The sequence below is a fragment of the Pseudomonas sp. ASL7 genome (genome assembly GCF_056680375.1).
Window position 1 is genome coordinate 3,959,191 of record NZ_CM155279.1, and the last position, 113,142, is coordinate 4,072,332.

A 113,142-nucleotide genomic window follows, 5' to 3' on the forward strand; every position below is an offset into this window, starting at 1 on the left:
CCCTGCGCTATTGTCGTGTGCTCTAGTGGTAACCATCTTCGTGGGTCACCTTGCCGCGGAACACGTAGTAGCTCCAGAAGGTGTAACCCAGGATGAACGGGATGATGAACAACGTGCCCACCAACATGAAGCCTTGGCTTTGCGGTGGTGCGGCGGCGTCCCAGATCGAGATCGATGGCGGCACGATGTTCGGCCACAGGCTGATGCCCAGACCGCTGTAGCCGAGGAAAATCAGCACCAGGGTCAACAGGAATGGCGTGTAGTGCGCATTGCGAGCCACGGCACGGATCAGTCCGTACATGGTCACCAACACCAGGATAGGTACCGGCAGGAACCAGAACAGGTTCGGCAGGGTGAACCAGCGCGCCGCAATCTCGGCATGGGCCAACGGGGTCCAGATGCTGACGATACCGATCACCGCCAACACCACGAACGCCAATGGCCGCGCCAGGTCGTGCATCTGCTCTTGCAACTTGCCTTCGGTTTTCATGATCAGCCAGGTACAACCGAGTAGCGCATAAGCCACCACCAGCGCCACGCCACAGAACAGGGTGAACGGCGTCAGCCAATCCAGCGAGCCACCGGCAAACTGACGATTGACCACCGGCAACCCATCGATAAATGCACCCAGTGCCACGCCCTGGAAAAACGTTGCGGCGACTGAACCACCAATGAATGCCTTGTCCCAGAGGTGACGCTTGTCGTCCCTGGCCTTGAAGCGGAATTCGAAAGCGACGCCGCGGAAAATCAGCCCGATCAGCATAAAAATCAGCGGCAGGTACAACGCCGAGAGCACCACCGAATAGGCCAGCGGGAAGGCGCCGAACAACGCCGCGCCGCCCAGTACCAGCCAGGTTTCGTTGCCGTCCCAGACCGGGGCAACCGTATTCATCATCACGTCGCGGTCGGTCTTGCCCTTGATGAACGGGAAAAGAATCCCGATCCCCAGGTCGAAACCGTCCATCACCACATACATCATGATGCCGAAAATGATGATCACGGCCCAGATCAGCGGAAGATCAATACCCATGATTCAAATCTCCTTGGTCAGGCTGGGGCTGTGATCGTGATCACCATCATCGTCAGCAGCAGACAGCGGACGCGCCGGCGTGCGTTTCTGGCCGGGACCACCCATGTTGGTTTCCTTGCCTTCGTCGATCTTCGGCCCTTTGCGCACCAGACGCATCATGTAGCCAAGACCTGCACCGAACAGCGTGAAATACACCACGACGAACATGATCAGGGTAATGCTCATCTGCATGAAGCTATGGTTGGAGGACGCATCCGCCGTGCGCATCAACCCGTAGACCACCCACGGCTGACGGCCGATCTCCGTGGTGAACCAACCCGCGAGAATCGCGATCAGACCGGACGGCCCCATCCACAACGCCAGGTACAGGAACGGCCGCGAGGTATACAGCTTGTCGCGTTTGCGCAGCCACAGGCTCCACAAACCGGTGAAAATCATCAGGAAGCCCAAGCCGACCATGACGCGGAATGACCAGAACACGATGGTCGAATTTGGCCGGTCTTGCGCTGGAAACTCCTTGAGCGCCGGTACCTGTTTATTCAGGGAGTGCGTCAGGATCAGGCTACCCAGGTACGGAATCTCGACCGCAAATTTGGTCTTCTCGGCTTTCATGTCCGGCCAGCCAAAGAGAATCAGCGGAGTCGGCTCGTCACCGACGTTTTCCCAGTGACCTTCGATCGCGGCTATTTTCACCGGCTGATGTTCAAGGGTATTGAGGCCGTGGGCGTCACCGATGTAGGCCTGAATTGGCGCCACGATCAGGGCCATCCACATGGCCATCGAGAGCATGGTGCGGATCGCCGGGTTGTCCTTGCCGCGCAGTAAATGCCAGGCTGCCGAGGAACCGACGAAGAACGCAGTGGCGAGGAACGCCGCTGTTGCCATGTGCATCAAGCGGTAGGGGAACGACGGATTGAAGATCACCGCCAGCCAATCCACCGGAATGACCTGGCCATTGACGATTTCATAGCCCTGCGGGGTCTGCATCCAGCTGTTGGAAGCGAGAATCCAGAACGTCGAAATCAGTGTGCCGATGGCGACCATCACCGTGGCGAAGAAGTGGAGCTTGCGTCCGACCTTGTTCCAGCCGAACAGCATGACACCGAGGAACCCGGCCTCAAGGAAGAAGGCCGTTAGGACTTCGTACGTCAGCAACGGCCCGGTCACGGAGCCGGCGAAGTCCGAAAAGCGGCTCCAGTTGGTGCCGAACTGATAGGCCATGACCAGCCCGGAGACCACGCCCATCCCGAAGTTCACGGCAAAGATCTTCGACCAGAAGTGGTACAGATCGCGGTACGTGTCGTTATGGGTTTTCAGCCACAGGCCTTCGAGCACCGCCAGGTAACTCGCCAGGCCAATGGTGATGGCAGGAAATAGAATGTGAAACGAAATGGTAAACGCGAACTGAATCCGGGCAAGCTCAAGTGCCTCCAAACCGAACATAAGTCTTCCTCTGTCAGGTAATACCGGCTGAAGGCTTGCGGCCTACACCCACTGCCCCCCCCCACGGATATGGAGTGTGGCGAATTTACATTCGTTCTCTTTTTACACACATCACAACGTAGGGAGCCTGGCCATCTGGCCGCCGGATCAATTCCACGAACGGTCTTGATCTGGGTCAAGCAACGTTAAAAGAGTAGTCCCATTTTTGACGATGGACGGTGTGGTCTTTTGCCGCGTGACAGGTTGCCTCACAGCCACGTGTAGCAGCTGGCGAAGCCTGCGTTCGGCTGCGCAGCAGTCGTAAATTCGACCTACTCGGTTGACCTGATACACCTCTTCGCCTGATTTCACGACTGCTTCGCAGCCGAACGCAGGCTTCGCCAGCTGCTACAGGGGGCACGAGCAGATAGGTGTCTTGCTAACTAAATTGCCGTGTCTTGCAACTTCTGGTTACAGCTTGGTGATAATCTCGACCCTCCCCTCGTTCAAGACCTGCCTTCAGATGCCCAGCCAAGCGCCCTTGCTGTTACGTCATCACCGCCCTTTTATTGCGTTCTGGCTGGCTCGGGTGTTTACCGCCAGCGGATTTCAGATGCTGACAGTGGCCATTGGCTGGAACCTCTACCAACTGACCGGCAACGTGCTCGATCTGGGTTTGGTGGGTCTAGTGGAATTCGTCCCGCGGGTACTGTTCATGCTGCACACCGGGCATGTCGCAGACCGCTATGACCGGCGCAAGGTCGCGGCGATCTGCCAATCCGTTCAAGCGTTGATCGCGCTGTCGCTGGCCATCGGTAGTGCGACCGACCACGTCACCCGCGAGATGATCTTCATCCTGGCGTTCCTGCTCGGTGCTGCGCGCTCCTTCGAGATGCCGACGACGCAAGCCTTGCTCCCGAGCATCGTGCCCAGCGCGTTGTTTCCCCGCGCCGTCGCTGCAGCGCAATCGGCGCAACAATCGGCAACGATCGTCGCCCCGGCCCTCGGCGGGTTGCTCTACGCCTTCGGCAGTGTCTGGGTCTATGGCCCAACTGTGATCCTCTACCTCATCGCTTGCTCACTGATGCTCAACCTACCGGCCCGGCAAACACCGTTGAACAAGGGCAAGGCCACTCTGGATTCCTTACTGGCGGGCATTCGTTTCATCCGCAGCCGCCCGGACATTCTCGGGGCGATCTCCCTGGACCTGTTTGCCGTATTGCTCGGCGGCGCAACTGCGTTGCTGCCGGTGTTCGCCAAAGACATTCTGCTGACCGGTCCGTGGGGCCTGGGCCTGCTGCGTTCGGCGCCGGCGGTGGGGGCGTTGCTGATGTCGCTGTTCCTGGCGCGATTTACCGTGGAACGCAACGTCGGACGGGTGATGTTCACGGCGGTAGGCATTTTCGGTGTCGCGACCATCGCCTTCGGCCTGTCGACCTCCTTCTGGTTTTCCCTCGCGGTGCTGGTGGTGTTGGGTGCGGCAGACATGATCAGCATGGTGATCCGGGCATCCTTCGTACAATTGGAAACCCCGGACGAAATGCGCGGCCGGGTCAGCGCCGTGAACGGCCTGTTCATTGGCGCTTCGAACCAGTTGGGCGAGTTCGAATCCGGCCTCACCGCCCATTGGTTCGGCACCGTACCGGCGGTGGTCATGGGCGGCATCGGCACATTGGTGGTCACGGGTACGTGGATCAAACTGTTCCCGACCCTGGCCAACCGCGACCGCATGCATGTGCCGGTGGAAGAGATAAAGGCCTAACCTCCTCTACACCAACAACTCCCCCGCCACCGCTGCCCGCACGGCTTTGCCGCAGAGTTGTTCCACCAACGCTAACGCAAATGGCAGTGCCGCGCCCGAGCCTTGGGCGGTGATGCAATTTCCATCGACCACCACCGGTTGATCGACGAAATTGCAACCTAACAGTTGGTGACTGGCCGATGGCAGGCAGGTCATGCGCCGCTGACGCAAAACGCCGAAGGCTTGTAGCGCAAATGCAGGGGCCTCGGCGATGCCGGCGAACAGACGCCCGGCCGCTGCTTGATCCTTGATCAATTGCTGCAAGGGTTGATGGGCGGCCAGGTGTTGCGACCCGACCACTCCGCCGGGCAGGACAATCAGGTCGAACGGCTGGGCCAGCAGATCCACCAGCATCGCATCGGCCGTCAATCGGGTGCCCCGGGCACAGGTGAGCATGCGCCGCCCCTCAATGCTGGCCACCACCACTTCCACCTTGGCGCGACGCAATACATCGATCAACGTCACTGTTTGCAGGTCATCGATGCCCTCGGCGAGGGTAATCAAAGCTCTAAAGGTCATGGGCACAGTCCACAGGATGATCTTTAAAGCGTAGACATCTTTCCTGTCCCTTGTTCGAGCCTGCCGTTACTTGATGTAAAGCTGTGTCGACAGTGTGTTGCCTGGCGCGTTGATGGACGTGTCGCTGAAGGTGAACGTGCCCCCCTGCTTGCCTGCCAGATCGAAGACATACACATAACCAACGGTGTTTCTCCCTGCGACGCAGGCGGTCAGGTTGCCGTTATCAAACGCACAGACCGGGGTGCGAGTGCCGTTCAGCTCATAACCGTCCAGCCCCACATGCGCCCCCTTACCGTAGCCGACTTCCAACACGTAAATCTTGATGTTCGGCCCAGTGTGATTGCAGCGGGTCTGCTCTTGCCCCGGTGCAATGTTTTCAATGCCACAGCCTGGCGACTCGACTTTGAGCACGTTCACATGGCTCAACGGTGGTGCTGATGCCGCCAATGCGGTCTGCGCCCCCAGAAACAGGGCAGTCAATACGCCGAATGCCGCAATCCCACGCTTTTTCATGCAATACATAAGTACCCCCAAAGCCAGCGCGCAGTATGGCTCACTTGGCTTAAGCGCAAAACATCGACGACGATCGCAGCCATAAGCAGCCACAGCCCCGCGCTGCTGGTATGATGCGCGGCTTTTTCCGACCCACAGAAAATTACCAGGCGCCTGGTACGGTCTGTGCTTTGCTGTTGAGGTCGATACATTCACGGCGCCGGGCGCGCCACGGGGAGCAGACATGCTGGAAAGGCTGTTTCAACTCAAGGCACACAACACCAACGTGCGGACCGAGATTCTAGCGGGCGTTACGACGTTTTTGGCCATGGCCTATATTCTGTTCGTCAACCCGAGCATCCTCGGCGAGACCGGTATGGACAAGGGCGCGGTGTTTGTCGCGACCTGTCTGGCGGCCGCAATCGGCTCCACAGTGATGGGCCTGATCGCCAACTACCCGATCGCCCTCGCGCCGGGCATGGGCTTGAATGCCTTCTTCACCTATACCGTGGTCCTGCACATGGGCCACACCTGGCAAGTGGCGCTCGGCGCGGTATTCATTTCGGCGGTGCTGTTCTTCCTGCTGTCGATCTTCCGTATCCGGGAATGGATCATCAACAGCATCCCGCTCCCGCTACGCTCTGCGATTGCGGCCGGTATCGGCCTGTTCCTGGCGCTGATTGCCCTGCATAACGCGGGCATCGTGGTCAGCAACCCGGCGACCATGGTCGGCCTCGGTGACCTGAAGCAACCAGCACCAATCCTCGCGACCCTCGGTTTTGCCCTGATCGTTGCCCTCGAAGCCCTGAAAGTGCGCGGCGCGGTACTGATCGGGATTCTGGCGGTGACCATTGTTTCCATCTTGATGGGCTTCACCCCGTTCGGCGGCGTGATGTCGATGCCGCCATCGCTGGCCCCGACGTTCCTGCAACTGGACATCAAGGGTGCACTGGACATCGGTCTGGTCAGCGTGATTTTCGCCTTCCTGTTCGTTGACCTGTTCGACAACTCGGGCACGTTGATCGGCGTCGCCAAGCGCGCCGGCCTGATGGGCAAGGACGGCCATATGCCGAAAATGGGCCGCGCCCTGATCGCCGACAGTACCGCGGCTATGGCCGGTTCACTGCTGGGCACCTCGACCACCACCAGTTACATCGAATCCGCAGCCGGCGTGAGTGCGGGTGGCCGCACTGGCCTGACCGCTGTGGTGGTCGCGATTCTGTTCCTGCTGGCGCTGTTCTTCTCGCCGCTGGCCGCCAGTATTCCGCCATTCGCCACGGCACCAGCACTGCTGTTCGTCGCGGTACTGATGACATCCGGCCTGGCCGAAATAGACTGGGACGACATCACCGTTGCCGCACCGGTCGTGGTCACCGCCCTGGCCATGCCGTTCACTTATTCCATTGCCAACGGCATCGCCTTCGGCTTTATCGCCTGGACAGGGATCAAATTGCTGTCCGGCCGGGCCCGTGAACTGAACCCGGCGCTGGTGATTCTGTCGATTCTGTTCGTGATCAAGTTGGGTTGGTTCAACGCATGACTTTTGATTCCCAGGCCTACGCTGTTCAGCTCGAAGAAAAGGTCACGCGCCTGCGTGACCTGTTGGCTCCGTTCGATGCGCCCGAGCCGGCGGTTTTCGATTCGCCGCTGCGAAACTTCCGCCTGCGTGCCGAATTCCGCCTGTGGCGCGAAGCCGGCGAGCGGCACTACGCGATGTTTTCCCAGGAAGACAAACGCACGCCGATCCTGATCGAAGCGTTTCCGATCGCCAGCCTGCGCATCAATGAATTGATGCCCCAACTCAAGGCGGCATGGAAAGCAAGCGCGGCGCTGAGCCACAAATTGTTTCAGGTGGAGTTCCTGACCACCCTGGCCGGCGATGCAATGATCACGCTGTGCTATCACCGCCCGCTGGACGAGCACTGGCACGCGGCGGCCTCGAAACTGGCGGCCGACCTGAACGTCAGCGTCATCGGCCGATCCAAAGGTAAACGCGAAGTCATCGGTCACGATTATGTGGTCGAAAAGCTGGAAGTCGGCGGTCGCACGTTCAGCTACCGTCAGCCCGAAGGCGCGTTCACCCAGCCCAACGGCACCGTCAACCAGAAGATGCTCAACTGGGCGTACGACGCGCTCGGTGATCGCTCCGACGATTTGCTGGAGCTGTATTGCGGAAACGGTAACTTCACCCTGCCGCTGGCCACCCGTGTGCGCAAAGTGCTGGCCACCGAAATCAGCAAGACCTCGGTCAACGCGGCGCTGAGCAACCTCAGCGAAAACGCTGTGGATAACGTCACCCTGGTGCGCTTGTCCGCCGAAGAACTGACCGAAGCGCTGAACGAAGTGCGGCCGTTCCGTCGCCTGCACGGCATCGACCTGAAGAGCTACGAATTCGGGAGCGTCTTTGTCGATCCGCCTCGCGCCGGCATGGACCCGGACACCTGCGAACTGACACGTCGCTTCGACAACATCCTGTACATTTCCTGCAACCCGGAAACCCTGGCTGCCAACATCGCCCAACTGCACGACACCCACCGCATTACCCAGTGCGCGATGTTCGACCAGTTCCCGTGGACCCATCACATGGAGTCCGGGGTGTTGCTGACCCGGCGGTGATTGCAGCCGACCGATACAAAACAGCCGTCATCACGACGGCTTTTTTGTGGGTGCTCAATCGGTGACATCCCCCTTGCGCGGACGCCCGCCCTTGCGTCCGTTCGCCCGTGCAGCCTCGGCTTTGGCGGCGCTGCTTTGGCGACCATTGCGCGAGGCAATGACCGAGGCGGCCATGTCCATCAGCGGCTTGCTAGCCGAAATCATCCCGGCGATGGAAACGTGCAGATCCTTGCCCTCATGGCAGAGGGCAGTCCCGGAAAAGCCAACTTTCAGTTCTGCGAAATCCTCGACCTCGAAATCATCGAATTCCGAATAGTGCTGCACGGGCAGCAGTACGCCACTGCCATCAATGAAACTGACCGCCAGACACGGTTCCACATAAGTCACCGAAGTCACCTGCAAACCGCTTTTCTGGCGCACTTGCCCGCGCTGGATAGCTTCATCCAACACCGTATCGGTCACGGGCCGATCGGCCAGCATTCCTGCCTGAATCGTTTTCATAGTTGGATCTCCACGCCCTCCGGAACGCCGATCAGCTCCAGCAGGGTCTTGTTCGTCTCGGGTTCATAGCAAGCCGAGCCAATCATCCAGGTCGTACTCGCAATCCTTTTTACCACCACGACTTCGCTGGTCTGCCAGTCCCATATCTGATGATCGAGGCAGACCGTGTTCAGCTTGTCCCACCAGATGACTCGGGCACGCCGCAAGTGGACGGGTTGTCTGAGTGCATGACGCAATCCTTCCAGCACAGCCACAGGTGGCCGGTTTGAATGAGGAACCACGTCCCAAAGCTCGACACTGTTGTGCCAAAAGCTGAATTTAAAGCGCGCACTCCAGTTTCCAGCATCCACATGTGCGTGTGGCGGGCAGTGCTCATCGCGCAACATGATCACCACCGAAAGCCCTTTGTAGCGGAACAATTTCATCCTAACCCATCCGTTAGGTTTGTGAGCCCTATGACTCGTCTTTCCCTGAAGAACCCGATGACTGGTCCTGACCTGCATTCAGTCATCCGAACTTGAGACTAGCGCTGCAAATCGTCCCAAGTGCGGCGATCAAGAGACAAAAATGGTAAGCAATCCTTTCGACAATTTGATAAACACTGCTTCAAGACCTTCATTTGATCCCCGGTGTAATCAATCATGCAGCGAGTATTCGACGATCTTCAGCTCGGCAGCATCGAACTGTTTTGCCTGGCCGCCGAGGCCGGCAGCTTTACCGCTGCCGCACTGGTTGCCGGTGTGACGCCGGCAGCTGTGAGCCGTTCGGTGTCGCGCATGGAAGAACGCCTGGCTGTACGGCTGTTCGCCCGCACCACCCGCAGCGTCAAACTGACCGACAGTGGACGGCGTTATTACGAGGAATGTCGTCAAGCGCTGGCGCAACTGGTCGAAGCCCAACGTGAGGTCATGGGCCAGCAGCAGCAACCGTCCGGCACGCTGCGCATCAGTATTCCCACCACCTATGCCCACCACCGCATTCTGCCGTTGTTGCCTGAATTTCGTGCACGGTTCCCGTCGGTGAAGGTTGAGTCGCACATCAGTAATCGCAACATCGATTTCGTGGGCGAAGGCTATGACATGGCCATCCGCGTGCGAGCCATCCCGGATTCAGGCCTGATCGCACGACCGCTTGAAGACGCAGCGCTGGTGATGATAGCCAGCCCCGATTACCTGAAGCGCGCGGGCACTCCCCAGACACTGGACGACCTCAAGCAGCACGAATGCATCCAGTACGAATTGCCCAGCAGCGGTCGGCGAATCGCCTGGCTGTTCAACGACAATGGCGAGCAGCGGGAAATTCTCGCCGACGGCAATCTGAGTTGTTCCGACGATGTGCTGGGCGGCGTGACCCTGGCGAAACACGGGGCGGGGCTGTTTCAAACCTATCGCTTCATTGTCGAAAACGAACTGGCCGATGGCTCGCTGGTGGAAGTGCTCAAGCCTTATGGCGGACGTTCACGGCCGTTCACCCTACTCTATCCGCAAAGTCGCCACGTGCCGTTGCGGTTAAGGGCATTTATTGATTTTCTGGTGGAGCACCTGCCCCGCTGAACACTGAAGCTGTCCGATCACCGCACACAAAAACCCGGCGAGACACCTCTTTAATTGACCAAATTAACCATCTAGTACAATTTATCTCCACAGGCTGAGACCCTCGGCCAATGCCAAAAATAACAAGTGGAGAGACCCCGATGAACCCTATCGTTCTGGTGCTCAACGGCCCGAACCTGAACCTGCTCGGCACCCGTGAACCGGCCACTTACGGCCATGAAACCCTGGCGGATATCTCAGCCTTGTGCGCACGTGCCGCCGAAGAGTTCGGCTTGGCGGTTGAGTTTCGCCAGACCAACCATGAAGGCGAATTGCTCGACTGGATTCACGCGGCCCGGGGCCGTTGCGCCGGGATTATCATCAACCCCGCCGCCTGGACCCACACCTCGGTCGCGATCCGCGATGCCCTCGTCGCCAGCGAGCTGCCGGTGATCGAAGTTCACCTGTCCAACGTCCACGCCCGTGAGCCCTTTCGCCATCACTCCTTCGTATCAGCCATCGCCACCGCGGTCATGGCCGGTTTCGGCAGCCATGGCTATCGCCTCGCGCTGGAGCACTTCAGCCAACGTCTGAAAGGGTGAGCGCTGTGACACAGAACAACGTGGTACTGGCCGGCCTGATCGGCGCCGGCATCCAGGCTTCCCGTACCCCGGCGCTGCACGAGCATGAAGGCGATGCCCAGGGGTTGCGTTACCTCTATCGCCTGATTGACCTCGATCAGTTGCAACTCGACAGCGACGCGTTGCCTGACCTGTTGATGGCGGCCGAACGCATGAACTTCACCGGACTGAACATCACCTTCCCGTGCAAGCAGACGATCATCCCGCTGCTCGACGAATTGTCGCCGCAAGCCCGAGGCATTGGCGCGGTGAACACTGTCGTGCTGAAGGATGGCAAACGCATCGGCCACAACACCGATTGCCTGGGGTTTGCCGAAGGCTTTCGGCGTGGCTTGCAGGGCGTTGCCGTTAAGCGTGTCGTCCAAATGGGCGCCGGTGGCGCAGGCGCGGCAGTGGCCCACGCGCTATTAAGCGAAGGCGTACAACAGCTGAGCATTTTCGACGTGGAAATCAGCCGCGCCCAACACCTGGCGGACAACCTCAATCAACATTTCGGCGCCGGTCGAGCGGTGGCCGGACATGATTTGCAGAGTGCGATGGCACAGGCCGATGGTCTGGTGAACACCACGCCCATGGGCATGAAAAAGCTGCCGGGCATGCCGGTGCCGATGGAGCTGCTTCGGGCTGAGTTATGGGTGGCGGAAATTGTTTATTTCCCGCTGGAAACCGAGCTGCTGCGCAACGCCCGGGCGTTGGGTTGCCGGACGCTGGATGGCGGCACTATGGCGGTGTTTCAGGCCGTGAAGGCGTTCGAATTGTTCAGCAGCGTGGTGCCCGATGCCCAGCGGATGCTGGCGCATTTTCAGAGCATGAATGTCTGAATGATGGGTGTGAGGGGGCAACCCCCTCCTCCCGCATCAGGCCTGCAAATACCGTAATACCGATTCGCAGACCATCTCTCGATGACGCTGCTTGACGCTTTCTTCCGACAAGTCGATCTGAAAAATCTCACCAAGGGTATGGCGGTTCGACACGCGATAGAAGCAAAACGAAGTGATCAGCAAGTGCACGTCCAGCGGGTTGAGGCCACTACGGAACAGTCCTTCTTCGGCACCACGCTGCAAAATCACGCCCAGTGAATCGAGCACCGTGGTGTTCATCGCCTTGATCGCTTCGGAGCGTTTCACATACTCGGCGTTGTGAATGTTCTCGATGCTGACGATGCGCACGAAATCCACATTGCGATCATGGTGATCAAAAGTGAATTCCACCAACCGTCGAATGGCTTCCAGCGGAGCCAATTCCGCCAGGTGCAGCCGGTTTTCCGTGCTGCGGATATCCCCGTAGAGTTTCTCCAGCACCTCGACGTAGAGCTGTTCCTTACTGCCGAAGTAGTAATAGATCATGCGCTTGGAGGTGTGGATGCGCTCGGCGATTGCATCGACGCGAGCGCCGGAAAGCCCCTGTTGAACGAATTCGACAATGGCTTCTTGAAGGATGTTCTCGCGGGTTTTTTCCGGGTTGTTCTTGCGACTCTTGCGCGGCTCGACGACAAGTTCGTCGGGGGCTACAGAGCGTTCTGAAGTGATTGTCATTGCGGGCTCACGGCCATTACTGCACAGGCTGGCGATTATGGGCCGCGCCGCACACTGAAGGAAGTCGTGCGGCAACGGTTTAACCCCGCGATTACGAATTTCCTACAACTTCGCCTGACGCGCGGCCCCACTACGGGATTTGGCCATGGCGGCGAGTCGCACCGCCACGTTGGCCGCTCCGTATCCGGCATAACCATTTTTGCGCTGGATAATTTCAAAGAAGAACCGCCCTTCAAACGGCTCGGTGTACACGTGGAACAGCTCGCCGCCCTGAGCATCGCGGTCATAAAGCACGTTGAAATAAGCCAGTTCGCTCAGGAACTCGTCGTCGAAGTCGAAGCGCGCCGCCAGGTCATCGTAGTAATTGAGCGGGATATCCAGCAGCGGCACACCCGCCTCCTTGGCCCGGCTGACTTCGGCAAAGATGTCGTCGCAATCGAAGGCAATGTGGTGCACGCCGGAACCGCGATAACTCGACAGCGCGTGAGAGATGGCGGTGTTGCGGTTCTCGGAAATGTTCAGTGGCAAGCGGATTGAACTGTCGCGACTGCGCAGCGCCCGACTTTTCACCAGGCCATAGGGATCGGGCAGTACCACTTCGTCGTCGGCCTCGAAATCCAGCAGGCTCTTATAAAACAGCACCCAACTGTCGAGGCTGTCGGCCGGCAACGCCATGGCCATGTGGTCAATACGTTTAAGCCCGCCACTGGCCGTTGCCGATAAATGCAAATTGAAATCGGTGCCGTAGACGTCGGCGTTCTGGTCCACCAGGTAAATCAGGCTGCCGTCGGGTGCGCGCACGGCCGCCAGCTCCAGTTCATTGGGGCCAACCAGTCCGCGATACGGCTGGCCTTTGTAGGCCACCGCCCGCGCCAGTGCACTGGTGCTGTCCTGGACCCGCACAGCGGTGGCGCACAGGGATGGGCCGTGAGCCTCGAAAAAACTGTGCGCGAAAGAATAAGGTTCAGCGTTGAGAATCAGGTTGATATCGCCCTGACGCATCAGGTTGACGCTCTTGGACCGGTGCTGGCCGGCCTTGACGAAACCCAGCCGTTCCAGCCAATGGGTGAGCTTGGCACCCAGGCTTTCGTCCACGGCGAACTCAAGAAACTCAATGCCGTTGTACTCGCTGGCCTTGGGCGTCTCGAACAAAATATCGGGATTGACCGTGGGTTTGGCTTCCTGCGCCAGACGCTCGCGGGTTTTCTCTTCCAGGTACAGCAACGAACGCAAACCGTCGGCGGCATTGGCTCGTGGCGGCGCGGCGCGAAAGCCGTCGTTAAAGATTTCCAGCGACAACGGCCCGGTGTAACCGCTCTTGATGATCGGTGCGAGGAACCCCGGCAGATCGAATTCTCCCTGGCCCGGGAAACAGCGGAAATGCCGACTCCACTCCAGCACATCCATGGCCAGGATCGGTGCGTCGGCCATTTGCACGAAGAAGATCTTGTCGCCGGGAATCTCGGCGATAGCGCTGGGGTCGCCCTTGAGCGACAGCGTGTGAAAACTGTCCAGCAATACGCCGAGGCTTGGATGGTCAGCCTGTCGAACGATGTTCCACACCTGCTGGTAAGTGTTCACATGCCGCCCCCAGGCCAGCGCTTCATAGCCGATTCGCAGGCCACGAGCCCCGGCCCGTTCGGCCAGCAGACGCAAATCATTGACGAGGATCTGTTCATCACCGACCGAATCGGCAGAGGCGTTACTGCACACCAGCACCAGGTCGGTGCCCAGTTCCTGCATCAGGTCGAACTTGCGCTCGGCCCGCTCCAGATTGCGCGGCAGACGATCACGGCGGCAACCTTCAAAGTCGCGGAACGGTTGAAACAGCGTGATGGCGATCCCTAGATCGGCACACATCTGTTTAATTTCCCGGGGGCTGCCGTCGTAGTAGAGAAGGTCGTTTTCGAAAATCTCCACGCCATCAAAACCGGCAGCGGCAATGGCTTCGAGTTTTTCCGGCAGGGTACCGCTCAAGGAAACGGTGGCAATGGAACGCTGCATATTTCGACTCCCGGTGGGGGGACAATCTTGTTTTCGACATCGCACGTTTATGTAACAGCTGGCGAAGCCTGCGTCCGTCCCTGTAGGAGCGAGCTTGCTCGCGATAAACCTGAAGGCGACGCATGTTTCCATACCGCACGCTTCATCGTTCACGTCCATCGCGAGCAAGCTCGCTCCTACAGGGTCCGGCGTTTGTATGGAGTGAATTATTGGCGTGACGAACTCACACAGCAATCCAAAGTGTACTATCCAGTTAGTTTTGCGTGCGATTATCGAACACAATGACCCTTGGCGAATTGACGATTTTTCGTCCACTGCGCAACATCAATCTCACATTGGTTCCGGCCATCAATCACCGGCATCAAGTCACCCAAGACCCAGAACACCACATAAAAATTTCAAAAAACGGGTACACACTCATGCACTCATTCAACGCCTTGCTCCCTCGCTACACGCCTCACATGCCCTGCCCCGCGCCCATCCAAACGTCTCGCGCCTCTGGCCGAACCGTGCCGCTCGCTGAATAAACACGTTGTCGTCTGCTGGCGAAAACACCTCAGCCGATCAATCCTTGCGTGCAGACCGCCGCCGATTGATCACGCGCCCTTGAAGTCCCGACGAGCTTCGCTTGTCAGTCATTGAACGGATGGCACACATGATTCCTTCTCAAAGCTCTCGCATGGCTCCGGCCATGGGCGTCGCCACAGGCGGCATCGGCGACAAGATCCGCGGCGCCATGGCCGTCGGCAAAACCCGTTGGGGCATGCTGGCGCTGGTGTTTTTCGCCACCACCCTGAACTACATCGACCGCGCCGCATTGGGCGTCATGCAGCCCATCCTCGCCAAAGAAATGAGCTGGACGGCGATGGACTACGCCAACATCAACTTCTGGTTTCAGGTCGGCTACGCCATCGGTTTCGTGCTGCAAGGCCGGCTGATTGACCGGGTCGGCGTGAAACGTGTGTTCTTCTGTGCAGTGCTACTCTGGAGCATCGCCACCGGCGCTCACGGCCTGGCCACTTCGGCGGTCGGCTTTATGGTCTGTCGGTTCATTCTCGGTTTGACCGAAGCCGCCAACTACCCGGCCTGCGTAAAAACCACCCGTGTGTGGTTTCCGGCCGGCGAACGCGCCGTAGCGACCGGCATCTTCAACGCCGGGACCAACGTCGGCGCGATGTTCACCCCGATGCTGCTGCCGCTGATCCTTCACGTCTGGGGCTGGCAGGGCGCGTTCCTGTGCATGTCGGCATTGGGCGGAATCTGGTTGCTGTTCTGGGGCTTGAAATACTTCAACCCGGAAGATCACCCAAGCGTTAAACAATCGGAACTGGACTACATCCAGAACGAAGTCGAACCGGAACAAAGCCGCGTACCGTTCTCGAAAATCCTGCGCATGCGTGGCACGTGGGCCTTCGCCCTCGCCTACTCGATGACGGCGCCGGTATTCTGGTTCTACCTGTATTGGCTGCCGCCGTTCCTCAATCAGCAATACAACCTGGGCATCAACGTGACCCAGATGGGTATCCCGCTGATCATCATCTACATGACGGCGGACTTCGGCAGCGTCGGTGGCGGCATCCTGTCCTCGTTCCTGATCGGCCGCGGGATCAATCCGATCAAGGCACGGCTGATGTCCATGTTCCTGTTTGCCTGCTGCATCGTCGGCGTGATCATGGCTGCCGGTTCGAGCAGTCTGTGGGTCGCGGTGTTTGCCATTTCCCTGGCCATCGGTGCGCACCAGGCCTGGACCGCCAACATCTGGAGCCTGGTGATGGACTACACGCCTAAACACATGATGAGCACGGTATTCGGCTTTGGCGGCATGTGCGCGGCCATTGGCGGCATGTTCATGACCCAGCTGGTCGGCCATATTCTGACCGTGACCAACAATAACTACACCGTGCTGTTCACCCTGATTCCGGCGATGTACTTCATCGCGCTGATCTGGTTGTACTTCATGGCACCGCGCAAGATTCCAACCGTCACCGAGTAAAGCCCCCCGACGCAATCCCCTGTGGGAGCGAGCCTGCTCGCGATAGCGGACTGACAGTCAACATAGTCGTTGACTGACACACCGCCATCGCGAGCAGGCTCGCTCCCACAGGTCTTTCACCGTTGACCCTTCATCGCCGACTCTGCTGCCACGCCGCCGCCAGGCCGCTGCAGCAAATCACCGCGATCCCGACCACCGTGGTCAGGGTCGGTGTGTGGGAAAACAGCAACCAGCCCAGCAACCCCGCAAACACAATCTGGCAATAACTGAAGGGGGCCAGCAAGGCTGGCGCCGCATGGCGGAAGGCTTGCGTCAGAAACAGGTGCGCAGTCATCCCGCATGCCCCCAGCGCCAGCATCATCAGGCCATGCCCCAGGCTCGGCAGCTGCCAGAAGAACGGCACCAGCGCACTCATGACCAAGGTGTTGCACAAGCCGGCGAAGAAGTTGCTGGTGGTTGGGCTATCGATTTCGCTGAGCTTGCGGGTGAGCAACTGATAGAAGCAGAAAAACAGGGCCGAGCCGAGCGGCAACAGCACCGCGAGCGTGAACAGATCGCCACCGGGATGGACGATAATCAACACCCCGATAAATCCACAGATCACCGCGATCCATTGGCCACGAGTGACGTGTTCACCGAGCAGCGGTACCGACAGCGCGGTGACCAGCACCGGTGCCAGGAAGTTGACCGACGTCGCCTCAGCCAGCGGAATGAACAACAGGCCCGTGGTGAAAAGCAGGCTGGTGCCGAGCAGGCACAACGCCCGCGCCAGCTGAAGCAACGGCCGCTTGGTCCGTAGGACACTCAACCCGGATTGAGGCAGAAAAATCCCGGCCATCAGTAAGGTGTGCACCACATACCGGGCCCAAACCACCATGACGATCGGGTAGATGCCTGAGAGATATTTCGACAAGGCGTCATGGCTGGAAAACAGGAAGGTCGCGACAACGATCAGCAAAATCCCTTTGAAGGGTTGGTTTACACCAGAGAGTGGGGTGCTGACGGTCATGAAAAACCTCTGGATGAAATCGGCATGTGGCAAGGGAGTTTGTTGCCACTGGACCGGTCCGCGTTCGGACGCAAAAGTCCCGACAGGTGAATTCAAACAATTTAGAACCAGGTTCCAGATTCTCACACGGATCAAGACCGAAACTGTTCGAACAGCGCACAGCTTTATGGGCAAACGAAAATCAAATGTGGGAGTGAGCCTGCTCGCGAAAGCGTCGTATCAGTCGACATCTCCTTTGACTGATACGACGCTTTCGCGAGCAGGCTCACTCCCACAATGAACGGTCAACACCGGGATTAACTGAACAATTCAGACGCCAGGCTTGCGGCTGACAATTCCTCGGTAAATTTCAACAGCAGCGGCGCCAACTCATGCAGGCGCGCGCCCGGCATCCGCGCACTGGGCCCGGCAATGCTGAGCACGCCAATCACCCGACCATCGCTGGGATGGCGCACCACCGCCGCAATCGCTGACGTCCCCACCACCGAACTCTCCTCGACCCAGGCATAGCCCTGCTCACGTGCCAGGCGCAGACGTTCGAGCAATTCAATGTTGGAACGCGGCGCGTTGGGGCCCAGCTCCGATGGCCGCTCCACGGCCTGCCGCGCTACCAGCGACAAGGCTTCGGCATCGCTCATGCACGCCAGCCATGCATGCCCGGAGGCGGTGTAAAACAGCGGTGCATCGCGGCCCATATCCGGGTCGTAACGCAGCCCGGAACGGGCGCCCTGGGACTTGGCGATCCAGGTCTGCCGCACGCCTTCGATTACCCCCAGACGCACCAGCTCACCGGTTTCCTGAGCCAACCGGTCAAGCACCGGTTGAACAATATCCGCGCCGCTGCTCGACAAGTAGCGGAAACCCATCGCGACTAATTTGGTCGACAAGTGATAGCGCAAGTTCTCCGGATTCTGCCGCACGTAGCCCAACCGAATCAGTTCGGCGAGCAGGCGATGGGTCGCGCTTTTGGGGATATCCAGTTGCTCCGCCAACGTCTGCATTGGCAGTCCGCGCGAGTCGCTGGTGAGGCTTTCCAACACGCTGAAAACACGTTCTATCTGACTGCCGGCCATGGAAAGTCCCATACGAATTTTTTTCGATTCTAGAAGACAACCGAGCGAATGCGAAACCTGGAACCCATCGTCCCATAACCGCCCACATTAGCGCTTGAATGCGCGGCAGGCGTCCGCCCGTTCGATAAAAATCCATCGTCTGACGGAATTCGATGGGGTATCCATGTTCCTACTGTCTGCGTTGTTCCTGGTGCCCACCCACAGTGGCCAGGTAAAAGCCGGACGACCGGACTGGCGCCGCTCCCACACACCAGCAACACTCATCCCCACGGACAAACAGAGGACTCCCCCATGCTATGGAGAAAAGGCCGACGCAGCGACAACGTGGTCGATGCACGTGGTGATGATGTCGGCGGCGGTGGTGGCGGGATGCGCTTGGGAGGTGGCAAGGGTTTGAGCCTGACGGCAATCCTCTTGATTGTCGGGATTGGCTGGATCACCGGCCAGGACCCGATGCAGATCCTCGGACAACTGACCGGGCAGATGACCGAACAATCGGCACCGGCCAGCAACCAGACCCGCAAGGCGCCCCCGGCCAATGATGAGGGCGCCGAGTTCGTGCGTTCAATCCTCGGCGATACCGAGGACACCTGGGGTCAGATTTTCCAACAGGCCGGTCGGCAGTATAAGAACCCGACCCTGGTGCTGTTCAGCAACCGCGTTAATTCGGCCTGCGGCCTGGCGACGTCGGCAACCGGTCCGTTTTATTGCCCGGCGGACCAGAAGGTCTACCTGGACATGGCGTTCTTCCAGGAAATGGCCCAACGCTTTTCCGCCGCGGGTGATTTCGCGCAGGCCTACGTGATCGCTCACGAAGTCGGACACCATGTTCAGACCTTACTCGGTGTTTCGGCGAAAATTCAGACGGCTCGCCAACAAGGTCGGCAAATGGAAGGCGACGGCGGTTTACTGGTGCGCCAGGAACTGCAGGCCGATTGTCTGGCCGGGGTCTGGGCCAACAATGCTCAGAAACGCCTGAACTGGCTGGAGCCGGGTGACATCGAAGAAGCGTTGAACGCCGCCAACGCCATCGGCGACGACCGTTTGCAGCAGCAAGCTCAAGGTCGGGTGGTGCCGGACTCGTTTACGCATGGTACGTCAGCGCAAAGGGTGCGCTGGTTCAAAACCGGATTTGCGCAAGGCCAGGTTGGCCAGTGCGATACCTTTGCCGCGAAAAACCTGTAAATGAATAAGTGGCTGCTGACCCTACTGATCGCCTGCGCGAGCACCCAGGCTGCCGAGCATGGGGTCAATGAGATCAGCCCCGGGCGACTGTTGCTCAAAGAAGGTGAGATGGCCGTGGGCATCGGCCCGGCGCCGGCGAAAATCGAACGCGTACTGATCATCATCCACGGTCGGCTGCGCAATGCTGAAACCTACCGCCAGAGCGCCGAACGCGCAGCCGAACAGGCCGGACAAAGCGCGACCACCTTGGTGATTGCGCCACAATTTCTTAACGAGACCGACATCGCACTCCATCCGGTGGCGGACACGGTGTTGCGTTGGCAGGGCAATGACTGGATGGCCGGCGGTTTATCCACAGGTCCGTTTCCTCTGAGCTCCTACGCGGCACTCGACGAAATCCTCGCCCGAATCGGCGATCGTCGCCAGTTTCCGGATGTGAAGGAAGTTGTCATCGCCGGTCACTCTGGCGGCGCTCAGGTGGTTCAACGCTATGCAGTATTGAGCCGGGATGTGCCGGAACTCCAGGAGGCTGGCGTGCAGGTGCGTTTTGTGGTCGCTAACCCGTCTTCCTATGCGTATTTCGATGAGCGGCGACCCGTGGCGTTCAAGCACGCGACGTGTCCCGATTTCAATCGCTGGAAGTACGGTCTGTCGAATTTGCCGGCCTATGCCGAAGGGCAAACGCCGGCGCAGCTGGAGGAAAAATACGTCAATCGTGACGTCGTTTATCTGCTGGGCCAGCAGGACACCAACCCCAATCATCCGGCGCTGGATAAAGGTTGCGAGGCAGAAGCTCAGGGTGCGTATCGATTGATTCGAGGGCGCAATTATTTTGATTATTTAAAGCGCAGCCATCCTCAAGGCTTGGGTCAGCAGCTGATCGAAGTGCCCGGGGTTGGGCATGATGGGGATGGGATGTTTACATCGCCTGAGGGGCAGAAGGTGTTGTTTGGTCAGTGAGCTTTGTGGTGTTTGATCTGGCGCCTTCGCGAGCAGGCTCGCTCCCACAGTGGATTTTCAGCGAACACAAAATTTATGTTCCATAGAGAACCAATGTGGGAGCGAGCCTGCTCGCGATGGGGCCCTCAAGCGGACAACATTTCCCGCAACGCCACACAATCCGCCGCATGCCAATCGGTCAATTCCGGCCAGGGATTATCTGGCAGATTGACCAGCACCGTCCGCGCCCCCGCCGCCCGCCCGCAATCCAGATCAAACCGGTAATCACCGACCATCACCAGCTCACTCGCAGGCACTTTCCAGGCTTCGGCCAACTTCAGCAAACCGCCCGGATGCGGTTTAGGCGGTGCTTCATCACGACCCAACACATCTTCCACCGCGAAGCAGTCGGCCAGGCCGATCGCCTCCAGCGTGACGTGCGCCAGTTCGCGCGCATTGCGCGTCAAAATGCCCAGGCGATAGCCGCGCCCGGCCAACTCCCGCACCAATTCCACCGCACCCGGCGCCGGTTTTGAACCCAGCGCCAAATCACGTTCGTGTTCCAGCAACCACGCATGTTTCGCGGCGGCTTCATCGGCCGGCAACGCGGCGAGGTGGGTCAGAATGTCGTCTTCGGCCGGGATCGCCAAGGCCACGCGAATCGCTGCGAAGTCATGCACAGCCACCGTCAGGGTGCCGTCCATGTCGAACACCCAGTGCCGCACCTCGGCCAGGCTCATGCCCAATCCTTGCGATGACGAATCAGGCCTTCCTGAGTGACCGACGCCACCAATTGCCCGGCGCGGTTGAACACGCTGCCCCGGGTGAATCCGCGAGAATTGCCGGCCCACGGGCTGTCCATCGCGTAGAGCAGCCAATCATCGGCGCGCAGGTCCGCATGGAACCACAGCGCGTGATCGAGGCTGGCGACCTGCATGTCTTTCTGCCAGACCGATTTGCCATGCGGCAGCATCGACGTGGTCAGCAAACCGAAGTCCGACGCGTAAGCCAGCAGGTATTTATGCAGCGCCGGGGAATCGGCCAGGGCACCGTCGGCGCGAAACCAGACGTACTTGATCGGATCGGACGGCTGCGGGTTGTAGGGATCTTTCTCGGTAATCGGCCGGAACTCGATGGGCTTGGGGCACAGCAGTTTTTCGCGCATGTGCTCCGGAATCAGGTGTGCACGCTGCTGGGTAATCTCCAGTTCCGACGGCAGGTTTTCCGGACCGACCACGATCGGCATCTCGCTCTGGTGCTGGAAGCCTGCTTCGTCATACTGGAACGACGCGCTGCAGGTGAAAATCGGGTTGCCCTTCTGGATCGCCGTCACCCGGCGCGTGCTGAAACTGCCGCCATCACGCACCCGATCAACCTGATAAACCACAGGCAACGCAGAATCGCCGGGGCGCAGGAAATAACCGTGCATCGAATGCACATGGCGCGTTTCTTCGACGGTCTGACTGGCTGCCGACAGGGACTGGCCGATCACCTGGCCGCCAAACAACTGACGAAAGCCCAAGTCTTGGCTACGGCCACGGAACAGGTTTTCTTCGATCGGTTCCAGGGTCAACAGCTCGACCAGATCATCCAATACTTGGCTCATTCAGACTCTCCTCACACAACGCAATGCCGCGCAGTCTTGGCTGCGGCGGTCAATTCAGTTTTCGGCCCGGGCGCCACTATGGGCGCCATTGTAAACGTCCGCGCCCGCTTATCCATGCAACGTTTGCAGCCATTGTTCACGGCTGATGCGATACAGCACATGGTGCCGCAGGGGATGATCGGCTGCGAGCCTCGGGTGCTCAAAGTCATCGGCTGAATCATGGTGCATGCCAATCGCCTGCATGACTTTTTCAGAGGGGGTATTGGTCTGGGTAGTGAAGGACACAATCTCATTCAGCGCCAAACGGTCAAACCCGCAGCGCAGAGCGGTCCAGGCTGCTTCACTGGCATAACCCAGCCCCCAATGCTCGCGGGCCAGGCGCCAGCCGATCTCGACGGCCGGGGTGAAGGGGGCGTCGAAACCGACCACAAGGAGCCCGGTAAAACCGATAAAGTCACCAGTGTCCTTGCGTTCCAGCGCCCAGAGGCCGAAACCGTGCTCGGCAAAATGGCCACGAATCCGCCCGATCAGCGAAGCGCTTTCCAGTCGACTCAAGGGCTCTGGAAAATATCGCATCACCTGTGGATCGGCGCACATCGCCGCAAACTCTGGCAAATCCTCATCGCGCCACTGCCGCAACAGCAGTCGCGCGCTTTCGAGTTGCAGTATCGGCTCCATCGTCTCCTCCCCTTTCCATGCCGCCAGTCTACAACGCTGGTAGGATCCGTCCTTCATTCCTACATTAAATCGTCATGCCACTGCCGCTGATATACCACGAAGATTACAGTCCCGAGTTCCCGGCGGATCACCGCTTCCCCATGGACAAGTTTCGCCTGCTGCGCGATCACCTGGTGGACAGCGGCCTGACCCGCGACGCCGACCTGCTGCGCCCGGAACTCTGTCCGCCGCAGATTCTCGCCCTCGCACATGACGCTGCCTATATCGAACGTTACATGAGTGGCGAATTGTCCCGCGAAGATCAACGGCGCCTCGGCTTGCCCTGGAGCGAGGCGTTGGCCCGTCGCACAGTGCGGGCGGTCGGCGGTTCGTTGCTGGCGGCCGAGCAAGCGCTGGAGCACGGGTTGGCCTGTCACCTGGCCGGCGGCACGCATCACGCGCACTACGACTATCCGGCGGGTTTTTGCATCTTTAACGACTTGGCGGTGATCAGCCATTTCCTGCTGGAAAGTGGCCGTGTGAATCGGGTGCTGATCTTCGATTGCGACGTGCACCAAGGCGACGGGACTGCGCGAATTCTGCGCAACACCCCGGACGCGGTGACCGTTTCCCTGCATTGCGAAAAGAACTTTCCTGCACGCAAGGCCGAAAGTGACTGGGACATTCCGTTGCCCAAGGGCATGGGCGATGCCGATTACCTCAAGGTCGTGGACGATGCGCTCAACTATTTGTTGCCGCTCTATCAACCGGATCTGGTGCTGTATGACGCTGGCGTCGATGTGCACAAGGATGACGCGCTCGGTTATTTGAAGCTCACAGACGAAGGCGTCGCCGCCCGGGATGAAAGCGTGATGCGCCATTGCCTGGGTCGAGATATTCCGGTGGTCGGGGTGATTGGTGGCGGGTACAGCAAGGACCGCAAGGCCTTGGCCCGCCGTCATGGGATTCTGCATCACAGCGCACAACGGGTCTGGCAGTCATCAGGGTGTCATTGAGCTGTGGATGCTTTACCCACAATGCCTGTGGAGCTGCCTGTGGATAACCTGAGCGAAAGGGCCTGCAGGCCATGCTGCCTATAGCCTGCAAAGGACTGGCTGTTTTTTGATCAGCTATTTTGAAGCGAGATAGATCCATTGTAGGAGCGAGCTTGCTCGCGATGATGTGTCAGCTACATGGGTGTCGACTGACACACCATCGCGAGCAAGCTCGCTCCTACAATGTTTCGGGCTGGTAGAATGCGCGGCTTATTCCGCCAAACCGCAGCGCACGCCATGACTCAGCCCTCCTCCCACTCCCCTCACGTCGCAATTATCGGTGGCGGCCCCGCCGGTTTGATGGCAGCGGAAGTGCTGAGCCAGGCCGGGATCAACGTCGACCTGTACGACGGCATGCCTTCGGTGGGGCGAAAATTCCTGCTGGCCGGTGTCGGCGGCATGAACATCACCCATTCCGAAGCCTACCCGGCATTTCTCTCACGCTACGCCGAGCAGGCACCGCAGATAGCGCCGCTGCTGCGGGGCTTTGGGGCCGAGGCGTTGTGCCAATGGATTCATGACCTGGGTATCGAAACCTTTGTCGGCAGCTCTGGTCGGGTATTTCCTACGGACATGAAGGCCGCCCCCTTACTGCGAGCCTGGCTCAAACGGCTGCGAGACCGAGGCGTAGTTATCCACACGCGCCACCGCTGGATCGGCTGGGATGACCAAGGCGATTTACGTATCCACAGCCCTGAAGGCGAAAAAACCGTCAAGCCTGACGCGACCTTGCTCGCCCTTGGCGGTGGCAGTTGGTCGCGGCTGGGTTCCGATGGCGCGTGGATGCTGCCACTGCAACAACGCGGTGTAGGACTGGCGCCGCTGCAGCCGAGCAATTGCGGCTTCGAGGTGCAGGCCTGGAGCGAGTTGATGGTCAGTAAATTCGCCGGCGCACCGCTGAAAAATATCGCCATTGGCCTCAACGACGACGTGCCGCGGCTGGGCGAGTGTGTAATCACGGCCACCGGGATTGAAGGGAGTTTGATCTACGCGCTGTCGGCTCCGATCCGCGAAGCGATCAATCAACAGGGCTCGGCGACCCTTCACCTCGACCTGTTGCCGGGCCGGCCTGTGGATAAAGTCCAGGCGGCACTGAGCAAACCGCGCGGCTCGCGCTCCATGTCCAAACACCTGCACAGCCAGCTCGGGCTCGACGGCGTGAAAGCGGCGCTGTTGCGAGAGCTGACACCGGTCGAGTGCTTTGCCGACGCGTCACTGCTGGCCAAGGCGATCAAGGCACTGCCCCTGACGCTGGTGAAAACCCGCCCACTGGACGAAGCCATCAGCAGCGCCGGTGGCGTGATGTTCGAGTCGATGGATGAGCGATTGATGCTCAAGCAATTGCCGGGCGTGTTCTGCGCGGGGGAAATGCTGGATTGGGAAGCGCCGACGGGGGGCTATTTGCTGACGGCGTGTTTTGCCAGTGGGCGTGCGGCGGGGTTGGGGATGGTGGAGTGGTTGAAGCGCACGGGCTGAAGACCGTGTAGCGTCCATCGCGAGCAAGCTCGCTCCCACAGGGGATTAGCAAACGACACAGATCCAGTGTGGGAGCGAGCTTGCTCGCGATAGCGGCTTAATTAACACAGCGGCTATTAAGGCTTACGCTTACGCGGCCCGGTATTAAACACCGGGACTTTTCGCACAGGCTTGATCGAAGGTTCCGGCGCCGATGCATCCCCGCTCTCAACCCACTTGCCCAGGTTGCGTTTGCCACCACTGGAGGTCTTTGGCTTCTTCGGTTTTTTCGGCTTCTTGACCACCTGACCGCTGGCATCGGTATCCGGCACGCGGTGCTCAGGTTCGAAATCATGTTCCATCTGGCGAGGCAACGTCTGACGGGTCAACGTCTCAATGGCCGACAGCAGGTTCACTTCATCGGCGCACACCAGCGAAATAGCCTGCCCGGTTGCACCTGCACGGCCGGTACGACCGATGCGGTGGATGTAGTCCTCAGCCACGATCGGCAGGTCAAAATTGACCACCAACGGCAAATCTTCGATATCCAGGCCACGGGCCGCGACGTCGGTGGCGACCAGAATCTGCACTTCGCTGGCTTTGAAACGGTCCAGTGCGCGTTGGCGAGTGGCTTGAGGTTTGTCGCCATGGATGCCGTCGGCGTTGATGCCCAGGCCCTGAAGCTTTTCCACCAGCGCATCCACGCCGTTGCGGGTCTTGGCGAACACCAGCACCTGTTTCCACTTGCCCTTGCGCAACAAATGGATGAACAGCTCCGGCTTGCGCTTTTTGTCGACCGTCACTACCCACTGTTTAACCGTGTTGGCCGCGACGTTGCGCGGGCTGACTTCAATACTCAGCGGATCGTTGAGCATTTGCCCGGCCAAGGTGCGGATCGCATCGGAGAAGGTCGCGGAGAACAGCAACGTCTGACGTTTCTTCGGCAGCGCCTTGTAAATGTTCCCCAGTTCCTCGGAAAAGCCCAGGTCGAGCATGCGATCGGCTTCATCCAGCACCAGGGTTTGCAACTGGTTGAACTTCAGCGCGTTCTGACGGAACAGGTCGAGCAAACGGCCTGGCGTCGCTACCAGCAGGTCGACACCCTTGCGCAGCTTCATCATTTGCGGGTTGATGCTGACGCCGCCGTACACCGCATACGTGCTCAACGGCAGGTTCTCGGCGTATTGACGCACGGCTTCGTGCACCTGTTCGGCCAGCTCGCGGGTCGGCACCAGGATCAATGCGCGCACCGAGTTGGCGGTGACTTTCGGCCCTTCCATGGCCAGCAATTGCAGCAGCGGCAGCGCGAAACCGGCGGTCTTGCCGGTGCCGGTCTGGGCGGCAGCCATCAGGTCGCGACCGGCCAGCACCGCCGGAATGGCTTGCGCCTGAACCGGCGTCGGGGTCTGGTAGCCGAGCGTCTCGAGAGAGCGCAGCAAGGGTTCGATCAGGCCAAGGGTGGCGAAAGTCATGGGATTACCGTAGGAAAATTCAGCGCGGTTGTGCAAAACGAGTGTGCAATGGCGCGCAGTTTACCCTAATTCACACGGGATTCAGTCGGCGCCGCTACGGCGGCCTGAACAGGAGCGCGACGCCACTGCGGCAATCCGATCAGCACCACGGCGCTGATGATCACCAACATCGCCAGTGCCTCTTCGATACCGATGGTTTCGCCGACAAACACAATTCCCAACAACACCGCCACCGCCGGGTTGACGTAGGCGTAACTGGTGGCCGCCGCCGGACGCACATTTTTCAACAGGTACATGTAGGCGTTGAACGCGATGATCGAACCGAAAAAGATCAGGTACGCCAGCGCGGCCCAGCCTTCGACGGGCGGCAGGCTTTCCAGATGTTCACCGCTGACCGCGCTGCCGATCAACAGCACCACGCCGCCCACCAGCATCTCCACGGCGCTGGCCATCGCGCCTTGCGGTAACGGCAAGTGCTTGCTCCATACCGACCCGAACGCCCAGGCCGCCGCCGCGAACACCAGCAACATAGCGCCCAGCGGGCTCGACTGCAGGTTTGATCCGAGATTCAACATGGCAATACCGATCAACCCGAGCACAATCCCGGCCCATTCGAGACGGGTATTACGCGCGCCCCAGAAATAGCCGCAGAGCAAGGTAAACAGCGGCACCGTCGCCACCGCCAATGCCGCCACGCCCGAGGCCACGCCGGTGTGTTCAGCCACGCTGACCGCGCCATTGCCGCAACTGAGCAGCAAAATCCCGATGATCCCTGCCGCTTTCCACTGCGCCCACGTCGGTGCCGGCGCCCCGCGCCAGCGCAGGAAGGCGTACATCAACGAACCGGCAATCACAAACCGGATACCCGCGAGCAGCAACGGCGGCCAGTACTCAATGCCGATGCGAATCACCAGGTAGGTCGAGCCCCAAATCACGTACAAGGCGAAAAAGGCAGCGATCAACGGCAAGGGAAAGCGACGTAGGCCAGGCATGGGGCAGCTCGTAGGCAAGGCAAGTGAACCGCTATTCTAGAAAGGCCAACGGCGAAAAATAAGTTACAAAACCTGTTTAAACCGCCAGTACACTTTTCAAAACACGGAGATCACCGCTTTAAACCGCGCTTTCGAAAGTTATGTCATTTGAGGGGAGCCACGATGGATAAATACGACCGAATGCTGCTCAGCGCCCTACTGGAAAATGGTCGTGCGTCCTACGCCGAACTGGCGCGCAAGGTGAACCTGTCCGCCCCGGCCGTCGCCGAGCGCGTGGCCAAACTTGAAGCCTGCGGCGTGATCACGGGTTACCAGGCGAAAGTCGACCTGTCCAAGGTCGGCCTGCCGATCCAGTGCGTCATTGAGCTACGCCTGAATCAGCATGGCAATCAGAAGGCCTACGACGACCTGATCAAAATCCCGCAACTGACCGAATGCCACCGGGTTACCGGAGATCCGTGCGTAATCATGCAAGCGGCGGTGGGCTCGATGCCGGAGCTGGAAGAGCTGATTAACCGGATTGCCAGTTTTGGCTTCAGCAAGACCTCGATTGTGTTATCGAGCGCCATCGAGAAGCGCGTGCCGTTGGGGCAGCTGGAAGGGAAATAGATCTGATGTTGTAGGAGCGAGCTTGCTCGCGATGGTGTGTCAGTCGACATACATGTAGCTGATACACCATCGCGAGCAAGCTCGCTCCTACAAGGGATTTGCGGTTTTTTTAGAACCCGCGATGCCGCTTGAGATGCTCATTGATCTTCGCCGCCGGCACTTTCTGCAAGCTGCACAACAACTCATGCGATAACTCCCGCAACCCATGCTTGTGCCGGAGTTCCTGCGCGAGATGCGCCGTCAGGTTGGCAGCCATCTCGGCATCGGCCATGGCCCGGTGAGCCTGGCCGGTATGAGGCAGTTTGGCGAATGTGGTGAGGGTACCGAGTTTGTGGTTCGGCGCGGCGGGCATCAGCCGACGGGCCAGTAGCAGCGAGCAGGCAAAGTTCTGCAAACGGGTGCGTTTGATCAGCCCGAGTTCAAAGTCCCAGAACTTCTGGTCGAACGCGGCGTTGTGCGCCAGCAGCGGCGTGATGCCGACGAATTCGTTGACTTCATTCATCACCTGCTCGGCCGATGGCGCGGTGCGCAACATGGCATTGCTGATGCCGGTAAGTTGTTCGATGAACGCCGGGACGCGTACGCCAGCATTCATCAGGCTTTGGTAGCGATCGACGATGCGCCCCTGTTCGAGGATCACCACGGCAATTTCCGTGGCTCGGCACCCGGTGCCCGGGGAGATCCCGGTGGTTTCAAAGTCGATGACTGCTATGCGTTCCAAACCTGTTTCAACTCCGTAAAAATCAATTCTTGAGCAGCAATGCGCCTTCGATCGGCACATAGCGGCTGGCGGCGCGGATCAGCGAATTAGCCGTCAGACCCGGCACACCGTAAGCCACCGCTTGAACGCCGTGCTTGCTGATGATTCGCTCCAGCAGCATGTCGAAATCACCGTCACCGGAGGCCAGCACCACTTCGTCGACATGGTCCGCGGCGTCCATGATGTCGAGGGTGATGCCCACGTCCCAGTCGCCCTTGGCCGAACCGTCGCTACGCTGGATGTAGGGTTTGAGCTTCACGGTAAAACCGAGATTGCGCAGGATCTGCTGGAACTGCTGCTGTTTGCTGTCGCCACGATCGATCGCATAGGCATAGGCCTCGACGATCTCACCCTGTTTGCTGATGTCAGCCCACAACGCGGCATAGTTGAAGTGGCAACCATAGGCCTGGCGCACGGTGTAATAGAGGTTTTGAACATCGGCGAACACTGCAATTTTTTTCACCGTACATCCTCATGAGCGCACAGACGCGCAGGCAGGATCAGGCACCAGGCCCGAAAAGTCGCCCAGTATGCCAGCCATAAGGATTGTTCCGCGAATAATCAGCCCGAAGCGCCGCAGCGCTCCGGACGAATGGCGTGTCAGACGAAGGAATCGTCGTCATCACCGCCGAAGAACGATGAACTGTCATCGTTGTAGTCGGTATCGGAGAAACCGCCCTGATCACTGGTGTTGTTGTCCGCCATGCGCTGATCAGCGCCCCAGCCTTTGTCGCTCTGATCGCTGACCTGAGCCGGCTCTTCCTTGATCACTTCAACCACCTGCGGCTGCTGATTGTGATGGAACAGGCTGCTGATGCCTTCCGCCAACATCACGCCACCCGCCACACCGGCGGCGGTTTTCAGTGCCCCACCAAGGAATCCGCTGCCGACCGGTTGTTGCGGTGCGTAGTTCTGCTGGGGCGGCGCGGCGCCATAGTTCTGCTGAGGCGGCGCTGCACCGAAGTTCTGCTGTGGCGGTTGCGAATTGAACGACGGCCGCGCCGGTTCGCGCCAGCCGCCAGAGGATGGCGGTGCGCTCTGCGTCGGTGCGGGCTGCGGATCGCGGGAACCGCCCCCAAAGATGCTCGATAGAAAGCCGCCGCTGGCAGGCGCAGCAGCGGGCGCCTGAGCCCTGGCCTGTTGCAGTTCGGCCTGCAACTGTTGGACTTGCTGGGTCAGTTGCTTGTTCTGTTCGTCGAGGCTCTTGATGGCCGCCTCTTGCACCAGAATCGCCTGGGTCATGAAATAGCCCGCCGCGGGTTGGCGAGTCAGGTGTTCCTTGATCCGCGCCTCGGCCAGGGCGTCGCGCGGGGCTGAATCCGTTTCGGCCTGTTGCAGCCGGGAAAACAGTCCATCGATCAGGGTTTGTTCTTCGCTGTTCATGGCGACCTCGTAGATTGCCGGGAATTTCGTCGTCCTTATCCACTGTGGATAAGGTGCAAACTTGTAATGGAGGCTAATACAGGATGTTTCAATGATCTTTACCTAACGTTTACGTTTGCTTGTGGCAGCACTTCATCGGTTAAAGTGTGTCACTGCTTATGACCAGCGATACCGACTGATGAATCCGTTCGACGTTCTGCGTGACTCTCTGTACTTCTTCAAGCGCAATCTGGGCCAGATCGTGCAGCTGTGCCTGCCGCTGGTGATTCTTGAGGCGCTATTGCAACAAATTGTCGACAACACGGCCGGCCCGGAAGGTTTTCCCGGTTACAGCGTGATTGTCGGCCTGTTGGTGTATCCGCTGTACACCGCCGCGCTGATTCTGTTTCTCGATGCCCGAAGCCGTGGTGAATCGCCGCGTACCCGCGACCTGCTGGCGATGTCCGCGACCCTGTGGCCGCGCTTTGCCCTGCTGACAGCGCTCAATACCGTGCTGATCCTGATCGGCCTGTCGCTGTATTTCCTGCCGGGCATCTGGCTGATGGTGACTCTGGCGTTTGCCGAGTACCTGCTGGTGCTGCGCGGCCTGCCCCCGCTGACGGCGATGAAGGAAAGCATGCGCCTGACTCGCGGCCATTTCCTGCGGATTCTGGTGTGCCTCCTTTGCGTGATGGGGCCGTTATGGTTGCTCAAGGGCGCGACCATGGCGGTGTACCCCGACCCGCAGAACCCGGTGCTTTCGCTGCTGATCGACAGCGCTCACAGTTTCCTGCAACTGTTCACCAGCGTGGTGCTGTTCCGCTTGTTCATGCTGATTGGCGAGGTGCCAGAGAAAATTGATCGACCGCTCTGACTGACGACGCACCCCCTTGTAGCAGCCTGCGTTCGGCTGCCTGTAGGAGCGAGCTTGCTCGCGAAAGACGTTAACGATAACGCGTTCATGTTGGATAAACGTGTCGCTCTCAGGTCTTTCGCGAGCAAGCTCGCTCCTACATGATGGGCATGCCGTTTACGCTCGGTTATGCTCGGGGCCATCTTTTGTAACGCTATAAGCCGAGCCATGACCCGTCTACTGCGCTACACCCTGCTGGGCCTGCTGATTGTTTTCGGTCTGTTTGCACTGTTGATCTACAGCCTGACCTGGCGCCCCGGTGCCAAGGAAGTGTTGCCGGTCAGTTGCAACGCCCAGGCGCCAACGTTGGTGCCTGGCCAGGCGCTGAAGGTAATGACGTGGAACGTCCAATACCTGGCAGGTAAACGCTACGTTTTCTGGAACGACCTGGCGCACGGCGACGACGAAAAACCGACCCTCGAAGACATGGCCTTCAGCCTCGATGAAGTGGCGAGGGTGATTCGTGACGAGCAACCGGACCTCGTGCTGCTGCAGGAACTCGATGACGGCGCCAAGGCCAGCGATTACCAGAATCAACTCAAGTTGCTTCAAGAACGGGTCGCGGACCTGTATCCGTGCAGCGCTCACACCTTCGACTGGAAAGCCGATTTCGTCCCCGATCCGCACATCTTCGGCAGCGTTGGTCGACAACTGGCGATCCTCAGCCGCTTCCAGATCGAACACGCTGAACGCCAGCAATTGCCAACCCTGCCGACCAATTTCATCAGTCGCCAGTTCAAACCGAAAAACGCCCTGTTGATGAGTTACCTGCCATTGAGCGATGGCGGCCAGATAGCGGTGCTCAACACCCATCTGGACCGCATCACCGAACCCGACCACTCCTTGCAAGACCAGGTGACGGCCGTGGCCAAAGTACTCGACAAGTACGAAAGCCGCGGCACGCCATGGTTGATCGGAGGGGACTTCAATCTGTTGCCGCTGGGGCAATATCAACGCCTGCCTGCCGAGCAACGCATGCCCTACTCCGCCGACAGCGCGTTGCATGTGCTGTGGGACAAATACCCGATGATCCCCACCAACAACGAAGCCAGCGGCGTCAACCGGACGCAGTGGCTGACCCATTACCCGAACGATCCAGGCTTGAACGGTCCGGACCGGACTGTTGACTACCTGTTCTACAGTCCGCGGATCAAACGAGTCGAGGCGACTGTGAGGCAGGACGATACCTTGCGGATCTCCGATCACTTGCCGGTGATCGCCCGTTTCCTCTTGCCGGCTACGCCTTAACCCCTGACTTCAGGCAAATGCAAAACCTGTGGGAGCGAGCCTGCTCGCGAAGGGGACAGTACCGTCAATATTAATGTTGGCAGGTACACCGCTTTCGCGAGCAGGCTCGCTCCCACAGGAGGTTGTGCAGGCTCAATGCTCCTCTTCCAGCTCGTCGTGCAGCAACCCGAAGATCTTGCGCTTCATGTCGATGAACGAGCGCTCCATGACCATGTCCAGGGTCCGTGGGCGTTCGATCGGCACGTCCAGAATTTGCTTGATCCGGCCCGGCCGCGCGCCCATGACGTAGACCCGGTCGCCCAACAGAATCGCCTCGTCGATATCGTGGGTCACGAACAGCACGGTCTTCTTGCTGTTGCCCCAAACCCGCAACAACAGTTGCTGCATTTGCAGGCGAGTCTGGCTGTCCAGCGCGCCGAAGGGTTCATCCATGAGCAAAATTTGCGGGTCGTTGGCCAACGCACGAGCAATGGCGACACGTTGCATCATGCCGCCGGACAGCTGCTTGGCGTAGTTGTCGGCGAACCCCGTCAGGCCCACTTCATTGACGTAGTAGTCGACGATCTCCTTGCGCTCGGCGGATGCCATGCCGCGACGCTTGAGGCCGAATTCGACGTTCTGCCGCACCGTCAGCCACGGGAACAACGTATAGCTCTGGAACACCATCCCGCGATCCGCGCCCGGCCCCTGCACTTGCTGACCGCCCACGTAAATCTCGCCTTCCGTGGGTTCATTCAGACCGGCAGTGAGGTACAACAAGCTCGACTTGCCACAGCCCGATGGCCCGACCAGCACCGCGAATTGCTGATCCGGTACTTCGAACGAGACTTGCTCCAGCGCGGTGAACATTCCACCGTCGGGCTTCTGGTAACGCAGGCTGACCTTGTCCACTTGCAGTCGAGGAGCGGCCTGCGCCGGGGCAGCCTGGGGTGTGACGAAACGAGGGTTGACGGCGGTTACTGAGCCCATGCGGCGATCCTCAGACGTAGGAAACGGAACAGTTGATCGGTGACCAGGCCCAACAGACCGATGATCGCGATTGCCAGAAAGATCACATCCACTTGAAAGCCGCGCATGGCTTTAAGGCTCAGGTAGCCCAGACCACTGGAGGCCGCGACCAGTTCGGCGACGACCAGATACGTCCAGGCCCAGCCCATGGTCACGCGCAAGGTGTCGAGCACACCCGGCAATGATGCCGGAGCGATCACATGCAACACCGCATCGCGGCGGTTCGAGCCAAGGGTGTAGGACGCGTTGATCAGGTCTTTGGAAATGCCTTTGGACACGTCCGCGATCATCACCAGTTGCTGGAAAAACACCCCGAAGATGATCACCGAGACCCGTTGTTCCAGGCCGATGCCGATCCACAGAATGAACAGCGGCACGAACGAGGTCACCGGCAGGTAACGGATGAAATTGACCATCGGTTCGAGGAAGGCCTGGACGATGCGGAAGCTGCCCATCAGCAACCCCAACGGCACCGCCACCAGGGACGAGACGATGAACCCGACCATCACCACTTCGACGCTGGCCCACACGTGTTGACCCAGTGTGCCGTCGCGACCCAGGCGCACGGCGGCCTCGACCACCGCCCCCGGTGTCGGCAGGAACATGCCCGGCACCACGCCGCCATAGGACAATCCGGCCCACAGGCCGATCAATAACACCCAGGCCAGGCCGCTCGCGCTCCAGATGACCTGCACGGGCAGGCCGGTCTTGGGCGTCATACAGCGGCTCAGCCATGAATTGCGCTTGAACATGCGAACCTCCTAGAGCGGGCTGACGAAACGGTTGTCGATCAGGTCGTCATTGCTGACGTTGTAGGGCTTGCCCTGCAACTCACTGGCGGTCTCGTTGGCCAGTTTGATCAGCGGTTCGCTATCGCCCGGCTTGCCTGGCGAGCCCAGGAGTTTTTCGCTCATGGCTTGATCGTAGAAGCGTACGCCTTGCGCGGCGGCGGCCAGTTCCTTCGGATCGGCGAGGTAACCACCGACGCCCTTGGCCATTATTTTGTAGGCCTCTTGCGGATGCTCCTGGGTGTATTTCACTGCTTTGTACAACCCGGCGACCAACGCCTTGACGTCTTCTGGCTGCTTTTCGATGACCGAACAGTTGAGCGCCACCACGTCGACAATCACCCCCGGCGTACTACTGCTGTCGATCAAGACCTTGCCTTGATGCTTGCTGCGAACCATCGAAAGGTGCGGTTCCCAGGTCACGGCGGCCGGTACGCGACCGGCGATAAACGCGGTAGCCGCGTCGTCCGCCGTCATGTTCTGCACGGTGATGTCGCTCATTTTCATGCCGTGTTTTTTCAGCAGATACGATAACCAGAACTGCGAGGTCGACCCTTCGTTCACCGCTACCGCCTGGCCCTTCAGCTCCTGCAGGCTCTTGACGTCCTTGCCCACGAGCACACCGTCGCCACCATGGCTGTCATCAAGTGCGGCGACAGCCTTGAAGCAAAATTGCGGACGGTACTTGAGCACTTCGTCGATGGTCGACGCCGAGCCCGACAACTCCCCCGACGCTTGGGCGGCCATGTACATCGAGGCCTCTTCGACAACGGGCAACTCGACGGTCAAGCCGTTTTCCTTGAAGTAGCCCAGATCCTGAGCCAGGTAGAGCGTGCCGTAGCCCACCCACGTGGTGTGACCGATGGACAGGGTGCCGGCCTGGGCGCTGGTGGCGACCGTCGCGGCGATGGCGGTGAAAACCAGTGGATGAGCGAAGCGGGTAAACAAGGACTTTTTCATGGAGCACTCCCAAAGCTGTTGATTTATTTTTTTCATGGGCAGTACGGTCAGTGGCCTTGAAGCGGATGCTACCTGCGGTCTCTGAATGGACCCTTCGGTGGTCATCGTTTGGCTGACTGGCGAAGTCGATGTTGGCCCAAGCCCGGGATTAGGAAAATTAGGAAATATGTCGCTGGGAGCGAAGAAAAAACGCGGTAGCGTGCGCTGGGAAAGGGCGGTGTTGGCGGGGGTGCACGGGGTGGGTGCAAAAGGTGAGAAGTGTGTTGAATGGGCCATAGCATTCGCGAGCAGGCTCGCTCCCACATTGGAATAGTGTCGACCTCGATAATGGAGGGCGACATCTAACCACTGTGGGAGCGAGCCTGCTCGCGATAAGGTCCGAAGGACCTTCAGGCAATGTCAGAGCCGGCCGTATTCCTTAGCCGTACGATCAACAGCTTTCAGGGTCTTCCCCACCAGCTCATCAACCTCTTCACGACTGGCAATCAATGCCGGCGCCATGATCATTCGCCCCAGCGTCGAGCGAATAATCACCCCTTCCTCAAAGCCAATCGTGCGGCATCGCCAGGCAATATCGTTCTCGTTGGCAAAGCGCTTGCGGCTGGTTTTGTCCTCCGCCAATTGCAGTGCCGCGACCATGCCGACGCCTTGAATATCGCCCACCAACGGGTGGTTGCCGAACACCTCGCGCAAGCACTGTTGCAGGTACGGCCCGATGTCATCCTTGACCCGTGTCACCACCCCTTCATCGCGCAACGCCTTGAGGTTGGCGATGGCCACCGCCGCCGCCACCGGGTGCCCGGAATAGGTCAACCCGTGGGCAAACACCCCGCCCTGCTCCACCAGCACCTGGGCCATTTTTTTCGACAGGATCAATCCGCCCATGGGGATGTAACCCGAGGTCAAACCCTTGGCGATGGACAGCGTGTCCGGCTCGAAACCGAAGTGCTCGTGGGCGAACCACTCGCCGGTTCGACCGAAGCCGCCGATCACTTCATCGGCGCACAGCAGCACATCGTACTTGCGGCAGATCCGCTGAATTTCCGGCCAGTAGCTTTCTGGTGGAAAGATCATCCCGCCCGCGCCCTGGAACGGCTCGGCGATGAAGCCGGCGACCTTGTCCGCGCCGAGTTCAAGAATCTTCGCTTCCAGTTGCTGTGCCGCCCGCAGCCCAAACTCGGCTGGGGTCAGATTGCCTTCGTGGGCAAAAAAGTACGGCTCATCGATGTGTTCGATGTCCGGAATCATGCCGCCCATTTCGTGCATGAACTTCATGCCACCGAGCGCCGTCGCCGCCAGGGTCGAGCCGTGGTAACCGTTCCAGCGACCGATCATGACTTTCTTCTCGGGCTTGCCGAGGATCGTCCAGTAACGGCGCACGGTACGGATCAGCACCTCGTTGGCTTCCGAGCCCGAGTTGGTGTAGATCGCGTGGCTGTAGTGTCCCGGCAGCAGGCTGAACAGCAGCTCCGACAGCTCGATCACCTGCGGGTGGGTGGTGTGGAAAAACATGTTGTAGTAAGGCAACTGCTCAAGCTGTTTAGTCGCGGCCGCCGCCAGGTCCTTGCGGCCGTAACCGAGGTTTGTGCACCACAGCCCGGACATGCCGTCGAGGTAACGCCGACCATCGTTGTCCCACAGGTGCAGGCGCTCGCCACGGACCATCACTCGCGGCCCTTCGTCGTTGAGTGCCTTTTGATCGACGAATGCGTGGATGTGGTGCGCAGCATCGGCGGCCTGGTAGTCGCGGGTTTCACGTGGTGTGGTCATCGCCAGTTCTCCGTTTTTTTGTTATTAGCGCAATTGAAACCAGGTGGTCTTCAACTGAGTGTATTTATCGAATGAGTGCAGCGACAAGTCGCGGCCGAATCCGGACTGCTTGCCACCGCCAAAAGGTACGGTCACGTCGAGTGCATCGACGCTGTTGACCGACACGGTGCCCGCTCGCAATTGTCGCGCCACGCGGTGGGCACGATTGAGGTCATCGGTCCACAGCGAAGCGGCCAGACCGTAGACGCTGTCGTTGGCCAGTTGCAAGGCATGTGCCTCGTCATCGAAGGTCGTGATGGCCAGCACCGGGCCGAATACTTCGTCGCGAAACAACGGCATGTCCGGGCTCACACCGGTAAAAATCGTTGGCTGAATGAAGTTATCGGAGCCGTTGAAGATCGATTGCCGACCACCACACACCTTGGTCGCGCCCAGGCGTGCGGCCTGCTCGATGAACTTCATGATGCGCGCAGTCTGGCGGCTGTCGACAATCGCCCCGGCGGTGCTCGACGGGTCCAGTGGATCACCCGGCTGCCAGCGTTCGGCCTGCACCTTGAGGCGTTCGACGAATTCATCATGTATCGAACGTTCCACCAGCAAGCGCGAGTTGGCCGAGCAGACTTCACCCTGATTGAAGAAGATCCCGAACGCCGCTTTCTCGGCGGCCAGATCAAGGTCCTGACAATCGGCGAACACCAGATTCGCACTCTTGCCGCCGCATTCCAGCCACACCTGTTTGAGGTTCGATTGCGCGGAATACTGCATGAAGTATTTGCCGACTTCGGTGGAGCCGGTGAAGACCAGGCAATCGATGTCCGGGTGCAAACCGAGGGCTTTGCCGGTCTGCTCACCCAGGCCCGGCAGCACGTTCAGCACGCCTGGCGGTAGGCCGGCTTCCAGCGCCAGCTCGGCCAGACGCAGTGCGGAAAACGGTGATTGCTCGGCGGGCTTGAGAATCACCGAGTTACCAGCCGCCAAGGCCGGGGCGAGTTTCCACGCCGCCATGTCCAGCGGGAAATTCCATGGCACCACCGCAGCCACCACACCGAGCGCTTCGCGGGTGATGGTCGCCAGTACGTTCTGCGCGCTGGGGGCAATCTGGTCATACAGTTTGTCGAGGCTTTCGGCGTACCAGCGAAACACGCCGGCAGCACCCGGCACGTCGATGTTGTAGGCATCCATCACCGGTTTGCCCATGTTCAGCGAATCAAGCAACGCCAGTTCTTCGCGGTGATCCATGATCAGATCAGCCAGGCGCAACAGCACTTGCTTGCGCTCGCCCGGCGAACGCGCCGCCCAGGTTCCAGCCTCGAACACTTGCCGCGCACTGCGCACAGCCGCGTTCACGTCTTCATCGCCGCAAGCGGCCACGTTAGCCAGACACTGGCCGGTGGCGGGGTTGATCACGGCGAAGGTCTGTCCCGACTGCGCCGAATGGGGTTTGCCGTCGATCAGTGCCTGATCTGGAAACGGCAGTGCAGCGGCCTTGTTTTGCCAGTATGTAAGCTCGAACACGTTCAGATGCTCCATGGGCTTTTCTTGTGAATTGGATGGTGGCCCAGGCCCTCGACCAGGAAAAATAGTAAAAATGTCTTCGCAGACCATGAAAAAACTGGGCAGCCAATCTCCCCGGTTGCGCGGTTATGTGGTTATTGTTCAGGCCTAACAACACCGTCGTCAGAACGGATGCAGTCGGCGCGAAAATTGCCTGGATGTATAGTCCATCCACCCCGAGGTTTGCCGTGGCTGCCTACAACCTGCGTCAACTGAAATACTTCATCACCACCGTCGAATGCGGCAGCGTCGCCGAGGCCTCGCGCAAGCTGTACATCGCCCAACCGGCGATCTCCACGGCGATCAAAGGCCTGGAAGACAGCTTCGGCGTACAGCTGCTGATCCGTCACCACGCCCAGGGCGTATCCCTGACCCCTAGCGGCGCGCGCTTCTACCGCAAGGCCCAGGAACTGCTGCGCATGGCCAAGGAATTCGAACAGAACGCCCTGGCCGACAACGACGTGGTGTCCGGGCAAATCGATATCGGCTGCTTCGAAACGGTTGCCCCCTTGTACTTGCCACAGTTGATTGCCGGGTTCTCGGCGCTGTATCCGGGGGTGAAAATCCGCATCCGCGACGGCGAGCAGCAGGAACTGGTGCAAGGCCTGACCTCGGGCACCTTCGACCTGGCAATTCTTTACGAACACGACCTCGACGCCACCATCCAGACCGAACCGCTGATGCCGGCGCAACGGCCTTACGCGTTACTGCCGGCAGACCACCGCTTTGCCCAGCTCAAGCAGGTGTCGCTGCGCGACCTGTGCCTGGAGCCGATGATTCTGCTGGACGTGCAACCGAGCCGGACTTACTTCGTCAGCCTGTTCGAAGAACTCGGCCTGACGCCGCACATTGCCTTCAGCTCGCCGTCGATCGAGATGGTGCGGGGGATGGTCGGGCAAGGGTTCGGCTTTTCGATCCTGGTCACCCGGCCGCATTCGGAATGCACCTACGACGGCCAGAAAGTGGTGTGCGTGGACATCGTCGAGGACGTCACCGGCTCAGGGCTGGTCGCGGCGTGGCTCAAGCGCGGGCAACTGACCAAACCGGCGCAGTTGTTTGCTGATTATTGTAGAGAGCAGCTCACCGCCAAGTCCCAAGCGTCACACCTACCCTTGTAGGAGCGAGCTTGCTCGCGATGGACGTGAACGATAACGCGTGCTGTCTGGAAACAAGCAGCGCCTTCAAGTCCATCGCGAGCGAGCTCGCTCCTACAGGGAACGAGCTATTTACGGGGTTTGATCCGAGCGGTCGCTTCGGCCACCAGCGGATCATCCGGCCAGTAATGCTTGGGATAGCGTCCTTTCAAATCCTTCTTCACTTCGGCGTAAGTGCTGCGCCAGAAGTTCGCCAGGTCCTGGGTCACCTGCACCGGTCGCCGCGCCGGAGACAGCAGGTGCAGCTTCACCACTTGCCGGCCGCCAGCAATCCTCGGCGTCTCGGCCAGGCCGAACAACTCTTGCAATCGCACCGCCAGAATCGGCGGTTGCTCGCTGTAATCGAGTCGAATCGACGAACCCGACGGCACGCTCAAATGATGCGGCGCCAGCTCGTCGAGCCGTTGCGGCAGCGGCCATGGCAACAAGTTATGGACGATGCTCGACAGGTCCAGGTTGGCGAAGTGACTGAGTCGCGAGACTTTCCCCAGGTATGGCATCAACCAGTGCTCAAGGCTTTTGAGCAGCGCGGCGTCGCTGACATCCGGCCATTCACTTTCATGTTTGCTGTTGAGGTCCAACTGCCGCAACAACGCGACTCGCGCTTGCCACTGACGCAGCTCCGGCGTCCACGGCAACAGCTCCAGCCCCTTGCGTCGCACCAGATTCACCAGCGCCTGGCTGCGAGCCGTTTCATCGAGGCCGGTCAGCGGTTCGCGACTGAGGATCAATTCGCCCACCTTGCGCTGACGCTCGGCGCGTAACACACCCTCGCGCTCATCCCAATCCAGCTGATCGACGCAACGCACTTGCTCCGACAGCACGGAATCGAATAGCGCCGGATCGAAATCCGCCGCCAGATAAATCCGTTCCTCACGCTGGCCCTGACGGCTGCCGAGGTCGGCGATCACCAGCCACGGTTGTTTCATCAGACTGTCGGCTTCGGCGAACAGCGCTGCGCGACCGTTGGCCAAGCGATACTCCGCGCCACCGGCCCGACGTTGTTGGGCAACACGGTCCGGATAGGCCAGCGCCAGCAGCGCGCCGAGCCAACGCGGATGATCGGGATCGCTGACGGGCTCCGACGCTTTGCCGCGCAGGTAACCCCGATACTGTCGCGCCAGTTGCCGGGCCCGTTGCACGCCGCCCTGAGCGCCGCGTGCAGCGCGTTCTTCGCCGGACAACAGCACCAGTCGACTGTGCAAGTCAGCCCCGGCACCGCGCAAAATATCTCGCTCACCCAGCAGTGCCGCGACGTCGCAGGCCATGTCTGCCAGGCCAAGTGCCTGCCCGCGTAACAGCAAATGGGCGATGCGTGGATGCGCCGGCAGTTCGGCCATCGCCTGGCCGTGGCGGGTCAGCGCTTCGCCGTCCAGGGCGCCCAGACGATCAAGCAGATCCTGAGCCTGTGCATACGCCGCCGCAGGCGGAACGTCGAGCCACACTAACTGATCCGGCGCCACGCCCCAGCGCCCGAGTTGCAACGCCAGGCCGGCAAGGTCCGCCGAGAGAATTTCCGCACTGGCGTAAGCCGCCAGTTGCTCGTGCTGATCCTGCGACCACAAGCGATAGCACACGCCCGGCTCCAGGCGCCCGGCCCGGCCGGCGCGCTGTGTGGCGCTGGCGCGGGAGATGCGCTGGGTGTCGAGCCGGGTCATGCCGCTGCCCGGATCGAAACGCGGAACTCGCGCCAACCCGGCATCGATCACCACACGCACACCGTCGATGGTCAGACTGGTCTCGGCGATGTTGGTCGCCAACACCACTTTGCGCTTGCCCGCAGGCGCCGGATCAATCGCCGCACGCTGCGCGGCCAGGTCCAGCTCGCCATGCAAGGGGCAGAGCAACACCTTCGAGCTCTCGCCCAGCGCATCGGCCAGTTGTTGATGAACTCGACGGATTTCCGCCTGCCCTGGCAGAAAGACCAGAAGGCTGCCGGTTTCGTCATTCAAGGCGTCGAGAACGGTCTGCACCACACGCGGCTCGATGAATTCGCCCGGCTGGAACGGTCGGCTCCAACGCATCTGCACCGGGTACATGCGCCCTTCACTGCGCAGGATCGGCGCGTCGTCGAGCAACCCGGCCAGGCGTTCGCCTTCCAGAGTTGCCGACATCAACAGGATTTTCAGCGGTTGATTGTCCCGGAACAGCTCCCGGCCGTTCAAACTCAGGGCCAACGCGAGGTCGGCGTCGAGACTGCGCTCATGGAACTCGTCGAAGATCAGCAGACCGACGCCTTCCAGCGCCGGGTCATCTTGCAAGCGCCGGGTGAGGATACCTTCGGTGACCACTTCGATACGTGTTTTGGGGCCGACTTTGCTGTCGAGGCGAATGCGATAACCGACGGTTTCACCCACCTTCTCGCCCAGTTCACTGGCCAAACGGTCCGCCGCCGCCCGCGCCGCCAACCGGCGCGGTTCGAGCATCAGGATGGTTTGTCCCGCCAGCCACGGCTCGTTGAGCAAGGCCAAGGGCACGCGGGTGGTTTTACCGGCACCGGGCGGTGCTTCGAGCACGGCTTCGTGGCGTGTAGCCAAGGCTTCACGCAGGGCGGGTAAAACTTCATCAATCGGCAAAGAAATCATGCTGGCTCCCAAACAGAGGCGCGAGTATAACGGCGAACGGCTTGTCGCTCGTTGCTGTCCTAATTCATATCGACGACGCTTCGTTTTCTACATGACTCAGGAGATTTCATATGCGTGTTCCCTTTCGCCTGATTGGCGGTGTATTGGTGGCAACCCTGCTGACCCAAGTGACCGCCTGCGGATCGATTTTCTACCCGGATCGCCGCGGTCAGATTGACGGCAAGATCGACCCGGCCATCGCTGCCCTCGATGCCGTGGGCCTGCTGTTCTATATTGTTCCTGGCCTGATCGCGTTTGCCGTGGACTTCACCACCGGTGCGATTTATTTCGAACCGGGCAAGACCGCCCAGGTATCCCCGGAAAAACTCAAGGACGCCATCGGCGCCGACGGCAAGGTCGATACTCAAAAGTTGCAGACTATTCTCGACACAGAACTGGGCCGTCACTTCCCGCTGGATGACCCGCGTCTGATCCAACACAAGGGCAGTGCTCAGCAATTGGCTATGTTCGGCTTGCAACCTGCTGCGTAATCCGTGCACTTAGGGCCACTTAAAAGGAAAAGCCGTACCTATGATCACAAGCGTCGAACACGCCCGCCTGCTGCGGCTGGCAACCCGTGCCTCGGTGGCGGTCGCGTGTACGCTGATCGTCGCCAAAGCCATCGCCTGGTGGTTGAGCGGTTCGGTGAGCATGCTCGCCGGGTTGACTGACTCGGTACTCGATGGCGTGACGTCGCTGCTTAATTTGCTGGCGGTGCATTACGCCTTGCGTCCCGCCGATGACGATCACCGTTACGGCCATGGCAAAGCCGAATCACTGGCCGGCATGGCTCAGGCGCTGTTTATTAGTGGCAGTGCAGTGTTGATTGCCTTGCAGGCGTATGACCGGTTGAAGCATCCGGAGCCCGTGGGCGCGCCGTGGATCAGCATTGGAGTGATTGTGTTCTCCCTGGTGCTGACGCTGGCGTTGCTGACGTTGCAACATCGGGTGGTCAAGGCGACCGGTTCGAACGCAGTACGTGCGGACTCGCTGCACTACCGCTCGGACATGCTGCTCAACGGCAGCATCCTCGTGGCGCTGGTATTGGCCGGGTTTGGCTGGAGCCAGGTGGATGCGTGGTTTGGTCTGGCGATTGCGGTCTACATTCTGTGGAGCGCGATTCAGATCGCCCGGGAAAGCTTTACGGTGCTCATGGATGAAGAACTGCCGCCGGATGTCAGCCAGAACATGCTCGAACTGGCTTGCGGTGTACCCGGGGTTTTGGGCGCGCATGACCTGCGCACGCGAATTTCCGGCAACCGATGGTTCGTCCAATTGCATCTGGAGTTACCGGGCAGCCTGACCCTGTCGGTCGCTCACGGCATCAGCGATCAAGCCGCCGATGCGATTCACGCCGCCTACCCGCAAGCCGAAGTGCTGGTGCACGCCGACCCGCGGGAAGCGGTACTGGCTGCCAGAGCTCAGAAAGAAACCTGATAACCACGACTGCTCAGGCAGTTACCCTGGGCCTGGCGGTAGGCTTGCACCACCGACGGGTCCGGTTGATAGGTGACCGTTCGCGGATCAAAGCCACTCTGCTGCACCGCGTATTGATAGCAATCGTAGCCATCCTGATTGACCTGCTCGGGCGACTGGCCGTTGGCTGGATAGGCCACTACGTCATAGCCATTGCTGGTCGGTTGCGGCGGCTGTTGCATGGGTGGCTGTTGCACGGGCGGTTCAACCACGACGTAATCCTGAGTGCTTTCCTGATAGGCGTAATACGAGCCCGCCGCCAGGAACAACAGCGCACCGCCGATCCACACTTCACTCGCGTAATCGGGCAGGTAGCTCACACGAATTCCGCGAGGCGGCTCCACCACCACATAGTGTGGGCCCTGCGGGCGATACCAGTAGCCGCCGGAGTAGAAGTAATCCTGACCTCGATAAGGTACGCGGAACTCACGGTCCGGGAAGCGATCGACTACATGGCCGGGACGATACTGCGGGCCGGGGCCCCAGCCATTGCCATGCCCCTCCGGACGCCCCTCCCACCGATGATCATCGGGGTGTGAACCCTGAGCACCGTTTTGCCAGTGCTGATTATTATCGCTGTGCTGCGGAACATCCTGATAGTAGCCATGCTGCGGTTGCTGAGTCTGGCGCACTGTGTCGGGCCGGCCCTGGATCGGCAGTTCATTGGCCGGCGGCCTCGGCGACGGTGGTGGTGGTGGCCGGACCGGATTGTTGTACTCGTGCGGCGCGTGGTATTGCCCATTCTGATTCTGGCCGTTGTGCTCGTACTGACGGTTGTATTCACCTCGATTGCCATTGTTGTTCTGCTCATGTGGTTGATTGTTCTGAGCAGGCTGATTATTTTGCGGGCGCGGCTGATTGCTTTGAGCAGGCTGATTATTTTGCGGGCGCGGCTGATTATTGCCGCCATGACCCTGATTGTTTCCCTGATGGCCATCCGACTCGTGTTGCCCGCCATCGGGGCCACGGTATTGCGGCTCATCGGCCAGCGTTTGAGCAGTGACACTTACACACAACATACCAACACTGGCCATATGCCAGATGCGCGACTTCATGCTTTTCCTCACTGCGGGTTAGGGCCTGTACGTAAGACTGGGAAAGTGCAGGCCGGTTCTGCAACAGGTTATCAGTCGCGAAACTTATTTATTGAGGATGGGCGAGAAATTCCAGGCAAGAAAAAGGGGAGACCCGTCGGCCTCCCCTTGAGAACTTCGTCCGTGCTCGACGCTTATGACGTCGGCTCACCTCACGCCGTCTTCTGGACAGTGTGTAGCTCGGGGGCCGGCTCATCCCCTGTGGGGAGTGGCGACCGCAGCTGGCCTGATTGGGCGAGCCGCTGTGGACTGTTTGTCCGAGCAGTGATTCTGGTGATAAGAATAGACTCGCGGCACCGGCAGAGGATTGCGAAGATTGCTCAAATAAACATCACTTGCGCAATTTTTAACCCTGGATAGATAATATTCCGCAATAGTTATGAGAAAGGCCTGATTGATGAGCAAACTCGACCGATACGATCTGAGCATTTTGGCGGAATTGCAGCGTGACGCGCGCATCTCCAACCAGGAGCTGGCCGAACGCATCGGCCTGTCCCCCTCGCCATGCTCACGGCGGGTCAAGCAATTGGAAGATGACGGCTACATCACCCGTCAAGTCGCCCTGCTGGACCGCAAAATGCTTGGTTTGAGCCTGACGGCTTATGTGCTGATCGGCATGGACCGACACACGCCGGAGCGGTTCGAGAACTTTGAAGCGGCCATTCGCACGCTGCCGCAAGTACTGGAGTGCAGTTTGGTGACGGGGATGGATGCCGACTATCAGCTCAAGGTGGTGGTGCCGGACATGGACCACTATCAGAAACTGCTGCTGGGGCATTTGACCCGGATTGAAGGGGTGACGAGCGTGCGCTCGAGTTTTGTGTTGAACCAGGTGCTCAACAGTACCGAACTGCCCCTCACTCACCTGCGTAGCTGAGACCTTGTAGCAGCTGGCGAAGCCTGCGTAGCTGAGACCTTGTAGCAGCTGGCGAAGCCTGCGTTCGGCTGCGTAGCAGTCGTAAAATCAGACGTCGCGGTTTTTCAGGTAAACCATGGATACAGCATTTACGACTGCTACGCAGCCGAACGCAGGCTTCGCCAGCTGCTACAGGCACACCGACGCAGGTCAATGCCCCGCCATTCCCCCATGGCGTATACTCGCCCCGCCCTTTTTAGCCCCGCCCGCGCTGGAGATGTTCGATGGATCCTGCAGTATTTGAAGAGTGGATGATGACCGGCCTGGTCACCATCCTGATCATTTTCATGGGTTTCATCGTCTGGGATCTGGCGAAGAAGTCCAAGGCCGGCAAGTTCGGCACGCTCATCCTGTTCTTCGTGCTGGGCCTGGGGATTTTCGCGTTCGTCGTCAAAAGCGTGGTGATCGCGTACATCGAAAACCACTCATAAACGCGCCGGGACTTCCTTCCACTGGCCTTGATCGAGCCCTTCGATCGTCCAGTCGCCGATTCTGACCCGCACCAGCCGCAGCGTCGGCAAGCCGACCGCAGCGGTCATGCGCCGCACCTGACGGTTGCGTCCCTCGCGAATCACCAGCTCCAGCCAATGGGTCGGCACGCTTTTGCGAAAGCGCACCGGTGGGTTGCGCGGCCATAATTCAGGCTCATCCAGCTGCCGCGCCTCGGCTGGCAACGTCATTCCATCGTTCAACTCGACGCCATCGCGCAAGCGCTGCAACTGATCAAAGCTCGGCTCGCCTTCCACCTGCACCCAATAGGTCTTGGCCAGTTTGTGTTTCGGGTCGGCGATCCGCGCTTGAAGCTGGCCGTCGTTGGTCAACAACAATAAGCCTTCACTGTCACGGTCCAGCCGTCCTGCCGGGTAAATCCCCGGAATCTCAATATAGTCCTTGAGCGTCGCCCGCCCTTCGCCATCGCTGAATTGCGTCAGCACATCGAACGGTTTGTTGAACAGAATCAGCTTCGGCTCGGCCGGCGGCGCTTTGGCGACGCGGCGCGGGGCTGAGGACGATGGCGCAGGCTTCACGCCAGGGCGGCGGGAAACGGGACGTTGAGGACGGGACATGGGGAAAAGAACATCTAACGGTCAGGGCTGCTAATGCTAGTGCCCCGACCGCCAAATGACCATGACATCTATCAGCGGAATGGCGGCTCGTCGAAGCTGCGCAATTTGCGCGAGTGCAGCGAGTTGAGTTCCGTGCGCAACAAATCCACCGCCTCGATACCGATCTTCAAGTGCTGGCTGACCGCGCGCTCATAGAAGGCGTTGGCCGAGCCTGGCAGCTTGATTTCGCTGTGCAAGGGTTTGTCGGAGACGCAGAGCAGCGTGCCGTAAGGCACTCGCAAGCGATAACCTTGCGCTGCGATGGTGCCGCTTTCCATGTCCACGGCAACAGCGCGGGACAAGTTGATCAACGGACGTTCTTGAGCCCAACGCAGCTCCCAATTACGGTCGTCGTAGGTCAGCACAGTGCCGGTGCGCAGGCGTTTCTTCAGCTGATCGCCCTTTTCGCCGGTGATGTTGGCCGCCGCTTGCTGCAACGCCATCTGCACTTCGGCCAGGGCCGGAATCGGAATGTTCGGCGGCACGACCCGGTCGAGAATCCCGTCGCGGCGCATGTAGGCGTGAGCCAACACGTAGTCGCCAATGGTCTGCGACTGACGCAAGCCGCCACAGTGACCAATCATCAGCCAGCAATGCGGGCGCAGCACGGCCAAATGGTCAGTGATGTTCTTGGCGTTGGACGGGCCGACACCGATGTTCACCAGGGTCACGCCATGGCCGTCGCTGGCAATCAGGTGATAGGCCGGCATTTGGTAGCGATGCCAGACCACACCCGCCGCTATCGCCGAGGCTTCGCCGTGATCCATGCTCTTTTCGATGATCACGTTGCCCGGCAACACCATCCGCACGAAACGCGGATCACTGCGCAACTGCTCCAGGCCATGGACGATGAACTGGTCGACATAACGGTGGTAGTTGGTCAGCAAAATCCACGGCTGTACATGACGCCAGTCGCTGCCGGTGTAATGCACCAGTCGGCGCAGCGAGAAATCCACTCGCGCCGCATCGAACAACGCCAACGGCAGCGGATCGGTGTTTTCCCAATCGTACAACCCGTCGGCAATGCCATCGGTGGCGGCCGACAGGTCGGTACTGGGGAACACCCGCGCCAGTACGGCAGCGGTCACGCCGGAGCCGGCCAGTTCTTCGCCCTGCTCAACCACGTACGGATAGGGAATGTTCTGCTGGCTGATGCCCACTTCGACCGTCACGGTAAAGTCATGCATCAACGGCACGAGCTGTTCCAGCAGGTATTTACGGAAGGCTGCGGGATGGGTGACGGTGACGCTGTAGGTCCCCGGCAACTGAACCTTGGCGTAGGCACGCGTGGTCTGCGGGACTTCGCCCTGGCAATGGTAGGTCAGACGCAGTTCAGGATAACGGAACATCGCACGCTGTTCGGCGTCCGGCTCAATACGGTCCTTGAGGTAACGCTTGAGCGCCTGGTTCAGCGCGGTGGTTGCACGATTGTGCAAGAGTGCAAGCCGGTCCACGGCTTGCTCGGCGGTTTGAACGATAATAAAAGCTTCGGTCACGATCAGCATCCTGTGTTCTGACTTGCAGACCTTCATCTTGCCTGCATCGTCGCTTCACGGGAACCCTGTAGGAGCGAGCCTGAACTGGCCTAATGATTTTGGACACCTCAATCGGGCGCTATGATGGCGCCCAAATCTGAGGTGTTTTGGATATGCGGAAATCTTACTCGAGTGAGTTCAAGCTCAAGGCTGCCAGCATGGTGCTGGACGAAGGACAATCGGTTCCCGAGGTCTGTGCCAGTTTGGATATTGGTCCCACGGCCTTGCGCCGCTGGGTCGATCAGGTTCGTAAGGAGCGCTTGGGTTCGACCCCGGTAGGAGCCAAGGCGATTACCGCTGATCAGCGAGAGATCCAGAAGCTTAAAGCGTTGCTCCGGCAAAAAGACCTGGATATCGAAATCCTAAAAAAGGCCAGTGCTCTCCTGCTTTTGGACGCCAAAGATCATTCTCGTTGATCTGCGAGCTGGACGAGCAGTACGGCGTTAACAATTGCTGCCGAGCGTTTGGCATCAATCGCAGCAGCTTTTACGCCTGGCGTCAGCGCCAAGGCAAAGTGAATCCCGAGCGGGAGAGGCTCAAAGCCGTGCTGGTCAAGCATCACAGGGCGTCAAGAGCCTCTGCGGGGTCGCGGACTCTGGCCAAGGAGCTGCAAGAGAAAGGGCACCGCATCGGGCGGTATTTGGCCCGCAGTTTGATGCGCGAAACCGGCATCACCAGTCGCCAGCGCAGGCGCCATAAGTACAAGTCGCCTGGCGTGGAGGCGTTGGTGGCGCCGCACGTACTCAAGCGCAAGTTTGATGTTAAAGCGGTCAATCAGGTGTGGTGTGGCGACGTGACATACATCAAGGTTGGTAAGCGGTGGCTGTATTTCGCGGCGGTTCTGGATCTGTACGCTCGTCGCGTTGTGGGTTGGTCGTTTTCGATGATCTCCGATGCTTCGCTGACCTGCGAGGCCTTACGGATGGCGGTTGAGCTACGAGGTCGACCCAAAGACGTGCTGTTTCACTCCGATCAAGGCTGTCAGTACACCAGCCATAAGTTCAGGAACGAGCTATTGGAGTATGGCCTGCGGCAAAGCATGAGTCGTAAAGGCGAGTGCTGGGACAACGCCCCTATGGAGCGTTTCTTTGGCAGTTTGAAATCAGAATGGGTGCCTGAAACCGGCTACGAATCGGAACATGAGGCCCGAGCGGATGTGCAGCGCTACGTATCGCGTTACAACACCACCAGGCCTCATAGCTACAACGATTATCGATCGCCAGTCGCTAGAGAGAGACTGGCTGCGTGAAACCTTAAACGGTGTCCAAGATTACTTGACCAGTTCAGCCTGCTCGCGAAGGCGCTGGCACCTCTCGTATCGAAGTGACTGAGCGACCGCTTTCGCGAGCAGGCTCGCTCCCACATTTAATCTGCGTCGCTCATAAAAAAGGCTCAGAAGCCCTGCGGTGTGGAACGCGCGACTATCGTTCCTACCTCCAGCCCTCGCGGCAACGCACCAAACACTCGACCTGCCGACCCTAGACGACTGGCAATGAAGGCGTCACTGACGGCGGCATTACCCGCCTCCAGCAATAGCTTGGCCTGGAGCCCCAAGGCGATGTCTTCGGTCAGCTGCCGCGCGCGGTATTGACTGTCGCCGGTGTCCTTGAAGGCCGCCCGCAATTGACTGATGTGCGCGGCCAGCCGTTTGTCGCCATGGCCGTCACCCAACTCGGTGAACAGCACATCCAGCACCCCCGGTTCTTTCGACAGGGCCCGAAGCACATCAAGGCATTGCACATTGCCGGAGCCTTCCCACGTCGAATTGACCGGCGCCTCGCGGTACAAACGCGGCAGGATGCATTCTTCGACATAGCCGGCACCGCCCATGCACTCGGCGGCTTCGTTGATCATCGCGGGGGCGCGCTTGCAGATCCAATACTTGCCCACGGCCGTCACCAGTCGTGCGAATTTCGCTTCCTGCGTGTCGTCCAGATGATCCAGCGCCCGGCCCATGCGCAGGCTCAAGGCCAGGGCGGCTTCACTTTCCAGGGCGAGGTCGGCCAGTACGTTCTGCATCAACGGTTGTTCGCTGAGCAGCTTGCCGCTGACGCGGCGGTGGGCGCAGTGATGGCTGGCCTGGGTCAATGCCTGGCGCATTAGCCCGCTGGAACCGACCATGCAATCGAACCGGGTCATGGCGACCATTTCGATGATGGTCGGAACGCCCCGCCCTTCTTCACCCACCATCCACGCCAGGGCACCCCGAAATTCCACTTCGCTGGAGGCGTTTGAGCAGTTGCCGAGTTTGTTTTTCAGCCGCTGGATGTAGAACTGATTGCGCGTGTCATCCGGGCGGTGGCGCGGCAGCAGGAAACAGGTCAACCCCTTGTCCGTCTGCGCCAGGGTGAGGAAGGCATCGCACATCGGCGCGGAACAAAACCATTTATGGCCCACCAACTCATAGGCCTGGCCCGGCCCACTGGCACCGACCGGATATGCCTTGGTGGTGTTGGCCCGCACATCGGTGCCACCCTGTTTCTCGGTCATGGCCATGCCAATGGTGACACCGGCCTTGTGGGCCATGCCCACGTTACGCGGGTCGTATTCGGTGGCGAGGATTTTCGGCAGCCATTGTTCGGCCAGGTCCGGCTGCAGGCGCATCGCCGGGACACTGGCGAAGGTCATGGTCAACGGGCATCCGCTGCCGGCTTCGGCCTGGCTGTGCAAGTAGGTCATGGCGGCGCGGGCGACGTGGGCGCCGGATTGCGGGTGCGCCCACGGCAACGAGGTCAGCCCGTGCTCGACCGCCGTGCGCATCAATTCGTGGTAGGCCGGGTGAAACTCCACCAGGTCGATGCGATGACCGTACCGGTCATGGCTGACGAAGACCGGTTTGTTCTGATTAGCCAGAAACCCTGCTTCCATCAGCGGCCCACCGGCCAGTGCGCCGTAGGCGTCGATCCGCGGCTGCGCCCAACCGGCCCCGAAACGCCGCGACCACTCCTGCAAAGGCAGGTCGATGCGATACAGATTGGTGCCGTCCAGCGACGGTGGCTGGTTGGTAACTTCGTGGGTTTCAGCGAACTGATGCAGGTTCATGACAAGGCTCCTTTGGTCAGCCAAGGGGGTTCAGTTAAGCACCGCCCATTGGCCGATCAAAGCGTCATATCCGCCTAACTGCCGGCGCTTTCGCCCTACTGCGGGCAGAGCACTCGACGATAAAGCGCTGCCTGCAAGTCCTCGAATTTCACTGGCTTGCCCAGATAGTCAATCAATGCGCCGGTCGGGCAACGTTCACGATCGACACTTAGCGCCACCATGAACACCGGCAATTCGGCGCAGCCCGGCAAGGCGCGGATCTGGCAGCACAGAGTCTCGCCATCAACGGCTGGCAACTGGCAATCAAGCAGCACCGCGTCAAAGGCGTCACGCTGCAAATAATCCAGCGCAGCAACACTGCTGTCAGCGGTGCGCACCCGGAACCCAAGCTTGAGCAACATGCCGCGCATCACCAATTGGTTGATGCTGTTGTCGTCCACCAGCAGCACGGTGCAATCCTGCGGCAGTCGCAAGCGCGGAAAATCCCGAGGCATGAGCGGTGTTTGCACACGTTCTATCACCGGTAGCGCGAACTCGACATCCAGCTGGAAGCGGCTGCCCCGCCCAGGCTCGGAGCGATGAGTCAGGCGCCCGCCAAGCAATTCGACCAGTTGCCGACAAATCGCCAGGCCGACGCCCAGGCCGCCATATTCACGGGTCATAGAGCCGTCGAGTTGGAAGAAGCGTTGATACATCGTCGCCTCCCCCAGATCAGTGAAGCCGATGCCGGTGTCGATCACCGCAAATGACAGCGCCAGACGATTGTTTTCCAGAGGCTTGCCCGTCACGCGCAACGCCAGACCGCCGACCTTGGTGAACTTGATCGCGTTGTCCAGCAGAGATTCCAGGCATTGCGCCAACTTGGCGCTGTCGCCCTGCAAGCGATCCGGCAGCCCCTGTGTCACCTCGACTTTGAAGTCCAGGGACTTGCCTGAAGCATTGCCCTGGAACTGCAGGCGCAACGCTTCAACCACACCACGCAAACTGAACGCGGTCGCCGAGGCCTTGAGCTTGCCGGCCTGCAGTTCGGTCAGGGTGAGAATGCCATTGACCATGCGCATCATGTCCCGCGCCGAACCCGCTGCGGTTTGCTGGTACTGCTCCAGTTCGGGGTCCATCTCGACGGTCTGCATCAGTTCCAGCGAACCGATCACCCCGTTCATGGGCGTGCGCAGTTCGTGGGTCAGCGTGGCGAGGAATTCGTCCTTGAGTTTGTTACTGCGAGCCAGTTGCTGGTTGAGCGCTTCGAGCTTTTGACCGGCATCGAACAGGATCTGCGCTTGCTGCTCGCGCATGGCGTTGATGCGGTCGGCCAGCGCGAGGGACAGCAGCGCGACTTCGATCGCTGAACCAATCTGGCTGGCATACATGGTCAGGAACACGTTCGGCAGGTAACCCAACACCATCAGAGTATTGATAATGCCGCCGAGCAAAAACGCCGACCAGGCAATGATGAAATAGCGCGCCACTCGCAAGCCGCGCAACCAGGCGAAAATCCCTGCGGTAAAAATCACCACGGTGAACATCAGCGCCAACGCCGTTGCCAATCGCAAGGCCAGCGCGTAACTGGTCATCAATGACAACCCGACCACCACCGCTCCGAACGCAATCAGCGCCAGCAACAAGCGGTCGAGCCAGCGACTGTAGGTGGCCGTCTGCAAGAAGCGGCGGGCGAACTGGCTGCCGAACAGCCCTGCGCAACCGATGAAAAACGGCGTCGCCGCGTTGGCCCACCACGGGTTGTCCGGCCAGAAATACTGCACCGCCGCGCCATTCACCGACAGCTGGTACAAGCCGAACGAGGCGATATAGAAAATGTAATAGAGGTAGCTGGTGTCACGCACGCTGAGGTAGATGAACAGGTTGTAGACCAGCATTCCCAGCAACACGCCATAGATCAGCCCGAGCACATACAGTCGCACCGGCTGTTCTTCGAGGTAAGCGGTACTCGACCACAACGTGACCGGCGCCTGGACCGAGCCTTCGCTTTGAAGACGCAGGTACAGGGTTTGCGTCTGATCAGGCGTGAAGTTCAGATTGAACAGGTAGTTGTTCTGGCGGATCTCGCGACTGTCGAATGGCAACGCATCGCCGGTCTGTCGAACCAACTGATAGCGACCGGCAGCATCGGCCAGGTACAGATCAAGGTGATCGAGGGGCGGATAGGCCAGTTCCAGCAGCCAGGTACGTCGCGCAGCAGGGTCGGTCGGGCGGTAAAGCAAATCGATTTTCAGCCAGAACGCCGAGCGCGAGTAACCCGCGTTGAGGGTGTCTTTATGGTGGGGCTTGAAGTTTCCAGCCGCCGCTTGTGCGCGGACATCCTCGATGGTCGCCTGACCACCCGCGTCCTCGAACACCTGCAGGGTTCGCCCCAAGGGAAGGCTTTGAGTGAATTCATCAAATTCGACAGCGCTCGCCATGAGGGGCAAACACAACAGCAACATCAGCAAATAGCGCATTGAAGCCCCAGCGTGGCCTGTCCGGTTCTGTCAGGAAGCCCCCCCATTCCTTTTGAGTAGACGTAAACCGGTATCACCTGTTATTGGTTTGGATCCACTCTAGCATAGCCGTTGATGGCTATTGAACACCATTGAAATTTTTCCTACAAAGGCTCTAGAACGGGCGTTCCAGCGCCACGAATTGAGCTAGAGCTGTTGACCCGGTCTGCGTCTGACAAAGTCCCATTCCTTGTAGCAGCTGGCGCAGCCTGCGTTCGGCTGCGTAGCAGTCGTAAAATCAGGCACTGCGGTGTTTCAGGTTAATTGTGGATGCCGGGATTACGACTGCTTCGCAGTCGAACGCAGGCTGCGCCAGCTGCTACAAGGTCCGTGTTGTGACGCGCTGAGGGGCACCCGAAAAAAGATGTTTGGTGGTAAGCTCGCGCACCATGAATATCTACAGCTCTCGCCCCGTTGTCCTCTGTCTCTCCGGCCACGACCCAAGTGGTGGCGCCGGCCTGCAGGCAGATATCGAAGCCCTGCTCGCTCAGGGTTGCCATGCGGCTCCGGCCGTCACCGCCCTGACCGTGCAAGACACGGTCAATGTCACTGACTTCCGCGTCCTCGACCGTGAGTGGGTGTTGGCCCAAGCCAACGCCGTGCTCAACGATTGTGAAGTCGCTGCGGTCAAACTGGGCATGCTCGGTTCGCTGGAAATGGTCGACACTGTCGTCGAACTGCTCCAGGCGCACCCGCATTTGCCAATGGTCTGCGACCCGGTGCTGCGCGCCGGAGGCGGCGGACGACTGGGCAAGGATGAAGTCGGCTACGCCATGCGCGAACGCCTGCTGCCCCTGGCCATCATTGCTACCCCCAACCTCCCCGAAGCACGCATCCTCGCCGAACTGCCCGAAGGCACCGCAGACGAATGCGCTGAAAAACTCCTGCCGTTCGTCAAACACCTGCTGATCACGGGTGGCCACGGTGATGAACACGAAATTCACAATCGCCTGTACAGCCGCGACGGTCTGCGCCAAACCTACACCTGTCAGCGCCTGCCCGGCAGTTATCACGGTTCGGGTTGTACGCTGGCCAGCGCCCTCGCCGGTCGTCTGGCCCAGGGTGAAAACCTCGTCAGCGCCGTGCAGACCGCGCTTAACTACACGTGGCGCACCCTGCGCGATGCGGAGCAGCTGGGCAAAGGTCAGTTCGTGCCACGCCGTCTGCCGCTGGATTTCTGTTCGTAACTTTCTATTAGCGATGCGGTGAGGCTTGTCCGATGAAACTACGTGGCCTGTACGCCATTACCGACAGCCAGCTACTGGCCGGTAAATTCCTTTCGTATGTGGAGGCGGCGCTGGAAGGCGGCGTTACCTTGCTGCAGTACCGCGACAAAAGCAGTGATGAGGCCCGCCGCCTGCGTGAGGCCGAAACCCTGCGCAACCTGTGCGAACGCTACAAGACCCAGCTGATCATCAACGACGATGCCGAACTGGCCGCACGCCTGAACGTTGGCGTGCACTTGGGTCAGACCGACGGCCCGCTGACCCCGGCCCGGTCGTTGCTCGGTCGCCAGGCGATCATCGGCTCTACCTGCCACGCGCAACTCGAGCTCGCCGAGCAAGCCGCCAAAGAAGGCGCCAGTTACGTCGCATTCGGCCGTTTCTTCAATTCCAACACCAAACCCGGCGCACCGACCTGCAGCCTCGAACTGCTCGACCAGGCCCGCAGCAAACTGCACCTGCCGATCTGCGCAATCGGTGGCATCACCCTGGACAACGCCGCCCCGCTGGTGGCCCATGGGGTCGATTTGCTAGCGGTGGTCCATGGCCTGTTTGGCGCCGACAGCACGGCCGAGGTTACACGCCGGGCCCGTGCCTTTAACGAATTATTCAAATCCTGATTTTTGAGAGCCCGATCATGTCTCGTTCTGAAACCCTGTTTGCCAACGCCCAGAAACACATCCCCGGTGGCGTGAACTCACCTGTTCGCGCATTCAAGAGCGTCGGTGGCACCCCGCTGTTCTTCAAACACGCCGAAGGCGCCTACGTCACCGACGAAGACAACAAGCGTTATGTGGATTACGTCGGCTCCTGGGGCCCGATGATTCTCGGCCACAGCCATCCGGACGTGCTGGACGCCGTGCGCAAGCAGCTTGAGCATGGATTGTCCTATGGCGCTCCCACCGAGATGGAAACCCAGATGGCTGATCTGGTCTGCTCGATCGTGCCGTCGATGGAAATGGTGCGCATGGTCAGCTCCGGCACCGAAGCGACCATGAGCGCCATTCGCCTGGCCCGTGGCTTCACCGGTCGCGACAGCATCATCAAGTTTGAAGGGTGCTACCACGGCCACTCCGACAGCTTGCTGGTCAAGGCCGGTTCCGGCGCCCTGACCCAAGGCGTGCCTAGCTCGGCCGGTGTGCCGGCAGCATTTGCCAAACACACCTTGACCCTGCCGTTCAACGACATCGACGCCGTTGAAACGATGCTCGCCGAAGTCGGCCAGGACGTGGCCTGCATCATCGTCGAGCCTGTAGCCGGCAACATGAATTGCGTACCGCCGGCACCCGGCTTCCTCGAAGGCTTGCGGACCCTGTGCGACAAGCATGGCGTGGTGCTGATTTTCGACGAAGTCATGACCGGTTTCCGTGTCGCCCTCGGCGGTGCACAAGCGCACTACGGCGTGACGCCGGACCTGACCACCTTCGGCAAGATCATCGGTGGCGGCATGCCGGTCGGCTGCTTCGGCGGCAAACGCGAAATCATGTCGCACATCGCCCCCTTGGGTCCGGTTTACCAGGCGGGCACTTTGTCGGGTAACCCGTTGGCGATGGCAGCCGGCTTGACCACCTTGCGCCTGATCAGCCGTCCAGGTTTCCATGCCGAGCTGAGCGACTACACCAGCCGCCTGCTCGACGGCCTGCAACAGCGCGCCGATGCCGCAGGCATTCCGTTCGTGACCACGCAGGCCGGCGGCATGTTTGGCCTGTACTTCAGCGGCGCCGACGACATCGTGACCTTCGATGACGTGATGGCCAGCGACGCCGCCCTGTTCGGGCGCTTCTTCCACCTGATGCTCGAGGGCGGCGTGTATTTGGCGCCGAGCGCATTCGAAGCCGGCTTCACCTCGATCGCTCACGGCGAAGCCGAGTTGAAACTGACACTGGATGCCGCCGAGCGAGCATTCGCTGCATTGAAATAACGCTGTACCGCTGACGTTGGCTATCGCCAGCGTCAGCTTTTACCTACATTCCTGCCCTTATTCCTACGCTTCTGCTCATAATCCCCCGCAAAGTGGGCGATATATTTCCCGTGCAGCAGAAAAACGAGTAAAGACTTTGTAAGGTTGGCCCTGCTTATTTCATAATGCGCGCTTATTGGATCCCTCGATGGGTCCGCGCGCCCTTCAGAGGTAAGTCGATTCCCATGAACCGCACCGGCCGCGCCCTTGCAATGGGCTGCCTGTTGCTCCTTCAGCCCCTGCTCGCACAGGCAGGCGGCAACTCGTTGTTAATCCCAGCGATGGGTCGTTGCACCCTCAATACCCAGGGGCAAGATCTGGCACAGGCACTCGCTGTCTGTCAGAAAGCGTCGGATGCAGGGGATGCGCAGGCGCAATACGAGTTGGGTGAGTTCTACTACAACGGTAAAAATACGCCGCGCGACCTCAAACAAGCCCTGAGCTACTTCGAAAAGGCCTCGCTGCAGGGCCATGCCCAGGCACAGTTCAAACTTGGCACCATGTTTTTCCATGGCGAAGGTGTACCGGCCAATAACATTCAGGCCTACATCGTGCTGAAAATGGCGGCGGTCAATGGCGCTGAAGATGCGCTGGACACGGCTGACGAAGTGGCGGAAAAGATGCCGCGCGAAGAACTGGAAGTCGCAACCCAAGTGCTCGGGCAAATTTTCCGTAAATACCTGATGGAATTGCAAAGCGCCGATGGGCGTACGCCTTTCTCGCCACTGCCCTGATTTCTGCTTTGCTCTCACTGCCCCTATCGCGAGCAGGCTCGCTCCCACAATGGATCGTCTGCGAACACACTATCTGTGTGCGCCAGAGTTCAACTGTGGGAGCGAGCCTGCTCGCGATGGGGGCGGTATTAAGGCTTACTTCTCAGGCATCGGCATCGGAAATGGCATGACATTGCCAACCGCGCCGCGGGCTTCGCTGATTTTCGGCGTGCCCAGACGCTCGACTTCGTCGATGCGCACGATCGAATGCATCGGCACAAAACTGCGCACAACGCCTTCAAACTGAGCCTTGAGTTTCTCTTCGCTCGGATCGACGACCACTTGCGTGCGCTCGCCAAAGACGAACTCTTCCACTTCCAGAAAACCCCACAGATCACTTTGATAGATCTGCTTGGCGTACATTTCGTACACCTGGCCCTGGTTGAGGAAAATCACCTTGTAGATTGGAGCTTCACGTTTGGTCATGGTGGGCGAGCAACACGTCGAGGATAAAAATGAGGGCGCGAACTATAGCATAGCCACCGGACGCGCAGCGGTAGGAACCTTGGGACATGTTCCCTATAATGCGCGGTTCTTTGAATCACGTGATGACTCTTTCCATGGCCAAGAAGCTTTACATCGAAACCCACGGTTGTCAGATGAACGAGTACGACAGCTCGCGCATGGTCGATCTGCTGGGTGAACACCAGGCTCTGGAAGTCACCGCTCGCGCTGAAGACGCGGACGTGATCCTGCTTAACACCTGCTCCATCCGTGAACGTGCGCAGGACCGGGTGTATTCCCAGCTCGGTCGCTGGCGCGAACTGAAACTCGCCAACCCGGACATGGTGATTGCCGTCGGTGGTTGCGTGGCCAGTCAGGAAGGCGCAGCCATCCGTGATCGTGCCCCGTATGTCGACGTGGTATTCGGCCCCCAAACCCTGCACCGCCTACCGGAAATGATCGACGCCGCACGCGCCACCAAGCTGCCGCAAGTGGACGTCTCGTTCCCGGAAATCGAAAAGTTCGACCATTTGCCCGAACCGCGCATCGACGGCCCGAGCGCTTACGTGTCGGTCATGGAAGGCTGCAGCAAGTACTGCACCTTCTGTGTGGTGCCCTACACCCGCGGTGAAGAAGTCAGCCGCCCGTTCGATGACGTGATTGCCGAGATCATCCATTTGGCCGAAAACGGCGTACGTGAAGTGACCTTGCTGGGTCAGAACGTCAATGGATATCGCGGCGCTACCCACGACGGTCGTCTGGCGGACCTCGCCGAGCTGATTCGCGTGGTGGCCGCCGTCGATGGCATCGACCGGATTCGCTACACCACTTCGCACCCGCTGGAGTTCTCCGACAGCCTGATTCAGGCTCACGCCGAGGTGCCGGAACTGGTCAAACATCTGCACCTGCCGGTGCAATCGGGTTCAGACCGGATTCTGTCGGCGATGAAGCGTAATCACACCGCCCTGGAATACAAATCCAAACTGCGCAAACTGCGCGCCGCCGTGCCGGGAATTTGTATCAGCTCCGACTTCATCGTCGGCTTCCCGGGCGAGACCGAGAAAGATTTCGAACAGACCATGAAGCTGATCGAAGACGTCGGTTTCGACTTCTCCTACTCGTTCGTCTACAGCCAGCGCCCCGGCACACCGGCCGCCGACCTGGTCGACGAGACGCCGGAAGAGCTGAAAAAAGAACGTCTGAATGCGCTGCAACATCGCCTTAACCAGCAAGGCTTCGAAATTAGCCGACAAATGGTCGGTTCGATCCAGCGGATCCTGGTCACTGATTATTCGAAAAAAGACCCTGGCGAGCTGCAAGGCCGGACCGAAAATAACCGAATCGTCAACTTCCGCTGCGACAATCCAACCTTGATCGGCCAGTTTGCCGATGTGCACATTGACGCCGCACAGCCGCACTCATTGCGGGGCTCGCTGATCCAGTAGCACCGCAAAACCCTGTAGGAGCGAGCTTGCTCGCGATGGCGTCAGGTCAGACGACTCATAGGTTGAATGTCAGACCGTCATCGCGAGCAAGCTCGCTCCTACAGGGATCGGTGTTTGGCCTTGCGATATTTAAGAGCTTTCGCACCCGCGTCACTGGCGCTATCCTTGATTTCATCTTAATTGCCCCAGGGCGGCTAAATACGACCTTGAACGCACCCATCGAACCACATCGTTTCATTCTCGAGCCCTTTGAGGCTCGGCGCTTTGCCAATCTGTGCGGGCAATTCGACGAGCATTTGCGCTTGATCGAACAGCGCCTGACCATCGAGATCCGCAACCGCGGAAACCAGTTCGAACTGATCGGCGAGCCTAAACACACCACCTCCGCGGAAAACCTCCTGCGCCGCCTGTACCGGGAAACCAAAGGTACCGAGCTGTCGCCAGACATGGTTCACCTGTTCCTGCAGGAATCGGCCGTCGAAGAGCTGGACAACGTGTCCCCCTCCGAACCTTCCGTGGCCCTGCGCACGAAAAAAGGCATGATTCGCCCTCGCGGCTTGAATCAACTGCGCTACGTGAAGGAAATCCTCGGTAACGACATCAACTTCGGCATCGGCCCGGCCGGTACAGGCAAGACGTACCTGGCCGTTGCCTGCGCGGTGGATGCGCTGGAACGCGAGCAGATTCGTCGCATCCTGCTGGTGCGTCCGGCGGTTGAAGCGGGCGAAAAGCTCGGATTCCTGCCCGGCGACCTGTCGCAGAAGATTGACCCGTACCTGCGTCCGCTTTACGACGCCCTCTACGAGATGCTCGGCTTCGAATACGTCGCCAAGCTGATCGAGCGCCAGGTCATCGAAGTCGCACCACTGGCGTACATGCGTGGACGAACGCTGAACAACAGTTTCATCATCCTCGACGAAAGCCAGAACACCACGGTCGAGCAAATGAAGATGTTCCTGACCCGGATCGGCTTCGGCTCCACCGCTGTCATCACCGGTGACATCACTCAGGTCGACCTGCCGAAAGGCACCAAGTCCGGCCTTCACCATGTGATCGAGGTGTTGAAAGACGTGCCGGGCATCAGCTTTACCCATTTCATGCCCAAGGACGTTGTGCGCCATCCGCTGGTGCAGCGCATCGTCGAAGCCTACGAGCGCTTCGAAAATCGCGTGGTAGACGAAAAGCCAAAGGATAGCCGCCGCGATGCTTGAGCTTGATCTGCAACTTGCTACCGAAGCGCCAGCCCCAAGCGAAGCCGAGTTCCGCCAATGGTGCGAGCTGGCCCTGCGCCAACGCACCGCCGACTCTGAAATGACCATTCGCCTGGTCGATGAAGAGGAAGGTCGCGCGCTGAACTACACCTGGCGGCAAAAGGATTACGCCACTAACGTCTTATCGTTCCCTGCCGATGTGCCTGACGAGTTTCTCGACATCCCGTTGCTCGGCGATCTGGTGATCTGCGTGGCGGTGGTCGAGCGCGAAGCCGCCGAGCAAGGCAAGGAGCTAAAAGCCCATTGGGCGCACCTGGTGATTCACGGCTGTTTGCATCTGCTCGGTTACGACCACATAGATGACGACGAAGCCGAAGAGATGGAAGCGCTGGAACGAACGTTGCTTGCAGAGCTGGGCTATCCCGACCCGTATGCGGATGACGAAACAGAAACATCCCCTATCGTTACAACAAAGGATTCAGAGTAATCGCTATGAGCGAAGATCGATCGAGCAACGGGCAAAAGTCTTGGCTGGGTAAACTCACCCAGGCTTTTGCCCACGAGCCGAAGAACCGCCAGGAGCTGCTGGAGCTGCTGCGCGATGCACACCAAAACAAGTTGCTGGACAGCGAAGCGCTGGCCATCGTCGAAGGCGCTATTCAGGTTGCGGACCTGCAGGTACGGGACATCATGGTCCCGCGCTCGCAGATGGTCAGCATCAAGGCGACCCAGACACCCCGCGAGTTTCTGCCTGCCGTGGTCGATTCGGCCCACTCCCGCTACCCGGTCATCGGCGAGAGCCACGACGACGTGATGGGCGTGCTGCTGGCGAAGGACTTGCTGCCGTTGATCCTCAGGGAGAACGGCGACAGCTTCAACATCAAGGACCTGCTGCGCCCGGCCACCTTCGTGCCCGAGTCCAAGCGCCTGAATGTGTTGTTGCGCGAATTCCGCGCCAACCACAACCACATGGCCATCGTCATTGACGAGTACGGCGGCGTGGCGGGGCTGGTGACCATCGAAGACGTGCTGGAACAAATCGTCGGCGACATCGAAGACGAGCACGACGTCGAAGAAGACAGCTACATCAAGCCCCTGCCCAGCGGTGACTTCCTGATCAAGGCCCTGACGCCGATCGAGAACTTCAACGAGTTCTTCGACAGCGAATTCTCTGATGACGAATTCGACACCGTGGGCGGCTTGGTGATGAGCGCGTTCGGGCACTTGCCAAAACGCAACGAAATCACTGAAATCGGCCCTTATCGCTTCCGCATCCTGAACGCCGACAGCCGTCGAATTCATTTGCTGCGCCTGACACCCATTGCACGCTAAGGATTGACATGCACCGTCTGACCCGCCCCGGCTGGCCCGGTAACCTGCTGGCCGTGGCGGCCGGTGGTCTCACCACCCTGGCCCTCGCGCCGTTCGATATCTGGCCGCTGGCATTGCTGGCGGTCGGATTCTTCTATGCCGGCTTGCGCGAGCTGAGCCCGCGTCAGGCCTTGGGCCGTGGATGGTGTTTCGGTTTCGGCCTGTTTGGCGCTGGCACCAGTTGGATCTACTACAGCATTCACAACTTTGGTGGCGCGTCGATGCTGCTGGCCGGGTTGCTGATGCTGGCCTTCACCGCCGCGATTGCCTGGTTCTTCGCCCTGCCCGCCTGGATCTGGGCGCGATGGTTGCGCCGAAACGAAGCGCCGCTGGCCGATGCCTTGGCGTTTGCCGCATTGTGGGTCGGCCAGGAAGCGTTTCGCGGTTGGTTTCTCACTGGCTTCCCATGGCTTTACTCCGGTTACAGCCAGCTCAATGGCCCACTGGCCGGACTCGCGCCGATCGGCGGCATGTGGCTGGTGTCCTTCACGCTGGCCCTGACCGCTGCGCTGATCTACAACGCTTCGCGCCTGATCAAGGCCGGCCGCAAAGGCTTTATCGCGGCTGGCGTATTGCTGCTGATCGGTCCTTGGGTGGCCGGCATGGCGCTCAAAGGCCACGCCTGGACCAGTCCGGCGGGCGCGCCGCTGTCCGTCGCGGCAATCCAGGGCAACATCGAACAAAGCATGAAGTGGGACCCGGCGCAGCTCAACGCACAACTGGCGCTGTACCGCGACATGAGTTTCAGCTCCAAGCGCGTCGACCTGCTGATCTGGCCGGAAACCGCGGTCCCGGTGCTCAAGGAGTCCGCCGAGGGCTACCTGAACATGATGGGAAACTTCGCCGCAGAGCGTAACTCCGCGCTGATTACCGGCGTACCGATCCGTCAGGAAGTCCGTCACGAAAAGCGTTTCTTCAACGGCATCACCGTTGTGGGCGAAGGCGACGGAACGTACCTCAAGCAGAAGCTGGTGCCATTTGGCGAATACGTTCCGCTGCAGGAAGTGTTGCGCGGTGTGATTGCCTTCTTTGACCTGCCCATGTCGGACTTTGCCCGCGGCCCTGCCGATCAACCATTGCTGCAGGCCAAGGGTTATCAGATTGCGCCGTTCATCTGCTACGAAGTGGTGTATCCCGAGTTCGCCGCCAGCCTCGCCGCCCGTAGCGATTTACTGCTGACCATCAGCAACGACACCTGGTTCGGCACGTCCATCGGCCCGCTGCAACACTTGCAGATGGCGCAAATGCGCGCGCTTGAGGCCGGTCGCTGGATGATCCGCGCCACTAATAACGGCGTAACCGGCTTGATCAACCCGTACGGCCAGATCACCGCGCAGATCCCGCAGTTCGAACGCGGCATTTTGTATGGCGAAGTGGTGCCGATGCATAACCTCACGCCGTATCTTGAATGGCGTTCGTGGCCGCTGATCATCGTGTGTGTGCTGCTGTTTGGCTGGGCATTGATTGCGAGCCGGATGGCGAAGACCGTCTGATACGCGAACTTTGTAGGAGCGAGCTTGCTCGCGATGAGCCTGAGGACGGCGCTTGTTTCCGGAAAACACGCGTCATCGTTCACGTCCATCGCGAGCAAGCTCGCTCCTACAGGGAATGCGTAAATTTTGGGTTATCGGTAGAACAGCGAATACCCAATCTGCCCCACCGCCTCATTCAACAACTGCCCGCTCTGCCAGATCGATTTGAACTCCGGCATCCAGCCGCCCAGCGGCCGGGCGTTGTCCACCCCCAAGAATCCCACCGGCGCCGGCACCACCTCAAATCCGGCCTTCTGGAAACTCCAGACCGCTCGCGGCATATGCCAGGCCTGAGTCACCACCACAACGCGCTTGATCCCTTCCGGCAACAACACCTGGGCGCTGAACTGCGCGTTCTCCCAGGTTGTGCGACTGCGCCCTTCTTGCCAACGCACGGTCACGCCAAAATCATCGTGCATCGAATCAGCCATCATTTTGGCTTCAGTCGGCGGAGTGCCGTAATGCAAGCCGCCGCTGGTCAGGATCGGCAGCCCCGACGCCTTGGCCAATCGAGCGGCGTAACGCTCACGCTCCAGACCCACACCGGTCGGCTGGTCGGCGCCCCAGGCCAGGTCGCCACGCTCGCGTCCCGAGCCCAGCACCACGATTGCGTCCGCATGCTGACCCAGCGTTGCCCATTCGTCGCGCGTCAGCGGCGGTTCACGCTCAAGTGCCCCGGCGCCCCACTGCACCACCACCGGCAAGCTCATTAGCCAAAAGCCGCCCACCCCCAGCGCAAAACACACACCGGCAAGGCGCGGCCTTGAGCGACGCAACCACCAGGCAAGCACCAACAGCAGCAAAAGAATGCCGGGCGGCAGTAGAAGTTGTTTAACGACATAACGAAAAGGCATCGAGCATCTCCAGAGATGCTCGAAGCCTAAGTGGGTTGACGCAATGCGACAAGAAATGAGCAAGGACTATGCTTTAAATAAACATCAGTCATGGCTACAGCTTCTAGTGCCCTTACTTGAATTGCAGAGACCGGACCTTTACCGCGTCTCGGCTGGGAGTCTTGTCCTTGAGCCAGATGATCTTGGCCGAACGTGGTGCGTCGAGTTGCTTCACTGCTTCTGACAAGCATCCGTGTGTTTCACGTTCACTGCGATCCAGATACGCCTTGACCAGAGCAAACTCAGCGGGGCTCAAACCACGCAGCTCCAGTTCAAGAGGACGTTCGTCACGCAGCCGGCCAGCGGTTTTAGCCACGTCCAGGGCCATACCCAGCCGATCGATCAGTCTTTCGTACATCTCCGGTTTTGTAACTTTTTCCCGTGACTCAACCATCCCTCACCTCATTGAAGATAAGACATACTCCCCATTTAGAGCTTAGCTTCGCTGAACAAACCGGCTGGACGCCGCGACCAACGGCCCTCTCAGCGGTTTTCGGGGGATGCGCGGCAGTAATCAGGGTTTCCCTCGATAGAGTGCGGTCATGTATGCTACGGCGCTTCCTGTAACTCCACTTCCAGCTTGTCTGGGCAGCGAAACGCCGATTCGGCGTGATCATCGCCCAGCGTTGCATCGAAGAGGATTAGGCCACCCCTATTCAGTTCAAAAGTAGCCATGCACGAACAATATCAGCCCCGTGAAATCGAAGCCGCCGCCCAGTCGTTCTGGGACGAGCAAAAGTCCTTTGAAGTCAGTGAACAGCCAGGCAAGGAGACGTTCTACTGCCTGTCGATGTTCCCTTACCCCAGCGGCAAGCTACACATGGGGCACGTGCGTAACTACACCATCGGCGACGTGATCTCCCGCTATCAGCGCATGCAAGGCAAGAACGTCCTGCAACCCATGGGCTGGGACGCCTTCGGCATGCCGGCGGAAAACGCCGCGATGAAAAACAACGTAGCGCCCGCCAAATGGACCTACGAAAACATCGCCTACATGAAAACCCAGCTGCGCAGCCTGGGCCTGGCGGTGGACTGGTCCCGCGAAGTGACCACCTGCAAGCCTGATTACTACCGCTGGGAACAATGGCTGTTCACTCGCCTGTTCGAAAAAGGCGTGATTTACAAGAAAAGCGGCACCGTGAACTGGGACCCGGTCGACCAGACCGTCCTGGCCAACGAGCAAGTGATCGACGGCCGCGGCTGGCGTTCGGGCGCGCTGATCGAAAAGCGCGAAATCCCGATGTACTACTTCAAGATCACCGCTTACGCGGATGAGCTGCTGTCGAGCCTCGACGACCTGACGGGCTGGCCTGAACAGGTCAAGACCATGCAGCGCAACTGGATCGGCAAGTCCCGCGGGATGGAAGTGCAGTTCCCGTACAACGTCGATTCCATCGGAGAAACCGGTGCCCTGAAAGTCTTCACCACCCGTCCGGACACCCTGATGGGCGCGACCTACGTCGCCGTGGCCGCCGAACACCACCTGGCCACCCTGGCCGCGCAGAACAACCCTGAGCTGCAAGCGTTCATCGCTGAATGCAAGGGCGGCAGCGTCGCTGAAGCCGACGTCGCCACCCAAGAGAAAAAAGGCCTGCCAACCTCGCTGTTCGTCGAGCACCCATTGACCGGTGAGAAGCTCCCGGTGTGGGTCGCCAATTACGTGCTGATGCACTACGGCGACGGCGCGGTCATGGCGGTTCCGGCGCACGACGAACGTGATTTCGAGTTCGCCACCAAGTACAACCTGCCCATCAAGTCGGTGGTACGCACCAGTTCTGGTGACACTAACCCGGCGCCTTGGCAGGATGCTTACGGCGAGCACGGCACGCTGATCAATTCCGGCGAGTTCGACGGCCTGGACTTCGAAGGCGCCTTTGACGCCGTGGAAGTCGCGCTGATCAAGAAAAACCTGGGCGCCTCGCGCACCCAGTTCCGCCTGCGCGACTGGGGCATCAGCCGTCAGCGCTACTGGGGCTGCCCGATCCCGATCGTCCACTGCGACACCTGCGGTGATGTGCCGGTCCCGGAAGATCAACTGCCTGTCGTACTGCCCGAAGACGTCGTACCGGATGGCGCCGGTTCGCCGCTGGCGCGCATGCCCGAGTTCTACGAGTGCAGCTGCCCGAAATGCGGCCAGCCTGCCAAGCGTGAAACCGACACCATGGACACCTTCGTCGAGTCCTCGTGGTACTACGCCCGTTACGCCTCGCCGCACTATGAAGGCGGCCTGGTGGAAAAATCGGCGGCCGACCATTGGTTGCCGGTGGATCAGTACATCGGCGGTATCGAACACGCCATTCTTCACCTGCTGTACGCGCGCTTCTTCCACAAGCTGATGCGCGACGAAGGCCTGGTGAGCTCCAACGAGCCGTTCAAGAACCTGCTGACCCAAGGCATGGTGATCGCCGAGACTTACTATCGTCGCGAAGCCAACGGTGCCTACACCTGGTTCAACCCGGCGGACGTCGAACTCGAACGCGACAGCAAGGCCAAGGTCATTAGCGCCAAGCTGATCGCAGACGGCTTGCCGGTGGAAATCGGCGGCACCGAGAAGATGGCCAAGTCCAAGAACAACGGCGTCGACCCACAGTCGATGATTGACCAGTTCGGTGCAGACACCTGCCGCCTGTTCATGATGTTTGCTTCGCCACCTGACATGAGCGCGGAATGGTCCGACTCTGGCGTCGAGGGCTCGCATCGCTTCCTCAAGCGCGTCTGGCGCCTGGCTCAAGCCCACGTCACTCAGGGCCTGCCGGGCAAACTGGACATCGCCAGCCTCAGCGACGAGCAGAAAGTCATTCGCCGTTCGATCCACCAGGCCATCAAGCAGGCCAGCCACGACGTCGGCCAGAACCACAAATTCAACACCGCCATCGCCCAGGTGATGACGCTGATGAACGTGCTGGAAAAAGCCCCGCAAGGCACCGAACAGGACCGCGCCCTGATTCACGAAGGTCTGGAAACCGTGACCCTGTTGCTGGCACCGATCACCCCGCACATCAGTCACGAACTGTGGAATCAACTGGGTTACGCCGACCCGGTGATCGACGCAGGCTGGCCGGTGCTGGACGACAGCGCGCTGGTACAGGACAGCGTGCAGCTTGTCATTCAAGTGAATGGCAAGCTGCGCGGGCACATCGAAATGCCGGCCAGCGCCAGCCGCGAAGAAGTCGAGGCCGCTGCACGCGCCAACGAAAACGTGCTGCGCTTTGTCGACGGCCTGACTATTCGTAAAGTGATCGTAGTGCCCGGGAAACTGGTCAATATCGTCGCCAGCTAAATTGGATCAGGCGCCAGGTCCATGCCTGGCGCCGAGTAAAACCTTTCGGGCCGCATGATCGGCCCACCTGGTTTCAAGGGGAGCAACAAGATGATCAAACGCAATTTGCTGGTGATGGGTCTCGCCGTTCTGCTGAGCGCCTGCGGGTTCCAGCTGCGCGGCACCGGCACCACCGAGCTGGCGATCAAGGAGCTCGACCTCAGCGCCCGCAACGCCTACGGCGAAACCGTGACGCAATTGCGCCAGGTGCTGGAAAGCAGCGGCGTCAAGGTTTACACCGGTGCCCCCTACAAACTGGTGCTGACCGATGAGCAGGAAAGCCAGCGTATCCTCAGCTATGTGGGCGCCGGTACTGGCGAGTATCAGATAACCACGGTGCTGAACTACGACATCCGTGGTGCCCACGACCTGTCACTGCTGAGCGACAAGATTGAAGTGCAGAAAATCTTTCTCCATGACACCAGCAACCTGGCCGGTACCGATCAGGAAGCCGCCACTGCGCGCAAAGAAACCCGTCGTGAACTGGTTCAACGCATGATGCTGCGCCTGCAACAGATCTCGCTGACCCAGCTGGATCAACTGCAACAGACTGCCGAAGCCAGGGCCAAGGCAGAAGCCGCGGCGATGGAAGCAGCGAAAAAGGCTGAAGCGAACACTCCGCGTCAGTCGCCAGTCCAACTGCAGCAGCAGTAAGGCGTACGGGGCGCTCAGGCGCCCCGTTCCCCCTCTTATGAAACTCGCTCCCGCCCAACTCGCCAAACACCTGCAAGGTGCCCTTGCGCCGGTCTACATCATCAGTGGCGATGACCCCTTGCTGTGTCAGGAAGCCGCTGACGCCATTCGTGCCGCCGCCCGCCTACAGGGCTTCGACGAACGCCAGGTATTTGCCGCCGATGCCAGTTTCGACTGGGGTACGTTGCTACAAGCGGGTGCGAGCATGTCGTTGTTCGCCGAAAAGCGTCTGCTGGAACTGCGTTTGCCTTCTGGCAAACCCGGTGACAAAGGCGCCGCCGCGTTTATCGAGTATTGCTCGCGACCGGCCGAAGACACTGTGTTGCTGATCAGCCTGCCGAAACTTGATGGCAGTGCGCAAAAAACCAAGTGGGGCAAGGCACTGGTCGAAGGTCAGCAGACTCAGTTCGTGCAGATCTGGCCGGTAGACGCCAACCAGTTGCCGAGCTGGATCCGTCAACGGCTGTCTCAGGCTGGGCTTTCTGCCAGCCAGGACGCCGTCGAACTGATCGCCGCGCGGGTTGAAGGCAACCTGCTGGCCGCCGCCCAGGAAATCGAAAAACTCAAGCTGATGGCCGAAGGCGGTCAGATCACCGTCGAAACGGTGCAGGCTGCAGTGGCTGATAGTGCACGCTTCGATGTTTTCGGACTGACCGATGCCATTCTAAACGGCGAAGCGGCGCATGCCCTGCGCATGCTCGAAGGGCTGCGGGGGGAAGGTGTCGAACCGCCGGTGATCCTGTGGGCCCTGGCCCGGGAACTGCGCCTGCTGGCCAACCTGTCACTGCAATACAGCCAGGGTGTGCCGCTGGACAAAGCCTTCAGCCAGGCCCGCCCCCCGATCTGGGATAAACGCAAACCGCTGATGAGCAAAGCCCTGCAACGCTACTCGGCGCAACGCTGGGCGCAGTTGTTACTGGAAGCTCAGCGCATCGATGCGCAGATCAAGGGCCAGGCCGCGGGCTCGCCGTGGATGAGCCTGAGCCGGTTGTCGTTGTTGATGGCCGGCCAGCGCCTGACATTACCTGCTGAATAACCACCATCCAATTACAGGGCAATCGGAGAAAGGTCCTACGCAATGTAGGGACTAGACAGAACCCCGACTTCGGCAGATTATTTGCCCCGCAAAACCCACTCACTTACGAGAATCTTCATGAGCAAAAAGCCATCCAAAAATGGCCCCAACAAGGCCAAATCCATCATCGCCCAGCCACTGTTCCGCAGCCGTCAGGAACGGCCCGGCAAGGGCAAAGGCAGCTACCGCCGCGAAGCCTTCCAGTCTAATAGCTGGGAGGCTTCTTACTTTCTGGCAGCCTGAAAAGGCAGGCGTTCGCTCAACATGTTAAGGTCTGCATCTGATTCGTTTTCCCTGGACCCGTGCATGCCCCTTTGTCTTTCCCGTCGTTGGCACCTACGCCAACTGATCGCTGCCTCCAGCCTTATTTTGCTTGTCGCCTGCGCGGAAAAACCGACCGCCGCCGATGCCCAGCCGCTTCAGACCGTCCCCGTCGCGACAGCCCCTGCGGTCGTTCCGCCCGTGGTGCCGACCGATGAAAACCTCGACATCCAGCCGACCCAGTCCTTCGCTGAATGGCAGGCAGGGTTTCGTAAGGACGCACTGGCCGCCGGCATTCGCGCTGACGTGTTCGACCGCGCATTTGCCAACGTCAGCTTCGACCCCAGCGTGATTAGTGCCGACCGCAGCCAACCGGAATTCGCCCGTCCGGTGTGGGAATACCTCGACGGCGCCCTGTCGCCGCTGCGGATACGCAAAGGTCAGGCGCTGATCAGTCAGTACGCCGACATCCTGCAAAGGATCGAGCAGCGTTATGGCGTCGATCGCCAGGCATTGGTTGCGGTATGGGGCATGGAGAGTAACTTCGGTCAATTCCAGGGCAACAAGTCGGTGATCAACTCCCTGGCGACACTCGCCTACGAAGGCCGTCGTCCCGCATTTGCTCACGCGCAATTGATCGCCGCCCTGCAGATCCTGCAACAGGGCGACATTGAGCCGGAAAAAATGCTCGGTTCCTGGGCCGGTGCCATGGGCCAGACCCAGTTCATTCCGACCACCTACAACACCCACGCCGTGGATTTCGATGGCGACGGTCGCCGCGACATCTGGGGCAGCCCCGCCGATGCCCTGGCCTCGACCGCGCATTACCTGCAAAGCTCTGGCTGGCAGAAGGGTCAGCCGTGGGGCTTTGAAGTTCAGTTGCCGGGCAGTTTCAATTACATGCTGGCCGACGGCACGATTCGCAAGAGCGTCGCCGAATGGCAGCAACTGGGCGTCACGCTGCCCAAAGGCGCTCAGGTTCCGGCAGGGGCCGAATCCCTGTCAGCCGCCCTGCTGCTGCCAGCCGGTTATCGTGGCCCGGCCTTTCTGGTTCTCGACAATTTCCGCGCGATCCTCAAGTACAACAATTCGTCGTCCTATGCACTGGCCGTGAGCCTGTTGTCCGAGCGCTTCAGTGGTGCAGGCTTGATCAGCGGCACATGGCCCAAAGATGATTTGCCGTTGAGCCGTACCGAGCGGATCGAACTGCAGAGCTTGCTGAGTGCCCGGAACTACGACGCGGGCGATCCCGACGGGATCATCGGCGCCAATACCCGCAAGGCAATCCGCAGCGCCCAGCAGTCGTTTGGCTGGCCGGCGGATGGGTATCCGACGCACAAGTTGCTGGACAGCTTGCGTAACCGCTAAAAGCATCGCGAGCAGGCTCGCTCCCACATTTGATCCAGGTCGAACACAAATCAACTGTGGGAGCGAGCCCGCTCGCGAAGACTTACTTTCAGGCGACGAATTTCTAACGCTTGATTACCACATCCTGCTCCAGCACCAACTCTTTGTTCCCCGCATCCAGCCTGACCAACGCCCCCATCGGCAACGTCAGGTTCGGATCGCAATGACCGCTGCGCCATCCGGCCAATACCGGAATGTGCAACGATTCGAAGGTTTGCTTGAGCAGTCGTTCCAACGCCGCCGTTTCAACCCCCGCCACATCCCCCACCAGAACCCCACGCAGCTTGCCCAACGTCCCTGCCAGGCGCAGATGCGTCAGCAACCGGTCGATCCGATAGAGCGGCTCGTTGATGTCCTCGATAAACAGAATGACGCCTTCGGCATCAATTTCGTAAGGCGTGCCCACGGTCGTGGCAATCATTGACAGATTGCCCCCCAGCAAGCGCCCGTGAGCGATGCCAGGCTCAATGGTGGTCAACGGGTAGGCCACCGGGTGCGTCAGCACGCTGCCCGCCGTCAGTTGCCCTCGCAGCATGTTGAAAAACGAAGACTCGGTTGGCTTTTGCTTGTCACCCAGTAGGTCTGCGTTCAGTAGCGGTCCATGAAAGGTCACGAAACCCGCATAACGGCTGATCGCCAGATGCAGCGCAGTGATGTCGCTGTAGCCGATGAACGGCTTGGCGTTGCGGCGCAGCAACTCGAAATCAATACGGTCAAGCAACCGTGGCGTACCGTAACCGCCGCGCAGACAAATAATCGCGTCGACCTCGTTGTCGGCGAACGCTGCGTGCAGGTCATTGAGCCGCACATCGTCACTACCGGCCAGGTAGCCCTCCTGCTTATACACACCCGGGAAAATCCGCAGCGAATAGCCGCGAGCGCGCATCCAGGCGATGGCTTTATCGGTGTGCAGAGAGGCGGGACCGGCAGGCGCAATGACGCCGATCAGCCCTTCCAGCGGCAAGGCCGGAACAGGCGCGTGTGGAAAAAGACTGTGGGTCGGTCGAACGGTCATCCATGAATCTCCCTGCGTGAAAGCGTCAAGCACACAGTAGTCAGGAACGGGGATAAACAGAAGAGGGTCAGTCGCTCCGCAGGTTGCTGGAAAAGACTGTCATTGCCACAAACAAGGCAAAAAAAGCCCGCAAGGCCCAAAGGCCTTGCGGGTCCCTTTTTTAATAGCAGCAGATCAGGACGACATCAGCTCGGCTTTAACCAGCTTCGCCTGCTCGTCGGCGTGGTACGAGGAACGTACCAGCGGGCCGGAAGCGACGTTCTTGAAGCCCATTTTGTAACCTTCCTCGGCGAACCAGGCGAAGGTGTCCGGGTGCACGAAGCGCTGGACCGGCAAGTGGCTGCGGGACGGTTGCAGGTACTGGCCCAGGGTCAGCATGTCGATGTCGTGTTCGCGCATGCGCTTCATCACTTCGATGACTTCTTCGTCGGTCTCGCCCAGACCCAGCATCAGGCCGGATTTGGTCGGAATGTGCGGCATCATCTGCTTGAAGCGCTGCAGCAGGGTCAGCGACCACTGGTAGTCCGAACCCGGACGCGCAGCCTTGTACAGGCGCGGCACGGTTTCCAGGTTGTGGTTGAACACATCTGGCGGCTCGGCGGCGGTGATTTCCAGCGCGACGTCCATGCGGCCACGGTAATCCGGCACGAGGGTTTCAAGCTGCACGTTCGGCGACAGCTTGCGGATCTCGCGGATGCAGTCAGCAAAATGCTGGGCACCGCCGTCACGCAGGTCGTCGCGGTCAACCGAGGTGATCACTACATATTTCAGTTTCAGGTCGGCGATGGCGATGGCCAGGCTTTCAGGCTCGTTGACGTCCAATGGCTTCGGACGACCGTGGCCCACGTCGCAGAACGGGCAACGACGGGTGCAGATATCGCCCATGATCATGAAGGTCGCGGTGCCACCGGAGAAGCACTCGCCCAGGTTCGGGCAGGACGCTTCTTCGCACACGCTGTGCAGCTTGTGTTTGCGCAGCAGGGCCTTGATGCGGTCGACTTCCGGGGAAACCGGGATGCGTACGCGAATCCAGTCAGGCTTCTTCGGCAGTTCGGTGGTCGGGATGATCTTCACCGGGATGCGTGCAACCTTCTCGGCGCCGCGCAGCTTGACGCCGGCTTCAACCTTGGCACGGGGGGCCGGACGCTCGGTGACATCCTGCGTCGGGATCATGGTTTGCACTGCATCAGTAGTCATATCAGTCGATTCCGCCCGTTAGGGTCGTCTGCTCAGCATAGTCGAGGTGTTTGACGAGCTGCGCGCGCAGCCGGGCACTTACCTCGGCAAATTCAATCGATCCTGCATGATCGCGCAGCTGGGTCATCGCCAGCCCCGCATAGCCGCAGGGATTAATCCGTCGAAACGGTTCCAGGTCCATATCCACATTCAAGGCAAGGCCATGAAAGGAGCAACCGTGGCGGATCCGTAGACCCAGAGAAGCAATTTTCGCCCCGTCGACGTAGACACCCGGAGCGTCTGGCTTAGCTGCGGCAGTAACGCCATAGCTGGCCAGCAACTCGATCAGGCAAAGCTCCATGCGGGTGACCAGGTCACGCACGCCGAAACCCAGTTTGCGCACATCCAGCAATAGGTAAGCCACCAATTGGCCTGGACCGTGGTAAGTCACCTGACCACCGCGATCGACCTGCACCACCGGAATATCGCCCGGCAGCAGCAAATGTTCAGCCTTGCCGGCCTGCCCCTGGGTGAACACCGGCGGGTGTTCCACCAGCCATATCTCGTCCGCGGCATCCGTGCCGCGTTCGTTGGTAAAGCGCTGCATGGCATGCCAGACCGGCTCGTAAGCCATCTGGCCGAGCTCGCGAAAGCCCAGCGTGCCGGACATCACAGCACCATGTGCACGAAACCGGTAGCCCGCAGTTCGCTGTTGATGTCGTACAGCTGTTCTTGGCCGGTGGCGATGATGTGCAACTGGATAGTGGTGTACTTGCCGTTGGTACTCTGGCGTTCGGCCAGGGTGTTGTGGTCAACGGTTGCGTGCTTCTCAAGGATTGCAATGATCTTGTCCTTGAAACCCACGCCGGTATCGCCGATCACCTTGATAGGGTAATCCGCGCAGGGGAATTCGATTTTTGGCGCCTTTACTTCGGTATCTGTCATGGCGTAACGGCCTCGTAAGCCGTGGCAACGAACACGACCCCGCTCCGAAATGGAACGAGGCCATGCAAGTCCACACTAATTCAGTTGAACAAGCCGTAGAAGAATAGACGGATGCTATCCCACATGCGGCGGAAGATACCACCCTCCTCGACAGCGTCCAGGGCGATCAGGTCAGCGCTGTGCACCACCTTGTCGTCCAGTTTCACTTCGACTTTACCGATCACGTCGCCCTTGGCGATTGGCGCAACCAGTTGCGGGTTCATGGTCATGCTGGCGGCAAGCTTTTTCAGCTGGCCTTTTGGCAGGGTCATGGTCAGGTCTTCAGCCAGGCCGGCCTTGACTTGATTGGTGGTGCCTTTCCAGACAGGGGCCTGAGCCAGCTCGGCACCTTTCTGATAGAAGGTCTGGGTTTCGAAGAAACGGAAACCGTAGGTCAGCAGCTTCTGGGTTTCGGAGGCGCGAGCCACTTCGCTGTTGGTGCCGAACACCACGGCGATCAGGCGCATGCCATCACGGACGGCCGAAGACACCATGCAGTAGCCGGCTTCCTCGGTGTGGCCGGTTTTCAGACCATCAACGGTCTTGTCGCGCCACAGCAGCAGGTTACGGTTAGGTTGCTTGATGCCGTTCCAGAAGAACTCTTTCTGCGAGTAAATCGCGTAGTGAGCCGGGTCTTCTTGAATGATCGCGCGAGCCAGCACCGCCATGTCGTGAGGCGACGAGTAGTGCTCCGGGTTCGGCAGACCGGTCGGGTTCATGAAGTGGCTGTTGGTCATGCCCAGGTCGGCCACGGTTTTGTTCATCAGGTCGGCAAAGGCGTCTTCGCTGCCGGCGATGTGCTCGGAGAGCGCAACACTGGCGTCGTTGCCCGACTGAATGATGATGCCGTGCAACAGGTCGCTGACAGTGACCTGCGAGCCAACCTTGATGAACATCCGCGAACCGCCGGTGCGCCAGGCGTTTTCGCTGACGGTGACCGGGTCGTTTTCGCCGATCTGGCCACGACGGATTTCCAGGGTCGCGATGTACGCGGTCATCAGCTTGGTCAGGCTGGCCGGAGGCAGACGCTGGTCACCGTTGTTTTCAACCAGCACGTTGCCGCTGCTGGCGTCCATGAGCACGTAGGCCTTGGCGGCCAGTTGCGGTGGCGACGGCATCATCTCGACCGCGAACGCGGCAGGTGAAAGGAGCAGTGGAACTAGCAGGAACAGGCGTTTGGCAAAGGTGGTGATGTTCATCCGTCTCTCGAAATCGCTAATGGAAACTGCCCGAAGGCAAAACTAATCAGACGGCCTTCTAACGGGCCATCGCGTGTTCAGTTGTTCACTCAGAACCCTTGCCGGGCTTTTGTTCTTCAACGAGCCAACAACCCGGTTCACCCCCCAAACTGCAAGCGAACCGTCAATCAAGTACTACGTGTTACTCGGCGGTGACCAGGCTCGGTGAACCGAGATTGGCCATTCGCACGCTGTTCTGCACCTGCTGGATTTCACCCTGAGAACCGATCGGCCCCATGCGCACCCGATGCAGTGTCTGTTGGTTACGCACGATCGAGCTGATGAACACCGGAGCGCTCACCATCCCGCTGAGCTTCGACCTCAGGAGTTCTGCAGCGTCCGGGTTGGCGAACGCGCCCACCTGCAGATACTGGCCAGAGCCTGGTACCGAAGCGTTTTTCCTGGCATCGATCTGCACCGGCACTACCGCCGCGGCGTGTTGCTGCGGCGGCGGTGTCCATTGCTCGACAGTGCCGGCCGAAGCCGTAATCGTCGGGGCGCTATTCTGCGCGACTTGCGGCTCGTTGAGCATCAAAGGCGCCGGACGGCCTTTTTGTGCCCAATACGCTTGCGGATCAATGCCCTCGACCTTGACCCGTGCGGTGCCGATTTCGGCGTAACCGAGCTTTTTGGCGGCGGCATAGGACAAGTCGATGATCCGGTCCGAGTAGAACGGCCCCCGGTCGTTGACCCGCAGGATCACGCTTTTGTTGTTGTCCAGGTTGGTCACCCGAACGTAACTTGGCAGTGGCAAGGTCTTGTGCGCAGCGCTCATGCCGTACAGGTCATACACCTCGCCGTTGGCGGTGTTCTGACCGTGGAACTTGGTGCCATACCAGGACGCCGTGCCCGAGGCAACGTAGGTCTTGGAGTCTTGCAGCGGGAAGTAAGTCTTGCCCAGCACGGTGTACGGGTTGGCTTTATAAGGACCAGAGTGCAGGGTCGGCGTGGCATCCGGGATACGCGAGACGTCGACATCCCACCAGGGTGCGCCGTCCTTGTGAGCCCGGTTGATGTCCAGACCCGGTACAGAGCGCACGGCGGTGGAAGACTTCTGCGTCGGCGAGCGGCTGGTCGAACAACTGGCGACCAGCACTGCCAGCACGGCGAATGCCATCAGCTTCAGGGGTTTACTCATAGGCAATGCCCGCATTACTTGACGCCCCGTGCTTGGACCAGCTGTTCAGACAGTTGATGTACCGCCATGGCGTACATCACACTGCGGTTATAACGCGTAATCGCGTAAAAATTCTTCAGGCCCATCCAGTATTCGGGGCCATTGTCGCCATCCAGGCGGAAAGCCGTGACTGGCATATCATCACGCAACGCATCATGACTCGACCAGCCCAAAGCTCGCAACTCCCCGACGGTTTTAGTCGGCTCGATGCCAGTGGTCAACCCTTCATCAACCTGTTCGCCACGCACGTCGGCGCGACTGACCACAGGCTCACCCGCCACCCAGCCGTGACGCTGGAAATAACTGGCGACGCTGCCGATGGCATCGTCCGGATTGGTCCAGATATTAATGTGGCCGTCACCGTCAAAGTCCACCGCATAAGCACGGAAACTGCTTGGCATGAATTGCGGCAACCCCATGGCGCCTGCGTAGGAGCCTTTGAGGGTCAACGGGTCAATCTGTTCCTCTCGTGCCAGCAACAGGAACTCGCGCAATTCCTTGCGGAAGAAATCAGCACGAGGAGGATAGTCGAAACTGAGGGTCGATAAGGCGTCGATCACCCGATAATTACCGGTATTACGACCGAAAAAGGTCTCAACACCTATGATCGAAACAATAACTTGCGCCGGCACGCCGTATTCTTGCTCCGCGCGAGCCAGTACGGCCTCGTGCTGACGCCAGAAGTCGACACCGCGGGCGATGCGCGCGTCAGTGATGAACATCGGACGATATTCGCTCCACGGCTTGACCCGCTCGGCGGGTTTCGAGATCGCGTCCAGAACCGACTGCTTGCGCTCGGCTTCGCGGAACACGCCCATCAGCTGTTCACCGGCAAAACCGTAGTCGCGGGTCATTTCACCGACGAATTCGGCCACCTGCGGTGTGCCTTCGTAATCGCCGGCCAGCGCTTCCTGCGCGGTGCCAAGGATGCTTACCAGGCCGACCCACGGCGCATTTCGAGTCGCCCAGCCACGCATTACTTGCATTGAAATCTTCACCTTATTCAAACCTGTGCGATCCACTTACGATGGGTATGGATCGACATCAAAACCCCAAACGCTGACAGCAGCGTTACCAGCGAAGTTCCTCCATAGCTAATGAACGGCAACGGCACCCCCACCACCGGCAACAGGCCACTGACCATACCGATGTTGACGAAAACGTAAACAAAAAACGTCATGGTCAGGCTGCCCGCCAGCAATTTGCCGAACAATGTCTGGGCCTGGGCAGTAATCACCAGCCCGCGACCGATCAACAGCAGGTAAATCAGCAGCAATGCGCAGATGCCTACCAGGCCGAATTCTTCGCCCAGCACCGCAATAATGAAGTCGGTGTGGCTTTCCGGCAGGAAGTCCAGGTGCGACTGGGTACCCAGCAGCCAGCCTTTACCGAACACGCCGCCGGAACCGATGGCGGCTTTCGACTGAATGATGTTCCAGCCAGTGCCTAGCGGATCGCTTTCCGGGTCAAGGAAGGTCAGGATTCGCTGCTTCTGATAGTCGTGCATGATGAAAAACCACATCGCCACGGCCACCGGTATCGCGGCAGCCAGCACGCTGAGAATCCAGCGCCAGCGCAGGCCACCCATGAACAACACGAATGCACCGCCAGCGAGAATCAGCAGCGAAGTGCCGAGGTCTGGCTGTCGTACGATCAGGATGAAAGGCAAACCGATCAGAAACAGACTGACGCCCACGTGCTTGAGCTGCGGCGGCAATGTGCGCTTGGACAAATACCAGGCGATGGTCGCCGGCATCAGGATCTTCATGAATTCCGAAGGCTGGAAACGGATCACCCCGGGAATGTTGATCCAGCGCGTCGCGCCCATGGCGTTGTGGCCCATGACGTCCACCACCACCAGCAACAACACGCCCAGTACATAACCAATCGGCACCCAGCGGGCCATGAAGCGCGGCTCGAACTGGGCAATGACAACCATCGACACCAGGCCGATGCCGAACGAAGTGGCTTGCTTGGCCAGCAGATCCCAGCTCTTGCCGCTGGCCGAATACAGCACGAACAGGCTGCCGGCGGCGAGGGTCAGCAGCAAAATCAGCAGTGGACCGTCAATATGCATGCGTTGCAACAGCGTCGCACGGCGACGCATCACATCCTCACTGGAGAGGATGCGGTCGAAATTACTCTTCACTGGCCGTAGCCTCCGCGCTGATAGGGCTGGCGTATTCGGCCTTCAATCGGCCGTTCTGGTCCAGGAGCCAGGCGTCCATGACTTGCCGCACCACTGGCGCGGCGACACCGGAACCGGACTCGCCGTTCTCGACCATCACCGACACCACGATTTGAGGGTTGTCGGCCGGCGCGAAGCCAACGAACAAGGCGTGGTCGCGGTGGCGCTCCTGCACCTTGGAGCGGTCGTACTTCTCGCCTTGCTTGATCGCGACCACCTGGGCCGTACCACTTTTTCCGGCAATCCGGTATTGCGCGCCGATCGATGCCTTGCGCGCCGTACCCCGGGCACCGTGCATCACCTGCTGCATACCGTGATTGACCTTGGTCCAGTCGGACGGGTCGCGCAGGATGATGTCCGGCATCGGATTTTCATCCTTGGGCCTTTGGCCTTCGACAGTCTTGGCCAGGTGCGGACGGTTCCACACGCCTTTATTGGCCACCAGCGCCGTGGCCTGGGCCAGTTGCAATGGAGTCGACTGCATGTAGCCCTGGCCGATCCCCAAAATCAGCGTCTCGCCCGGGAACCACGCCTGACGACGGGTTGCACGCTTCCACTCCCGGGACGGCATCAGCCCTGGCGACTCTTCGAACATGTCCAAAGAAACCTTCTGGCCGATCCCGAACTTGCTCAGGTAGGCCGACAACCGATCGATCCCCAGCTTGTGGGCCAGGTCATAGAAGTAGGTGTCGTTGGACCGCATGATCGCCGTGTCCAGATCCACATAACCGTCGCCGGTGCGGTTCCAGTTGCGATATTTGTGGTCGTAATTAGGCAGCATGTAGTAGCCGGGATCGAAGACCCGGGTCGAAGCGGTGACCACACCCGAATCCAGACCGGCAATCGCCACCGCCGGTTTGATGGTCGAACCCGGCGGATACAGACCGCGCAATACCCGGTTGAACAATGGCCGGTCGATGGAATCGCGCAGTTCGGAATAAGCCTTGAAGCTGATGCCGGTGACGAACAGGTTCGGGTCGAAACTCGGCTGACTGACCATCGCCAGCACTTCGCCGGTTTTCGGGTCCAGCGCAACCACGGCGCCACGACGACCACCGAGCGCAGCTTCGGCGGCCTCCTGCAATTTGATGTCCAGGCTCAAGACGATGTCCTTGCCGGGAATCGGATCGGTACGCTTGAGCACCCGCAACACGCGGCCCCGAGCGTTGGTCTCGACTTCTTCGTAACCCACCTGACCGTGCAGCTCGGGCTCGTAGAAGCGCTCAATGCCGGTTTTACCAATTTGATGGGTGCCGCTGTAACTCACCGGATCGAGCGACTTCAGCTCTTTCTCATTGATCCGCCCCATGTAACCCACCGAGTGCGCAAAATGCGCGCCCTGCGGGTAATGACGCACCAGTTGCGCGACCACTTCCACACCGGGCAAACGGAACTGGTTCACCGCGATACGGGCAATTTGTTCTTCGGTCAGCTCGAACAGAATAGGCACCGGCTCGAATGGCCGACGCCCCTGACGCATGCGTTTCTCGAAGATCACCCGATCCTCGGGCGTCAGCTCCAGCACTTCGACGATCACATCGAGCACTTGCTGCCAGTCGCCGGAGCGCTCGCGAGTCATGCTCAGACTGAAGCTGGGCCGGTTATCGGCCACCACCACGCCATTGCGGTCGAAGATCAACCCGCGAGTCGGTGGAATCGGCTGCACATGGACGCGGTTGTTTTCCGACAGGGTCGAGTGATACTCGTACTGGATCACCTGGAGGAAATACAGGCGCGCGATCAGCACCCCGATCAGCGTCACCACCGCAATGGCCCCGAACACGACGCGACCACGCACCAGACGGGCGTCTTTCTCGTGGTCCTTGATGCGGATCGGCTGGGACATGAGGGCAGAACTACTTGTGGTAGGGGTGGCCGGACAGAACTGTCCAGGCACGGTACAGCTGTTCGCCGATCAGAATCCGCACCAGCGGGTGCGGCAACGTCAACGGCGATAACGACCAGCGCTGATCAGCCCGCGCACACACCTCCGGCGCCAGCCCTTCGGGGCCACCGACCATGAAATTCACCGTGCGCGAGTCCAGCCGCCAGCGATCGAGTTCGACCGCCAACTGCTCGGTGCTCCAGGGCTTGCCATGGACTTCGAGGGTGACGACGCGCTCGTTCGGGCCGACCTTGGCCAGCATGGCTTCGCCTTCCTGACGGATAAAGCGCGCCACGTCGGCGTTCTTGCCACGGGTATTGAGCGGTATTTCCACCAGTTCCAGCGCCAGCTCGGACGGAAGACGCTTGGCATATTCATGCCAGCCTTCTTCCACCCATTTGGGCATGCGTGAACCGACGGCGATCAGTCGCAGTCGCACAGCGGTCCCTTATTGCTGGTCTTTATTGAGCTTGATGAAGTGCTCATGGGTGTTTTCCGGGCTGTGGTGAGCCGCGTTCAGAGCACGGCTCTGTTCTGCACCGGACCACAGACGCTCCAGGTCGTAAAATTGACGAGCCGAGGCGGTCATCATGTGGACGATGACATCATCCATGTCCAGCAATACCCAGTCGCTGTCGCCCTTGCCTTCTTCACCCAGCGGCTTGACGCCCTGGGCCTTGACCGCTTCGCGGACCTTATCCAGCATCGCGCCGATCTGGCGGTTGGACGTACCTGTGGCGATGATCATGAAGTCAGTGATGCTCTGCTTTTCACGAACGTCGATCACCTGAATGTCCTGGGCCTTGACGTCTTCCAGGGCCGCTACGGCCACCTTGACCAGCTCTTCGCCAGCCAGTACCACGCCGGTATGAGCCTCTACTGGCAGCGGAGCGCTCTTGAACGTGCCTTTGCGCTTTACTTTGCTTACGTCTTTGTCAGTCATATAAAACTCGTTTTGCTCGTATGTTCGGGCGCTTCGATACACGCGTTCACGTGCCTTGAAGCGCGCCCTTTTTCAGTTCGACGCACGGTAAAGTCCGTGCGCATCGATGTAGGCCAGGACCGCGTCGGGCACCAGGAAACGTACCGACTTACCGCTGGCCAGCAGTTGACGGATCTGGGTGGCGGATACCGCGAGCGGCGTCTGCCAGACGAATGCAATCTGTCCACTCGGCCCTTTGAGGGCCAGCGGGTCGCTCACCGAGCGCGCCGCCAACAGATTGCGCAAGGCATCCGGCGGTTCGCTGTCGGCATCCGGGCGTTGCAGCACCAGGATGTGGCAATGCTGGAGCAACTCTTCCCAGCGGTGCCAAGTGGGCAGGCCGCAAAATGCGTCCCAGCCCAAAAGTAGAAAAACCTGGTCTTGCGCGGCCAGTTCGGCGCGCATCAGTTCCAGGGTGTCGAGGGTGTAGGACGGCTTGTCCCGCTGCAATTCACGAGCGTCCACCACCAACGGTGCCACGCCGGCCACCGCACACTCGACCATCGCCAGCCGGTCTTTGGCCGACACCTGCGGCGTATCCCGATGGGGCGGCCTGGCACTGGGTGTCAGACGCAGCTCATCGAGCACCAGCGATTCGGCGACTTCCAGTGCACCGCGCAAATGGCCGATGTGCACCGGGTCGAAGGTTCCGCCCAGCACACCAATGCGGCGGGGTTGCTGCTCGCTGGCGGTCACTGCGGCGGACGGGTCTAGGTCGCCCAAGTCAGACCGACTCCTGACCGCGCAACTGGCCATCACCGACCACGATGTACTTCTCGCAAGTCAGACCTTCGAGCCCCACCGGGCCGCGGGCGTGCAGCTTATCAGTAGAAATGCCAATCTCGGCACCCAATCCGTATTCGAAGCCATCGGCGAAACACGTCGGCGTGTTGATCATCACTGACGATGAATCGACTTCAGCCACAAAACGCCGGGTGTCGCCCTGGTGTTCGCTGACAATCGAGTCCGTGTGATGGGAGCCATAGGTGTTGATGTGTTCGATGGCCTGGTCCAGCCCGTCGACCACCCGGATCGAGAGGATCGGCGCCAGGTATTCAGTGTTCCAGTCTTCTTCAGTGGCCACTGCGGCATCGATGATCGTGCGGGTACGCTCACAACCGCGTAGCTCGACGCCCTTTTCGCGGAACTGTGCCGCCATCGATGGCAGGAAATCCTTGGCCACCGATTGATCCACCAACAAGGTTTCCATGGCACCGCAGATGCCATACCGGTAGGTCTTGGCGTTGAAGGCAATGCGCTGGGCTTTCGGCAGATCGGCGTGGGCACTGACGTAAACGTGGCAAATGCCGTCCAGGTGCTTGATCACTGGCACGCGGGCGTCGCGGCTGACCCGTTCGATCAAGCCACGGCCGCCACGGGGCACGATGACGTCGACGTACTCAGGCATGGTGATCAGTGCGCCAACGGCTGCGCGATCAGTGGTTTCGACCACTTGCACGACGGCGGCCGGCAAACCGGCCTCGGCCAGACCGCGCTGGATGCAGGCGGCAATGGCACGGTTGGAGTTAATCGCCTCGGAACCGCCGCGCAAGATGGTCGCGTTGCCCGACTTCAGGCACAGACTGGCTGCATCGATGGTCACGTTCGGCCGCGATTCGTAAATGATCCCGATCACACCCAACGGCACGCGCATCTTGCCGACCTGAATCCCCGACGGCCGGTAGCTCATGTCGCGGATCGCGCCCACCGGGTCTGGCAATGCCGCGACCTGACGCAGACCAACGATCATGCCGTCGATACGGGCCGGGGTCAGCGCCAGACGTTCCAGCAAGGCAGGCTCCAGACCATTGGCGCGGCCCGCCGCGAGGTCCAGCTCATTGGCGGCCGTCAACTCGGCGCGTGCAGCGTCCAACGCATTGGCAGCCGCCTGCAAGGCGCGGTTTTTCTGCGCGGTGCTGGCACGGCCAATGACGCGAGAGGCCTCGCGGGCAGCGCGACCCAATCGGGTCATGTAGTCAAGAACGGACTCAGTCATGGTCTGTGATGGTCTTTGCTAAGGTCTTGGTAAAGAGTAAAGCGGCAGATTATAGCTGTCGCGTCCCCTGACTAACAGCGGTGACGGGCGGATGGTCGAAATGGAAGGCAATTTGCCGACGTTCAGCCGTGATTAAGCTGCAAATTGTTATCATCACCGTCCTATCAGCCCTGATAAACGCCGTTCATCATGACTAATCTGACTGTTAGTGCATCCGCCGAGCGCCTGCCCAAGGGACTTCCAGACGCGTTTTTCGACCGGGATGCTCAAACGCTGGCGCGTGATTTACTCGGTAAAGTCATCCGCCACCGGGTCGCAGACCTATGGCTCAGCGCGCGGATCATCGAGACCGAAGCGTATTACTGCGAAGAAAAAGGCAGCCACGCCTCCCTCGGCTACACAGAAAAGCGTAAGGCTTTGTTTCTGGATGGCGGCCACATTTATATGTATTACGCCCGGGGTGGCGATTCCCTGAACTTCAGCGCTCAAGGCGCGGGCAATGCGGTTTTGATCAAATCCGCTTATCCGTGGGTCGATGAATTGAGCGGTTCGGCAAGCCTGGCGCAGATGCTGATGAACAATCCTGATGCTCAGGGCCGCCCCCGCCCGTCGCAAAAGCTCTGTGCGGGTCAGACGTTGCTCTGCAAAGCGCTGGGGTTGAAGGTGCCGGTTTGGGACGCCAAGCGCTTTGATCATCAAGTGCTGCTGGTGGAAGATGTCGGCTCGTCGCCCGCCCACATCATCCAGACCACGCGCCTGGGCATTCCCCATGGGCGCGATGAGCATTTGATGTACCGCTTCGTCGATGCGGCTTACGGGCCTTATTGCACGCGGAACCCGCTGCGACGGGGGCAGGTCGAAGGTCGCGATTATTTTTTGTTGTGAACACAGCCCCCCCTGTAGGAGCGAGCTTGCTCGCGATGGTGTGTCAGCTGCATTGATGTTGGCTGACCCACCATCGCGAGCAAGCTCGCTCCTACACGGGGATCTGTGATGTTTTGATCGCGTTCGTCCTTGAACATTTGATGGAGTTGTATTTATGGGCCCATGGCTCGATAGCGTGACCGGTTGGTTGACGGTCAACCCGCAATGGCTGGCGGCGGCAGTGTTCATCGTGGCCTTCGTGGAATGCCTGGCCATTGCCGGGTTGATCGTGCCCGGTACCGTGTTGCTGTTTGCCGTGGCCGTACTGGCCGGCAGTGGTGCGCTGTCATTGAGCGAGACGTTGCTGCTCGGGTTCGTCGCCGGCGTATTGGGCGATGTCGTCTCCTACTTCATCGGCCGGCATTTCCATCAGAACATCCGGCGCCTGCCCGGCCTGCGTCATCACCCGGAATGGATTGCCGGCGCCGAAGCGTATTTCCAGCGCTACGGCATCGCCAGTTTGCTGGTCGGGCGCTTCATCGGTCCGTTGCGCCCGATGTTGCCGATGGTCGCCGGGATGTTCGACATGCCCTTCCCGCGCTTCGCCGCCGTCAGCCTGTTGGCCGCCGCGGGCTGGAGCGTTGCCTACCTGCTGCCGGGGTGGGCCACGGGCGCGGCGATTCGCTTGCCGTTGCCGGAGGGTTTCTGGCCACAAGCAGGGATAGTCGCTGGCAGCATCGCCGTCATGGTGGGTTTGAGCGTCACCAGCAGCCTGCGCCGTCATCGCAAAGCGACCCTGCTGATTACAGGCATGAGCACTCTGATTCTGGCGGGACTGTTTATTGGCTACCCACACCTGACCGCCCTCGACCAGGGCGTGATGACCCTGGTGCAGGAACACCGCAGCCCGCTACTCGATGAAGTGGCCGTTGTCTTCACGCTGATCGGCGAGTTTCGCAACATGCTGATATTCAGCGCCGTGCTGACCGGTTTGCTGTTGCTCACGCGGCACTGGCGGCAGGCGATTTTCGCCGGGAGCACCCTGCTCTGCACGGCACTGGCCAATACCGCGACCAAGCATTTTTTCGCCCGAGTGCGCCCGGAAGTGTTGAGTGATCCACTGGCCAGCTACAGCATGCCCAGCGGCCACGCTTCCGGCTCCTTCGCGCTGTTTCTGACGCTCGCCGTACTCGCCGGCCGCGGACAACCGCCACGGATGCGCCTGACCTGGCTACTGCTGGGTTGCTTGCCGGCGCTGTCGATTGCCCTGTCGCGGGTGTACCTGGGCGCGCATTGGCCGACGGATGTGCTGGCCGGCGCGATGCTGGCGGCATGTGTCTGTGCGGCGAGCCTGTGGCTGAGTCAGCGCCAGGCACCGCTTGACGCCATGCCGCCCAAGGTCTGGTGGCTGGTATTGCCGGCGTTGATGGTGTTGTTCAGTTTCTTCGCGCTATGGAATTTGCCGCATGCGATGTTGAGATACGCCTACTGACTCCGCCCTTGTAGCAGCTGCCGAGCCTGCGAGGCTGCGTTCGAGGACGAAGTCCTCGCAAATCCTGCTTATGCGGTTTGCCTGAAAGACTGCGTTGCCTGGTTTTGCGACGGCTTCGCCGCCGAACGCAGCCTCGCAGGCTCGGCAGCTGCTACAGGGCTGCGATCTTTAGCGCGCGTCAGGCGAACAACTCACCCTGCAGCTCGTCCAGCAATGCCTGTATCGCATCCAGTCGTTGCTGCGGATCATCGAGTTGCAGCAAATCGATCTTGTCCACTTCGGCAAACGGCAACAGGTAGGCCAGTTGATTGGCCAACGACTGTTGTCCGGTCGCTTCGGTGCCCATGTTCAGCGCCTCGACCATCGGGTGTTCGGCCAAGGCCTTGAGCAAGGCCACCAGATCGGCGTCCTCGTCCTGCAGGGGTTGCTCGGGTTCGTCTTCCAGCCACTCGACCTCGGCGAGGGTCAACTGGTTGCGCTGAACCTCGGTGCTCAATACATGAAAGCGCCGACCACCCTGGACACGAATCCCCAGCAGACCATTTTCCTGTTGCTTGAAATCGGTGATCAGCGCTTCGCACCCGACCAGCGCGTAACCCGCCGGGGCGATGCCGACTTCTTCACCGTCGAGGATGCACACCACGCCGAAGCCGCCGCCCTGTTTCATGCAGCGGCTGATCATGTCCAGGTAGCGCGCCTCGAAGATCTGCAAATCGAGGATGCAGCCAGGAAACAGCACCGTGTTCAGCGGAAAAAGCGGCAAGCTCATAGACATTTCCTTACACCACCATCGACACCGCCAACGGCAGGAATACCGCCGTGGCCACGCCCATCAGACTCATCGCCAGCGCCGCGAAGGCGCCGCACTCTTCACTCTCCTGCAACGCTACCGACGTGCCGACCGCGTGGGCAGTCATGCCCAGGGCCATGCCGCGCGCCTCGGGACTGTGGACACCGAGCCGATTCAAAAGACTCGGACCGAAGATCGCTCCGATCACGCCAGTGATCAACACAAATACCGCCGCCAGCGCCGCGACGCCACCAATTTGCTCGGCCACCAGCATGGCGATCGGCGACGTCACTGACTTCGGCGCCATGGTCATCAGGATCATATGCTCGGCGCCGAACGACCACCCCAGCAACACCCCCATGCCGGTGGCAACCACACCGCCTATCACCAGCGTAGTAAATATCGGCCAGAACAACTGCCGAATCCGTCGCAGGTTAAGGTATAGCGGCACCGCCAGGGCCACCGTGGCAGGGCCGAGCAAGATGCTGAGGATCTCGGTGCTCTTGCGGTACTCGGCATAGCTCAGGCCGCAACCCAGCAACACACCGATCACCAACAGCATGGACACCAGCACCGGCTGCAGAAATACCCAGCGGGTTTTCTCGAACACTCCCAGTACAAGCTGATAAGCACCCAGGGTAATTCCGATGCCGAATAATGGATGATGAATCACGGACGCCCAGGCGCCGTGCCAGTCGAGGGTCATTGGTTGTCCTCAGGATGGGCGTGTCGTTTGATCAGGCGCTGCATCAGCACGCCGACAAACGACAGGGACAGCACCAACGACAACACCAGTGCGCCAACAATCGCCCAGAAATCTGCGGCAATGTCTTTGGCATACACCATTACGCCCACGGCCGGGGGCACCAGCAGCAACGGCAGATAACGCAGCAGGCTGCTGGCTGCCAGGTTCAGCGGTTCGCCAACCTGACCACGGCTGATCAAGTACACCAGCAACAGCAGCAGGCCGATGATCGGCCCCGGCAGTACCGGCAAAAACAAATGATTGATGGCGGTGCCCAGCAATTGAAACAGCACCAGCCAGGTCAGGCCACGTAACAACATCCGTCCTCTCCCGCAAGTTCGCGCCTGCATTATAGGCATGCCAATGCTATAGACCGGCATTCGCCATCAACATGGTCAGTTGACCTGAGCCATTTGCCATGTTGATCTAAAGTGGTAATCCGGGAGGTCAAATCCCCCCACCTCAAAACTAAAAACTAAAAACTAAAAACCGATGAACCCAAGGAGAGTCTCAATGCCCTATGTTCCCGTTGCAGAGCTCAAAGATTATGTCGGCAAGGAACTTGGATGTTCCGAATGGCTCACCATCGATCAGGAGCGCATCAACCTGTTCGCCGAAGCCACAGGGGACTATCAGTTCATCCACGTCGACCCGGTCAAAGCCGCGCAAACGCCATTTGGCAGCACCATTGCCCACGGTTTCCTGTCGCTGTCGCTGATCCCCAAACTGATGGAAGACATCCTCGTCCTGCCTGAAGGCCTGAAGATGGTGATCAACTACGGCCTCGACAGCGTGCGATTCATTCAGCCCGTCAAGGTCAACTCGAAAGTGCGACTCAAGGTCGAGCTGACCGAAGTCAGCGAGAAAAAACCCGGCCAATGGCTGCTCAAGGCCACCGCCACGCTTGAGATCGAAGGATCGGACAAACCGGCATACATCGCCGAACCACTGTCCCTCTGCTTCGTATAAAACCTCCTGGATGCGAAGCAGCTCATGCTGTTTCGCGCCTTCTCTGTATGTTCCTCTCTATATTAAGGACACATAGCTGCGGCATACTCGTCGCCTAATTGCCCGGATCCCGCTATGCGCCCACTTGTACTCCTCGCTCTGACCCTATTACTGACCGCGTGCGGTAACGGCGAATCGCTGTTGTCCCCTGACGCCCGCCTGCCGGATGGCGGACGCTATCGCGGCAACCTGGTCGACGGATTGCTGCAAGGCCAGGGCCGAATCGACTACCCGAACGGCAGTTGGTACGCCGGCGCCTTCGACAAGGGCCAATGGCATGGCCAGGGCGAATGGCACGGCAGCAACGGCGAGGTCTATCGCGGCCAATTCAATCAGGGCCTGTTCGACGGGCAAGGCGTATTGACCACTGCCGGAAGCAGCTACACCGGCGGTTTCAAACTCGGTCGACGCGACGGCGAAGGCACCCTCAAAGAAAACGGCATGACCTATCGCGGCGAATTCAAAGCCGACGAATATTCAGGGCTCGGTCATCTGGAACTCGACGATGGCAGCTCGTATCAGGGCCTGTTTGCCCACGGCAAACCCAATGGCGAAGGTCAACGCGGCGATGGCAATGGCAATCAGTTCACCGGGACTTTCGTCAACGGTCAGCTGGAGGGCAATGGCACGTTCAACAGCGCCGATGGCGATATGTATGTCGGCGGCTTCAAGAACAATCAACTGCAGGGCAAGGGCCGCTACGAGAACGCCGATGGCGATGTCTGGCTGGGCCAGTTCAAGGAAGGGTCGCTGAACGGCAAGGGCGAATTGATTGGCGCCGACGGCAGCCATTACATTGGCCAATTCAGTGACTGGCGCTTTACCGGCCAGGGCCGCTTGAACCTGCCGGACGGCAGTTTCTACATCGGACAATTCGACGGTGACAGCTATTCCGGGCGCGGCACCCTGGTGCTGACCGACGGCACCCTGCAAAGTGGCACATGGATCAATGGCCAGCGCGTACGTGATGCCGATGGCAAGTTGCTGCCCGACCCACTCGAACTCGGCTTGCTGGCCCAAGGCCGCTTGCTCGACGATGCACTGTTCAACGTGCCGGCCTCGACGCCAGCCGTGGAGCTGTACACCCTGACCCTCGGTGGTGACGGCAAGCAGAGCGTGTTTCTACGCGAGTCCGATTACGTCAGCAACATGCTCGCCAGCCGCTTCGGCGCCTTTGGCCAGATCCGTCTGGTGAACCATCGCGATCACCTCGTCGACCGCCCCATGGCCACCCGGGAAAACCTGCGCCGCGCCGCCCAGACCCTGGCCGAACGCAGTGGCCCGGAAGACTTGATCTTCATCTACCTGACCAGTCACGGCACCAGCGAACACGAACTGGTGCTCGACCAACCCCGCATGGAACTGTCCGACCTGTCGGCCGACGAACTCGCCACCGTCCTCGCCCCCCTGAAAAACCGCGACAAGATCATCGTGATTTCGGCCTGCTACTCCGGCGGCTTCATCCCGGCCCTCAAGGACGAGCGCACCCTGATCATGACCGCCTCCCGCGCCGACCGAGTGTCTTTCGGCTGTTCGGAAGAAGCCAACTTCACCTACTTCGGCGACGCCCTGTTCGCCCAGGCATTGAACCAGACCGACGATCTGGAACAAGCCTTCAAAATGGCCAAGGCCACCGTGGCCGAGCGCGAGCTGGCGGACAACTTCGAAGCCTCGGAGCCACAGATCTGGGCGCCGAAAACGGTCCTTTCTCACTGGCAGCTACTGCGCAAACAGCAAGCACGAAAAGCACTTCAAAGTGTCTCCATCGACAGCAAGGATGCAAAGAACAACTAAGCTGACAGTATCAAGGGGGAAACACTATGTACTTGACGCCTCAGCACGTATTGCTTGCCGGAGCTACCGGATTGACGGGAGAACATCTGCTTGATCGACTGCTCAATGAGCCAACGATCTCGCGGGTACTGGCCCCCTCACGCCGGCCGCTGGCTGAGCATCCTCATCTTGAAAACCCGGTGGGTGACCCGGCAGTGTTTTTGCCGCAACTGAACGGTCGCGTCGATATCGCCTATTGCTGCCTCGGCACCACCATCAAGCAAGCCGGCTCGGAACAGGCATTTCGCGCCGTGGACCTGGACATGGTGGTGACGTTTGCCAAGCGCGCCCGCGAGATGGGCGCACGGCACCTGATCGTGATCAGCGCCTTGGGGGCTGATCCAAAATCGACGATTTTCTACAACCGGGTCAAAGGCGAAATGGAACAGGCATTGCGCGCGCAGGACTGGCCGCAGCTGACCATTTGCCGACCTTCCCTGCTGTTGGGTGAACGCGCAGAACCCCGCATGGCGGAGCAATTCGTTGGGCCCTTGTCCCGCTTGATTCCCGGTAAATACCGCGGCATCGAAGCCTGCCAGCTGGCCCGCGCCATGTGGCGACTGGCGCTGGAAGAGCAGGATGGGGTGCGGGTGGTTGAGTCGGATGAGCTGCGCAAACTAGGCAAATAATTTCTGCAGTGCCTGACTGGACGCCTTCGCCGGCAAGCCGGTCTCGCTCCCACATTTGATCTGTGTGTTCACAAGTCCATTGTGGGAGCGAGCCTGCTCGCGAATGGCGCGACACCGATTCAAGATCGAACGCTACAACCCGCCCGTCGCCTGAAAACTGACCCCAAGCACCGTCAACAACGACAACGGCAACAGCAGCGTGTCGAGCAACGCGCTGGCCGGCAGGTCGACGCCAGGATAGCTCGGCGCTTCTGCACCGAATCGGTCCTTGGCGCAGCAGCCGCCGTTCATCGCGTACACATCCAGCCGAGTCCCCGAATACACCAACGGCGCCCCGGGTTGGGCCGCATCGAGCGTGCGCGCCGTGGCGCATCCTGCCAGCTGCAACACCAGCACAATCGTCAATAGCTTATTCATCGCTGGCCAGATGATGCTCGCCCCAGCGCGGCAGCATGTCCTGAGGAATGTTCAGCAGGTTGAGAATGCGCGCCACGACGAAATCAATCAGGTCATCGATGGTTTGCGGCTGATGATAGAAGCCCGGCGAGGCCGGCAAGATTGTCACGCCCATGTTCGACAACTTGAGCATATTCTCCAGATGAATGCTCGAATACGGAGCCTCACGCGGCACCAGAATCAACTGGCGGCGCTCCTTCAGGGTGACATCAGCGGCACGCTCGATCAGGTTGTTGCAGGCACCGCTCGCAATGGCCGACAAGGTCCCGGTGGAACACGGCACCACCACCATCGCCGCCGGCGAGCCTGACCCCGAGGCCACCGGCGACATCCAGTCCTCCTTTCCATACACCCGAATTTGCCCGACGGCAGCGCCGGTGTACTCGGTGAGGAAGGCTTGCATCGTCTGCGGCTTGGGCGGCAGCGTCACATCCGTCTCGGTGGCCATCACCAGTTGCGCGGCCTTGGAAATCAGGAAGTGCACTTCGCGGTCTTCACGCACCAGGCAATCGAGCAGGCGCAAACCGTACTGGGCGCCTGACGCGCCAGTCATCGCCAGCGTGATGCGTTCCGGGCCGTTGTTCATTGCAGCGCCTCGGCGAGTTTGCCGTGCAGGCCACCGAAGCCGCCGTTGCTCATGATCACCACGTGTGTGCCGGGCTGGGCCTGACACTTCACGCGTTCGATGATGCCTTCCAGCGAATCACTGACGATCGATGGCACGGTGCACAGCGCGGCGGTGCCGGCCAGGTCCCAGCCGAGGTTGGCCGGTGCATACCAGATCACCTGATCGGCATCGACCACACTTTCCGGCAAGCCGTCGCGGTGGGCACCAAGCTTCATGGAGTTGGAGCGCGGCTCGATGATCGCGATCAATGGCGCGTCGCCGATACGCTTGCGCAAACCGTCGAGCGTCGTGGCAATGGCGGTCGGGTGGTGAGCAAAGTCGTCATAGATGGTGATACCACGAACTTCTGCGACTTTCTCCATGCGCCGCTTCACGCTTTTGAAAGCGCTCAGTGCGGCGATGCCCATCGATGGCACCACACCAACATGGCGCGCTGCCGCTAACGTGGCCAGGGCGTTGGCGACGTTGTGCTGGCCCGTCATGTCCCATTCGACCACGCCTTGAGCCACACCTTCGAACATCACCTCGAACTTCGAACCGTCTTCGCTCAGCAGCTTGACCTGCCACTGACCACCGGCACCGGTGGTTTGCACCGGGGTCCAGCAGCCCATCTCGATGACGCGTTGCAAGGCCGGCTCGGTCGTCGGATGGATCACCAGGCCTTCACTCGGAATGGTCCGCACCAAATGGTGGAACTGCCGCTCGATGGCTGGCAGATCGGGGAAGATGTCGGCGTGATCGTATTCCAGGTTGTTCAGGATCGCCGTGCGCGGGCGGTAGTGAACGAACTTGGAGCGCTTGTCGAAGAAGGCGCTGTCGTATTCATCGGCTTCGATAACGAAAAACGGTGTATCGCCCAAGCGAGCCGACACCGAGAAATTCTGCGGCACACCACCGATCAGGAAACCCGGGCTCATGCCCGCGTGCTCCAACACCCAGGCGAGCATGCTGCTGGTCGTCGTTTTGCCGTGAGTACCCGCGACGGCCAGCACCCAGCGACCTTGCAGCACGTGATCCGCCAGCCATTGCGGGCCGGAGACGTAAGGCAGGCCTTTGTTCAGCACATATTCGACCGCCGGGTTACCGCGGGACATGGCATTGCCGATCACCACCAGATCCGGCGCCGGGTCAAGTTGTGAAGGATCGTAGCCTTGGGTCAACTCAATGCCCTGTGCTTCAAGCTGGGTGCTCATCGGCGGATAGACGTTGGCATCGGAGCCGGTCACGTGATGGCCCAGCTCTTTGGCCAGAACCGCCATCGAACCCATGAAAGTGCCGCAGATACCAAGAATATGAATGTGCATAATCGACCTCGTAAAACATGGCCGCAGGTTAGCGTAGGAAGGGGGAAATCGCACCTTGTGTTTGAAGATCAACCACCACGCCCCTGTAGGAGCGAGCTTGCTCGCGATGGTCGTTAACGATTACGCGGAAAGCCTGATACCCCGTGGCGTCCTCAAGCCCATCGCGAGCAAGCTCGCTCCTACAGGATCTGGTGCTTCTAACGGGCGATGCCGTGTTTACGCAGTTTTCTATAGAGGGTGTTGCGGCTGACGCCCAACTGTTCGGCCGTATGCGTCATATGCCAGCGCGTTTGCTCCAGCACATTCAGCAACGCCAGCCGCTCGGCGTCATCCAGCGGATGTTCCGATTGCGCTTCTACGGCCGCAACCTGCACCGTCCGAGCCTGACGAATCATCGCCGGCAAATCTTCCAGTCCAATCCGTCCGCCCTCACACAACGCCGCCAACGTGCGCAGCACATTGCGCAGTTGCCGCACATTCCCCGGCCAGGCATAACCCAGCAACGCCTGGCGTGCCGGCGCGTCGATCAGGACCGATTCCCCGCCGGCCTCTTCGGCCAGCAAGAAGTCGAGTAGCTGGGATTTATCCGTGCGATCGCGCAATGCCGGCAGCGCAACCTCCAGCCCATTGAGCCGGTAATACAAATCCTCGCGGAAGCTGCCGTCCTCCACCCGCTCCAGCAAATTGCGGTGAGTAGCGCTGATGATCCGCACATTGACCGACTCCGGCTCGCCGCCAATCGGCACCACCTGACGATCCTCCAGCACCCTTAATAGCCGAGTCTGCAACGCCAGCGGCATGTCGCCGATTTCATCGAGAAACAACGTCCCGCCGTCGGCCTGCTGTAACTTGCCACGCATGCCTTCCTTGCGCGCGCCGGTAAAGCTGCCGCCGCGATAACCGAACAGCTCGCTCTCGATCAGGCTTTCAGGAATGGCCGCGCAATTGAGCGCGACGAAGGCTTTTTCGGCCCGTTGGCTGGCCTGGTGCACGGCTTTGGCGAAGGCCTCTTTGCCCGACCCGGTTTCGCCATTGATCAACAGCGGTACGTCCCGCTCAAACACGCGCAGGGATTTGCGGAAGTCTTCCTGCAACGCGGTATCGCCAATACAGATGCCCGACAGGCGCGCACGCTCAGCCATCACTGGATGTTGAACCACCGGCACCGGAATACTGCGCGGCTGCCCCCGCAACACGGCAAACAGGCTGCGACCGTCACGGGTTCGCAACGGCCAACTGGCGTTGGCATTCACACTCGCACGGCCGAGCAGTTCATCCAGCGAACAATCAAAGAACATTTCCACCGGTTTGCCCAGCAACCCGCCGCGAATATGCCCGAGCAGGTTCAGTGCACTCTGGTTGACCGCACTGATCCGCCCTTCCCCGTCGAACGCCAGCAGCCCTTCGCTGAACAGTCCCACGGATTCGGCCTGCAAGTGAAAACGCAGTAACCATTGATTGTCGAAATAACGCAGGAAATAGCAGCTCTCGATCATCTTCGCCGACAGATTGACCAGCGCCATGGTGTGAAACTGACTCTGCCGCGAGACCTCATGACGCGCCGAAGACACGTCGAGCACCGCCAACAGTTCGCCATGGGGGTCGAATACCGGGCTCGCCGAGCAGGTCAGGCCGGTGTGGCGACCGCGAAAGTGTTCGTCCTGGTGAATGGTCAGCGACTGTCGCTCCACCAAACAGGTGCCGATGCCGTTGGTGCCTTCGCAGGCCTCGCTCCAGTCGGCGCCCAGCCAGAGGCCGGCGCGCTCGAAGATCTTCCGTTCGGCAGGCGCGGTGACGCAATTGAGGATCACCCCGCGAGCGTCAGTCAGCAGGACCGCATGCCCGGCACCGGATAGTTGCTGGTGAAGGCTGCTCATTTCGTTACCGGCGATGTGCAGCACTTGCTGCAAGCGTTCGCGGCTTTCCAGGACGCGGCCATGCTCAAGCACCGTCGGCGCCATGGTCAGGGCCGGGTCGAGGTGATAGTCCTCAAGGCAGCGCAACCAGGAACGGGCAATGGACGGATCGCTGCCGGGACCGTGCAGGTGGGATTTCCCCTGGGTCACGGTCAACACTTGCTGGGCATGGCGACTCAAATGGTTGTCGTGCATTTCTTATTGTTCTCCCCCGCAGGATCTGAGCGGCGTCCATGTAGCAGCTGCCGAAGGCTGCGTCCGGTCTGGGCCGCACTCGGACGAAGCGGTCGTAAAACCTGTGGCCCGTATTTCATTGCTGAATCGAGGCGAGTGCTTCGCCCTCGAACGCAGCCTTCGGCAGCTGCTACATAGAACGTGATGCCGAGCATCCTCCAGCCTGAGCTGCATTGCAATGCTGGCAAGACCGGTCAGTCACAGGCTGTGCCACAAGCGGTACAAAGTGTCACGAGGCCTGTACCGAAAACGTCACACGCGTGGTCCACCCGTCCGACAAAAACCGCGCAAGGCCTTGATTTGCCTGACCTGCAAGGCAGTGGCCCGACCTTTGCTCTACGCTTATAGCAAGCGCACATGCGCCTCTCTTATAAGTACAAAAGCCAAGGAGAAAACATCATGCGTTACGCTCACCCCGGTACTGAAGGCGCTATCGTTTCGTTCAAGAGCAAATACGGTAATTACATCGGCGGCGAGTTCGTCGCGCCTGTTAAAGGTCAGTACTTCACCAATACTTCGCCAGTCAATGGCCAACCAATTGCCGAATTCCCGCGTTCCACGGCCGAAGACATCGACAAGGCCCTGGACGCCGCCCACGCGGCCGCCGATGCCTGGGGCGCCACGTCCGCCCAGGCGCGTTCGCTGGTGCTGCTGAAAATCGCCGACCGCATCGAGCAGAATCTGGAACTGCTGGCGATCACCGAATCCTGGGACAACGGCAAAGCCGTACGGGAAACCCTCAACGCCGACATCCCGCTGGCGGCCGACCATTTCCGTTACTTCGCTGGCTGCATCCGCGCCCAGGAAGGCAGCGCCGCCGAGATCGACGGCAACACCGTGGCCTATCACATCCATGAACCGCTGGGCGTGGTCGGGCAGATCATCCCGTGGAACTTCCCGATCCTGATGGCCGCCTGGAAACTCGCCCCGGCCCTGGCTGCCGGTAACTGTGTGGTGCTCAAACCCGCCGAACAAACCCCGCTGGGCATTACCGTGCTCATGGAACTGATTGGCGACCTGTTGCCGCCAGGCGTGCTGAACGTAGTGCAAGGCTTCGGTAAAGAAGCCGGCGAAGCCCTCGCCACCAGCAAACGCATCGCCAAGATCGCCTTCACCGGCTCGACCCCGGTCGGCTCGCACATCATGAAATGCGCCGCCGAAAACATCATTCCGTCCACCGTGGAGCTGGGTGGCAAGTCGCCGAACATCTTCTTCGCCGACATCATGCAAGCTGAGCCGACTTTCATTGAGAAAGCGGCCGAAGGCTTGGTGCTGGCGTTCTTCAACCAGGGCGAAGTCTGCACCTGCCCTTCCCGCGCCCTGGTGCAAGAGTCGATCTACGACGACTTCATGAAAGTCGTGATGAAGAAAGTGCTGTCGATCAAACGTGGCGACCCACTGGACACCGACACCATGGTTGGCGCCCAGGCGTCCGAGCAACAATTCGACAAAATCCTTTCGTACCTGGAAATCGCCAAGGGCGAAGGCGCCGAACTGCTGACCGGCGGCAAGGTGGAAAAACTCGAGGGCAACCTGGCGACCGGGTATTACATCCAGCCGACCCTGCTCAAGGGCACCAACAAAATGCGCGTGTTCCAGGAAGAAATCTTTGGCCCGGTGGTGAGCATCACCACCTTCAAGGACGAAGCCGAAGCCCTGGCCATTGCCAACGACACCGAGTTCGGCCTGGGTGCCGGTCTCTGGACCCGCGACATCAACCGCGCCTACCGCATGGGCCGCGCCATCAAGGCCGGTCGTGTCTGGACCAACTGCTACCACCTGTACCCGGCGCACGCTGCGTTCGGCGGTTACAAAAAATCCGGCGTCGGTCGTGAAACCCACAAAATGATGCTCGATCACTATCAGCAGACCAAAAACCTGCTGGTGAGCTACGACATCAATCCGCTGGGCTTCTTCTAAACCCCGGGGCGGCACAGATATTCCTGTGTCGCCCCTCATATAGCCATCGCGAGCAAGCTCGCTCCCACAGTGATTTGGGCCAGCCCCAAAAACTGGGGTCACCCCATAACCCTGTGGGAGCGAGCTTGCTCGCGATGGCGTCCTGAAGACACACCAATCATCGCCCTGCCGCTCTGGCACGGGCTTTGCGTGTCCGCTCCACACGAAAACGCCGTACCCGAAAGTCCAACAGATCAAACAAAAAAAACGACAGCGAGGACTTATGACTTCTTCCACACAGCTCAAACCCACACTCGGCACCCTGCATTTATGGGGCATTGCCGTCGGCCTGGTGATTTCCGGCGAGTACTTCGGCTGGAGTTACGGTTGGGGTACCGCAGGTACGCTGGGTTTCCTCGTCACCGCGTTGATGGTGGCGACGATGTACACCTGCTTCATCTTCAGTTTCACCGAATTGACTACCGCCATTCCCCACGCAGGTGGGCCGTTTGCCTACAGCCGGCGGGCCTTTGGCGAGAAAGGCGGACTGATCGCCGGTATCGCCACCCTGATCGAATTCGTCTTTGCACCACCGGCCATCGCCATGGCCATTGGTGCCTATCTCAACGTGCAATACCCGGAACTGGACCCGAAGATCGCGGCGGTGGGCTCTTATTTCGTGTTCATGGCGCTAAACATCCTCGGCGTCAGCATCGCCGCGACGTTTGAGCTGGTGGTCACCGTGCTCGCCGTCGCCGAATTGCTGGTGTTCATGGGCGTGGTCGCGCCAGGCTTCAGCTTCAGTAACTTCGTGCTCAACGGCTGGTCGGGCTCTAACGAATTCACCATCGCCTCGATCCCCGGAATTTTTGCGGCGATCCCCTTCGCGATCTGGTTCTTCCTCGCCATCGAAGGCGCGGCGATGGCGGCCGAAGAAGCCAAGGACCCGAAACGTACGATTCCCAAGGCGTACGTCAGCGGCATCCTGACCCTGGTGTTCCTCGCAATCGGCGTGATGGTGATGGCGGGCGGTGTCGGCGACTGGCGCCAACTGGCAAACATCAACGATCCCCTGCCTCAGGCGATGAAAGCGGTGGTCGGCAATAACTCGAGCTGGATGCACATGCTGGTCTGGATCGGCCTGTTCGGTCTGGTGGCGAGCTTCCACGGGATCATTCTCGGCTACTCGCGCCAGTTCTTTGCCCTGGCCCGCGCCGGCTACTTGCCTCGCGGCCTGGCCAAACTGTCGCGCTTTCAGACCCCGCACCGCGCAATCCTGGCCGGCGGCGTGATCGGCATCGCGGCGATCTACAGCGATGGCCTGGTCAACCTGCAAGGCATGACCCTGACGGCGGCGATGATCACCATGTCGGTATTCGGCGCCATCGTGATGTACATCATCAGTATGCTGAGCCTGTTCAAACTGCGTAAAACCGAGCCGAACCTGGAACGCACCTTCCGCGCGCCGGGCTACCCGATCGTGCCGGGGATCGCGCTGTTTCTGGCCGTGGTGTGCCTGGTGGCGATGGCCTGGTTCAACACCCTGATCGGGTGCGTGTTCCTTGGCTTCATGGCCGCCGGTTACTTGTACTTCCAATTGACCGCCAAGCAGCGCTTCGATGCGCCGGCTGATGCCATGCTTACGGGTATCTAGTTGCACCGGTGCCGGGCTTGTTCCCCGGCGCCTGCCATTTTGAAGTGCACACAGTTCCCCTGTAGGAGCGAGCTTGCTCGCGATGGTGGGTCAGTTACATCGATGTCGCCTGACACACCATCGCGAGCAATCGAGCGTCGACCGGCTGCTCCTACAAGGAGTTAGCGGAGCTGTTAAGTTGTTTATAGAATCAGGAGAACACCGTCCCATGGCCACCTTTGCCCATTCCGTCGGCGCCCAGACCTATCGCTTCGACACGCTCAAGGAAGTCATGGCCAAGGCCAGCCCGGCACGCTCCGGGGATTTCCTGGCCGGCGTTGCTGCGCTCAACGATGGCGAGCGAGTGGCTGCCCAAATGGCCCTGGCTGACATCCCGCTCACCCACTTCCTACAGGAAGTACTAATTCCTTACGAGGCCGATGAGGTCACCCGGCTCATCATCGACACTCACGATAAACAGGCCTTCGCGGTCGTCAGCCACCTCACCGTCGGCGGATTCCGCGACTGGTTGCTCAGCGATGCCGCTGACGAACAGAGCCTGCGCGCCCTCGCCCCCGGCCTGACCCCGGAAATGGCCGCCGCCGTGTCGAAGATCATGCGCGTGCAGGATCTGGTGCTGGTGGCGCAGAAAATCCGCGTCATCACCCATTTCCGCGGCACCCTTGGACTGCGGGGCCGGCTCTCTACCCGCCTGCAACCCAACCATCCCACCGACGAACCGGCCGGCATCGCCGCGAGCATTCTCGACGGGCTGCTGTATGGCAATGGCGACGCGATGATCGGGATCAATCCGGCCACCGACAGCATCGCCTCGATCTGCGCCATGCTGGAAATGCTCGATTCGATCATCCAGCGCTACGAAATTCCCACTCAAGCCTGCGTTCTGACCCACGTCACCACATCGATTGAAGCCGTAAATCGCGGCGTTCCGCTGGACCTGGTGTTCCAGTCAATCGCCGGCACCGAAGCGGCCAATGCCAGCTTCGGCATCAACCTGAACGTGTTGCGCGAAGGTTACGACGCGGGTCTGAGCCTGAATCGCGGCACGCTAGGCCAGAACCTGATGTATTTCGAGACCGGCCAAGGCAGTGCCCTGTCAGCCAACGCTCACTACGGCATTGATCAACAGACCTGCGAAACCCGCGCCTACGCCGTGGCGCGACATTTCAAACCGTTTTTGGTGAACACGGTTGTAGGATTCATCGGCCCGGAGTACCTCTACAACGGTAAACAAATCATCCGCGCGGGCCTTGAAGACCACTTCTGCGGCAAACTGCTGGGCGTACCGATGGGGTGCGACATCTGTTACACCAACCACGCCGAAGCCGACCAGGACGACATGGACACCCTGCTGACCCTGCTGGGCGTGGCCGGGATCAACTTCATCATGGGCATCCCGGGCTCCGACGACATCATGCTCAACTACCAGACCACGTCGTTCCATGACGCCCTCTATGCCCGAAAAACCCTGGGCCTCAAACCTGCACCGGAGTTCGAACAGTGGCTGGCGAAAATGGGCATTTTCACTCAAGCGGATGGCAAGATTCACTTCGGCGACAGCCTGCCGCCGGCTTTCCGCCAAGCGATGGCGCAACTGGGATGAGTGTTGAAATGGATAAACCACCCGTTGATCCACAGAACCCGTTGCTGGAACTGCGTCGCCTGACGCCGGCGCGGATCGCCCTCGGTAGAACCGGCACCAGCATGCCGACCAGCGCGCAGCTGGATTTCCAGTACGCCCATGCGCAAGCGCGGGATGCGGTGCACTTGCCGTTCGACGCTGCCGGGCTGAGCGCGCAATTGACCGAATGCGGGCGCGAGAGTGTCTTGCTGCATAGCGCGGCCATTGATCGAAACAGCTATTTGCAACGCCCCGATTTGGGGCGAAAGTTGAGCGAAACGTCAGCGCAGACCCTGCGCGATTACGCGTTGGCCCATCCTGGCGGGGTGGATCTGGCGATCGTCGTTGCCGACGGTTTGTCGGCGCTGGCCGTTCATCGCCATACCCTGCCGTTTCTGGCGCGGATGGAAGAGCAGGTTTCAGTTGAAGGCTGGTCCCTGTCTCCGGTGATTCTGGTGGAACAGGGTCGCGTCGCGGTGGCCGACGAAATTGGCGAATTGCTGGGCGCGAAAATGGTAGTGATCCTGATCGGCGAACGCCCTGGCCTCAGCTCACCCGACAGCCTGGGGTTATATTTCACCTACAATCCCAAGGTCGGGCTGACGGATGCTTATCGCAACTGCATTTCGAATGTTCGCCTCGAAGGGCTGAGTTACGGCATGGCGGCACACCGTTTGCTGTATTTGATGCGTGAAGCCTGCCGACGGCAGTTGTCGGGGGTCAACCTGAAGGACGAAGCTCAGGTTCAGACGCTGGAGTCAGACGCTGGTGCGGAGCTGAAAGGTAATTTCCTACTGAGCCCGCTGAATACCTGAACCGTTTCTGCATTGCCTTTACCAGCACTCTTCAGGCAGGATCGAAGCGCGGCTCTCAGTGAGAAATGTTTGCCGTCAGAGCACGTGAAGACAGCCACTTCAAGACGAGACCTACCATGCGGATTATTCAAGCGACCCTCGAACATCTGGACCTGCTGACCCCGTTGTTCGTCAAATATCGCGAGTTTTATGGCTCCCTGCCGTATCCGGACTCGTCTCGCGCATTCCTTGAGAAACGTCTGCGGCGCAAGGAGTCAGTGATTTACCTGGCCCTGGCCGATGACGACACTAATAAACTGATGGGTTTCTGTCAGTTGTATCCGAGCTTTTCGTCCCTTTCGCTTAAACGCGTGTGGATTCTCAATGACATCTACGTGGCCGAAGACGCGCGCCGTCAGTTGGTGGCCGACAATCTGATCCGCACCGCAAAGAAAATGGCCAAGGAAACCAATGCCGTGCGCATGCGCGTTTCCACCAGCAGCAACAACGAAGTCGCGCGCAAAACCTACGAATCCATTGGGTTCAAGGAAGACACCGAGTTCAAGAACTACGTGCTGCCAATCAGCGACGGGCTCTGATCCACACCGGATACCCTGTAGGAGCGAGCTCGCTCGCGATGGTCGTTAACGCTAACGCGCCAAGCCTGACACCCCGCGGTGCTCTCAGGTGCATCGCGAGCAAGCTCGCTCCTACAAAAAACGGACCGTACCAACCGTCGGTTCTCCCGACATTCCTCGCTACAAACTCGACACGTTTTTCACTTTTCAGCCCGTATAATGCCGCCCTTCCGGCTTGTAAGAAAAACTACACCCCTCTGTAGGCTTTCAAGAAGTCATCCGCACAGGTCTGCTGAGTCGGGCCATCACCCTAGGTGCTCTCCATGGATTTCAACCCGCTCGACCTTATCCTGCATCTCGATGTTTACCTCGACCTGCTGGTGAACAACTACGGGGCATGGGTCTACGCCATTCTGTTTCTGGTGATCTTCTGCGAAACCGGTCTGGTGGTGATGCCGTTCCTGCCGGGTGATTCCCTGCTGTTTATTGCTGGCGCCGTTGCGGCCGGTGGCGGCATGGACCCAGTGTTGCTGGGTGGCTTGCTGATGTTGGCGGCGATTCTTGGCGACAGCACCAATTACGTGATCGGACGAACGGCCGGCGAACGGCTATTCAGCAACCCGAACTCGAAAATCTTCCGCCGCGACTATCTGCAGCAAACTCACGACTTCTATGACAAGCACGGCGGTAAAACGGTGACCCTGGCGCGCTTCATGCCGATCATCCGCACCTTTGCACCGTTCGTCGCCGGCGTGGGCAAGATGCCTTACCCGCGTTTCTTTGCCTTCAGCGTCTTCGGCACGATCTTGTGGGTCGGCGGCCTGGTCACCCTTGGCTATTTCTTCGGTAACGTACCGTTCATCAAGAAAAACCTGTCGTTGTTGGTCGTAGGTATCATCCTGCTGTCGTTGTTACCGATGATCATCGGCGTCATCCGCAGCCGCCTGGGTGGTTCGAACCCCAAAGCCGAGTCGCGCTGATTCACGATGTGGTCCCTTAGGGCCTGGCGTCGCCAACGCCTGTTGACCAAACACCCGATTGCCGACGACATGTGGCAGCGGGTGCGCCATCACCTGAGCTTTCTCGACGGTATCAGCGCGGCCGAAGACCAATGGTTGCGCGAAGCCAGTGTGCTATTCCTCGAGGACAAACACCTGACCGCCCTGTCCGGTGTCGAACTCCACCAGGAGCAACGTCTGCTGCTCGCCGCTCAGGCCCAGTTGCCGCTGCTGAACCTGGGCGATTTGAACTGGTATCAGGGCTTCCACGAAGTCGTTCTCTACCCCGACGACTTCCTCAGCCCTCAACGCCATCGCGATGCCAGTGGCGTCGTGCACGAATGGGACGGCGAACACAGCGGTGAAGCCTGGCAGCAAGGCCCGATCATCCTCGCCTGGCCCGGCGTAATGGCCAGCGGTGGCTGGGAAGGCTACAACCTGGTGATCCACGAGCTCGCGCATAAGCTCGACATGCTCAACGGCGACGCCAACGGCCTGCCGCCGCTGCACCCCGACATGCGCGTCAGTGACTGGGCGAAAATCATGCAGCATGCCTACGATGACCTCAACCGCCACCTCGACCGCCATCCGCACGCCGAAACCGTCATCGATCCCTACGCCGCCGAGAACCCGGCGGAGTTCTTCGCCGTCACCAGTGAATATTTCTTCAGCGCACCGGATTTGCTGCACGAGGCTTATCCACAGGTCTATGAGCAGCTGAAGCTGTTTTACCGGCAGGATCCACTGGCCCGATTGCAGCAACTTCTGGCCGAAGACCCTGTCTATCAGGCACGCGACTAGTGTCCTGTCTCACCGACACAGTTGCTCTTTTGACGAGTGGTCGTTGAGGCCAGGCAAGGCGCCGCGACGAGTCATAGCTGGCTATGGCGAGGAGTGGCAACGCAGCATGGCCGCGACGGCCCCCGTCAAAAAGCAACAGTATCGGTGAGACGGGATACCTGGGTCTCTACGACCTCTGGTACGTGGCATCAGCGGTGGAATATGCCTATAATCGCCGCCACTTTTTGGTCAATCCGGCCAAGTGTTTTTGGTCAACTAACGGGGGCACCGCCCAATGAGCTACAGCAAGATTCCGGCTGGCAAAGACCTGCCGAACGACATCTACGTCGCGATCGAGATTCCGGCCAACCACGCGCCGATCAAATACGAAATCGACAAAGACAGCGATTGCCTGTTCGTTGACCGTTTCATGGCCACCCCGATGTTCTACCCGGCCAACTACGGTTACATCCCGAACACCCTGGCTGACGACGGCGACCCCCTCGACGTGCTGGTCGTGACCCCTTACCCGGTTGCTCCTGGCTCGGTCATTCGCGCACGTCCGGTCGGCATCCTGAACATGACCGACGACGGCGGCGGCGATGCCAAAGTCATCGCTGTTCCACACGACAAGCTGTCCCAGCTGTACGTCGACGTGAAGGAATACACCGACCTGCCACCGCTGCTGATTCAGCAGATCGAGCACTTCTTCGCGAACTACAAAGACCTCGAAAAAGGCAAATGGGTGAAGATCGAAGGCTGGGCCGGTGCAGACGCCGCCCGCGACGCGATCACCAAGTCGGTTGCTGCCTATAAAGGCTGAGACGCCATTGGCCTTGCGCCACTGACGGCTTGAAAAAAACCCCGGTTGATCCGGGGTTTTTTGTGGACGCCTATAAAGCGACTTTTAAACGGTATGTTTACCTTCCGGCCACAATCGTTTTTTCTTGTTTAAAATTCGCCAAACAGGTCTTACATCCAGTCTTAAAATTCCCTCGAATTTTGAACGGCTTGTTTATTCAAAGCCCCGCCCTGCGCCCGTAGACTCGTGTTTATGAAAAAGAACACTAGCGGTCCACGGTTTAAAGCCCTCCTCAAAGCGGCGAACATTACGACGACAGGATTCGCCGAGTTCCTGGACACGGCGCCGCAAAATGTCCACAACTGGTACACCCGCGGTGTGCCCGCTCACTGCATGGAAGAAGTTGCCCGAAAACTGTCCGTGAACAGCGACTGGCTGAAAACCGCCGAAGGCCCGAAAGACGCCAAACACCTGCGCCTGCTCGATGAATCCGGCAACACCTTCGACGCCCAGGCCATTCGCGGCATCTACACGGTCATAGAACCCACCGACGTTGAACTGACCTTCTACAAAGAAGCCGCCACCGCCCCAGGCTCGACCAAAACCCACGTCATCGAAGACACCAGCCAACCCATTCGCCTGCCCCGCAGCCACCTGGACTCCCTGGAAATCAACCATGCAGACGCCATCTGCGCCTACATGATCGGCAACAGCATGGGCGAGAAAATCGAAGACGGCTCAACCGTGGCCATCGACCGCGGCCTGACGCAGATTGTCGACGGGGAAATTTACGCGATCGAGCATGACGGCATGCTACGGATCAAATACCTGCACCGGATGCCCGGAAATGCACTGCGATTGCGCAGCCATAACCGCGCCGAGTACCCGGACGAGATATTCCGGGCGCCGCAAATCGAAGAGCAGAACATCAGGGTATTGGGCTGGGTGTTCTGGTGGTCAACCCTCAACAAACGCCGACCACCCGTCCCCTTCCTGTAACACACGCCCCCTTGTAGCAGCTGGCGAAGCCTGCGTCCGGCTGTGTGTAGGAGCGAGCTTGCTCGCGATGGTCGTTCAGCCACAGAAAATGTGTCGGATGTTCCATCTTCGCGAGCAAGCTCGCTCCTACACACAGCCGGACGCAGGCTTCGCCAGCTGCTACACATCACCGCAATCGCTCTCCCCCGCACACCAAGCTGGGAATTCCCTCAAAAAATCAGTATGATGCGCCCCATATTTTGCGCATCGACCCGCCCCGCGGCTCCGATCGCACCGACAAGGCAGATGATTTTCTCGCCAAGTCCCACAGCCGGACGCAAGATCCGGGTGTACGTTTTGAAGGCTGGCGCGGTTTACCAAAAATGAACCAAGCCAGTCCCCGAGAAGCCGGCCACAAGCCGGCTTTTTAATTGTCCGAAATAAACCTGTCCCATCCTAAAATCTACCCGATAGCTTCCTGCTATGCCGAAGATGCTCATCATTCGTTTGAGATTGTAGGCGAGCACATGAAGGCATCTCGGTGCTTACCCACCCGGAGCTCCTTACCCGTCGTACACTGTTTCTGCATTGCGCAGGACTGGCAGCCCGAGAAGTAGTAACAATGCAATAACATGCCGTCTTCCATCGACGAATGCCGCCGGGGCAGTAACTGTCTCGCAGGGCATCGATACTCTTCCGATGCAGCAACGTAGATGAAATCCTGCTTGCCGAATCTGCCTTCGGCTTTGCTGTCGGAACTCAGGGTTTCGGTACGAAGGTAGTGATGCCGGCTTGCTCGCACGCAAGGATTTCCAGACCTTTGTAGTCGCCTCGGTCGGCTACCACCGTTAGCGATTCAGCGTCGATTTCTTCACGCGCTTGGTTCGCCATATTGCTCAGTTGCCCGCGATCATTACCAACATTGGTCACCTCATGGGCAATGATCAGATGGTGTTTGTCGTCGACTGCCGTTTGTACGTTGTAGTCAACCGTTTCTGTGCCTCGACCGCTCATAGCCATTGAGCGTGCATCTGGGTCTGTAAGGGAGATCTGCCGGTCTGGGCTTTCGTGGAGCTGCACCTCAATTTCCTTGAGTTTCTGTTGCTTTTTCAGTGTTTGGATCTTTTCTTTAAGCAGCTCCCTAACCCAGCACCAGCGAACGCTTGTCTGATGGACAGAGCCATTCAGGCGCTCTGTGAGTTTTCCCCGGTTGCTGCGTTTCTTGCGTGATCTCAGGAGGAATCTGCAGACGTTGCTACACTCGTTGAAATCCGGTGGCTTACAGCAGATCGAATACCACGGCCAAGGGATGCATTTACCTCATACCTACAACAATAAACGGAGTCCTTCATGGGCGATCATGATCTGAACAGAAGACAATTCATCAAGACCGTAGGTATCGCGTCGGTTGCGGCGGCCGCGATGAGCATGCCGTTTATTCGCGCCAATGCAAGTGATACTCGCTTTGAGGGTAAGACCCTGCGGCTGTTGACCTGGTCCGACGACACCGGGCTTGCCGTATTGCGCAACATTGCCGCGACCTTCGAAGCCAAAACCGGTGCCAAGGTCATCGCGGACCGCACCGGCAGTACCTCGGAAATGGTCGCCAAACTCAAGGCCGGTGGTGATCGTCCGCAGTACGACGTCATCACCTTGGCAGGTGTTGGCGCTGAAGGCCTGGCCGCCGCCGGCCTGCTGGAAAAACCTGACCTCAACCGCATTCCCAACCTGGTGGATGTTCCGGATAAATACAAAACCGGTGCCAATGGCCACGGTATCGGTTATCTGCTCTGGTGCAACAGCTTGGTCTACAGCACCCGCACCGTGAAACAACCCCCGGACACCTATGCTGCCCTGTGGGATGCAGAGGCGGCGCCGCGCCTTTTCCTGCCGCCGCCGAACTGGACTGAAGCAATGGACCTGATCATCATCGCCGCCAAACTGGCTGGTGGTGACGAGCACAACGTCGAGCCTGGCTTCAAGAAACTCGCTGAGCTCAAGGATCGCGTCGTGACCCTGGGCGAAAACCCGAACCAGATCGCCGAACTGTTCCGCACCGGCTCCCTGGACCTGGGCGGCCTTTATGCTCCAGCGTTCTTTCCGAAACAGATCCGCGATCCCGCCTACGGTATGAGTGCAACCTTTGGCATGAAGGAGGGTTTCTACACCGACCTGATGCAGACTGTTATGCCGAAAAGCCATCCTGGCGATACCGACCTGGCCTACGCCTTCATCAACCACACGCTCGACCCAGTAGTGCAGGGCAAGATGGCCGAAGACATCTACAACGGTCCGGTCAACTCCAAGGCGGTCATCTCCGCCGAAGCACGCAAGAGCCCGTACATCCTGACACCTGAGCAGATTGCAGAGCATGCGATCATGCACGACAACGCCTTCCTGGCCACCGTGCATGACCAATGGATTCGTCGTTACACAGAAATCTTTTCTTCCTGATCTGAATCACGGGAAGGTTCTTCGAACCTTATCGCGGGCAAGCCTTGCTCCTGCAAGGGCGTAACTCCTTTGGGAGCAGGGCTTGCCAGCACTCGCCCCGCACTTGATCTTCCATTGACGAGACCATTGCTATGGAGAACCGAGGCATATCGCCGACGACACGCGCCTGGTTTTTTCTTTCGCCATCGATGCTGTTTCTCGGTGTGCTGATTGCCGCCAGCCTTCTGGTATTGCGCATGAGCGTGGGCACCAAAGGCGCGGAATGGACCGGGTTCAGCCTGGCCAGTTACGCGCAACTGCTGGAACCGTATTACCTCAAATCCTTGCTGCTGACCTTGCGCCTGGCCTTGATCAGCGCAGTGATCGCCGTCCTGTTGGCGATCCCGGTGGCCTACACCATGTCGCGTCTGACCTCGCCGTTCGTGCGACGGATCTTCCTCGCGGCGGTGCTGTTGCCGTTGTTGGTCAACCTGTTGCTGCAAAGCTACGGCTGGCTGGTGATTCTCGGCCCGGGCGGGATGCTCAATCAGGCGCTGATGGGCCTGGGCCTGATCACGCGACCGATCATGCTGCTGTACAACCAGAACGGCGTCTTGATGGGCCTGGTGCAAACCGCGTTTCCGTTGGCCGTGTTGCCGATTGCCAGCGCCATGCGCGGCGTCGCCCGTAGCTACGAAGAAGCCGCCGCTACCCTGGGCGCCAGTCGCTTTCAGGTGTTCCGCCAGGTAGTTCTGCCGATGAGTTTTCCGGGGATCATCACCGGTGCGACATTGGTATTTGCTTACAACGCCAGCAGCTTCGTGGTGCCTTTGTTGCTCGGTGGCCGTCGCGTGCCGATGCTGGCGGTGATGGTCCATGACCAGATCGCGCCGCTGATGAACTGGCCCGCCGCGTCCGCTGCCGGTGTGGTACTGATTGTCACTACCCTCGCGATCATGACGTTTTCTGAATACTTTACTGGCCGTCGTCGGCGCATGCTGGAGGCTTCCCAATGAGCACCCTGATCAAAAAGCGTCACTCGCTGCTGCCGGGCGAAACCGGCAATTTTGCCGGTGTGTTGTCGGGCTTCATCCTGCTGTTGGCGGTGTTGCCGATCCTGACCATGATCGTGATGTCGTTCAGCGGTTCGTCGAACCTCGACTTCCCGCCGAGCAGCTACAGCCTGCAATGGTACAAGGCCGCCTGGCACACCTTCGCGTCGCCGGATTCCAGCGATGTGCTGAGCCTGGGCAAAGCCATGACCACCAGCCTGATGGTGGCGTGCCTGACCATGGTTTTCGCGACCATTATTGCGGTGCCGGCGGCCTATGCGCTGACCCGTTGCGAGTTCCGCGGCAAAGCCGTGGCGCTGCAACTGATGTCGCTGCCGTTGGTGTTTCCGATGGTAGTACTGGGGCTGGCGTTGCTGCTGGTGTTCGATAGCCTGCCGTTCCAGATGACCACCTCGCGCCTGGTGATTGCCCACGTGATTCTGGCGTTGCCCTTCGTGGTGAAGAACTGCACCGCGGCGATGCTCTCCATCGGTAGCGAAGTCGAAGAGGCCGCGCAAATGCTCGGCGCTTCGCCGACGCGGGCGATTGTCGATGTAGTGGTGCCGCTGATGAAGTCGGGGATCCTGGCGGGCATGCTGCTGGCGTTCATCGTTTCTTTCAACGAATTCACCGTGACCTACTTCCTCTACACCATCGACGTCATGACCGTGCCGATCTGGATGTACAGCCGCACCGTGTCTTCGCTCGACCCAACTGTATTCTCGTTTGCCGTGCTGATCGTGCTGATCGACTTCGTCCTGATTTGGGCGTTGGAGAAGCTGGTTGGTGAAGGTGGCGTTTCGTTCTGATTTTTGAGGTGCAACATGACTGGTCTGATTCTTGAAAACGTCGAGAAACGCTACGGCACGGCCTGCGCGGTCAAGGAGGTCAATCTGCACCTGCCTGAGGGCAAACTGGTGTGTTTTCTTGGCCCTTCGGGCTGCGGTAAAACCACCTTGCTGCGAATGATCGCAGGGCTTGAAACCCTGTCCGATGGCGAGATTCGCCTGGACGGCGTAGACATTGGCCACACCCCGGCGCACTTGCGCAACTTCGGCATGGTGTTTCAATCGCTGGCACTGTTCCCACACATGACGGTGGGGGAGAACATTGCGTATCCGCTGAAACTGCGCGGGGTCAGCAAGGCTGATCAGCAGGCGCGTGTGGTGGAGTTGCTGGAACTGATTCAGCTGCAGGAAATGATTGATCGCCCGGTGGCGAAACTCTCTGGCGGGCAACGTCAGCGTGTGGCGATTGCCCGGGCGATTGCCAATCACCCGAAAATCCTGCTGCTGGATGAGCCGCTGTCGGCACTGGATGCCAAGCTGCGTGAGTCGATGCAGGTGGAAATCCGCCAACTGCAACAGCGCTTGAACATCACCACCATCTTGGTGACCCACGACCAGCGCGAAGCCATGACCATGGCCGATATCGTGGTGGTGCTGGGTGAGCATCGGGTGCAGCAAGTGGGCACGCCGATCGAGATTTACCGGCACCCGGCCAACGAGTTCGTCGCCGACTTTATCGGCTCGGGGAACATTTTCCCGGCCACCGCATTGGGCGATGGCAAAGTCCGTTTGCCAGGTGGTGATGCCCTTCAGGTGCCGATTTGCAGCAGCATCGTGGTCGGCGAGAAGCTCAAGATGCTCGTGCGTCCCGAGGACCTGCAACTGTCGCATCCGCAGGCGACCGCAGGTAATCGGCTGCTGGGCAAAGTGACGTTCGTGCGCGATATCGGCGCGACCATCGAAACCACAGTCGAGTGCTCGGGGGTGTCGCTGACGGCGTTGAGTACGCCGTCCCAAGGCATCGGCCTGAGCATCGGCAACCCGGTATCGGTGACCATTCCATCCGAAGCCTGCCGCGTACTCGGCGCCTGAATTGGGTTTCTGCCTTCAGATCACACCCCAAGCGCCGTATTCAGGTTGGGCAAGCTGTTCAGATCACGCAGAGTTTTTCCGCTGCCTGATGTAACGTCTCCTCGCGCTTGGCGAAACACAACCGAATCAGGCGCTGATCTGCGACAGGCTGCTGGTAGAACACGGAAATCGGAATGCTCGCCACGCCATGCTCGCGGGCCAGCCACAGCGACATATCGACGTCATTGAGGTCCGGGCGAATTTCAGAGTAATCGACCAGCTGGAAGTAGGTCCCGGACGATCGGGTGAATTTGAAACGTGAAGGTTTCAGTAGGTCGCAGAACAGGTCGCGTTTGGCCTGATAGAAAACCGGCAATTCCTCGATATGCTCCGGATGGTCCGCCATGAAATCCGCGAATGCCCACTGCAATGGAGTCACGCCGCAAAAGCTTACATACTGGTGGACCTTGCGAAGTTCGGCAGTCAGCGCTGGAGGCGCCACTACATAACCTGTTTTCCAGCCAGTGACATGGTAGGTCTTGCCGAAAGAGGAAATCACAAAAGCACGTTGATAGAGCTCTTCATGGGCGGTCACGCTGACATGCTGTACGCCGTCGTAGACCATATGTTCGTAGACTTCGTCGCTGATCAGGTAAATATCACGACCGGCGATCAGTTTCGCCAACTGATCCAGTTCGGCGCGGGTAATCAGCCTGCCACTGGGGTTATGCGGGGTATTGAGGATGATCATGCGGGTGCGCGGGCTCAGCGCCTCTTCGAGCTTCTGCCAGTCGATAGCGAAATCGCTCGAGCCTAATCGAACATGCACACAACGCCCCCCTGCCAGTTCGACCGATGGCTCGTAGCTGTCGTAGCAAGGGTCGAAGACGATGACTTCATCGCCAGCGCGAATCATTGCCTGAATAGTGCCGAAAATCGCTTCGGTCGCGCCTGGGGTGATCGTCACCTCGGTGTCGACGTTGACGTTGACGCCATAGCTCCGTGCGATCTTGGCCGCGACCTGCTCACGCAGTGCTTGCAAGCCGATCATCGGTGCGTACTGATTGTGACCGGCAGCGATGTGTCGCCCGACCGCATCACGCAGGGCCTGCGGCCCTTCGAAATCCGGAAACCCCTGGGCCAGATTGAGCGCCCCCGTTTCAATGGCGATCTCAGACATACGAGTAAAGATGCTGGTACCGAATTTCGAAAACTTACTGTTAATCATGGCGGGCTTTTCCTACTGACCCCCGGCTCACGGCGGCGCGGGAGCCTTTGAGCATATCCCATTGCTCTGATCTGAAAAAGGCTCCGCGAAAGCGCTAATGTCAGTCTGTAACGTTCTCAGTGCCAGCTGGTGCCTGTCGTGGATCATGGTGGAGCGCGCGCCCGACTTTCCCAGAGGCTGCTCAGCTCAATAGTCGCGCCCTTAAAGCTGGCCACAAACTCGCCACGAGACAGCTCTCAGTACGGAATGCTCGCCTCACCACCAAACGTCAACAGACCCTGGGCAAAACAACCCATCCTATAGAAGTTTATTCGTTGACCTCCAGAATGCCCTGGCCGAACGGTCAATGGCATCTTGAAAACAGAGCTCCTGC

105 protein-coding genes and 2 pseudogenes (1 of these 107 only partly in view) are annotated in these 113,142 nt (G+C 59.6%); 53 read left to right on the forward strand and 54 right to left on the reverse strand.

The window, feature by feature from the left end; translation table 11 throughout:
• Positions 1–22: 22 nt before the first annotated feature.
• Both cydB and AC1MDT_RS18310 read right to left on the reverse strand, forming a co-directional pair.
• Positions 23–1,030 (reverse strand): cytochrome d ubiquinol oxidase subunit II, encoded by a 1,008-nt coding sequence (gene cydB, locus AC1MDT_RS18305; protein WP_480418383.1) that lies wholly within the window; start codon positions 1,028–1,030, stop codon positions 23–25.
• Positions 1,031–1,033: 3 nt separating this feature from the next.
• The gene (locus tag AC1MDT_RS18310; RefSeq protein ID WP_480418384.1) at positions 1,034–2,473 is read right to left on the reverse strand and encodes a cytochrome ubiquinol oxidase subunit I; all 1,440 of its coding nucleotides are present in this window, start codon (positions 2,471–2,473) and stop codon (positions 1,034–1,036) included.
• 502 nt (positions 2,474–2,975) lie between these two features.
• Between AC1MDT_RS18310 and AC1MDT_RS18315 the strand changes: the two genes are divergently transcribed.
• Entirely contained in the window at positions 2,976–4,214 is a 1,239-nt protein-coding gene (locus AC1MDT_RS18315; protein ID WP_480418385.1) for an MFS transporter, read from the forward strand.
• A 6-nt stretch (positions 4,215–4,220) separates the two neighbouring features.
• Here AC1MDT_RS18315 and AC1MDT_RS18320 read toward each other — a convergent pair whose 3' ends face one another.
• Positions 4,221–4,772 (reverse strand): DJ-1 family glyoxalase III, encoded by a 552-nt coding sequence (locus tag AC1MDT_RS18320; RefSeq protein WP_480418386.1) that lies wholly within the window; start codon positions 4,770–4,772, stop codon positions 4,221–4,223.
• Between the two features lie 66 nt (positions 4,773–4,838).
• Entirely contained in the window at positions 4,839–5,294 is a 456-nt protein-coding gene (locus AC1MDT_RS18325) for a DUF4879 domain-containing protein (RefSeq protein ID WP_480418387.1), read from the reverse strand.
• 214 nt (positions 5,295–5,508) lie between these two features.
• Between AC1MDT_RS18325 and AC1MDT_RS18330 the strand changes: the two genes are divergently transcribed.
• Positions 5,509–6,804: an NCS2 family permease gene (locus AC1MDT_RS18330; RefSeq protein ID WP_201116232.1), complete on the forward strand. Its 1,296-nt coding sequence runs from the start codon at positions 5,509–5,511 to the stop codon at positions 6,802–6,804.
• Entirely contained in the window at positions 6,801–7,880 is a 1,080-nt protein-coding gene (gene trmA / locus AC1MDT_RS18335; protein WP_480418388.1) for a tRNA (uridine(54)-C5)-methyltransferase TrmA, read from the forward strand. Before AC1MDT_RS18330 ends, trmA begins: the two co-directional genes overlap by 4 nt.
• A gap of 54 nt (positions 7,881–7,934) precedes the next feature.
• Here the strand turns inward: trmA and AC1MDT_RS18340 are convergent, their stop codons facing one another.
• The gene (locus AC1MDT_RS18340) at positions 7,935–8,381 is read right to left on the reverse strand and encodes a DUF2442 domain-containing protein (protein WP_480418389.1); all 447 of its coding nucleotides are present in this window, start codon (positions 8,379–8,381) and stop codon (positions 7,935–7,937) included.
• A complete protein-coding gene (locus tag AC1MDT_RS18345; RefSeq protein WP_480418390.1) occupies positions 8,378–8,806 on the reverse strand; it encodes a DUF4160 domain-containing protein in 429 nt (142 codons plus the stop codon). The genes AC1MDT_RS18340 and AC1MDT_RS18345 overlap by 4 nt, the downstream gene beginning before the upstream one ends.
• Before the next feature lie 216 nt (positions 8,807–9,022).
• Between AC1MDT_RS18345 and AC1MDT_RS18350 the strand changes: the two genes are divergently transcribed.
• The 3 genes from AC1MDT_RS18350 (at position 9,023) to AC1MDT_RS18360 (ending at position 11,375) form a co-directional block, all read left to right on the forward strand.
• On the forward strand, positions 9,023–9,934 hold the full coding sequence (locus AC1MDT_RS18350) for a LysR family transcriptional regulator (RefSeq protein ID WP_480418391.1): 912 nt from the start codon (positions 9,023–9,025) through the stop codon (positions 9,932–9,934).
• A gap of 140 nt (positions 9,935–10,074) precedes the next feature.
• Positions 10,075–10,515 carry a type II 3-dehydroquinate dehydratase gene (gene aroQ, locus AC1MDT_RS18355; protein WP_480418392.1) on the forward strand — a complete coding sequence of 147 codons (441 nt, stop codon included), beginning with the start codon at positions 10,075–10,077 and terminating at the stop codon, positions 10,513–10,515.
• 5 nt (positions 10,516–10,520) lie between these two features.
• The gene (locus AC1MDT_RS18360) at positions 10,521–11,375 is read left to right on the forward strand and encodes a shikimate dehydrogenase (RefSeq protein WP_480418393.1); all 855 of its coding nucleotides are present in this window, start codon (positions 10,521–10,523) and stop codon (positions 11,373–11,375) included.
• Between the two features lie 36 nt (positions 11,376–11,411).
• Here AC1MDT_RS18360 and AC1MDT_RS18365 read toward each other — a convergent pair whose 3' ends face one another.
• Positions 11,412–12,089 carry a TetR/AcrR family transcriptional regulator gene (locus tag AC1MDT_RS18365; protein WP_480418394.1) on the reverse strand — a complete coding sequence of 226 codons (678 nt, stop codon included), beginning with the start codon at positions 12,087–12,089 and terminating at the stop codon, positions 11,412–11,414.
• A gap of 102 nt (positions 12,090–12,191) precedes the next feature.
• Positions 12,192–14,093 carry a 3-dehydroshikimate dehydratase QuiC gene (gene quiC / locus AC1MDT_RS18370; RefSeq protein ID WP_480418395.1) on the reverse strand — a complete coding sequence of 634 codons (1,902 nt, stop codon included), beginning with the start codon at positions 14,091–14,093 and terminating at the stop codon, positions 12,192–12,194.
• A 655-nt stretch (positions 14,094–14,748) separates the two neighbouring features.
• Here quiC and AC1MDT_RS18375 point away from each other — a divergent pair.
• Positions 14,749–16,086, forward strand: coding sequence for an MFS transporter (locus AC1MDT_RS18375; protein WP_480418396.1), 1,338 nt, complete (start codon positions 14,749–14,751; stop codon positions 16,084–16,086).
• A gap of 130 nt (positions 16,087–16,216) precedes the next feature.
• Here AC1MDT_RS18375 and AC1MDT_RS18380 read toward each other — a convergent pair whose 3' ends face one another.
• The gene (locus AC1MDT_RS18380; protein ID WP_480418397.1) at positions 16,217–17,095 is read right to left on the reverse strand and encodes a DMT family transporter; all 879 of its coding nucleotides are present in this window, start codon (positions 17,093–17,095) and stop codon (positions 16,217–16,219) included.
• Positions 17,096–17,391: 296 nt separating this feature from the next.
• Positions 17,392–18,168, reverse strand: coding sequence for an IclR family transcriptional regulator (locus AC1MDT_RS18385; RefSeq protein WP_480418398.1), 777 nt, complete (start codon positions 18,166–18,168; stop codon positions 17,392–17,394).
• A 291-nt stretch (positions 18,169–18,459) separates the two neighbouring features.
• Between AC1MDT_RS18385 and ypfJ the strand changes: the two genes are divergently transcribed.
• Positions 18,460–19,353 (forward strand): KPN_02809 family neutral zinc metallopeptidase, encoded by an 894-nt coding sequence (ypfJ, locus tag AC1MDT_RS18390; RefSeq protein ID WP_480418399.1) that lies wholly within the window; start codon positions 18,460–18,462, stop codon positions 19,351–19,353.
• Positions 19,354–20,313, forward strand: a complete 960-nt coding sequence (locus tag AC1MDT_RS18395) for an alpha/beta hydrolase (protein WP_480418400.1) — start codon at positions 19,354–19,356, stop codon at positions 20,311–20,313.
• Positions 20,314–20,438: 125 nt separating this feature from the next.
• Here the strand turns inward: AC1MDT_RS18395 and AC1MDT_RS18400 are convergent, their stop codons facing one another.
• From AC1MDT_RS18400 to AC1MDT_RS18410, 3 genes are all read right to left on the reverse strand, one after another.
• Positions 20,439–21,032 carry an HAD family hydrolase gene (locus tag AC1MDT_RS18400; protein ID WP_480418401.1) on the reverse strand — a complete coding sequence of 198 codons (594 nt, stop codon included), beginning with the start codon at positions 21,030–21,032 and terminating at the stop codon, positions 20,439–20,441.
• Positions 21,029–21,898: an acyl-CoA thioesterase II gene (gene tesB / locus AC1MDT_RS18405; protein WP_480418402.1), complete on the reverse strand. Its 870-nt coding sequence runs from the start codon at positions 21,896–21,898 to the stop codon at positions 21,029–21,031. Before tesB ends, AC1MDT_RS18400 begins: the two co-directional genes overlap by 4 nt.
• Positions 21,899–22,006: 108 nt before the next feature.
• Positions 22,007–22,576, reverse strand: a complete 570-nt coding sequence (locus AC1MDT_RS18410) for a GNAT family N-acetyltransferase (RefSeq protein ID WP_480418403.1) — start codon at positions 22,574–22,576, stop codon at positions 22,007–22,009.
• A 74-nt stretch (positions 22,577–22,650) separates the two neighbouring features.
• Here AC1MDT_RS18410 and AC1MDT_RS18415 point away from each other — a divergent pair, with 74 nt between their 5' ends.
• Positions 22,651–23,571 (forward strand): histone deacetylase family protein, encoded by a 921-nt coding sequence (locus tag AC1MDT_RS18415; RefSeq protein WP_480418404.1) that lies wholly within the window; start codon positions 22,651–22,653, stop codon positions 23,569–23,571.
• Between the two features lie 276 nt (positions 23,572–23,847).
• Positions 23,848–25,086: a TIGR03862 family flavoprotein gene (locus AC1MDT_RS18420; protein WP_480418405.1), complete on the forward strand. Its 1,239-nt coding sequence runs from the start codon at positions 23,848–23,850 to the stop codon at positions 25,084–25,086.
• A 116-nt stretch (positions 25,087–25,202) separates the two neighbouring features.
• Here AC1MDT_RS18420 and rhlE1 read toward each other — a convergent pair whose 3' ends face one another.
• Both rhlE1 and yedA read right to left on the reverse strand, forming a co-directional pair.
• Complete coding sequence (rhlE1, locus tag AC1MDT_RS18425; RefSeq protein WP_414910653.1) at positions 25,203–26,537, reverse strand: RNA helicase RhlE1; 1,335 nt, start codon at positions 26,535–26,537, stop codon at positions 25,203–25,205.
• 65 nt (positions 26,538–26,602) lie between these two features.
• Complete coding sequence (gene yedA / locus AC1MDT_RS18430; protein ID WP_480418406.1) at positions 26,603–27,529, reverse strand: drug/metabolite exporter YedA; 927 nt, start codon at positions 27,527–27,529, stop codon at positions 26,603–26,605.
• Between the two features lie 162 nt (positions 27,530–27,691).
• Here yedA and AC1MDT_RS18435 point away from each other — a divergent pair, with 162 nt between their 5' ends.
• Positions 27,692–28,138: an Lrp/AsnC family transcriptional regulator gene (locus tag AC1MDT_RS18435; protein WP_480418407.1), complete on the forward strand. Its 447-nt coding sequence runs from the start codon at positions 27,692–27,694 to the stop codon at positions 28,136–28,138.
• 109 nt (positions 28,139–28,247) lie between these two features.
• On the opposite strand, the gene AC1MDT_RS18440 is transcribed toward AC1MDT_RS18435, so the two are convergent.
• The 3 genes from AC1MDT_RS18440 to AC1MDT_RS18450 all read right to left on the reverse strand — a co-directional run bounded on the left by AC1MDT_RS18440 (position 28,248) and on the right by AC1MDT_RS18450 (position 30,281).
• Complete coding sequence (locus AC1MDT_RS18440) at positions 28,248–28,859, reverse strand: 3'-5' exonuclease (protein ID WP_201116189.1); 612 nt, start codon at positions 28,857–28,859, stop codon at positions 28,248–28,250.
• A gap of 22 nt (positions 28,860–28,881) precedes the next feature.
• On the reverse strand, positions 28,882–29,361 hold the full coding sequence (locus AC1MDT_RS18445; RefSeq protein ID WP_007946629.1) for a LabA-like NYN domain-containing protein: 480 nt from the start codon (positions 29,359–29,361) through the stop codon (positions 28,882–28,884).
• A gap of 137 nt (positions 29,362–29,498) precedes the next feature.
• Positions 29,499–30,281: a DUF2076 domain-containing protein gene (locus AC1MDT_RS18450; RefSeq protein WP_480418408.1), complete on the reverse strand. Its 783-nt coding sequence runs from the start codon at positions 30,279–30,281 to the stop codon at positions 29,499–29,501.
• A gap of 178 nt (positions 30,282–30,459) precedes the next feature.
• On the opposite strand from AC1MDT_RS18450, the gene AC1MDT_RS18455 reads away from it, so the two are divergent.
• Both AC1MDT_RS18455 and AC1MDT_RS18460 read left to right on the forward strand, forming a co-directional pair.
• A complete protein-coding gene (locus AC1MDT_RS18455) occupies positions 30,460–31,134 on the forward strand; it encodes a YciC family protein (protein ID WP_480418409.1) in 675 nt (224 codons plus the stop codon).
• Positions 31,135–31,341: 207 nt separating this feature from the next.
• Positions 31,342–32,421, forward strand: a complete 1,080-nt coding sequence (locus tag AC1MDT_RS18460; RefSeq protein WP_480418410.1) for an endonuclease/exonuclease/phosphatase family protein — start codon at positions 31,342–31,344, stop codon at positions 32,419–32,421.
• Between the two features lie 132 nt (positions 32,422–32,553).
• Here the strand turns inward: AC1MDT_RS18460 and AC1MDT_RS18465 are convergent, their stop codons facing one another.
• The 5 genes from AC1MDT_RS18465 to AC1MDT_RS18485 form a co-directional block, all read right to left on the reverse strand.
• Positions 32,554–33,390 (reverse strand): ABC transporter ATP-binding protein, encoded by an 837-nt coding sequence (locus tag AC1MDT_RS18465; protein ID WP_414910647.1) that lies wholly within the window; start codon positions 33,388–33,390, stop codon positions 32,554–32,556.
• Positions 33,378–34,181, reverse strand: a complete 804-nt coding sequence (locus AC1MDT_RS18470; RefSeq protein WP_414910646.1) for an ABC transporter permease — start codon at positions 34,179–34,181, stop codon at positions 33,378–33,380. The genes AC1MDT_RS18465 and AC1MDT_RS18470 overlap by 13 nt, the downstream gene beginning before the upstream one ends.
• Before the next feature lie 9 nt (positions 34,182–34,190).
• On the reverse strand, positions 34,191–35,177 hold the full coding sequence (locus tag AC1MDT_RS18475; protein WP_480418411.1) for an ABC transporter substrate-binding protein: 987 nt from the start codon (positions 35,175–35,177) through the stop codon (positions 34,191–34,193).
• 399 nt (positions 35,178–35,576) lie between these two features.
• Complete coding sequence (locus AC1MDT_RS18480; protein ID WP_480418412.1) at positions 35,577–36,947, reverse strand: aspartate aminotransferase family protein; 1,371 nt, start codon at positions 36,945–36,947, stop codon at positions 35,577–35,579.
• Positions 36,948–36,971: 24 nt separating this feature from the next.
• On the reverse strand, positions 36,972–38,462 hold the full coding sequence (locus AC1MDT_RS18485; RefSeq protein ID WP_480418413.1) for an aldehyde dehydrogenase: 1,491 nt from the start codon (positions 38,460–38,462) through the stop codon (positions 36,972–36,974).
• Between the two features lie 227 nt (positions 38,463–38,689).
• Here AC1MDT_RS18485 and AC1MDT_RS18490 point away from each other — a divergent pair, with 227 nt between their 5' ends.
• Positions 38,690–39,619 (forward strand): LysR substrate-binding domain-containing protein, encoded by a 930-nt coding sequence (locus AC1MDT_RS18490; RefSeq protein ID WP_480418414.1) that lies wholly within the window; start codon positions 38,690–38,692, stop codon positions 39,617–39,619.
• A gap of 104 nt (positions 39,620–39,723) precedes the next feature.
• On the opposite strand, the gene hrpB is transcribed toward AC1MDT_RS18490, so the two are convergent.
• A complete protein-coding gene (gene hrpB, locus AC1MDT_RS18495; protein WP_480418415.1) occupies positions 39,724–42,240 on the reverse strand; it encodes an ATP-dependent helicase HrpB in 2,517 nt (838 codons plus the stop codon).
• Between the two features lie 110 nt (positions 42,241–42,350).
• Here hrpB and AC1MDT_RS18500 point away from each other — a divergent pair, with 110 nt between their 5' ends.
• Together AC1MDT_RS18500 and AC1MDT_RS18505 are read left to right on the forward strand one after the other, a co-directional pair.
• The gene (locus tag AC1MDT_RS18500; protein WP_480418416.1) at positions 42,351–42,770 is read left to right on the forward strand and encodes a polyribonucleotide nucleotidyltransferase; all 420 of its coding nucleotides are present in this window, start codon (positions 42,351–42,353) and stop codon (positions 42,768–42,770) included.
• A 40-nt stretch (positions 42,771–42,810) separates the two neighbouring features.
• The gene (locus AC1MDT_RS18505; protein WP_480418417.1) at positions 42,811–43,716 is read left to right on the forward strand and encodes a cation diffusion facilitator family transporter; all 906 of its coding nucleotides are present in this window, start codon (positions 42,811–42,813) and stop codon (positions 43,714–43,716) included.
• Here the strand turns inward: AC1MDT_RS18505 and AC1MDT_RS18510 are convergent.
• Complete coding sequence (locus tag AC1MDT_RS18510; protein ID WP_480418418.1) at positions 43,701–44,810, reverse strand: DUF6515 family protein; 1,110 nt, start codon at positions 44,808–44,810, stop codon at positions 43,701–43,703. The two genes, AC1MDT_RS18505 and AC1MDT_RS18510, sit on opposite strands and share 16 nt — an antisense overlap.
• A 436-nt stretch (positions 44,811–45,246) precedes the next feature.
• Here AC1MDT_RS18510 and AC1MDT_RS18515 point away from each other — a divergent pair, with 436 nt between their 5' ends.
• Together AC1MDT_RS18515 and AC1MDT_RS18520 are read left to right on the forward strand one after the other, a co-directional pair.
• Positions 45,247–45,726, forward strand: coding sequence for an Lrp/AsnC family transcriptional regulator (locus tag AC1MDT_RS18515; RefSeq protein ID WP_007894448.1), 480 nt, complete (start codon positions 45,247–45,249; stop codon positions 45,724–45,726).
• A 263-nt stretch (positions 45,727–45,989) separates the two neighbouring features.
• Positions 45,990–46,196 (forward strand): DUF2788 domain-containing protein, encoded by a 207-nt coding sequence (locus AC1MDT_RS18520; RefSeq protein ID WP_480418419.1) that lies wholly within the window; start codon positions 45,990–45,992, stop codon positions 46,194–46,196.
• On the opposite strand, the gene AC1MDT_RS18525 is transcribed toward AC1MDT_RS18520, so the two are convergent.
• Positions 46,191–46,832, reverse strand: coding sequence for a pseudouridine synthase (locus AC1MDT_RS18525; RefSeq protein WP_480418420.1), 642 nt, complete (start codon positions 46,830–46,832; stop codon positions 46,191–46,193). The genes AC1MDT_RS18520 and AC1MDT_RS18525 overlap by 6 nt on opposite strands.
• A gap of 71 nt (positions 46,833–46,903) precedes the next feature.
• On the reverse strand, positions 46,904–48,403 hold the full coding sequence (gene amn, locus AC1MDT_RS18530; RefSeq protein ID WP_414910636.1) for an AMP nucleosidase: 1,500 nt from the start codon (positions 48,401–48,403) through the stop codon (positions 46,904–46,906).
• A gap of 116 nt (positions 48,404–48,519) precedes the next feature.
• Here amn and AC1MDT_RS18535 point away from each other — a divergent pair.
• Positions 48,520–49,655 (forward strand): IS3 family transposase gene (locus AC1MDT_RS18535; protein ID WP_480418219.1). Its coding sequence is split into 2 segments (ribosomal slippage): positions 48,520–48,769 and positions 48,769–49,655, totalling 1,137 coding nucleotides; the frame shifts between segments, so codons are not numbered across the junction.
• A 143-nt stretch (positions 49,656–49,798) separates the two neighbouring features.
• On the opposite strand, the gene AC1MDT_RS18540 is transcribed toward AC1MDT_RS18535, so the two are convergent.
• Positions 49,799–51,448, reverse strand: a complete 1,650-nt coding sequence (locus tag AC1MDT_RS18540; RefSeq protein WP_480418421.1) for an acyl-CoA dehydrogenase family protein — start codon at positions 51,446–51,448, stop codon at positions 49,799–49,801.
• Between the two features lie 95 nt (positions 51,449–51,543).
• On the reverse strand, positions 51,544–53,907 hold the full coding sequence (locus AC1MDT_RS18545; protein ID WP_480418422.1) for a 7TM diverse intracellular signaling domain-containing protein: 2,364 nt from the start codon (positions 53,905–53,907) through the stop codon (positions 51,544–51,546).
• A gap of 428 nt (positions 53,908–54,335) precedes the next feature.
• Here AC1MDT_RS18545 and AC1MDT_RS18550 point away from each other — a divergent pair, with 428 nt between their 5' ends.
• The 4 genes from AC1MDT_RS18550 to AC1MDT_RS18565 all read left to right on the forward strand — a co-directional run bounded on the left by AC1MDT_RS18550 (position 54,336) and on the right by AC1MDT_RS18565 (position 57,863).
• The gene (locus AC1MDT_RS18550) at positions 54,336–55,133 is read left to right on the forward strand and encodes a hydroxymethylpyrimidine/phosphomethylpyrimidine kinase (protein WP_414910633.1); all 798 of its coding nucleotides are present in this window, start codon (positions 54,336–54,338) and stop codon (positions 55,131–55,133) included.
• Positions 55,134–55,165: 32 nt separating this feature from the next.
• Positions 55,166–55,789, forward strand: a complete 624-nt coding sequence (gene thiE / locus AC1MDT_RS18555; protein WP_414910632.1) for a thiamine phosphate synthase — start codon at positions 55,166–55,168, stop codon at positions 55,787–55,789.
• Positions 55,790–55,806: 17 nt separating this feature from the next.
• Entirely contained in the window at positions 55,807–57,090 is a 1,284-nt protein-coding gene (hemL, locus tag AC1MDT_RS18560) for a glutamate-1-semialdehyde 2,1-aminomutase (RefSeq protein WP_414910631.1), read from the forward strand.
• Between the two features lie 224 nt (positions 57,091–57,314).
• Positions 57,315–57,863 (forward strand): tetratricopeptide repeat protein, encoded by a 549-nt coding sequence (locus AC1MDT_RS18565; protein ID WP_480418423.1) that lies wholly within the window; start codon positions 57,315–57,317, stop codon positions 57,861–57,863.
• Positions 57,864–57,998: 135 nt separating this feature from the next.
• Here the strand turns inward: AC1MDT_RS18565 and AC1MDT_RS18570 are convergent, their stop codons facing one another.
• Complete coding sequence (locus AC1MDT_RS18570) at positions 57,999–58,328, reverse strand: DUF1820 family protein (protein WP_007894425.1); 330 nt, start codon at positions 58,326–58,328, stop codon at positions 57,999–58,001.
• A gap of 134 nt (positions 58,329–58,462) precedes the next feature.
• Here AC1MDT_RS18570 and miaB point away from each other — a divergent pair, with 134 nt between their 5' ends.
• The 5 genes from miaB to lnt all read left to right on the forward strand — a co-directional run bounded on the left by miaB (position 58,463) and on the right by lnt (position 63,866).
• The gene (gene miaB / locus AC1MDT_RS18575) at positions 58,463–59,791 is read left to right on the forward strand and encodes a tRNA (N6-isopentenyl adenosine(37)-C2)-methylthiotransferase MiaB (protein WP_480418424.1); all 1,329 of its coding nucleotides are present in this window, start codon (positions 58,463–58,465) and stop codon (positions 59,789–59,791) included.
• A gap of 206 nt (positions 59,792–59,997) precedes the next feature.
• Entirely contained in the window at positions 59,998–61,002 is a 1,005-nt protein-coding gene (locus tag AC1MDT_RS18580; protein WP_480418425.1) for a PhoH family protein, read from the forward strand.
• Positions 60,995–61,489 (forward strand): rRNA maturation RNase YbeY, encoded by a 495-nt coding sequence (ybeY, locus tag AC1MDT_RS18585; protein ID WP_480418426.1) that lies wholly within the window; start codon positions 60,995–60,997, stop codon positions 61,487–61,489. Before AC1MDT_RS18580 ends, ybeY begins: the two co-directional genes overlap by 8 nt.
• Positions 61,490–61,494: 5 nt before the next feature.
• Positions 61,495–62,334 (forward strand): HlyC/CorC family transporter, encoded by an 840-nt coding sequence (locus AC1MDT_RS18590; protein WP_046028710.1) that lies wholly within the window; start codon positions 61,495–61,497, stop codon positions 62,332–62,334.
• Between the two features lie 8 nt (positions 62,335–62,342).
• Complete coding sequence (gene lnt, locus AC1MDT_RS18595) at positions 62,343–63,866, forward strand: apolipoprotein N-acyltransferase (protein WP_480418427.1); 1,524 nt, start codon at positions 62,343–62,345, stop codon at positions 63,864–63,866.
• A 131-nt stretch (positions 63,867–63,997) separates the two neighbouring features.
• Here lnt and AC1MDT_RS18600 read toward each other — a convergent pair whose 3' ends face one another.
• Both AC1MDT_RS18600 and AC1MDT_RS18605 read right to left on the reverse strand, forming a co-directional pair.
• Complete coding sequence (locus tag AC1MDT_RS18600) at positions 63,998–64,759, reverse strand: YdcF family protein (protein WP_480418428.1); 762 nt, start codon at positions 64,757–64,759, stop codon at positions 63,998–64,000.
• A 112-nt stretch (positions 64,760–64,871) separates the two neighbouring features.
• The gene (locus AC1MDT_RS18605) at positions 64,872–65,192 is read right to left on the reverse strand and encodes a hypothetical protein (protein WP_480418429.1); all 321 of its coding nucleotides are present in this window, start codon (positions 65,190–65,192) and stop codon (positions 64,872–64,874) included.
• Between the two features lie 279 nt (positions 65,193–65,471).
• Between AC1MDT_RS18605 and leuS the strand changes: the two genes are divergently transcribed.
• The 5 genes from leuS (at position 65,472) to AC1MDT_RS18630 (ending at position 71,514) form a co-directional block, all read left to right on the forward strand.
• Positions 65,472–68,078: a leucine--tRNA ligase gene (leuS, locus tag AC1MDT_RS18610; protein WP_480418430.1), complete on the forward strand. Its 2,607-nt coding sequence runs from the start codon at positions 65,472–65,474 to the stop codon at positions 68,076–68,078.
• Between the two features lie 90 nt (positions 68,079–68,168).
• The gene (locus AC1MDT_RS18615) at positions 68,169–68,771 is read left to right on the forward strand and encodes an LPS-assembly lipoprotein LptE (protein ID WP_480418431.1); all 603 of its coding nucleotides are present in this window, start codon (positions 68,169–68,171) and stop codon (positions 68,769–68,771) included.
• Between the two features lie 37 nt (positions 68,772–68,808).
• On the forward strand, positions 68,809–69,846 hold the full coding sequence (gene holA, locus AC1MDT_RS18620) for a DNA polymerase III subunit delta (protein ID WP_480418432.1): 1,038 nt from the start codon (positions 68,809–68,811) through the stop codon (positions 69,844–69,846).
• Positions 69,847–69,963: 117 nt separating this feature from the next.
• Positions 69,964–70,128 (forward strand): alternative ribosome rescue factor ArfA, encoded by a 165-nt coding sequence (gene arfA / locus AC1MDT_RS18625; protein WP_480418433.1) that lies wholly within the window; start codon positions 69,964–69,966, stop codon positions 70,126–70,128.
• A 63-nt stretch (positions 70,129–70,191) separates the two neighbouring features.
• Positions 70,192–71,514: a lytic murein transglycosylase gene (locus tag AC1MDT_RS18630; RefSeq protein WP_480418434.1), complete on the forward strand. Its 1,323-nt coding sequence runs from the start codon at positions 70,192–70,194 to the stop codon at positions 71,512–71,514.
• 103 nt (positions 71,515–71,617) lie between these two features.
• Here AC1MDT_RS18630 and AC1MDT_RS18635 read toward each other — a convergent pair whose 3' ends face one another.
• From AC1MDT_RS18635 to AC1MDT_RS18695, 13 genes are all read right to left on the reverse strand, one after another.
• Positions 71,618–72,568, reverse strand: a complete 951-nt coding sequence (locus AC1MDT_RS18635) for a S66 peptidase family protein (protein ID WP_480418435.1) — start codon at positions 72,566–72,568, stop codon at positions 71,618–71,620.
• A gap of 174 nt (positions 72,569–72,742) precedes the next feature.
• Positions 72,743–73,765 carry a lipoyl synthase gene (gene lipA, locus AC1MDT_RS18640; protein ID WP_410017333.1) on the reverse strand — a complete coding sequence of 341 codons (1,023 nt, stop codon included), beginning with the start codon at positions 73,763–73,765 and terminating at the stop codon, positions 72,743–72,745.
• 1 nt (position 73,766) lies between these two features.
• Positions 73,767–74,414 (reverse strand): lipoyl(octanoyl) transferase LipB, encoded by a 648-nt coding sequence (gene lipB / locus AC1MDT_RS18645; RefSeq protein WP_480418436.1) that lies wholly within the window; start codon positions 74,412–74,414, stop codon positions 73,767–73,769.
• Positions 74,414–74,689, reverse strand: a complete 276-nt coding sequence (locus AC1MDT_RS18650; RefSeq protein ID WP_201116125.1) for a DUF493 domain-containing protein — start codon at positions 74,687–74,689, stop codon at positions 74,414–74,416. Before AC1MDT_RS18650 ends, lipB begins: the two co-directional genes overlap by 1 nt.
• A gap of 80 nt (positions 74,690–74,769) precedes the next feature.
• Positions 74,770–75,927 carry a D-alanyl-D-alanine carboxypeptidase family protein gene (locus AC1MDT_RS18655; protein ID WP_480418437.1) on the reverse strand — a complete coding sequence of 386 codons (1,158 nt, stop codon included), beginning with the start codon at positions 75,925–75,927 and terminating at the stop codon, positions 74,770–74,772.
• A gap of 181 nt (positions 75,928–76,108) precedes the next feature.
• A complete protein-coding gene (locus tag AC1MDT_RS18660) occupies positions 76,109–77,119 on the reverse strand; it encodes a septal ring lytic transglycosylase RlpA family protein (RefSeq protein ID WP_480418438.1) in 1,011 nt (336 codons plus the stop codon).
• Positions 77,119–78,129: a lytic murein transglycosylase B gene (mltB, locus tag AC1MDT_RS18665; protein WP_480418439.1), complete on the reverse strand. Its 1,011-nt coding sequence runs from the start codon at positions 78,127–78,129 to the stop codon at positions 77,119–77,121. The genes AC1MDT_RS18660 and mltB overlap by 1 nt, the downstream gene beginning before the upstream one ends.
• Positions 78,130–78,146: 17 nt before the next feature.
• A complete protein-coding gene (rodA, locus tag AC1MDT_RS18670; RefSeq protein ID WP_414910687.1) occupies positions 78,147–79,250 on the reverse strand; it encodes a rod shape-determining protein RodA in 1,104 nt (367 codons plus the stop codon).
• 31 nt (positions 79,251–79,281) lie between these two features.
• On the reverse strand, positions 79,282–81,177 hold the full coding sequence (mrdA, locus tag AC1MDT_RS18675; RefSeq protein ID WP_480418440.1) for a penicillin-binding protein 2: 1,896 nt from the start codon (positions 81,175–81,177) through the stop codon (positions 79,282–79,284).
• Between the two features lie 10 nt (positions 81,178–81,187).
• Entirely contained in the window at positions 81,188–81,655 is a 468-nt protein-coding gene (gene rlmH / locus AC1MDT_RS18680) for a 23S rRNA (pseudouridine(1915)-N(3))-methyltransferase RlmH (protein ID WP_007937439.1), read from the reverse strand.
• Positions 81,656–81,664: 9 nt separating this feature from the next.
• Complete coding sequence (rsfS, locus tag AC1MDT_RS18685) at positions 81,665–82,159, reverse strand: ribosome silencing factor (protein ID WP_414910611.1); 495 nt, start codon at positions 82,157–82,159, stop codon at positions 81,665–81,667.
• 72 nt (positions 82,160–82,231) lie between these two features.
• Entirely contained in the window at positions 82,232–82,921 is a 690-nt protein-coding gene (gene nadD, locus AC1MDT_RS18690; protein ID WP_480418441.1) for a nicotinate-nucleotide adenylyltransferase, read from the reverse strand.
• Position 82,922: 1 nt separating this feature from the next.
• Complete coding sequence (locus AC1MDT_RS18695) at positions 82,923–84,194, reverse strand: glutamate-5-semialdehyde dehydrogenase (RefSeq protein ID WP_480418442.1); 1,272 nt, start codon at positions 84,192–84,194, stop codon at positions 82,923–82,925.
• Between the two features lie 189 nt (positions 84,195–84,383).
• Between AC1MDT_RS18695 and AC1MDT_RS18700 the strand changes: the two genes are divergently transcribed.
• The gene (locus AC1MDT_RS18700) at positions 84,384–85,079 is read left to right on the forward strand and encodes a DNA-3-methyladenine glycosylase (RefSeq protein WP_480418443.1); all 696 of its coding nucleotides are present in this window, start codon (positions 84,384–84,386) and stop codon (positions 85,077–85,079) included.
• Between the two features lie 154 nt (positions 85,080–85,233).
• On the forward strand, positions 85,234–86,550 hold the full coding sequence (locus AC1MDT_RS18705; protein WP_480418444.1) for a bifunctional DedA family/phosphatase PAP2 family protein: 1,317 nt from the start codon (positions 85,234–85,236) through the stop codon (positions 86,548–86,550).
• 178 nt (positions 86,551–86,728) lie between these two features.
• On the opposite strand, the gene AC1MDT_RS18710 is transcribed toward AC1MDT_RS18705, so the two are convergent.
• Genes AC1MDT_RS18710 through AC1MDT_RS18720 form a run of 3 tightly spaced genes read right to left on the reverse strand, consistent with a single transcriptional unit; the run spans position 86,729 to position 88,405 of the window.
• Positions 86,729–87,319: an LON peptidase substrate-binding domain-containing protein gene (locus AC1MDT_RS18710; RefSeq protein WP_480418445.1), complete on the reverse strand. Its 591-nt coding sequence runs from the start codon at positions 87,317–87,319 to the stop codon at positions 86,729–86,731.
• Positions 87,320–87,329: 10 nt separating this feature from the next.
• Positions 87,330–88,046, reverse strand: a complete 717-nt coding sequence (locus AC1MDT_RS18715; protein ID WP_480418446.1) for an LrgB family protein — start codon at positions 88,044–88,046, stop codon at positions 87,330–87,332.
• The gene (locus AC1MDT_RS18720; protein ID WP_414910602.1) at positions 88,043–88,405 is read right to left on the reverse strand and encodes a CidA/LrgA family protein; all 363 of its coding nucleotides are present in this window, start codon (positions 88,403–88,405) and stop codon (positions 88,043–88,045) included. The genes AC1MDT_RS18715 and AC1MDT_RS18720 overlap by 4 nt, the downstream gene beginning before the upstream one ends.
• A gap of 193 nt (positions 88,406–88,598) precedes the next feature.
• On the opposite strand from AC1MDT_RS18720, the gene AC1MDT_RS18725 reads away from it, so the two are divergent.
• The 3 genes from AC1MDT_RS18725 to AC1MDT_RS18735 all read left to right on the forward strand — a co-directional run bounded on the left by AC1MDT_RS18725 (position 88,599) and on the right by AC1MDT_RS18735 (position 91,555).
• On the forward strand, positions 88,599–89,054 hold the full coding sequence (locus tag AC1MDT_RS18725; RefSeq protein WP_480418447.1) for a MaoC family dehydratase: 456 nt from the start codon (positions 88,599–88,601) through the stop codon (positions 89,052–89,054).
• Positions 89,055–89,168: 114 nt separating this feature from the next.
• Complete coding sequence (locus AC1MDT_RS18730) at positions 89,169–90,887, forward strand: C13 family peptidase (RefSeq protein ID WP_480418448.1); 1,719 nt, start codon at positions 89,169–89,171, stop codon at positions 90,885–90,887.
• Between the two features lie 26 nt (positions 90,888–90,913).
• Entirely contained in the window at positions 90,914–91,555 is a 642-nt protein-coding gene (locus tag AC1MDT_RS18735; RefSeq protein ID WP_480418449.1) for an oxidoreductase, read from the forward strand.
• 132 nt (positions 91,556–91,687) lie between these two features.
• On the opposite strand, the gene AC1MDT_RS18740 is transcribed toward AC1MDT_RS18735, so the two are convergent.
• The 4 genes from AC1MDT_RS18740 to AC1MDT_RS18755 form a co-directional block, all read right to left on the reverse strand.
• A complete protein-coding gene (locus AC1MDT_RS18740; protein WP_480418450.1) occupies positions 91,688–91,972 on the reverse strand; it encodes a YceK/YidQ family lipoprotein in 285 nt (94 codons plus the stop codon).
• A complete protein-coding gene (gene ubiX, locus AC1MDT_RS18745; protein ID WP_480418451.1) occupies positions 91,965–92,597 on the reverse strand; it encodes a flavin prenyltransferase UbiX in 633 nt (210 codons plus the stop codon). Before ubiX ends, AC1MDT_RS18740 begins: the two co-directional genes overlap by 8 nt.
• On the reverse strand, positions 92,594–93,943 hold the full coding sequence (gene mpl, locus AC1MDT_RS18750) for a UDP-N-acetylmuramate:L-alanyl-gamma-D-glutamyl-meso-diaminopimelate ligase (protein WP_414910596.1): 1,350 nt from the start codon (positions 93,941–93,943) through the stop codon (positions 92,594–92,596). Before mpl ends, ubiX begins: the two co-directional genes overlap by 4 nt.
• A gap of 197 nt (positions 93,944–94,140) precedes the next feature.
• A complete protein-coding gene (locus AC1MDT_RS18755) occupies positions 94,141–96,054 on the reverse strand; it encodes a sigma-54-dependent Fis family transcriptional regulator (protein WP_480418452.1) in 1,914 nt (637 codons plus the stop codon).
• Between the two features lie 438 nt (positions 96,055–96,492).
• Between AC1MDT_RS18755 and exaC the strand changes: the two genes are divergently transcribed.
• The 9 genes from exaC (at position 96,493) to AC1MDT_RS18800 (ending at position 106,218) form a co-directional block, all read left to right on the forward strand.
• A complete protein-coding gene (gene exaC, locus AC1MDT_RS18760) occupies positions 96,493–98,013 on the forward strand; it encodes an acetaldehyde dehydrogenase ExaC (RefSeq protein ID WP_480418453.1) in 1,521 nt (506 codons plus the stop codon).
• Positions 98,014–98,275: 262 nt separating this feature from the next.
• Entirely contained in the window at positions 98,276–99,646 is a 1,371-nt protein-coding gene (eat, locus tag AC1MDT_RS18765) for an ethanolamine permease (protein WP_480418454.1), read from the forward strand.
• A gap of 208 nt (positions 99,647–99,854) precedes the next feature.
• Positions 99,855–101,249, forward strand: a complete 1,395-nt coding sequence (locus AC1MDT_RS18770; protein WP_480418455.1) for an ethanolamine ammonia-lyase subunit EutB — start codon at positions 99,855–99,857, stop codon at positions 101,247–101,249.
• An 8-nt stretch (positions 101,250–101,257) separates the two neighbouring features.
• Positions 101,258–102,082 (forward strand): ethanolamine ammonia-lyase subunit EutC, encoded by an 825-nt coding sequence (gene eutC / locus AC1MDT_RS18775; protein ID WP_480418456.1) that lies wholly within the window; start codon positions 101,258–101,260, stop codon positions 102,080–102,082.
• A 116-nt stretch (positions 102,083–102,198) separates the two neighbouring features.
• A complete protein-coding gene (locus AC1MDT_RS18780; protein ID WP_480418457.1) occupies positions 102,199–102,660 on the forward strand; it encodes a GNAT family N-acetyltransferase in 462 nt (153 codons plus the stop codon).
• Positions 102,661–102,962: 302 nt separating this feature from the next.
• A complete protein-coding gene (locus tag AC1MDT_RS18785; protein WP_480418458.1) occupies positions 102,963–103,619 on the forward strand; it encodes a DedA family protein in 657 nt (218 codons plus the stop codon).
• Between the two features lie 6 nt (positions 103,620–103,625).
• Positions 103,626–104,438 (forward strand): M90 family metallopeptidase, encoded by an 813-nt coding sequence (locus tag AC1MDT_RS18790; RefSeq protein ID WP_480418459.1) that lies wholly within the window; start codon positions 103,626–103,628, stop codon positions 104,436–104,438.
• 274 nt (positions 104,439–104,712) lie between these two features.
• The gene (gene ppa / locus AC1MDT_RS18795) at positions 104,713–105,240 is read left to right on the forward strand and encodes an inorganic diphosphatase (protein WP_008052339.1); all 528 of its coding nucleotides are present in this window, start codon (positions 104,713–104,715) and stop codon (positions 105,238–105,240) included.
• 231 nt (positions 105,241–105,471) lie between these two features.
• Positions 105,472–106,218, forward strand: coding sequence for a S24 family peptidase (locus AC1MDT_RS18800; RefSeq protein WP_480418461.1), 747 nt, complete (start codon positions 105,472–105,474; stop codon positions 106,216–106,218).
• Between the two features lie 529 nt (positions 106,219–106,747).
• On the opposite strand, the pseudogene AC1MDT_RS18805 reads toward AC1MDT_RS18800, so the two are convergent.
• Positions 106,748–107,337 (reverse strand): annotated as a pseudogene (locus AC1MDT_RS18805) (transposase); the annotation flags it as partial.
• Between the two features lie 210 nt (positions 107,338–107,547).
• Between AC1MDT_RS18805 and AC1MDT_RS18810 the strand changes: the two are divergent.
• The 4 genes from AC1MDT_RS18810 to AC1MDT_RS18825 all read left to right on the forward strand — a co-directional run bounded on the left by AC1MDT_RS18810 (position 107,548) and on the right by AC1MDT_RS18825 (position 111,562).
• Complete coding sequence (locus AC1MDT_RS18810) at positions 107,548–108,651, forward strand: extracellular solute-binding protein (RefSeq protein ID WP_480418462.1); 1,104 nt, start codon at positions 107,548–107,550, stop codon at positions 108,649–108,651.
• A gap of 131 nt (positions 108,652–108,782) precedes the next feature.
• Entirely contained in the window at positions 108,783–109,646 is an 864-nt protein-coding gene (locus tag AC1MDT_RS18815) for an ABC transporter permease (protein WP_480418463.1), read from the forward strand.
• The gene (locus tag AC1MDT_RS18820) at positions 109,643–110,491 is read left to right on the forward strand and encodes an ABC transporter permease (protein ID WP_480418106.1); all 849 of its coding nucleotides are present in this window, start codon (positions 109,643–109,645) and stop codon (positions 110,489–110,491) included. The genes AC1MDT_RS18815 and AC1MDT_RS18820 overlap by 4 nt, the downstream gene beginning before the upstream one ends.
• Before the next feature lie 15 nt (positions 110,492–110,506).
• A complete protein-coding gene (locus AC1MDT_RS18825; protein ID WP_480418464.1) occupies positions 110,507–111,562 on the forward strand; it encodes an ABC transporter ATP-binding protein in 1,056 nt (351 codons plus the stop codon).
• Positions 111,563–111,620: 58 nt separating this feature from the next.
• Here AC1MDT_RS18825 and AC1MDT_RS18830 read toward each other — a convergent pair whose 3' ends face one another.
• Positions 111,621–112,769 carry a pyridoxal phosphate-dependent aminotransferase gene (locus tag AC1MDT_RS18830; RefSeq protein ID WP_480418465.1) on the reverse strand — a complete coding sequence of 383 codons (1,149 nt, stop codon included), beginning with the start codon at positions 112,767–112,769 and terminating at the stop codon, positions 111,621–111,623.
• Positions 112,770–113,091: 322 nt separating this feature from the next.
• On the opposite strand from AC1MDT_RS18830, the pseudogene AC1MDT_RS18835 reads away from it, so the two are divergent.
• Positions 113,092–113,142: pseudogene (locus AC1MDT_RS18835) on the forward strand (integrase core domain-containing protein); its annotated part runs 131 nt beyond the window's last position; the annotation flags it as partial.

What these genes read in the sequence shown, in the direction of transcription:
- AC1MDT_RS18705 (WP_480418444.1), top strand. Translation starts at nt 85,234, where the DNA reads ATGGGCCCATGGCTCGATAGCGTGACCGGTTGGTTGACGGTCAACCCG.
- AC1MDT_RS18365 (WP_480418394.1), bottom strand. Translation starts at nt 12,089, where the DNA reads ATGACAATCACTTCAGAACGCTCTGTAGCCCCCGACGAACTTGTCGTC.
- AC1MDT_RS18505 (WP_480418417.1), top strand. Translation starts at nt 42,811, where the DNA reads ATGATCACAAGCGTCGAACACGCCCGCCTGCTGCGGCTGGCAACCCGT.
- AC1MDT_RS18820 (WP_480418106.1), top strand. Translation starts at nt 109,643, where the DNA reads ATGAGCACCCTGATCAAAAAGCGTCACTCGCTGCTGCCGGGCGAAACC.
- eat (WP_480418454.1), top strand. Translation starts at nt 98,276, where the DNA reads ATGACTTCTTCCACACAGCTCAAACCCACACTCGGCACCCTGCATTTA.
- AC1MDT_RS18770 (WP_480418455.1), top strand. Translation starts at nt 99,855, where the DNA reads ATGGCCACCTTTGCCCATTCCGTCGGCGCCCAGACCTATCGCTTCGAC.
- AC1MDT_RS18465 (WP_414910647.1), bottom strand. Translation starts at nt 33,390, where the DNA reads ATGGGCTCAGTAACCGCCGTCAACCCTCGTTTCGTCACACCCCAGGCT.
- AC1MDT_RS18480 (WP_480418412.1), bottom strand. Translation starts at nt 36,947, where the DNA reads ATGACCACACCACGTGAAACCCGCGACTACCAGGCCGCCGATGCTGCG.
- AC1MDT_RS18825 (WP_480418464.1), top strand. Translation starts at nt 110,507, where the DNA reads ATGACTGGTCTGATTCTTGAAAACGTCGAGAAACGCTACGGCACGGCC.
- aroQ (WP_480418392.1), top strand. Translation starts at nt 10,075, where the DNA reads ATGAACCCTATCGTTCTGGTGCTCAACGGCCCGAACCTGAACCTGCTC.
- AC1MDT_RS18730 (WP_480418448.1), top strand. Translation starts at nt 89,169, where the DNA reads ATGCGCCCACTTGTACTCCTCGCTCTGACCCTATTACTGACCGCGTGC.
- AC1MDT_RS18435 (WP_480418407.1), top strand. Translation starts at nt 27,692, where the DNA reads ATGGATAAATACGACCGAATGCTGCTCAGCGCCCTACTGGAAAATGGT.
- AC1MDT_RS18800 (WP_480418461.1), top strand. Translation starts at nt 105,472, where the DNA reads ATGAAAAAGAACACTAGCGGTCCACGGTTTAAAGCCCTCCTCAAAGCG.
- AC1MDT_RS18755 (WP_480418452.1), bottom strand. Translation starts at nt 96,054, where the DNA reads ATGCACGACAACCATTTGAGTCGCCATGCCCAGCAAGTGTTGACCGTG.
- AC1MDT_RS18740 (WP_480418450.1), bottom strand. Translation starts at nt 91,972, where the DNA reads ATGAATAAGCTATTGACGATTGTGCTGGTGTTGCAGCTGGCAGGATGC.
- AC1MDT_RS18400 (WP_480418401.1), bottom strand. Translation starts at nt 21,032, where the DNA reads ATGAGCCTGGCCGAGGTGCGGCACTGGGTGTTCGACATGGACGGCACC.
- AC1MDT_RS18345 (WP_480418390.1), bottom strand. Translation starts at nt 8,806, where the DNA reads ATGAAATTGTTCCGCTACAAAGGGCTTTCGGTGGTGATCATGTTGCGC.
- ubiX (WP_480418451.1), bottom strand. Translation starts at nt 92,597, where the DNA reads ATGAACAACGGCCCGGAACGCATCACGCTGGCGATGACTGGCGCGTCA.
- leuS (WP_480418430.1), top strand. Translation starts at nt 65,472, where the DNA reads ATGCACGAACAATATCAGCCCCGTGAAATCGAAGCCGCCGCCCAGTCG.
- ybeY (WP_480418426.1), top strand. Translation starts at nt 60,995, where the DNA reads ATGCTTGAGCTTGATCTGCAACTTGCTACCGAAGCGCCAGCCCCAAGC.
- AC1MDT_RS18735 (WP_480418449.1), top strand. Translation starts at nt 90,914, where the DNA reads ATGTACTTGACGCCTCAGCACGTATTGCTTGCCGGAGCTACCGGATTG.
- AC1MDT_RS18650 (WP_201116125.1), bottom strand. Translation starts at nt 74,689, where the DNA reads ATGACAGATACCGAAGTAAAGGCGCCAAAAATCGAATTCCCCTGCGCG.
- AC1MDT_RS18830 (WP_480418465.1), bottom strand. Translation starts at nt 112,769, where the DNA reads ATGATTAACAGTAAGTTTTCGAAATTCGGTACCAGCATCTTTACTCGT.
- AC1MDT_RS18415 (WP_480418404.1), top strand. Translation starts at nt 22,651, where the DNA reads ATGCCACTGCCGCTGATATACCACGAAGATTACAGTCCCGAGTTCCCG.
- AC1MDT_RS18785 (WP_480418458.1), top strand. Translation starts at nt 102,963, where the DNA reads ATGGATTTCAACCCGCTCGACCTTATCCTGCATCTCGATGTTTACCTC.
- AC1MDT_RS18615 (WP_480418431.1), top strand. Translation starts at nt 68,169, where the DNA reads ATGATCAAACGCAATTTGCTGGTGATGGGTCTCGCCGTTCTGCTGAGC.
- AC1MDT_RS18695 (WP_480418442.1), bottom strand. Translation starts at nt 84,194, where the DNA reads ATGACTGAGTCCGTTCTTGACTACATGACCCGATTGGGTCGCGCTGCC.
- AC1MDT_RS18350 (WP_480418391.1), top strand. Translation starts at nt 9,023, where the DNA reads ATGCAGCGAGTATTCGACGATCTTCAGCTCGGCAGCATCGAACTGTTT.
- amn (WP_414910636.1), bottom strand. Translation starts at nt 48,403, where the DNA reads ATGAAGGTCTGCAAGTCAGAACACAGGATGCTGATCGTGACCGAAGCT.
- AC1MDT_RS18715 (WP_480418446.1), bottom strand. Translation starts at nt 88,046, where the DNA reads ATGACCCTCGACTGGCACGGCGCCTGGGCGTCCGTGATTCATCATCCA.
- AC1MDT_RS18655 (WP_480418437.1), bottom strand. Translation starts at nt 75,927, where the DNA reads ATGAACATCACCACCTTTGCCAAACGCCTGTTCCTGCTAGTTCCACTG.
- mrdA (WP_480418440.1), bottom strand. Translation starts at nt 81,177, where the DNA reads ATGTCCCAGCCGATCCGCATCAAGGACCACGAGAAAGACGCCCGTCTG.
- AC1MDT_RS18525 (WP_480418420.1), bottom strand. Translation starts at nt 46,832, where the DNA reads ATGTCCCGTCCTCAACGTCCCGTTTCCCGCCGCCCTGGCGTGAAGCCT.
- AC1MDT_RS18725 (WP_480418447.1), top strand. Translation starts at nt 88,599, where the DNA reads ATGCCCTATGTTCCCGTTGCAGAGCTCAAAGATTATGTCGGCAAGGAA.
- AC1MDT_RS18540 (WP_480418421.1), bottom strand. Translation starts at nt 51,448, where the DNA reads ATGAACCTGCATCAGTTCGCTGAAACCCACGAAGTTACCAACCAGCCA.
- AC1MDT_RS18385 (WP_480418398.1), bottom strand. Translation starts at nt 18,168, where the DNA reads ATGGCCGGCAGTCAGATAGAACGTGTTTTCAGCGTGTTGGAAAGCCTC.
- AC1MDT_RS18780 (WP_480418457.1), top strand. Translation starts at nt 102,199, where the DNA reads ATGCGGATTATTCAAGCGACCCTCGAACATCTGGACCTGCTGACCCCG.
- AC1MDT_RS18810 (WP_480418462.1), top strand. Translation starts at nt 107,548, where the DNA reads ATGGGCGATCATGATCTGAACAGAAGACAATTCATCAAGACCGTAGGT.
- arfA (WP_480418433.1), top strand. Translation starts at nt 69,964, where the DNA reads ATGAGCAAAAAGCCATCCAAAAATGGCCCCAACAAGGCCAAATCCATC.
- AC1MDT_RS18710 (WP_480418445.1), bottom strand. Translation starts at nt 87,319, where the DNA reads ATGAGCTTGCCGCTTTTTCCGCTGAACACGGTGCTGTTTCCTGGCTGC.
- AC1MDT_RS18340 (WP_480418389.1), bottom strand. Translation starts at nt 8,381, where the DNA reads ATGAAAACGATTCAGGCAGGAATGCTGGCCGATCGGCCCGTGACCGAT.
- lnt (WP_480418427.1), top strand. Translation starts at nt 62,343, where the DNA reads ATGCACCGTCTGACCCGCCCCGGCTGGCCCGGTAACCTGCTGGCCGTG.
- exaC (WP_480418453.1), top strand. Translation starts at nt 96,493, where the DNA reads ATGCGTTACGCTCACCCCGGTACTGAAGGCGCTATCGTTTCGTTCAAG.
- rodA (WP_414910687.1), bottom strand. Translation starts at nt 79,250, where the DNA reads ATGCGTCGCCGTGCGACGCTGTTGCAACGCATGCATATTGACGGTCCA.
- AC1MDT_RS18515 (WP_007894448.1), top strand. Translation starts at nt 45,247, where the DNA reads ATGAGCAAACTCGACCGATACGATCTGAGCATTTTGGCGGAATTGCAG.
- AC1MDT_RS18475 (WP_480418411.1), bottom strand. Translation starts at nt 35,177, where the DNA reads ATGAAAAAGTCCTTGTTTACCCGCTTCGCTCATCCACTGGTTTTCACC.
- AC1MDT_RS18510 (WP_480418418.1), bottom strand. Translation starts at nt 44,810, where the DNA reads ATGAAGTCGCGCATCTGGCATATGGCCAGTGTTGGTATGTTGTGTGTA.
- AC1MDT_RS18605 (WP_480418429.1), bottom strand. Translation starts at nt 65,192, where the DNA reads ATGGTTGAGTCACGGGAAAAAGTTACAAAACCGGAGATGTACGAAAGA.
- rsfS (WP_414910611.1), bottom strand. Translation starts at nt 82,159, where the DNA reads ATGACTGACAAAGACGTAAGCAAAGTAAAGCGCAAAGGCACGTTCAAG.
- holA (WP_480418432.1), top strand. Translation starts at nt 68,809, where the DNA reads ATGAAACTCGCTCCCGCCCAACTCGCCAAACACCTGCAAGGTGCCCTT.
- AC1MDT_RS18455 (WP_480418409.1), top strand. Translation starts at nt 30,460, where the DNA reads ATGAATCCGTTCGACGTTCTGCGTGACTCTCTGTACTTCTTCAAGCGC.
- AC1MDT_RS18325 (WP_480418387.1), bottom strand. Translation starts at nt 5,294, where the DNA reads ATGTATTGCATGAAAAAGCGTGGGATTGCGGCATTCGGCGTATTGACT.
- AC1MDT_RS18315 (WP_480418385.1), top strand. Translation starts at nt 2,976, where the DNA reads ATGCCCAGCCAAGCGCCCTTGCTGTTACGTCATCACCGCCCTTTTATT.
- AC1MDT_RS18660 (WP_480418438.1), bottom strand. Translation starts at nt 77,119, where the DNA reads ATGCGGGCATTGCCTATGAGTAAACCCCTGAAGCTGATGGCATTCGCC.
- miaB (WP_480418424.1), top strand. Translation starts at nt 58,463, where the DNA reads ATGGCCAAGAAGCTTTACATCGAAACCCACGGTTGTCAGATGAACGAG.
- cydB (WP_480418383.1), bottom strand. Translation starts at nt 1,030, where the DNA reads ATGGGTATTGATCTTCCGCTGATCTGGGCCGTGATCATCATTTTCGGC.
- AC1MDT_RS18590 (WP_046028710.1), top strand. Translation starts at nt 61,495, where the DNA reads ATGAGCGAAGATCGATCGAGCAACGGGCAAAAGTCTTGGCTGGGTAAA.
- AC1MDT_RS18565 (WP_480418423.1), top strand. Translation starts at nt 57,315, where the DNA reads ATGAACCGCACCGGCCGCGCCCTTGCAATGGGCTGCCTGTTGCTCCTT.
- thiE (WP_414910632.1), top strand. Translation starts at nt 55,166, where the DNA reads ATGAAACTACGTGGCCTGTACGCCATTACCGACAGCCAGCTACTGGCC.
- eutC (WP_480418456.1), top strand. Translation starts at nt 101,258, where the DNA reads ATGGATAAACCACCCGTTGATCCACAGAACCCGTTGCTGGAACTGCGT.
- quiC (WP_480418395.1), bottom strand. Translation starts at nt 14,093, where the DNA reads ATGCAGCGTTCCATTGCCACCGTTTCCTTGAGCGGTACCCTGCCGGAA.
- trmA (WP_480418388.1), top strand. Translation starts at nt 6,801, where the DNA reads ATGACTTTTGATTCCCAGGCCTACGCTGTTCAGCTCGAAGAAAAGGTC.
- AC1MDT_RS18395 (WP_480418400.1), top strand. Translation starts at nt 19,354, where the DNA reads ATGAATAAGTGGCTGCTGACCCTACTGATCGCCTGCGCGAGCACCCAG.
- AC1MDT_RS18460 (WP_480418410.1), top strand. Translation starts at nt 31,342, where the DNA reads ATGACCCGTCTACTGCGCTACACCCTGCTGGGCCTGCTGATTGTTTTC.
- AC1MDT_RS18635 (WP_480418435.1), bottom strand. Translation starts at nt 72,568, where the DNA reads ATGACCGTTCGACCGACCCACAGTCTTTTTCCACACGCGCCTGTTCCG.
- AC1MDT_RS18790 (WP_480418459.1), top strand. Translation starts at nt 103,626, where the DNA reads ATGTGGTCCCTTAGGGCCTGGCGTCGCCAACGCCTGTTGACCAAACAC.
- rhlE1 (WP_414910653.1), bottom strand. Translation starts at nt 26,537, where the DNA reads ATGACTTTCGCCACCCTTGGCCTGATCGAACCCTTGCTGCGCTCTCTC.
- AC1MDT_RS18410 (WP_480418403.1), bottom strand. Translation starts at nt 22,576, where the DNA reads ATGGAGCCGATACTGCAACTCGAAAGCGCGCGACTGCTGTTGCGGCAG.
- mltB (WP_480418439.1), bottom strand. Translation starts at nt 78,129, where the DNA reads ATGCAAGTAATGCGTGGCTGGGCGACTCGAAATGCGCCGTGGGTCGGC.
- AC1MDT_RS18630 (WP_480418434.1), top strand. Translation starts at nt 70,192, where the DNA reads ATGCCCCTTTGTCTTTCCCGTCGTTGGCACCTACGCCAACTGATCGCT.
- lipB (WP_480418436.1), bottom strand. Translation starts at nt 74,414, where the DNA reads ATGTCCGGCACGCTGGGCTTTCGCGAGCTCGGCCAGATGGCTTACGAG.
- AC1MDT_RS18815 (WP_480418463.1), top strand. Translation starts at nt 108,783, where the DNA reads ATGGAGAACCGAGGCATATCGCCGACGACACGCGCCTGGTTTTTTCTT.
- AC1MDT_RS18720 (WP_414910602.1), bottom strand. Translation starts at nt 88,405, where the DNA reads ATGTTGTTACGTGGCCTGACCTGGCTGGTGCTGTTTCAATTGCTGGGC.
- AC1MDT_RS18375 (WP_480418396.1), top strand. Translation starts at nt 14,749, where the DNA reads ATGATTCCTTCTCAAAGCTCTCGCATGGCTCCGGCCATGGGCGTCGCC.
- AC1MDT_RS18310 (WP_480418384.1), bottom strand. Translation starts at nt 2,473, where the DNA reads ATGTTCGGTTTGGAGGCACTTGAGCTTGCCCGGATTCAGTTCGCGTTT.
- mpl (WP_414910596.1), bottom strand. Translation starts at nt 93,943, where the DNA reads ATGCACATTCATATTCTTGGTATCTGCGGCACTTTCATGGGTTCGATG.
- ypfJ (WP_480418399.1), top strand. Translation starts at nt 18,460, where the DNA reads ATGCTATGGAGAAAAGGCCGACGCAGCGACAACGTGGTCGATGCACGT.
- AC1MDT_RS18545 (WP_480418422.1), bottom strand. Translation starts at nt 53,907, where the DNA reads ATGCGCTATTTGCTGATGTTGCTGTTGTGTTTGCCCCTCATGGCGAGC.
- hrpB (WP_480418415.1), bottom strand. Translation starts at nt 42,240, where the DNA reads ATGATTTCTTTGCCGATTGATGAAGTTTTACCCGCCCTGCGTGAAGCC.
- AC1MDT_RS18330 (WP_201116232.1), top strand. Translation starts at nt 5,509, where the DNA reads ATGCTGGAAAGGCTGTTTCAACTCAAGGCACACAACACCAACGTGCGG.
- lipA (WP_410017333.1), bottom strand. Translation starts at nt 73,765, where the DNA reads ATGACTACTGATGCAGTGCAAACCATGATCCCGACGCAGGATGTCACC.
- ppa (WP_008052339.1), top strand. Translation starts at nt 104,713, where the DNA reads ATGAGCTACAGCAAGATTCCGGCTGGCAAAGACCTGCCGAACGACATC.
- tesB (WP_480418402.1), bottom strand. Translation starts at nt 21,898, where the DNA reads ATGAGCCAAGTATTGGATGATCTGGTCGAGCTGTTGACCCTGGAACCG.
- AC1MDT_RS18450 (WP_480418408.1), bottom strand. Translation starts at nt 30,281, where the DNA reads ATGAACAGCGAAGAACAAACCCTGATCGATGGACTGTTTTCCCGGCTG.
- AC1MDT_RS18420 (WP_480418405.1), top strand. Translation starts at nt 23,848, where the DNA reads ATGACTCAGCCCTCCTCCCACTCCCCTCACGTCGCAATTATCGGTGGC.
- AC1MDT_RS18500 (WP_480418416.1), top strand. Translation starts at nt 42,351, where the DNA reads ATGCGTGTTCCCTTTCGCCTGATTGGCGGTGTATTGGTGGCAACCCTG.
- AC1MDT_RS18600 (WP_480418428.1), bottom strand. Translation starts at nt 64,759, where the DNA reads ATGCCTTTTCGTTATGTCGTTAAACAACTTCTACTGCCGCCCGGCATT.
- AC1MDT_RS18520 (WP_480418419.1), top strand. Translation starts at nt 45,990, where the DNA reads ATGGATCCTGCAGTATTTGAAGAGTGGATGATGACCGGCCTGGTCACC.
- AC1MDT_RS18320 (WP_480418386.1), bottom strand. Translation starts at nt 4,772, where the DNA reads ATGACCTTTAGAGCTTTGATTACCCTCGCCGAGGGCATCGATGACCTG.
- AC1MDT_RS18570 (WP_007894425.1), bottom strand. Translation starts at nt 58,328, where the DNA reads ATGACCAAACGTGAAGCTCCAATCTACAAGGTGATTTTCCTCAACCAG.
- hemL (WP_414910631.1), top strand. Translation starts at nt 55,807, where the DNA reads ATGTCTCGTTCTGAAACCCTGTTTGCCAACGCCCAGAAACACATCCCC.
- yedA (WP_480418406.1), bottom strand. Translation starts at nt 27,529, where the DNA reads ATGCCTGGCCTACGTCGCTTTCCCTTGCCGTTGATCGCTGCCTTTTTC.
- AC1MDT_RS18380 (WP_480418397.1), bottom strand. Translation starts at nt 17,095, where the DNA reads ATGACCGTCAGCACCCCACTCTCTGGTGTAAACCAACCCTTCAAAGGG.
- AC1MDT_RS18470 (WP_414910646.1), bottom strand. Translation starts at nt 34,181, where the DNA reads ATGTTCAAGCGCAATTCATGGCTGAGCCGCTGTATGACGCCCAAGACC.
- AC1MDT_RS18700 (WP_480418443.1), top strand. Translation starts at nt 84,384, where the DNA reads ATGACTAATCTGACTGTTAGTGCATCCGCCGAGCGCCTGCCCAAGGGA.
- AC1MDT_RS18550 (WP_414910633.1), top strand. Translation starts at nt 54,336, where the DNA reads ATGAATATCTACAGCTCTCGCCCCGTTGTCCTCTGTCTCTCCGGCCAC.